Consider the following 111,353-nt stretch of genomic DNA (forward strand, 5'->3'; position numbering starts at 1 on the left):
ACTGTCAGGCCGCCATCGCTGGCAAGCCAGCTCTCACAGAAGAGCAAAGCAAATCAGCGAACACCCAAGCTTTTCACCACTCAACAGGCCGAGCGTTAGCTCGCCTGCCGCTCTTGATCTTGATCCACCCGCCCCCTCGGCAGGCTGAGTGGAGGTGTTCATCCGGGGATGGGCGCGTAGCGCCGTTCGACGCAGTCGAACTCATTGCATGTAGGTCGCGCGCAGCCGACCGGAGGGCAATGCCCCCGGATGGACACCGGAGCGAAGGAACCCCGAGCCCTGGCGAGGGGCCGGACGTTCGGGGCGAGTCATACCGAGCGTTTTTTTGCTTACTTTTTTTAGGCGCTTGTAAAAAAAGTGAGTCGCCGTAAGGGCGAAACCGCAAGCCGTCGTTACCCAAAAAACGGATATGTACACAGCCCTAAAACCTGATCAACAAGTCCTGAAGAAAGCCAAAAAAGTCCGACAATTGTGCAGGACAGCCATGGTACGCCCGTACTAAGCTCTGCACGCCACTTCATCAAGGACGATTCATGAAGCGCTTTACCCTTTGCCTGCTGTACTTCCTCACCTTCGGCGCATGCGCGGCTGACCTGAACCTGCTCACCGATAACCACCCGCCATTGCATTTCCAGCAAGGAGGCGAGCTGGTGGGATTTGGTGTGGACGTAGTGCGGGCACTGGCCGAGCGCACCGGGGATCGCGTGCATCTTCAGCAATTGCCGTTGCTGCGGGCCCTGCACGTCGCCACCAGCGAACCGGCCACCGGCGTGTTCACCGTGTTGCGCACGGCCGAACGCGATGACCTTTACCAATGGGTCGGCCCGCTGCTGGACGTGGAAACGGCACTGTATTCCGCCGACAACACCCGGCCACCGGTACGCAGCCTGCCGGAAGCCGCCAGCCATGGTGCCATTGCGGTGCCGCGCAAATGGCTGGCCTACAACTACTTGCAGAAGCAGGGTTTGAACAATCTGTATGGCGTCGAAACACCCGAACAAATGATACGCCTGGCGCGTCTGGGCCGTGCCGACTATGTGGTAGCCGACACCTTGTCCATTGCCACCCTGGCCCGTGAAGAAGGCCTGCCGCCCAGCCAACTGCACTACCAGATTCCGCTGATGCGGCAAGGCAGCTACATTGCGTTTTCCCTGCAGACCGATGCCCGTCAAGTGGCACGCTGGCAAGAGGCGCTGGACCAGATGCAACAGGACGGGAGCCTGGAGCGACTCAAACAGCGATGGCTGAGCGCCAACACTCCGCGTTGAAGGCGAGGAGTGTTGAACGGGCGGCTAGCGCACCAGTCGCGCAGCCAACGCTCTGGCCTGGCTCACCACATCGGCGACGGAGGTGCTTTCCCACCACATGCCACGCAATGGCGGGCCCATGGCAAACAGACGGCTGGCAGGCTGCCCCTCGGCATTCAGTACCGCGCCATCAACCTCTGCCGCGATGCCCAGGGCCAACGGTCCCGGCCGGACCAGGCCTCGGGCGAGCAGTTGCCGGGGCAGCGGTCGCGCGACCCGACGCCAGTCGTATTCGATACCGCTGGAGTTGATCAGGGCCGCACCGCTGACCACACAGGTCTGCGCCTCGCCGCGTCGCCGAATGCGGATACTCACCCCGCCATCCATTGCCGGTTCAAGGCCCTGGTAGAAGGCGGCGTGAACACGTAGCCGCCCTTCCTTATATAAGCGCTCCACCAATTCGGCACTCAAGGGTGGCGAGCGGTGGTGATGGCTTTCCCACCACGGCCGCACATGGCGCACAAACTGCCGACGCTGCACATCCGTCGCCTGATGCCACAAGCGGCCAATGTGTGCCCGTACCGTGTTCAGCGGCGCCTGCCAATCGATGTCTTGGGCGATGGCGTCCCGGCAGTGTCGACGCAATTCACGCATCAACTGGCGAGGTGTGCGAAGACTCCGGTCCTCAGCGAGAAAATCCACCCAGGCCGGTGACTGGCGGCGTACATGAGGCAACAGGCCATGGCGGGAAAACACTTCGATCGGCCCACGGTGCCCGGCCTGCTCCAGGGACACCACGGCGTCGACCATGGTCAGACCCGAGCCGATGATCATGACCGTCGATTGCGGATCGAGTTGCCGCATGGCCGCCACGCCCCACGGATCGAGGGCTGTTGCGTTCAAGCCACTGGGGCGGATTTGTGGCGTGCGCGCGGCGGGAAACACCCCGGTTGCCAGTACCGCAAAAGCGCCCTGCACACATCGCCCATCGCTCAAGGTCAACCGTACGACGTCGGCATCGGTTTGCATATCGACCGCCTCGGCCTGCACATGCTCCACCGTCGAACCCTTCAAGGCGCCCACCGCCTGCGCTTGCGCCAGGCGTTGCCGGACATACAGGCCAAATACGCCCCGCGGCGCAAACAGTTCGCTGACCGGCACATGCTGCTGATCCGATTCCGGCCAGCCACCCGCCTTGATGTACTCGGTCAACCACTGGGTCATGTCGTCGGCGTTGTCCGGATCGACGCTCATCCGCGCCGCATTGCCATTGAGCGTGTGGCCCGGTTCCACTGCACTGTAGGCTTCGCCCCGCCCCAGCTCGGCCCGGGGCTCGATCACCAGCACCCGGCGCCGGCCCGGCAGACGCATCAACTGCACCGCCAGCAACGCACCACTGAGGCCGCCGCCGACAATCAGGATGTCGGCATCATTGGTAATACTCTGGTCCATCTAACGCTCCCTGTTCAGATAACCACATTACGGACAAACCGAGCCGCCACTGCCCCGTCATTGCGATAACAGTGCGGCTGGTTGCTGGCGAACATGAAGAATTCACCCGTCGCTATAATCTGTGGCCGGTCGCCGAGCATGACTGTCAGGCAACCTTCGAATACATAAATCTGCTCGCTCCAGCCATCGGCGTCCGGCTCCGACGGATACACCTCACCCGGTTGCAGGCACCATTCCCACTGCTCGACTTCGCGGCTCGCGTGGGCCTTGGAAAGCAATATCGCTTTGCTGCCGGGAATCGTGCCGGTCCAGGCCAGCTCGTTGATACGGCTGGTATCGCGGGCGTCGGGGGCCTGGATCAGATCACTGAAGGCAACGTCGAGGGCTTCGGCCACTCGGTCGAGGGTGGTCAGGCTGACGTTCTTCTCCCCCGCCTCGATCGCCACCAGCATTCGACGGCTGACACCGGACTTTTCGGCCAGCGCGATCTGGCTCAGGTCGGCGGCATGACGCAAACGACGGACGTTTTGACTGACGTGCTGGAGGACCGACGCCCGCTGGATAGAATCTTTGTGCACTATATTGCTCACTGAGTGGGGTTGGGCAGTATACTGCGCAACATTCGGCGCATTGTGCGTCTCCCTCCAGTAGCGTGCAAGGTCATGACGTCGGTGAACTCCCCAAAGGTTTCCTCCCGTTTTACAAGGTTCAGCAAGGCCGAATGCGTGCTGGTGCTGATCACAATGGTCTGGGGCGGTACCTTCCTGCTGGTACAGCATGCGATGACCGTCAGTGGCCCGATGTTTTTCGTCGGCCTGCGCTTTGCCGCCGCCGCGAGCATCGTCGCCCTGTTTTCCTGGCGCCACCTGCGCGACCTGACCCTGTTCGAACTCAAGGCCGGGTCGTTCATCGGCGTGGCGATCATGCTCGGCTACGGCTTGCAGACGGTCGGGTTGCAGAGCATTCCCAGCAGCCAATCGGCATTCATTACCGCGCTGTATGTCCCGTTTGTGCCGTTGCTGCAATGGCTGGTGCTGGGACGGCGCCCGGGGTTGATGCCCAGCATCGGCATCATGCTGGCCTTTACCGGGTTGATGCTGTTGTCCGGGCCGGCCGGTGCGTCGTTCAACTTCAGCCCCGGTGAAATCGCCACCTTGATCAGCGCCGTGGCCATTGCAGCCGAGATCATCCTGATCAGTACCTTTGCCGGCCAGGTCGATGTGCGCCGGGTGACGGCGGTGCAACTGGCGGTCACTTCAGTGCTGTCGTTCCTGATGGTGGTGCCGACCAACGAGGCGATTCCGGACTTCTCCTGGTTGCTGTTGTGCAGCGCGCTGGGCCTTGGGGCCGCGAGTGCGGCGATTCAGGTGGCGATGAACTGGGCCCAGAAAAGCGTGTCACCGACCCGCGCCACGCTGATCTATGCCGGCGAGCCGGTTTGGGCAGGGATTGTCGGGCGCATCGCCGGGGAGCGCCTGCCCGCGATTGCCCTGGTCGGCGCCGGAATGATCGTGGCGGCCGTGATTGTCAGCGAGTTGAAGACCAAGGGTAAGGCGGCTGCGGTCGAGCAAGAGCTGGAACAGGAAACACAGGGTTAAGCCGTAGCCTCAGTTTTTTTGTTGAATAGCCTTTGCGAGCAGGCGGTGTGGATTTTTTACTGGTGTACATATCCGGTTCTGCGGTAACGGCCACTTAAGGTTCCGCTCTTACAGCGGGTTACTTGGAAGAGCCCCAAGTAACCAAGGGCTCTTGCCCCTGACGTTCGGTGCCTCGCCAAGGCTCGGCATTCCCTCGCTCCGGTCCTGCTCCGTGGGCCCGCCGCGATCGGCCATCCATGGCCGTACGCGGCTAACCCGGCATCCATGCCGGGTTGCCCACTGCGCAGAACCTCCACTCGGCCTCTCGAGGGGGCAAGCAGATCAAAAGCCAAAGCAAAAGCGAGGCGGCCTACAGTCCGGCCTGATCGCAATTGAACGCGTTTCCCCCTCTGTAGGAGCGAGCCTGCTCGCGAAAAACGCCGGGACACCGCGGGGATTCAGACAGCCCGCGTTATCGTTGACGTCCATCGCGAGCAAGCTCGGTCCTACAAGGCCGAGCGTTAGCTCGCCTGCCGCTCTTGATCTTGATCCACCCGCCCCCTCGGCAGGCTGAGTGGAGGTGTTCATCCGGGGATGGGCGCGTAGCGCCGTTCGACGCAGTCGAACTCATTGCATGTAGGTCGCGCGCAGCCGACCGGAGGGCAATGCCCCCGGATGGACACCGGAGCGAAGGAACCCCGAGCCCTGGCGAGGGGCCGGACGTTCGGGGCGAGCGTTTTTTTGCTTACTTTTTTTAGGCGCTTGTAAAAAAAGTGAGTCGCCGTAAGGGCGAAACCGCCTGCAGCCGTTACCGCAGCAACGGATATGTACTCCTTAAACAAAAAACAGGCCTGCAAGCCGAAACAATGTGAATCAGGGCTTTTCCGGCTACCGTGTAGGATTCTGCGACAGCTTGGCGTTTGGTGATCCGGGAGCTGGCACGTATGATGCTTCACAAACTTCCGCAGATTAGAAGCCTATGTCCCTGATAGTTCTACTGCTTTTGCCTTTCTTGGGCAGCTGTTTGGCGGCCGTTTTGCCGCACAACGCACGAAACGCCGAATCCCTGCTGGCTGGCCTGATCGCCCTGATCGGAACCCTTCAGGTCGCGTTCCTGTACCCGCAGATCGCCCACGGTGGCGTCATTCGCGAAGAGTTTACCTGGTTGCCCAGCCTGGGCCTGAACTTCGTCCTGCGCATGGACGGCTTCGCCTGGCTGTTCTCCATCCTGGTGCTGGGCATTGGCACCCTGGTTTCGCTGTACGCCCGCTACTACATGTCACCGAACGATCCGGTGCCCCGATTCTTCGCGTTTTTCCTGGCCTTCATGGGCGCCATGCTCGGCCTGGTGATCTCCGGCAACCTGATCCAGATCGTGTTTTTCTGGGAGCTGACCAGCCTCTTCTCGTTCCTGTTGATTGGCTACTGGCACCATCGCGCCGATGCCCGGCGCGGTGCCTACATGGCGCTGATGGTGACCGGCGCGGGCGGCTTGTGCCTGCTGGCGGGGGTCATGCTGCTTGGCCATGTGGTCGGCAGCTATGACCTGGACAAGGTCCTGGCTGCAGGCGACCTGATTCGCGCCCATGCCCTCTACCCGATTCTGTTGCCCCTGATCCTGATCGGCGCCCTGAGCAAAAGTGCGCAATTTCCCTTTCATTTCTGGCTGCCCCACGCCATGGCCGCGCCAACCCCCGTGTCGGCGTACCTGCACTCGGCGACCATGGTCAAGGCCGGGGTATTTCTGCTCGCGCGGTTATGGCCTTCGCTGTCGGGCAGTGAAGAATGGTTCTACATCGTCAGCGGCGCCGGTGCCTGCACCCTGTTGCTCGGGGCGTATTGCGCGATGTTCCAGAACGACCTCAAGGGGCTGCTGGCCTACTCGACCATCAGCCACCTCGGCCTGATCACACTCCTGCTCGGCTTGAACAGTCCACTGGCCGCCGTGGCCGCGGTGTTCCACATCCTCAACCATGCGACCTTCAAGGCCTCGCTGTTCATGGCCGCCGGGATCATCGACCACGAAAGCGGCACCCGCGACATCCGCAAGCTCAGCGGCCTGTACAAGCTGATGCCGTTTACCGCCACCCTGGCCATGGTCGCCAGCGCCTCGATGGCCGGGGTACCGTTGCTCAACGGTTTCCTGTCCAAGGAAATGTTCTTCGCCGAAACCGTGTTCATCAATGCCACGCGCTGGGTCGAGTTGAGCCTGCCGATCGTGGCAACGATTGCCGGCACCTTCAGCGTGGCCTACTCCCTGCGTTTCACCGTGGATGTATTCTACGGTCCGCCCGCGACCGACCTGCCGCACACGCCCCACGAGCCACCACGCTGGATGCGCGCACCGGTCGAGTTGCTGGTGTTCACCTGCCTGCTGGTGGGGATCTTCCCGGCGCAGGTGGTCGGCCCGCTGCTCGCGGCGGCGGCGCAACCGGTGGTCGGCGGCACGCTGCCCGAATACAGCCTGGCCATCTGGCATGGCCTGAACGCGCCGATGATAATGAGCCTGATCGCGTTGTCCTGCGGTACCGCGCTCTATCTGCTGCTGCGCAATCAATTCAAGCGCGGACGCTTCAACCGTCCACCCGTCATCGGTCGCCTGGACGGCAAGCACCTGTTCGAATATGCACTGGTCGCCATCATGCGCCTGGCCCGTCGCCTGGAGCCCCGGATTGGCACCCGGCGCCTGCAGATGCAGTTGTTCCTGGTGGTGCTCGCCGCCGTGTTGGCCGGGTTGATTCCCATGCTGCACAGCAGCCTTCACTGGGGTGACCGGCCGAAAATCCCCGGATCGATCGTCTTCGTCACCCTGTGGTTGCTGGCCATCGCCTGCGCCCTTGGCGCGGCCTACCAGGCCAAGTATCACCGGCTCGCGGCCCTGACCATGGTCAGCGTCTGCGGCTTGATGACCTGCATCACCTTCGTCTGGTTTTCGGCACCGGACCTGGCCCTGACCCAACTGGCGGTCGAAGTGGTGACCACGGTGCTGATCCTGTTGGGCCTGCGCTGGCTGCCACGCCGGATCGAGGAGGTCTCGCCGTTGCCAGGCAGCCTGCGCCGGGCGCGGGTGCGGCGTATCCGCGACTTGCTGCTGTCGACCTCGGTCGGTATCGGCATGGCGTTGCTGGCCTACGCCATGCTGACGCGCCAGACCCCCAACGACATTTCCTCCTTCTACCTGAGTCGCGCCTTGCCCGAAGGCGGCGGCAGCAACGTGGTCAACGTGATGCTGGTGGACTTCCGTGGTTTCGATACCCTCGGTGAAATCACCGTGCTGGCGGCCGTGGCCCTGACCGTGTACGCCCTGCTGCGCCGCTTCCGTCCGCCGAAGGAAAGCCTGCAACTGCCGGCCCAGCAACGCTTGCTTGCACCGGATGTGGTCACCGACCTGGTCAACCCGCGTCACGCCAGCGATACCGCGCTCGGTTTCATGATGGTGCCGGCGGTACTGGTGCGCCTGCTGTTGCCGGTGGCGCTGGTGGTGTCGTTCTACCTGTTCATGCGCGGGCACAATCAGCCGGGCGGCGGTTTTGTCGCCGGGCTTGTGATGTCGGTGGCCTTCATCCTGCAATACATGGTCGCCGGCACGCAGTGGGTCGAGGCGCAAATGAGCCTGCGGCCGCTGCGCTGGATGGGCACCGGGTTGCTGTTTGCCACGGCTACCGGCCTGGGTGCCATGGTGGTCGGCTATCCGTTCCTGACCACCCACACCTGGCACGTCTCGTTGCCGCTGCTGGGAGACATTCACCTGGCCAGCGCGCTGTTCTTCGACATCGGTGTGTACGGCGTGGTGGTCGGCTCGACCCTGTTGATCCTCACTGCCCTCGCCCACCAATCGGTGCGAGGTCACAAAACCGCTGCCCAGCCCAAATCCGTTACCGCCAAGGGAGCCGTCTGATGGAAGAAGTCATCGCAATCGCCATCGGCGTACTGGCCGCGTCCGGCGTCTGGCTGATCCTGCGCCCTCGGACGTTCCAGGTGGTCATGGGCCTGTGCCTGCTGTCCTACGGGGTCAACCTGTTCATTTTCAGCATGGGCAGCCTGTTCATCGGCAAGGAACCGATCATCAAGGACGGCATCCCTCAGGACCTGCTGCATTACACCGACCCGTTGCCGCAGGCACTGGTGCTGACGGCGATCGTCATCAGCTTCGCCATGACCGCGTTGTTTCTGGTGGTGCTGCTGGCCTCCCGGGGCCTGACCGGCACCGACCATGTGGATGGCCGGGAGCCCAGGGAATGATGGCGATGACCCACCTGATCGTCGCGCCCATTCTGCTGCCGCTGCTGACCGCCGCGATCATGCTGATGCTCGGTGAGAAGCACCGGCCGCTCAAGGCGAAGATCAATCTGTTCTCCAGCCTGCTCGGTCTGGGCATTGCCGTGGCGTTGTTGCAATGGACGCAAACCACCGGCGTGCCAGGCTCCATCGGCGTGTACCTGCCGAGCAACTGGCAAGTGCCGTTCGGCCTGGTGCTGGTGGTCGATCGCCTGTCCGCACTGATGCTGGTGTTGACCGGCATCATCGGCGTCAGCGCCCTGCTATTCGCCATGGCTCGCTGGGACAGCGCCGGTTCGAGCTTTCACGCGTTGTTCCAGATCCAGTTGATGGGCCTGTACGGCGCGTTCCTCACCGCTGACCTGTTCAACCTGTTCGTATTCTTCGAGGTGCTGCTGGCCGCGTCCTACGGCTTGATGCTCCACGGCTCGGGCCGGGCACGGGTGTCGTCGGGGCTGCATTACATCTCGATCAACCTGTTGGCCTCGTCGCTGTTCCTGATTGGCGCAGCGCTGATCTATGGCGTCACCGGCACGTTGAACATGGCCGACCTGGCGGTAAAAATCCCGCTGGTGTCCGAGACCGATCGGGGTTTGCTGCACGCCGGCGCCGGGATTCTGGCCGTTGCGTTCCTGGCCAAGGCCGGCATGTGGCCACTGAACTTCTGGCTGGTGCCGGCCTATTCCTCGGCCAGTGCGCCAGTGGCGGCGATGTTCGCGATCATGACCAAGGTCGGCGTCTACACCTTGCTGCGCCTGTGGACGCTACTGTTCTCCGCCGAGGCCGGGGCATCGGCGTTCTTTGGTGGCGAGTGGCTGATCTACGGCGGCATGGCGACTATCGTCTGCGCCGCCATCGCGACCCTCGCCGCGCAACGCCTGGAGCGCATGGCCAGCCTGAGCATCCTGGTGTCGGCGGGCATCCTGTTGTCGACCATCGGGTTCGCCCAGCCGAAACTGGTCGGCGCGGCGCTGTTCTATCTGTTCAGCTCGACCCTGGCGTTGAGCGCACTGTTCCTGCTGGCCGAACTGATCGAGCGCTCGCGCTCGGCCAACGAAGTCCTGCTCGAGGATGAAGCCGAACTGCTGCCCCGACCACTGGAATCCCTGCATCCGCCCAAAGGCACCAACCTCGACGACGAACAGAAGGCCGTGGTCGGCCAGGTCATCCCCTGGACCATGGCGTTTCTCGGCCTGAGTTTCATCGCCTGCGCCTTGCTGATCATCGGCATGCCGCCGCTCTCCGGGTTTATCGGCAAACTCGGCTTGATCGGCGCCTTGCTCAATCCATCCGGCCTGGGCAACAGCGCCGACGTACCTGTCTCCAGTGCCGCCTGGGGCCTGCTGGTGTTGTTGATCTTGTCCGGGCTGGCATCGCTGATCGCGTTCTCGCGCCTGGGCATCCAGCGCTTCTGGACCCCGGCGGAACGACCATCGCCCCTGCTGCGACGCTTCGAATGCATACCGATCTTCGCACTTCTGGGCTTGAGTATTGCGCTGACCTTCATGGCCGATCCGCTGCTGCGCTACACCCAGGCCGCCGCCGATGCCTTGTACAACCCGCAGCAGTATGTAATGGCCGTGCTCGACACTCGCGTCGTACCAAACCCGACGGCCGAGGCGACCTCGCTGGAGGTGCAACCATGAAGCGCCTGTTTCCTGCACCGTTGCTGTCGCTGGCCTTGTGGCTGCTGTGGCTGTTGTTGAACCTGTCGACAACCCCCGGCAATCTGCTGCTGGGTGCGGCGCTGGGGTTTTGTGCGCCGCTGATGATGCGCAGGTTGCGTCCGCTGCCGGTACGCATCCGTCGTCCCTGGGTGATCCTGCGTCTGCTGCTGGTGGTCGGGCGTGATGTGCTGGAGTCCAACCTCGCCGTGGCCTGGGGCGTGCTCAATGCCGGTCGGCGCCCGCCCCGCTCGCGATTCATCAAGGTACCGCTGGACCTGCGCGATGCCAACGGCCTGGCCGCACTGTCGATGATCACCACGGTGGTGCCCGGCACGGTCTGGTCGGAGCTGGCGCTGGATCGCAGCATTTTGCTGTTGCACGTCTTCGACCTGGACGATGAGGCGCTGTTCATCCAGCACTTCAAGGCGACCTACGAACGTCCGTTGATGGAGATCTTCGAATGAGCCCGTTGCTGTCGAACGCGATCGTGCTGAGCCTGTTCTTCTTTTCCCTGGCGATGATCCTGACCCTGATCCGCCTGTTCAAGGGGCCGTCGGCCCAGGACCGGGTTCTGGCGCTGGACTACCTGTACATCGTCGCGATGCTGATGATGCTGGCGCTGGGTATCCGTTATGCCAGTGATACGTACTTCGAGGCGGCACTGCTGATTGCACTGTTCGGTTTCGTCGGCTCGTTCGCCCTGGCGAAATTCCTGCTGCGTGGCGAGGTGATCGAATGAATGCGCCATTGTCGATGTGGGTGGAAATACCGGTGGCGATCCTGCTGGTGCTCGGCAGTCTGTTTGCGTTGATTGGCGCCACGGGCCTTTTGCGCATGAAGGATTATTTCCAGCGCATGCACCCACCCGCCCTGGCCTCGACGCTCGGAGCCTGGTGCGTGGCACTGGCTTCGATCATCTACTTTTCAGCGCTCAAGTCCGCGCCGGTATTGCACGCCTGGTTGATTCCGATCCTGCTGGCGATTACCGTACCGGTGACCACCTTGCTGCTGGCCCGGGCGGCGCTGTTTCGCAAACGCATGGCCGGGGACGATGTGCCGGCCGAGGTGAGCAGTCGGCGTACTGAGAGCGGCAGTTAGAGCAAAGACCTTTAGTGCCTGGACCGGCCTCATCGCGGGCAAGCCCGCTCCCACAGGTTCTCGGGTGTATACAAAAGTTGTGATCGACCGGGATCACTGTGGGAGCGGGCTTGCCCCGGGCGGCGATCCGACGAAAGCGACAGGTCAGCCAATACAGTACGACCGGCCTGGCTCAAACCCAGGCCACCGCCAACAACCCCGCCCCCAGCACCACGCACAACGGCGAATAAACCCAGGTATCGAGCCGGGCAAATTCCGAACCCTTGACCTCCTTGAAAAAACCCACCAGCTCCGAATCGCCAATGGCCCGGGCAAACAGCAAAATCGCAATCGCGCTGATCACCCACTGCAACGACCAGTGATGCGACGGTGGCAGACACCACCCCACTCGCCAACACACCAGCACGGCAATCAACAGCAACATCCCTGCCACCACCAGCGTGATCCAGCCCCGTGGCTTGAACGCCGGTCGCAGTTGCGCACTGCCCTCCTGCGGTATTTGCGGGACCGCCGCCACCGCCGCCCACTCACCACCCAACGCCCAATACACATGCACCAGACTGATCACTGCGAAGATCGTTACCAGCGACTGAGCCAACAACAGGGTCATGGTTCAGAGATCCTTGAAAGGGATATGAGCTGAACATTGTAGGAGCTACCGCAGGCTGCGATGTCTTGATTTTGCTTTTTTATGACAAAGATCAAAAGATCCCGGCCAGCGGCAGCACTTAGAGGGCGGCGGCGACTTTATCCGCCACGTCCTTGGGCAGCCAGGCCCGCCAGACGTCCGGATGGGTCTTCATGAAGGCCTCTGCCGCCTGACGCGGTGGCGTATGTTTCTCGCTCATCTGGGCCAGCGCTTTGTTCAGGGGGTCGATAGGAAAGTCGACCCTGGTAAAGAACTCGGCAATTTGCGGATATTGTTTTTGAAAGGGGGTGGACACACCGATCGACAGCTTGGAGGCCAGGGACCGGGTCGGCTGCGGATCGGGGTTGTCGGCGTCGGTCAAGGTCTTCCAGGCTTCAGCGTTGAACGGAGGCTCTTCCAGTTGAATCAGCTTGAAGCGGCCAAGCAACGGCGTGGGCGACCAGTAGTAAAACAGCACCGGCTTGCCACGATGAATGGACGAACTGATCTCGGCATCCAGTGCCGCGCCCGAACCGCTGCGGAAGTTCACGTAAGTGTCGTCCAGCCCATACGCCTTGAGCTTCTGCTTGTTGACCACTTCCGAAGTCCAGCCGATAGGACTGTTGAGGAAACGTCCCTTGGTCGGGGCTTCCGGGTCCTTGAACACGTCCTTGTAACGCGGCAGGTCGCTGACGCTGCGCAGCTCTGGTGCCAGCGGCTTGATGCCCTTGGCCGGGTCGCCCTTGATCACATATTCCGGCACCCACCAGCCTTCGGTAGCGCCCTTGACCGTGTCGCCGAGGCTGACGACTTTGCCTTCGGCTTCCGCCTTGACCCAGACCGGGCTGCGACCGGCCCACTCTTCGCCAATGACCTGGATGTCATTATTGGCCAGCGCGGTTTCCAGGGTAATGGTGGTGCCTGGCAAGGTGTCGGTCGGCAACCCGTAGCCCTTCTCGACAATGATGCGCAGGACATCGGTAATCAGGCTGCCGCTTTCCCAGTTCAGGTCGGCAAAGTGGATCGGCGCCTGGGCGGCCAACACCGGGGCGGGTGTCGCCAGCAAACCGAAAATGGCCAGGACAGCAGTCAGCAACCGTCGAAATCCGTTCATGCTTTTGCACCTCGCGCTGTTCACAGCAATGGCAGGATGGTCTGGCAGCAGACCGCGAAGCCTCTGGATACTCAGTCCATTGACTGTAGTAGAGGTTCCTGCTTTCGAGGTGCGTGGATCAGTTTTCGGAAATTTCCTGCAAACGCGTCAGCTCTCGCCTGACCATACTGGCGTATGGCGCCGGTTGCAGTTGGTAAAGCTGTGACGCCACCCAATTCAGCCAGGCTCCCTGCAGAATGGTCTTCTGCCCGAACAGCCGCCGCGCGTCGTCTTGAGCGCGGGCCAGGTTCTGCTCGTGGAAGTCGGCGCGGGTCAGGGTCATCACTCGCTGGCCTTGAAGGTCACCAACTCGCCCTTGCGCCACTTGGCCGCTTTGGCGGTCACGGCCTTGAGGGTCTTGGTCAGGCCATCCTGCAACTGTTGATGGGCGGCAAACACCATCACCACGCTATGACCTTCCTTGAACACAATCCCCTGACCGTCGGCCGTGGTCACGAAGGCGTAATCGCCAATTCCGTAAACCGTCAGCTTGATGTCGCGGAACCTGATGTCCAGCTTGCCGCCTTCGCGACTGGGCAGCACCGAAGCGCTGAAATGATCGCCGACCTTGAGTTTGAGTCCGGGTTTGTCGTCCACCACCAGGGCTGATTCGGTGTCGATTTCGGCAATGTAAATGCCTTCAGCGTTCTGTTCGGTGATGTAAACGAAACGTGACTGAAACTGCTTGACCAGCTTTGCGCGCAAATCGCCCAGCACGAACAAGGCGTGCATATCGAGATTACTTACTGCCAAGGAAACATCCCCACATCTGAAAAATGGTGCCGTACGCGAAAAATAAACGCACAGCCAAAAAAGCGGCAATGCCGAAGGTGTAGCCAAAGAACCCGGATTGATGTCCTGAATGAGCAGTGCACTCATTCATCACGAAGCTTGAGAAGACTACTGGAACGTCATTCGCGTCGTCCTGACTGGCGTTCGTCACAGGCTGAAGGAAAACGCCCTTCCTGCTGCCAGAAAATTATGGACTATCAACTTCGGGGAAAAATCTCATCAAGAAAAAATCTTTTCCTACATATCGTCAGCGAAAAATTGCTTTAGATAAACATCATTCACCCACCAGTGAGGGTGATTCTAGAGCAGCGATGCTCTTGGAGACTAGCCAAAACGACGTACATACGTCGGTAAAACAATGAAAAGGACTTCATATGTGCACGCTGACACACTTTGCCTACCCCTTGCTGCCTGACTCAAAAACCGCGCCGACCTCACTCCCGTCAGGGTTCCGCGGCCATGAACCGCTTGCCGACACCCCCGCTCGCCCGCGATTTCAGGTGGTGATGGCAGGCATTGCCTTCTTTCACATCAAGGAAATTTCTACAGGCTGCGTCAGAGGTTTCCGAGCCAACCACAATGAAGCCTGCGCCCTCGCCCGGTTTCTTGACTCACACAGTTGACATGCACCACCGCACTCCCTTCCATCGACGTTTGGTCTGCCCGCCGACTTATCTCAGCCGTCGACGGGCAACTACTGCCATACTGCCCGCCCAATAAAACGGATCCGGAAAAATCGGGTTACGTTGACAACAACAATATATTTCCAGGGGAAGTCTGCAACGTGACGGAATTTGATATCGGCGAGTTTTTTATCCGGGGTGAAGCCAGAGAAATCGACGGTGAGTTCCAGGCCGTGATTGTCATGCGCGCCAAACCACCGCTAAAAACCGTGACGTATCACCAGGTCGAAAAGGATCGCTGGTTCAAGACCCCGGATGTCGCCGCCATTGCGGCCCAGGAATCGGCCAGGGAACTGAAGGCGGCGGTCGATGCGGGGGCATTGAAAGCCTGATTGTCGGGCTGGCGGTCTATGCTCACTGTTGCGCTTGAACATCGTGATCGAACTCCACCCGCGCGGCGCCCTCGATGCAAGGTTCCGCGCGTTGCCCCTCGACCCGACTGACGACCTGCAAGGAGATGAAGATGGAATCACCGACACACAACCTGAAAGGCCTGTTCGACCAGCTCGGCCTGGACTCCAGCCAGAAAGCGATCGACGACTTCATTGCCGGCCATTCCCTGCCTGGCGACAAGAAACTCATCGACGCCGAGTTCTGGTCACCACAGCAGGCCGGCTTCCTCAAGGAACAATTACGCGAAGACGCAGACTGGGCGCGGGTGGTCGATGACCTGAACCTGCGCATGCACCAGACACACTGACAACCTCAATGCAGGCTGCCAGGCCTTTCGGCGTTCAATTGCGCCAACCAGGCAGCCTTGCACTCCTCCGCTTCGTCGCGACTGGAGAATGCCGTGCCCCGGCGCTCGCCATTGAGCAACACCACCCAGCAAACCTTACGCCCCAGGGAGCGCAGATTGGCAGGTACCCCGCTGCCGATCATGACCGCGACATCAACTTTGCCCTGCATGCTGACCTCCCGAACTCCATTAGCAACCTAATTAATAGGTATGTTAATTAGTTTTCTGGCGAGGAAACAGCAATACCCTGCACAGGTTAATTGCATAATTTGTAACAATCACCCGGCAAGCTGCGATGTCTAGCGCGGCTCTTCCGGTTTGTAGCCCAGGCGCAAACCGCCCCAATGACGCCCCTTGAGCATGATCGGCACCGAGAGATCGTGCATCAACTCTCCGGTGTCGCGGGTGTAGGTTTGCAGCAGCACGGCCTTCTGATGGCTGCCACAGCGGATCCCGGTGCGGTCAGCGAACTTGCGTTTGGTGCGGTTCTGCAAGGCATCGAACTGCGCGTCCCCCGTCAGCGGCTGGCTGAACACATGGTTGTGGGTCGGCACATAACCCTGCTGGGTGCAGGCGATGGCGAACACCAATCCTTCGTGACGCGGCAACAACGGTTCCTGGATGGTTGGCAAAACCTGATCGGTGTAGCGGTCGAAACGCGTCTGGTACTTGGTCGGGCTGGTATTGGGGATGACCTGGTAATTGCGGTCGAACAAATCGTCGAGACTGATTCGACCGGCATCGATATCCGCCTCGAAACGCGCTGCGATCTGGCTCGCGCCTTCCCGGGCCAGGTCATAGATCCGCTGGTGATAATCATCCAGCCCCACCTCGGCAAGACGCTCGCTGATGGTTTCGGCTTGTCCTTCCATTTGTACCGCCGCATGGGCCAGACGCTGAGTCTGCTGGTCGCTGACCGCCAGGTCGCTGCGCATCTGTTCGATGGCGTGAAACAGGCTGTCGAGCTGTTCACGGTTGGTGTCCGCGCCCCGGGCGATTTCTCCGACCTGGGATTCGACACTGGCCGCCAGACGGGCAATGTTCTCCAGATGCTGGCCCGTCCGTTCGACCTGCCCGACGCCAGCGTCGAGGTCGCTGGACAGTTGGCGGATCTGCTCCACCACCTGCGCCGTGCGTTGCTGGATGTCGGCCACCATCTCGCCGACTTCACCCGTGGCGGCCGCCGTGCGCGCAGCGAGCCCACGAACCTCGTCGGCCACCACGGCAAACCCGCGACCGTGTTCCCCCGCCCGCGCCGCTTCAATGGCAGCGTTCAACGCCAACAGATTGGTCTGGCTGGCGATGGACTGAATCACCAGGGTCACGCGCTGGATATCATCGCTGCGCAGGCTCAAGGCTTCGATCAGCTCACGGCTGTTGCTGGCGCGCTGGCTGAGCTGATGCATGCGCGCAATGGACTCGATCAGCTCCGTTCGCCCGACCGCACCACTTTGATGAGCCTCGCTGGCAGCGCTCAGCGCCTGGCGACTGAGCGTCGAGGTGGCCTGTTCGGTGGTGATCATGACCTCGGCGTTGCTGACGATCCGGGCCGCCGCCGTGAGCTGCGATTGCAGTTTTTCCGCCAGTTGCCGAACCGAAAACGCCACGCCCGCCGCCGATAGCGCGTTATGGCTGGTGGTGTGGGAAAGATCGCGAGTCAACTCGCCGATGGCATCAGGGTTGTCGGCGCAAGCGGCCTGCGGGGTCGCGCGCGAACGCAGGCGAGGCAGCCAGATAATCAATACGGCCAGGGGCAGGCCAAGGTAGAGAGACCATTCGCCCAGCGTCATGCCACATAACAACAGCATCAGGGCGATGCTTTGCAGCGTCGGTGTCAGCCAGCGATTTTTCGGCAACAGCACTGCTGCAGGTACTGCCGCAACCAGAGAGCCGTCTCTCGTCATCTTTGTCACCCCGGAAAGCTTCTAATTGTTGTCTTCGCATTAAACGCCACCATAAGGCCATTATCCATGAGCCTTTAGTCGCGAATGTTGCAGCAGATCAATAGAAGAACCGGGAAATCGAAGACAGCAGAAAACAAAGATCGCAGCCTGCACCAGCGTCCTGCTTCAATTGCGCAGGAGCTGCCACAGGCTGCGATCTTTTCAAGGCAGCCCGAATTAAAAGGGCTGCCTCACAGAATCAGGCCTGACGCTGGTGCTTGTCGATTTGCTCGTGACGTTCCTGAGCTTCGATGCAGTACTTGGTGGTCGGGCTGATCAGCAGGCGCTTGAGGCCAATTGGCTCGCCGCTGTCATCGCACCAGCCGAAGCTGTCTTCCTTGATGCGTTCCAGCGCTTGTTCCAACTGAGGCAGCATGCGCTGGTCGCGATCGATAGCGTTCACCAGCCAGGTGCGCTCTTCTTCGACCGAAGCCGCGTCTGCCGGATCGGCCGGGGTGTCCAGGCTTTCGATGGCGATGCGGTTCTGTTCGATGCGCTCATGGGTTTCGACTTTCATGTTTTGCAACAGCTCGGAGAAAAAAGCATGTTGCTCGGCATTCATGTAGTCATCCGCCGGCATGGCCAGCAACTTGTCCTTTGTCATTGATATCTCTATAAAAAAACGTGCATTAAGGCGAATAAGGGAGCGTTCCGGCAGACCCGGGCAGGCCATCGGAAAGGCGCCGTTTGTTCCAAGCGCCACCCGGCACTCAATTTACGAGGGGCGGCAGTCTACGGCCGACTTGAGGCATCAGCAACTGAAAAGACAGCGAATTTGTCCGACAAAGCCCCGAAAATGCTCTACGGCAGGCTTTGAGGTGGTCATCGGAGTGCGTTTATAGCAAGAAATTCAATCGAGCGGCTGTATATGGAAGACAAACGGCGAGCACCGGGCAATATTCACGGTCATTTGCAGGGTTGCGAACCTCAGCTAAGGTTGTCCCTCCCGAAATGGCCATATAAAGGAAAGGACCATGAAGCTGATCGGTATGCTGGACTCGCCCTATGTAAGGCGCGCCGCCATTTCTGCCAAAGCCTTGGGAATCACGCTGGAACACCGGTCGGTCTCGGTGTTCCGCCACTTCGAACAATTCCGCCAGATCAACCCGGTGGTCAAGGCGCCCACGCTGGTACTGGATGACGGTGAAGTGTTGATGGATTCGACGCTGATCATCGACTACCTGGAAACCCTGGCCCCAAAAAGCCTGATGCCTGCCGAGCCGGGTCAGCGCCTGCGCGCTTTGCGCCTGATTGGCCTGGCGTTGGCCGCCAGCGAAAAGTCCGTGCAGCTTTATTATGAGCGCAACCTGCGGCCGGCGGAGATTCAGTTCGAACCCTGGGTGCAACGGGTGGAAGGACAGCTGACGGCAGCCTACTCAGCGTTGGAGCAGGAACTGGAAAAGCAGCCGCTGAAGACTGACGGCTCGATTGAGCAGGACGGCATTACCCTCGCGGTGGCGTGGAGCTTTACCAACCTGGTGGTGCCGGATCAGGTGAGTGCGGCACAGTTTCCGCGGATCGCCGCATTCACGGCGTATGCCGAGGGGCTTGAGGTGTTTGTGGATACGCCCATTCAATAGATGGACTCGCTTCGCCTGATCCTTCCTTTTCGCGAGCAGGCTCGCTCCCACAAGTGGAATTGCGTTCTCTTGTGGCTGCGAATTTGCTCAGAGGGTTTTATGAATTGGCGCAAACCCGCAATGCCCATGAACTTTTATTTAGGAAGCCTGCGATCATTTCTTGGCAAAATGCCGCACAACGTTGTGAACATTTAATCAGGCCAGCCCCATGACCCGCATCTTGACCATCGAAGACGACGCCGTGACCGCCCGGGAAATTGTCGCCGAACTGAGTAGCCACGGCCTCGACGTCGACTGGGTCGACAATGGCCGCGAAGGGCTGGAGCGCGCGGTCAGCGGCAACTATGACCTGATCACCCTCGACCGCATGTTGCCCGGGCTCGATGGCCTGGCGATTGTCACCACGCTGCGGACCATGGGCGTGGTCACGCCGATCCTGATGATCAGCGCCCTGTCCGACGTCGATGAGCGCGTGCGCGGCTTGCGCGCCGGCGGCGACGACTACCTGACCAAACCTTTCGCCACCGATGAGATGGCCGCCCGGGTCGAAGTCCTGCTGCGCCGGCAGAATAACGTGACCGCCCAGGCCACCACGCTGCGGGTCGCGGACCTGGAGTTGAACCTGATCAGCCACGAAGCCAGCCGCGACGGTCAACTGCTGACGCTGTTGCCCACCGAATACAAACTGCTGGAATTCCTGATGCGCAATACCGGGCAAATCCTCTCGCGGATGATGATTTTCGAAGAAGTCTGGGGTTACCACTTCGACCCCGGCACCAACCTGATCGACGTCCACATCGGCCGTCTGCGCAAGAAGATCGACCCGCCTGGCAATGTCCCACTGATTCGGACCGTGCGAGGCTCGGGTTATGTCATTGCCGAACCCGTCTAAAGGCTGGCGTTCCTCCAGCAGCCGTCTGCTGGCGCTCTACAGTTCGCTGTTCGTGATCTGGAGCGGGATTCTCATGGGGGTCATGTACTACGAGGTTTCCGCTTACCTGGACAACCTGGCCAAGCATTCACTGATGCAACGCCAGCACCTGTTCTCGCGCTTCTCGGGCGAGCAACTGGTGGACGCCCTCGCCGTCAGCATGACCTTCGACATCCGCGGCATTGACGCCTACGGCCTGTTCGACGCCCGCCACCGTTACCTCAGCGGCGCCCTGCGCTACATTCCGGACGGCTTGCCGCTCGATGGCAGGATCCACACGCTGCGCGACTGCGACGCCTCCGACGACACCGGTGACCAGACGCTGCCCGCCGACAGTTGCGACGCGGTGGCAACCCCCACCCTCGACGGCCGCTGGCTGGTGCTGGTGCGCGACAACGGTTCGCTGTTCGCCGTGACCCGGATCATCCTTCACGCCCTGTTCTGGGGGGTGACCCTGACCATCGTGCCAGGCATCATCGGCTGGTATCTGCTGCGGCGTCGGCCATTGCGACGCATTCGCGGGATCCAGGCCAGCGCCGAAGCCATCGTCGCTGGCGACCTGAGCCGGCGTTTGCCGCTGTCCAATCGACGTGACGAACTGGACATGCTCGCCGCCATCGTCAACGCCATGCTCGAACGCATCGAGCGCCTGATGAACGAGGTCAAGGGCGTGTGCGACAACATCGCCCATGACCTGCGCACACCCCTGACCCGGCTGCGCGCGCAGCTTTACCGCATGCAGCAGCAAGCCGGCGAAGGTTCACCGCAGGCCATGCAACTGGACCTGGTGCTGGCCGAGGCCGATACGCTGATGGCACGTTTTCGTGGCTTGCTGCGCATTTCCGAACTGGAAGACCGCCAGCGCCGCTCCGGCTTCGTGCAACTGGACCCGGTGGCGTTGCTGCAGGAACTGCATGAGTTCTACCTGCCCCTGGCGGAAGACGATGGCCTGGTGTTTCAGCTGCACCTGCCCGCGTCGTTGCCACCGCTCAATGGTGACCGGGCACTGCTGTTCGAAGCCGTGGCGAACCTGTTGAGCAACTCGATCAAATTCACCCCGCCCGGTGGCGCGGTGATCTTGCGCGGGGTCAACGATGGCGGGCACACGCGGATCGAAGTGCTCGACTCCGGCCCGGGCATCCCCGAGTCGGAACGTAAAGCGGTGTTCCAGCGTTTCTATCGCGCCGAGGCGGGCAATCAGAAAAGCGGTTTCGGCCTGGGGCTGTCCATCGTCGCGGCGATCGTCAGCCTGCACGGGTTTACGCTGGAGGTGGGCAGCAGCGAACTGGGCGGTGCGCGGCTGGTGCTCGATTGTCGGGAGAGTTTGATTCCTCAAGCCTAGTGTTCACCCCAGGATCAAAACAGATCCCTTAATGTGGGAGCGGGCTTGCTCGCGAAGGCGGTACATCAGGTAAAAATATATCGCCTGATGCTCCGCATTCGCGAGCAAGCCCGCTCCCACACAGGGATTGGTGGCGTGCCTGTCAGGCCGGGTAATTGGCCCGCAATGCCTCAAGTCCACCCTGATAGATGCCGGTAAACAACGCCACCACTTCCTCGTTGCTCACGCCCACCGGTTCGAACTGACCGGACCAGGTCACCCGCGCGCCCTCGCCTTGCGCTTGAACCTTGATCGTCGCCAGATAATCAGTCGCCGGAAAGGGTGCCTGCACAATCGAGTAGCTGTAGGTTTGGCCCGCGTTGTCGAAGGCTTGCAGGCGTTCGATGATCACCGCGCCGTCCGCCGTTTGCAGGTGGCGCACGCGCCCGCCGTCGCTGAGTTCGCTCTTGGGAATGAACGGCAGCCAGTCCGGCAGCGAGTTGAAACCGCCAATCAATTGCCAGACCTGTTCGGCCGAGGCCGGGATGTCGATAAAGGCTGATGCAGTTGCCATGTAATGCTCTCTTTTAATCAATAAGGTTCAGATGGCCATGCTGTCGACGACACCGCCGTCGACCCGCAGGGCAGCACCGGTGGTGGCCGAGGATAGCGGCGAAGCGATGTAGGCCACCAGGTTCGCCACTTCCTCGACATCCGCCACGCGCTGGATGATCGACGTTGGCCGGGCGCTGCGCACGAAGGCGTCGGCCTCTTCGCGAACGCTGCGCCCCGATTCGGCAGTGGCGTCCTTGAGCATCTGCTCCACGCCGTCGGTCAATGTCGGCCCCGGCAGGATCGCATTGACCGTCACCCCGGTGCCCGCGAGCAGCTTGGCCAGCCCATGGGACACCGCCAGGTTGGCGCTTTTGGTCACGCCGTAGTTGAGCATGTCGGCCGGTATCGCGATCCCGGATTCCGAAGACAGGAAAATCACCCGCCCCCAACCCTGCTTGACCATGTCCGGCACGTAATGCCGGGACAGGCGCACACCGGAGATCACGTTGACCTCATAGAACCGCGTCCACTCGCTGTCGGGGGTGTCAAAGAAATCAACCGCGTTGTAGATCCCCAGGTTGTTCACCAGGATGTCGGCCCTTGGCTCGGCGGCGAACAGTTTTTGCGCACCTTCGAGCGTTCCGAGATCGGCAGTCAGCCCACGCAATTGAGCACCCGGCACTTGCTGGCGAATGCTCGCCACAGCCTGCTCGACCTTGGCCGTCTCGCGGCCGATCACGACCACCGTGGCGCCGGATTCGGCCAGCGCCTTGCTGATGCCCAGGCCAATGCCGGCGGTGCTGCCGCTGACAATGGCGAGTTTTCCAGTCAGATCGATTTTCATGCTCATGCTCCAATGATCGGCAACGGTGCGCGCTCGGACACCAGTTTCGCTTCGCGCATTGCTTGCCAGAAGGCTGCTGGGATCGCCGCTGACAGCGCGGCGACATCTTCGACAATCCGCTCTGGGCGGCTGGAACCGGGAATCACCGCCGCAACGGCGGGGTTAGCCAACGAGAACTGCAATGCAGCGGCCTTGATATCAACGCCATGGGCCGCCGCGATACGTTTGATCTGCTCGACTTTATGGATGATTGCCGGGCTGGCTTTCTGGTACTCGAAGTGCGCACCACCGGCCAGGATGCCCGAACTGTAAGGTCCGCCGACCACGATCTCGACGTTCTGCGCCAGGGCGGCGTCCATCAGACGCTGCAAGGCACGATCGTGGTCCAGAAGAGTGTAGCGACCCGCCAGCAGAAAGCCGTCTGGCTGCGCCTCGCTCAGATCAAGGGTCAGCTCGCAAGGCTCAACCTTGTTCACGCCAAGACCCCAGCCCTTGATCACGCCTTCCTCACGCAGGCGAGTCAGCACTTTGAAGGCACCGGTACGGGCCTGGTTGAAGTACTCCAGCCATTGATCGCCGTAGAAGTCCTGGGCGATGTCGTGGACCCAGACGATGTCCAGGCGGTCTGTCTGCAACCGCTTGAGGCTGTCCTCGATCGAACGCAGGGTGGCGTCGGCGCTGTAGTCGTTGACGATCCTGTTCGGGCGGCCGTGTTCGAACACCCCGCTCTTCTCGCCCAGGTCACGGGCGGCGGCGTCTTCGACTTCATCGAGAATCACCCGGCCGACCTTGCTGCTGAGCACATAGTCGTCACGGTTGTAGCGCGACAGTGCCTCGCCGAGGCGAATTTCCGACAGGCCCGAACCGTAGAACGGCGCGGTATCGAAGTAACGCACGCCGGCATCCCAGGCCGCATGAACGGTGGCTTGCGCCTCATCTTCAGGAATGGCGCGGAACATGTTGCCCAAAGGGGCGGTGCCGAAACCCAGCGCGCCGGGCAGTTTGTCTTTCAAGCTCATGGTGAATCCTCTTGAGTCTCAGGGGTCATGGGTGACCGTTGAGCAGATCCTAGATTGCGAGGATCGGACCGTCCAAGACATAATGTGCAGTACTTGAGTCCCTTAAGGTCTGACATGATCGACATCCGCCAATTGCGCTACTTCGTCGCCGTCGCCGAAGAAGAACACGTCGGGCGCGCCGCCGAACGCCTGCACATTTCCCAGTCGCCCCTGAGCCGGCAGATCGCCCAGCTCGAAGAGCGCCTGGGCCTGACCCTGTTCGAGCGCAGCCAGCAACGCATCCGCCTGACCCGCGACGGCCAGACCTTCCTCGCCGAAACCCGCGCCCTGCTGACCCACGCCAATCGCCTGGAATCCCTCGGCAAGCGTCTGGGGCGCGGTGAAGAAGGCGGTTTGTGCATCGGCTACATCGAAAACGCCATGCACGCCGGCGTGCTGCCCAATGCCCTGCGCGTGTTGCGGGTCGAACGGCCGAACGTGCATGTGGCGTTGTATAACCTTCGTTCTAACGAACAGCTTGAAGGTCTGCGCCAGCGCAGCCTCGACATCGCACTGGTCAGCGAACCACCCGCCGAAGACGATCCGGACCTGCTGGGCTTTCAAGTGCTGGACGACCCGATGCTGCTGGCCCTGCCCGAGCACCATCCGCTGGCGCAACAGGCCGTGCTGACTCCGCAAGATCTCGCCGAGCAGGAATGGATCGGCGTGCAGCACCACCAGAATTCCACCAGCCGCGAAGACTTCATCAGTGCCTGCATCCGCGCCGGCTTCACCCCGGACATCCGCATGGAAGCCACCGGCCCTTTCACGGCAATGGCCCTGGTGGCCTCGGGACTGGGTATCGCCATGATCCAGAAAGGCTTGAGCCGCAACGCACCGCCTGGCGTGGTGCTAAGGGAAGTGCCGTGGATTTCCCTCACCAGGCCGCTGTGGGCGGCGTGGCACCGGATCAACCTGCGGCCGTTGGTGGAAACCTTCCGCAAAATGTTGACCGAACCTGACACCTGTGGCGCTCCCACAGGTCATCAGCGGACTCTAGATTGCGCGGGGTTTGGTGCTTTACTGAGAAGACTCCAAAGCCCACCGAGAACCCCGGCATGAACCGCAATGACCTGCGCCGCGTGGACATGAACCTGCTGGTGATTTTCGAAACCCTGATGTTCGAGAAGAACCTGACCCGGGCCGGGGAAAAGCTGTTCCTCGGCCAGCCCGCTGTCAGCGCATCGCTGGCAAAGCTGCGCGATCTGTTCGACGACCCCTTGCTGGTACGCAACGGTCGAACCCTGGAGCCGACCCCGCGGGCATTGCAGATTCTCAAGGAGTTGCAGCCGGCGATGGACACCATTTCCGGTGCGGTCAGCCGGGCCAAGGATTTCGAACCCTCCACCAGTCGCGACGTGTTTCGCATCGGCCTGTCCGACGACGCCGAATTCGGCCTGTTTCCGCCGCTGCTCAAGCAGATTCGCGAGGAGGCGCAGAACGTCGTGGTGGTGGTGCGCCGGGTGAATTTCCTGCTGATGTCTTCGATGCTGGCCAGTGGCGAAATTTCCGTCGGCATCAGCTATACCACGGAGTTGCCGGCCAACGCCAAGCGCAGGAAATTGCGCGATTTGAGTGTGAAGATCCTGCGCGGCGATGACCGTCCCGGGCCGTTGACCCTGGACGAGTTCTGCGAACGTCCCCACGCACTGGTGTCGTTTTCCGGGGATCTGAGCGGCGCCATCGACAACGACCTGGCACGGATCGGCCGTTCGCGCCGGGTGGTGTTGGCGGTGCCACAGTTCGCGGGGTTGCGGGCCTTGCTGGCCGGTACTGACTTGCTCGCCACCGTGCCGGATTACGCGGCCAGTGCGTTGATCGAAGGCAGCAGTCAGTTACGGGCGGACGATGCCCCGTTCGATATCAACCTGTCGGAACTGTCGATGGTCTGGAACGGGGTCAACGATAACGATCCGGCAGAACGCTGGTTGCGCTCGAAAATTGTACAGCACATGTCGGCGCCACTGTCGGGGCATTGATCGTCTGCAGGAACACCGGCTCGGACTCGCGCAGATACACCGGCATGTCGGTGACCGGTGGCATGGCCGGGATCTCGAAGTACATCTGCACCACCCAGCCACGGTGATAGCTGGCGTGGTTGACCACGTGCATCAGCATCGCGCCGGCGCTCATGACGCCGCTTTCGCCCGAGACAAAGGTGAACTCCACGGGCTTGTCCAGAGAGGCATCGGTTTGCCGGGCGCTCCAGTCGCAATACCAGCGATCGATGTCTTTTTGCGCCATGCGCAATTCGGCCAGATTGGCGTGCAGCAGATCGTGTGAAGTCTTGAAGCCGTGCCCCCGGCCTTCAAGGTGCGCCCGCCAGATGCAATCCACCACGTAGACATGATTGAGGGTGCCGATCATGTTCTTGAACACCGACACCCGTTCTTTTTTGACTTCGCCTGGAGGAAGTGCCGCGAGGCTGTCAAACAGTCGCTGATTGGCCCAGCGTTTGTAATCGGCCAGCAGACAGGCAGTGCGTACGGTGATCATCAGAGTTCTCCGATGGCGGTAAGCGCACTCCCTAGCATAGACCCGATGCCCGCAAGGCAGCGCCGGCACTGATCATCGGTCGTCCAGAAGCGCCACCACCCGCTCGGCGAGCGCCAGGCAACTGGTCAGCCCCGGCGATTCGATGCCGAACAGGTTCACCAGCCCCGGCACGCCATGTTCGGCGCATCCGCTGATGAGAAAGTCAGCGACCGGCTCGCTCGGCCCGCTGATTTTCGGGCGAATGCCGCTGTAGGCCGGTTGCAGGCTGTTGTCCGGCAAACCCGGCCAATAACGGCGGATCGCCTGATAGAACCCCTCGGCCCGCCGGGGATCGACGCGGTAATCAATATGCTCGACCCATTCGACATCCGGCCCGAAGCGCGCCTGCCCGCCGAGGTCGAGCGTCATGTGCACACCCAGGCCCGCGCTCTCCGGGGCCGGGTACACCAGATGGCGAAACGGCGCCCGGCCGCTGAAACTGAAATAACTGCCCTTGCACAAATGCGCCCGGGGAATGAATGGCGCAGGCAGGTCGACGATGCTGTTCGCCACCTCGGGAGCGGACAACCCCGCGCAGTTGATCAATTCGCGGCAACCCAGCGTCATGGGTTGAGTGCCGCCCATGTGCAGTTCGAAGCCTTGTTCAGTGCAGCGGGCCGACAGCAGCGGCGTGCGCAAAGCCAGCGTCGCTGCGAACCTCTCTGCATCGCCCTGTAGCGCCAGCATCAAACCGTGGGAATCGACGATGCCGGTAGAAGGCGACCACAGCGCCGCGACGCAGGACAACGCCGGTTCAAGCTCCCGGGCCTGCGCACCATCGAGCCATTGCAGGTCATCGACGCCATTAAGGCGCCCCTGCTGCAACAGGCGCTGCAAAGCCGAGCGTTGTTGCTCATCGGTGGCGACGATCAGCTTGCCCACGCGCCGGTAATCAACGCCGTGCCCGTCACAAAAAGCGTAGAGACGCTGCTTGCCCTCCACGCACAACTGCGCCTTGAGGCTGCCCTGCGGGTAGTAGATGCCGGCATGAATCACTTCCGAGTTACGCGAACTGATGCCTGTGCCGATGCCTTCACCCGCCTCGACCACCAGCACGTCCCGCCCGCTCATGGCCAGGGCCCTGGCCACCGCCAACCCGACGACGCCCGCCCCGATCACCACGCTTTGAATATCGACGTTCAACGGCCCTGCCCTCTCTCCCCGCTCTTGCTGCCGATAGTCGACCAGGCAGGCGAAAATCGCCAGCGCCAAGGCCATGAAATTACCGGCCCATGTGCCGATCCGGCAGCCACGGGGAACTCTTGGCAAGCGCCGCGCATCCTAAATTATGTGGTACTTCCCTTATGCTTCATGCTGTCGGAGGACACCGTCATGCGCCGATTGTTGATCATTTCTTCCCTGGTACTTTGTTTGCCCGCAGGTTCGGCTCTGGCCAAAGTGGATGCCGAAGATGTCGCCACCTCGGCCGGGGTTTCCGCCTCGCTGTACTCAACGTTCAAAGACCACAAACTCATGATTCCCGCCCGGGATGACGCCTCCAGCTTCGTCGCCAGTGGCGGTGCGATCCGTGGAGCCTATCTGGAGGCGGTGTTGAAAAAGATCCGTCAGGACAATCCTGCCCTCAACAACGCAAGCGACGAAGACCTGGCCCGCGCCATTCTCGTCCAGGATGGCGTTGCCACCGATCACTGAAGATCGCCATCGCCAGCGGTGGGGCTTGTGACACCGGGATAGCGTTTGCGGCCCTACCTCACCTGCGTGCCTGTGGACAAGCGTGCCCACCCGGCCACCAGTTGCGCGTTGATACTCACCCCGCCACACACCACGATCACCACGTCATGGGCATCGGCAATCGCCGGGTGATCCAGATAGGCAATCGCCAATGAAACGCCGCACGCCGGCTCGACCAACTGACGCAAGTCATTGGCGTAACGCACCACCCCCATGATCGCCTCATCATCACTGAGCACCACGCACTCGTAGGGGAATTCGCCGATGTGCTTGACCGGCCAGGTGGCCACTTGTGCCGCGCCCAGGGACGTGGCAACCGTGTCGATTTTCGCCAGTTTGACCGGGTACCCGGCCGCCACCGCCGCAGCGAACGACGCCGCGCCTTCGGTTTCGCAGGCAACAATGCGGCAATCGGTGTGCCGATGACGAATCAGGCCGGTGAGCAGCCCCGCCAGCAAGCCACCGCCGCCCACCGATGTCACCAGCACATCCACGGGCGGACAGTCTTCAAGGATTTCATCGACCATGGTGCTGTGGCCTTCCCACAACACCGGGTGGTCGAAGGCCGGCACGAATTCAGTGCGCGGGTCCTGGGCGAGTTCCCGTGCCCGTTGATTGGCTTCGTCCCAGACCTTGCCATGCACGATCACCTCGGCACCGGTATTGCTGATTCGCGCCCGGGTACTTTGCGGGGTGGTGTTCGGCACCACGATGCAGGCCTTGAGCCCCAGGCATGCCGCAGCCATGGCGGTTGCCAGTCCCGCGTTACCGCCGGAGGGACAGACCACCTTGCGTTTGCCCTGCTGCGCCGCCCGGCTGCACAGCAAGCCGATGCCGCGTATCTTGAACGAGCCGCCAGGTTGCAGGTTTTCCAGTTTCAGCCAGATACGGCGGGTCGGGGTCGACAGGCCAGGGTGCAGGATCAAAGGCGTGCGGATGTGAAGCATATGGGCTCCTGTTACACGCCACCGGCTCGTCGGGCTTGCACGAGCCGGTGGTGAACGGTCCTCTCTCCCAAGCTTAGTTCACCCGGCCCCGGGGCGACCGTTTCAGCGATAGCGCGGCGCTGGCGCGGTGTTGTGGAACAACCCGGACAGGGTATTGCGCTGGGCTTCGTAGCGGTCCCACTGGCTGCCGTCATGCAGGCCGGGAATGGTCACCACTTCGCCTGCCGCCAGGCCGACGAGCGCGGCATCGACCATGTCTTCGGCGGACATGACGATTTCCTTCGGCAGATTTTCCACCGGGTTGCCGGCCACGTTCCAGAAGTCGGTGGCGGTCGCGCCCGGCAATACAGCCTGGATGCGTATACCAAGGCCGGCCAGTTCATGCTGCATCGATTGGCTCAGGCCCAACACGAACGCCTTGGTGGCGCCGTACACGCCATTGAGCGTTTCCGGGGCGATGGCGACGATCGAGGCGATATTGATCACGGTGCCGGTACGCCGGGCGACGAAGCCCGGTACGGCGGCGTAGGCCAGGCGCATCAACGCGGTCACGTTGAGGTTGATCATCGCTTCCATGTCGTCCACGGGACTGTCGAGCAGCGGCATGACGCCACCGACTCCGGCGTTGTTGACCAACAGGGTGATGCTGGCGTCGCTGCGCAGGATCTGTTCGACCCGCAGCGAATCCGCCTTGTTCTTCAGGTCGGCGGCAACCACTTGCACGGTGCGCCCGGTCTGGTCGCTCAAGTGATTGGCCAGCGCTTCGAGTTTGCCCTGGCTACGGGCCACCAGGATCAGGTCGTAACCCTGCCGGGCGAGGCGGTCGGCATAGACCGCGCCAATGCCCGAAGAAGCGCCGGTGATCAGTGCAGTGCCTTTGGATGAGAGCGCCATGGTGCAACTCCTCTACGGTGAGGCGAGAGATTCGCCGGGTGCAGACCGTTATAAAGGGACTTACGCTTGTCTCAAATGACGTTTAAAGTACGTTTTCAGGACATTACCGTTTGAGGACAGGTCCATGATCAGCGTGGCGTTCGTGGTTTTCGAGGGTTTCCAGTCCATGGCACTGGCTGCAATGCCGGTGTTCGAGTACGCCAATTTCAGTGCCGCCGAAACGTTGTATGACGTGCGCGTGCTGTCCGAAAACGGTGAAACCCTGCGGGCCTCCGGCGGTTTGAGCGTCGGCACCGAACCCTTCGATCAGCGCGTGTACGACACCGTGATCGTGGTCGGTGGCGATTGCATCGTCGGACAGGCGCCCGAGGCCGTGCTGGATTACTTGCGGGCCAGCATCAACACGGCACGCCGGACGGCGTCGATCTGCTCCGGGGCGTTCGTCATGGCCCAGGCCGGCCTGCTCGACGGACGGCGAGCCACCACCCACTGGGCCTACGCCCGGGAACTGCAGGCGCGGTTTCCGGCGATCAAGGTCGAGGCCGACCGCATCTATGTGATCGACGGTTCGATCTGGACCTCCGCCGGCATGACGGCGGGCATCGACCTCGCGCTGGCCATGGTGGAAAAGGACCACGGCGCCGAGCTGGCCCGCGCCGTGGCGCAGAAGCTGGTGATGTACCACCGCCGCGCTGGCGGCCAGTCACAACACTCGGCGCTGCTGGAACTGGCGCCGAAATCCGATCGCATTCAAACCGTGCTCGGCTACGCCCGGGAACACCTCGCCCAGCCCCTTTCGGTGGAACAACTGGCGCAAGTGGCCAACCTCAGCCCCCGGCAATTCAGCCGGGCATTTCGCGCGGAAACCGGGCAATCGCCGGCCAAGGCCATCGAAAACCTGCGCCTGGAAGCGGCGCGACAGATGCTTGAACGCGGACGCCTGACCCTTGACCAGATCGCCCTGGAAACCGGCTTCACTGACCGCCGCCGCATGCGCGAAACGTTCCTGCGGGCGTTCGGGCAACCGCCACAGGTGATTCGGCGCAGCGCCAGAGCAGAGATGCTTGAGTAGGCGTCGGCTTGCCGGCGATGGCCTTTGAAGCCTGCATCGAGTCTTCAAACGCCATCGCTGGCAAGCCAGCTCCTACAATGAAAGGAAGCCCTGTTCAGCGTGTGAGGCTTTTATGAAAATCTCGGCCAGACTGGCGTTTTTCGCCGTCGTCAGCACCCTCGCCTACCTTGGCCTGGCGATCTGGGGGCTGGGTGGATTCGCGGCTTATTTCAGCCACGGTTCACTGCTCGTCGTCGCCTTGGCCACTCTGGTCATGGCCGTCGTATCACTGTTCAGCGAGGTCAACCTGAGTTCGGGGGAACGCGAAGACCGGGCCAATCGCTGGGTCCTCCCGGCCTTCGGCGTGATCGGTGTGCTGAGCGGTTTTCTGCCGGCCTACACCGACCACATCGACTTCTGGACATTCGGTGGTGAAGGCGTGCGCTGGCTCGGGGCGCTGTTATTCATCGCGGGCGGCGCACTGCGGTTGTGGCCCGTATTCGTGTTGGGCAAACGCTTCAGCGGACTGGTGGCCATCCAGCCGGGGCATCGACTGGTCACCGAGGGCATTTACCGCAACCTGCGCAACCCCAGTTATCTGGGGATGATGGTCATCGCCGTGGGCTGGGCGCTGGCGTTTCGTTCGAGCGTCGGCCTGTTGCTGGCGGCGTTGACCCTGATCCCGCTGATTGCCCGGATTCACTCGGAAGAGGCCCTGCTGAGGGCGCAGTTCGGCAGCGAATACGAGGCCTATTGCGCCCGCTCCTGGCGGCTGGTTCCCGGGCTCTACTGACACACACTTCCCCCTGTGGGAGCGGGCTTGCCCGCGAATGCGATGTGTCCGTCGATACTGTATTGCCTGACAGAAGCCTTCGCGAGCAGGCTCGCTCCCACTAGGTTTTGCGCACACTCAGGAGTCCGTCGGCGTCCACGCCAACACCAACCCGCTCATAGTCGACCAACGTCGCATGCACGGTCCTGATCGGCTGCTCATGGGTCGCCGTGACAATCATCAAATCCGTCCCCGCCGCTTCAGCCGCCAGAATCCCCACCGTGGCGTCCTCAAAAACCAGGCACTGCCCAGGCTCGACACCCAGGCGCCGGGCCGCGAGCCTGTACCCCGCAGGGTCGGGTTTGCCAGCTGTGACGTCCTCGGCAGTCACCATCACCTCGGGCTCCGGGATCCCCGCCGCCGCCATCCGCCGCAATGCCAGTTCCCGTGGAGCGGAAGTGACGATGGCCCATTGTTTGACGGGCAAGGACCGCAGGAATCTCGCCGCGCCCGCCACTTCGAAGACGCCATCGACATCCTCGATTTCCGCTTCGGTAATCCACGCGGCTTCGGCCTCGGCATCCACCCCGGGCAACCCCAGCCGGCTGATGGTGTCGATGGCGCGGGCGCCGTGAATGGTCGGCAGGAAGCTGTCGACATCGACACCATGGCGCACGGCCCAGGTTGTCCAGACCCGCTCGGCGGCGGCAATGGACGTCAGGACGGTGCCGTCCATGTCGAACAGAAAAGCGCGGTAAGTCGAGTTGAATACAGAGTGATCAGCCAAGGAAGGAAACCTCGCGGGTGCCGGACGGATTTTCCCGGCAATGTAGCATCTGCGAGGGTCAGTTGAGTCACCTGGACTTGTAGGTCTTGCCCACACAATCGAGCAGCCCGCCGATCATCCAGGGCTTCTTGATGAAAGAGACGGTGTGCCGCACGCCTGAGCTTTCCGGGGTTTCGAAGCCGGACATGATCATGATCGGCTTGTCGGGCCAGCGATCGCCGAACTGGTTGGCCAGGTCCGCGCCATTGAGCGTGCCGGGCATGGTGATGTCCGTCAACAGCATGTGCACCTGCGGTGCATGCTGTTCCAGATAGATCACCGCCGCGTCCGCACTGATGTGCGGCTCGACGAGAAAACCTTCCTCCTGAAGAATCTCGCAGAGAAACTCCAGGATCATCGGGTCGTCTTCAACCACCAGGATCAACCCGCCAGGAAGATCTCCACCCGCCGCCAATGCTCGACTCATGGCCGTGCCGCTCCCTGATTGCCTCTATGAATTCGCGGGCTCTAACCCGCTACCTGAAAGGTAGAGCTGCGGACTCGGCGGAAATTCATTTTAGATGCAGCGCAACCAACAACAAAGGGCGACAAGTGGTCGCCCCCTGGAAAACGGGGATAATCGCGACGCTCCAAAGAACGCTTGCATCGCCCCGCCACAGATAGTCAGATAGGCACCACTGGCCCCATGCGCCCTCTTCAACATGTACCCCACGCGGCCCTTGTCGGCGGCAGGTGCGGAGTCACCCTTCCATGCGTCAACTGCCCTCGCTCAACATGCTGCGTATCTTCGAAGAAGTCGCCCGGCATCGCAGTTTCAGTCAGGCGGCATTGAGCCTGAACGTCACCCAGGGCGCCGTCAGCCGGCAGATCAAACAGCTTGAAGACTACCTTGGCGTGGCGCTGTTCATCCGCACGCCCCAGGGCCTGACCCTGACCGAAACCGGCACTGCCCTCTCGCCGCATCTGGCGCAAGCCTTCGACCATATCGAACGGGCCCTGCAAGCCGTACGCGTGCCCAACCTGCGCCAACGCCTGCGCATCGTCGCACCGCCGACCTGGGCCACTCGCTGGCTGTCGGCACACTTGCGCGCATTCGTCGAGCGTTACCCCGATATCAGCCTGAGCGTGACCAACCAGATGGGCCACGAAGGCCTGGCGGAAATCGACTGCCACATACGCTTCGGCCTCGAAGCGGCCAGCCATTGCAGCAGCCGGTTACTGGTGATGGAACGGCACATCGCCGTGGCCAGTCCGGAGTTGTTCAACGGTGACCAGCCGCCGGACCTGCGGCAATTTCCATTGCTGCACATCCTGCACGACGGCAAACGCCTGAAGGTCTGGGAGAACTGGCTGGCGGCCATGGGCCGGGACGACATCGACGCCGGGCAAGGTCTGGAATTCAGCACCCTGGACCAGGTGATCCACACCGCACTGGCGGGCGGCGGGTTGGCGGTGATCGATCGGCAGATGATCGAAAAGGAACTGGCCAATGGCAGCCTGCTGCCGATCACCCCGGTGGAAGTCCTCGGGCCGTATGGCTATTGGCTGGATGTGGCGAACGACAAACAGGGCTTGTCGAAGGTGCGGTTGTTTACCGAGTGGCTGAACGTGGTCAGCAATCCCTGAAACACCGCCCTCCCCTGTGGGAGCGAGCCTGCTCGCGAAGGCGTCCTGTCAGTCGCTGTCATTGGTGACTGACATACCGCTTTCGCGAGCAGGCTCGCTCCCACAGTTGGATCTGCGACAGTCGGTCAGATCGTCGCCGCTGCTTTCACAGCCACCGACGAATGACCCTCCACCGGACTCTGCGCCTTGCACGCCTGGCTCAAGGTCAACGACTTGGTCTCCGGCGCCCACGCCCACGACAGCAACGCGCCAATCGCCAGGATCGCCGCAAGAATGCCCATGGTCGGGCTCAGGCCGATCCCCGCCACGCTCACCGGCAACAGGAAGGTACTGATCGCCGAACCCAGGCGACTCACTGCCGTGGCCAGGCCGATCCCGCTGGCGCGCACTTCGGTCGGGAAGCTTTCGGCCGGGAACACGCCCACCAGGTTGCTCACCGCCGACAGCACCAGGGTGAACGCGCCGAACACCAGCACCATCAGCCATGCCGCGCTACCCGGCAACACCGCCAGCAGGAACAGCGCCACCGCCAGAATGATGAACGAGTTGATCAGGAACCCGCGCCGGGTGAACTTGATGGTGCACCAGATGCCGATCAACGCACCAAGGATCAGCAACATGTTCAACATCAGTTCGGTGCCAAAACCTTCGGCCAGGCCCATTTTCTGCAGGATCGACGGCAGGAAGGTGTAGATGGCGAAGTACGGCATCACGATGCACACGAAGAACAGGCAGTTGAACGCCGTGCGCTTGCGGTATTCACGGCTGAACAGCACCGCGTAGCCGGAGCGGGTTTCGCCGGACGGGGTTTCGTCGAGTTCGACGTGCTCGCCCAAGTGCTTTTTGACGATGGCACGAGCCTCGGCAATGCGGCCCTGATTGACCAGCCAGCGCGGCGATTCCGGGGTGCCGATACGGGCAATCAGGATCAATGCCGCCGGGATCGCCGACGAAGCCAGCATCCAGCGCCAGGCGTCGTCGCCGAGGCTGAGCATGGCGGTGCCGACAAAAGTCGCGGCGACGTAGCCGAATGTCCAGATCACGCTGAAAGAGCCGAGCAACACGCCGCGATGCTTCTTCGGCGAGAACTCGGCGAGCATGGCGTGGCCGACACTGAAGTCACCGCCCAGGCCGATGCCGATCAGCACCCGGCACAGGAACAGCGCCATGGCCGATTCCACGTAGAACTGCATCACCGAAGCGATGGTGATCAGTACAAAGCTGACCAGGAAGATTTTCTGCCGGCCGACCTTGTCGGAAATCCAGCCAAAGAACAGGCTGCCGAGAAACAGGCCGATCAGTGCCGAAGCGCCGATCAGGCCCTGCCAGAATGCATCCAGTTGCATCTGCGGGCTCAGCAGGGTGAAAGCGATACCGATCAGGCCGAGGATGTAGCCGTCGGTGAAGTGCGCGCCGAAGGTCAGGCCGGCGATCTTGATGTGAAAGCGGCCGATGGGCAGATCGTCGATTTTTACCGGTTGTACGGACATGTAAGTCTCCAATTGTTGTTATTGACGGAGAAATGAAACCGATCGCTTTTCTGTCGTCTTGTAGGAGCGAGCTTGCTCGCGATGGACTTGAGGGCACCGCGGGGTATCAGGCTCCCAGCGTTATCGTTGACGTCCATCGCGAGCAGGCTCGCTCCTACAGGGGGCGGCGTGGCGTTTACAGGCCACCCATCAACAGGTATTTGATTTCCAGGTAGTCATCCAGACCGTACTTCGAACCCTCGCGACCCAGGCCCGATTCCTTGATGCCGCCGAACGGCGCCACTTCCGTGGAAATGATTCCTTCGTTGATCCCGACCATGCCCGCTTCCAGGCCTTCGGCCATGCGCCAGACGCGGCCGATGTCGCGGCTGTAGAAGTAGGCCGACAAACCGAACGGCGTGTCGTTGGCCTTTTGCAGCACCTCGGCTTCGTCCTTGAAGCGGAAGCAGGCCGCCACCGGGCCAAAGGTTTCATCCTGGGCAATCAGCATCTCGCCGTTGGCTTCGGCAAGGATGGTCGGCTCGTAGAACGTGCCGCCCAGCGCATGACGACGGCCGCCGCACAAGACTTTGGCGCCCTTCTCCACCGCGTCGCTCACGTGCAGCTCGACCTTGGCCAGTGCGGCGCTGTTGATCAGCGGACCTTGCTCGGTTTCGCCCTCCAGGGCGCTGCCGACACGCATGGCCGCCACGGCTTCAGCGAGTTTGCCGGTGAAGGCTTCGTACACACCGTCCTGAATGAAGAAGCGGTTTACGCAGACGCAGGTTTGCCCGGTGTTGCGGAACTTCGAGGCCATTGCGCCTTTCACCGCCGCATCCAGATCGGCGTCGTCGAACACGATGAACGGTGCATTACCGCCCAGTTCCAGCGAGACCTTTTTCAGGGTGTCGGCGGCCTGGCGCATCAGCAACTTGCCGGTGCGGGTCGAGCCGGTGAACGACAGCTTGCGTACGACACTGGACGCTTGCAGCGCGCCGCCAATCGCCACGGCATCACCGGAAACGATGTTGAACACCCCGGCCGGAATCCCGGCCTGCTCGGCCAGTACCGCCAGGGCAAAAGCCGACAGCGGAGTTTCTTCCGAGGGCTTGAGGATCATCGTGCAGCCTGCCGCGAGCGCCGGGCCGACCTTGCGGGTGACCATGGCCAGCGGGAAATTCCACGGGGTGATCGCCGCGACCACGCCGATGGCTTCCTTGACCACGATGATCCGCGCATCGGCCTTGTGGCTGGGGATCACGTCACCATAAGCGCGCTTGGCTTCTTCGCCGAACCATTCCAGGAAGCTCGCGGCGTAGACCACTTCGCCCATGGCTTCGGCCAGCGGCTTGCCCTGTTCGCGGCTGAGCAACGTGGCCAGCTCCTTCTGGTTGCTCAACATCAAGTCGCTCCAACGCTTGAGGCGCTGGCTGCGTTCCTTGGCCGTCAGCTTGCGCCACGCCGGCAAGGCGCGGTTGGCCGCTTCGATGGCCAGATCAGTCTCTTCAGCGCCGGCCTTTTGCACCTCGGCGATCAGCTCGCCATTGGCCGGGTTCAGTACCGGGTAAGTGGCGCCACCGCCGGACCACTTACCGTCGATGAAATTGCCGTGACGAATCAACGCGCTCATGCCACGGCCTCGGTCAGGTTGAAGCGCTCCAGGCCCGGGCGGGCCGAGCGCAGGATTCGTTTGCCGGCGGTGTAATCGTTGATCACGTCGCACGGCGTGTAGTTGCGTTCCAGTTCGTGCAGCTCTTCAGCATCGAGTTTGGTCTCCAGGGCCGCCAGGGCGCTGTCGAACTGTTGGGTAGTGTCGGCGCCGACCAGCATGCAATCCACGCCCGGATGGTTGGCCACCCACGCTTGGGCGATCTGCGCATTGGACACGCCACGGGCACGGGCCACGCGTTGCACCGAATGGGCAATTTCGAACGAGGCTTCGTCGCTGTACATCTGCTGGGTGAAGAAGTCGGTCTGATTGCGGGTCGACTGTGCGTCACCGGTCAGCAGGCCACGCGCCAACGGGCTGAACACCGAGACACCGAGGCCCTGGTCACGGCAGAACGGGATCATCTCGCGTTCCTCTTCGCGGTAGGCGCAGTTCAGCTGCAGCTGCATGTTGATCGGCTTGACCCAGCCATTGCGCTCGCAGGCCATGAGGATCTTTGCCAGTTGCCCGGTGAGCATGGTCGACACGCCGATATAACGGGCCTTGCCGGAGCGCACGATGTCGTTCATGGCGCTCATGGTTTCTTCGACCGGGGTGTTCACGTCGAAGTAATGCAGCATGAAGACATCGACGTAATCCATGTCCAGGCGCTTCAACGACGCATCGATGCTGTCCATGATGTGCTTGCGCGAGTGGCCGCTGGCGTTGATGCCGGAGCGGGTGCCGTAACCGACCTTGGTGGTGATCACCAGGTCTTCGCGACGGGCCAGGCGCTTGACGATGCGCCCCACCACTTCCTCGCCGACACCGGCAGAATAGAAGTCCGCCAGGTCGATGAAGTTCACGCCGTTGTCCAGGGCGTGCTTGACGATCGGCTCGCTTTTCTTCTCATCGAAGATCCACGGTTTCCAGTCCGGGGTGCCCATGTTCATGGTGCCCAGGCACAGGCGGGAGACTTCAAGGCCGGAGTTGCCCAAACGGATATATTGCATGGCGCGGACCTCAGGCTTTTGGCGTGTAGAAAGGGTTGCTGATGTGGTTGACCACATCTTTGAGCTGCGCGGTTTCCGGCTTGCCGGTCAGGGCGGCGCGGATTGCGGTGCGGCAGGCGTTGTAGTTGTTCAGGTACACCGCATCCAGGTCATCGCAAGCCGGGTTGACCCAGTTGGCCGTGACGATGGCCCACTCGTCCTCGGCTTCCGGCGGCAGGGTGCCGTCCAGCAGCGCTTCGAGAACCGCCTTGGCGATGCCAGCCTGGGACGCGCCCCAGGTAGCGTTGCCGTGCAGGTCGCTGCCGATCGCGGCCTTGTTCACATACAGGGTCATCGGCTTGACCGGGATGTTCGGCTGGGCGATCACCATGAACGGGCAGTGCCCCTGGCTTGGCGAGGCCAGGCTGTTGGCGAACGCCTGCCCTGCCGGGCCGTTGCGCGGGCCGATCAGGATGTTGATGTGCGCGGCGTTCACGCCAGGGCCTTCGAAACCTTCACCGATGTACAGGTCGAGTTCTTTCATGAGTCGTTACTCTTTTCAGGACGCAGAGGATTTTTCGGGTGTCAGAAGCGCACGCATGCACGGGGCACACGCTGGCAAATGTTCGGGTTCGAAGAGCGCAGCAGGACGCTGGCGAAGACGCGGCAGTGATGAATGATCATGGTTGCAAACGCTCTTTTTTGTTGTTGATGAGCTGGTTTGCGATTTTTTAACACCGGGGGTTGGCGGGGCTGTAACCATTAAAAGTCATGCGGGTATGACTTCAGGTCATACCCCTGAATGACCGCAATCCCTGTAGGAGCGAGCCTGCTCGCGATGGTGTATCAGTCAACCTGTCATCGACTGACACACCATCGCGAGCAGGCTCGCTCCTACAATGGATCGCGGTGGTTGGACTTACTGCGACATTTCGCTTTTTTTCATCGCATCCTTGGACATCGCATCGCCTTTTTTCATCGTGTCGTTGGACATCGCATCGCCTTTTTTCATCGTGTCCTTCGACATCGCATCGCCTTTTTTCATGGCGTCTTTAGACATCGCATCGCCTTTTTTCATCGCATCCTTGGACATCGAATCCTTGCTCATGCTGTCGTTACTCATCGTATCGGCTGCAAAAACACTGGCGGCACCAACGGCCAGGCACATGGACAGAACAACGGTGGTCAACTTTTTCATGATAAATCTCCTTGAAGCACGGGTTTGTGGACGGTGAATGTTTTGCACGTTCATCAGCTGCCACCGAACCAGTTGTAGCCCTGGTCTTCCCAGTAGCCGCCGGTGTAGGTGTTGCTGACGAAAATCGCCTGAATGTGTTTGGGGTTCTTGTAACCCAGCTTGGTGGGCATGCGCAGCTTCATCGGGAAGCCGTACTGGCGCGGCAGCACCGCGCCGTCATACGTCAGCGTCAGCAGGGTTTGCGCATGCAGCGCAGTGGCCATGTCGATGCTGGTGTAATAGTCGTCGGCGCATTTGAAACCGACGTACCTGGCATCGGTGTCGGCGCCGACGCGCTTGAGGAAATCGCTGAAACGCACGCCGCCCCAACGGCCGATCGCACTCCAGCCTTCGACGCAGATGTGCCGGGTGATCTGCTCGGTCTGCGCCATGGCGCGCAGTTCTTCGAGGCGCCAGCTGCGCTTGTCGGCGACCAGGCCGGTGACCTCCAGGCGATAGCTCTCTTCCTCCACCGTCGGCGCCTCATCGATGCCGTAGAAAGCATTGAAGGGAAACGGCCGGGTGATCATCGACTCGGGATAGGTCGGCGCCATCGCGTTGGGGTTGAACAGCCAGCCCTGGACCCGATCGTTGAAGCGCGACATGGACGACAGCGCAGTCTCGACGCTGTCGTTGTCGGTGATGTTGCAGCCGGACAACATGGCCACGCCACCGAGGGTCAGGCCACGCAGCAGGAACGAGCGACGCGAGCGGTCTTCGATCTGCGGGGCGAGGATCTTGCGGGCATCGGTGAGGATCGATGCCTCGTCCAGCCCGGGTACCTGGATGCGCTTTTTCATACCTGCTCCTTGCGGCCGACGATCATGGCCAACAGCGTTTTCGGGACCAGCGCCACCATCACCAGGTGCACCGCCACAAAGGCCACCAGCAGCGCCATGGCGAAGAAGTGCACACGGCGCGCGCCTTCGTAACCGAACATCAATTCACGCAACAGCGGGAACTGCACCGATTTCCACAGCACCAGGCCGGAGAGCACCAGCAGCGTGATGTCGACCATCACGAACAGGTAGGCGACCCGTTGCACCTGGTTGTAATGACTGAGGTCGGCATGCCCGAGTTTCCCGCGTAACGCGGCCCACAAATCGTGCAGCACGCCTTTGGGCGAAACCGGGAAGAAACGCCGCTTCAGGCGTCCGCTGAACAGGTTGAAGGCCAGGTAGATCAGGCCGTTGATCGCCAGGAACCACATCGCCGCAAAATGCCATTGCAAGGCACCACCGAGCCACCCGCCGAGGGTGATTGATTTGGGAAAACTGAAGTCGAAAATCGGCGAGGCGTTATAGATGCGCCAACCGCTGGTGACCATGACCAGAACGGCCAGGGCATTGAGCCAATGGGTCAGCCGTAGCCAGCGAGGGTAAACCTGAGCTCCACGTTGCGAGCGCATTGTGCAATCTCCTGAACAGTGAAAAACATCGATGACTTGGTCTGACCGATTGGGCAGTTGGCTCGACTCATCATCGATTGGCGCAAGTTTTTTATATGTAGGAAACGTCCGAAAAAAGACACTCCGAGTATTTCGCGATGTTCACGACTGTTGTTCGTTGGAGCCGAGTATGGAGGCCGGAAGATCGCCAAATCCTCACGTAAAGTTAAAAAATTCGTGATAACTCACAGCTCTCAAAACTGTGGGGAATCCTGTGGGAGCTGGCTTGCCAGCGATGGCGGTGTGTCAGCCAGCATCAATGTCGATTGACACTGCCTCATCGCTGGCAAGCCAGCTCCCACAGGGATTGAGTCGTCTGTGATTACTGTGCAATGACTCAATTATGGTTAAATGCCGCCCCCGCAAATTGCCGATCCAGACCGATGAACCCTGAAGCCCTCGCCACCCTCAACCAACAGCTGCTCACCGCCCTGTCTACCGCCCCCGCAGAAACCCGTCGCCTGTTCCACGGTCGTGGCCGCTGCTGGCCGGGGCTGGAGCAAGTGACCGTGGACTGGCTGCAGGGCGTGGTGCTGGTGGCGCTGTTCAAGGAACCGGAAGCGGCGCAACTGGAAGACTTGAAGCAGGTGCTGATGGCGATCACCCAGTCAGCGCAATGGGCCCAATCCGGTGCCCATACACTGCTGTTGCAACATCGCTACCTGCTGCAAAGCACCACCGAATGGCTGCTCGGGGACGTCATCGAGGAAATGGCCATCACCGAGGGGGGGCTGAAGTACCGGGTCGACCTGGGTCGCAAACAGAACACCGGGCTGTTCCTCGACATGCGCTACGGTCGCGACTGGGTCCGCGCCAATGCCGAAGGCAAGCGTGTGTTGAACCTGTTCGCCTACACCTGCGGTTTCTCGGTGGCAGCCATCGAAGGCGGCGCGACTCATGTGGTCAACCTCGACATGTCCAGCCCGGCCCTGAACCGTGGTCGCGACAACCACCGCCTCAACGGCCACGACCTGAGCAAGGTGACCTTCCTCGGCCACGACCTGTTCAAGTCCTGGGGCAAGGTGATCGGCAAGGGGCCGTACGACCTGGTGATCATCGACCCGCCGTCGTTCCAGAAAGGCAGCTTCCTGCTGACCAAGGATTACCAGCGCGTCCTGCGCCGCTTGCCGGAACTGCTCAGCCCGCAAGGCACGGTCCTGGCCTGCATGAACGACCCGGCGTTCGGTGCCGACTTCCTGATCGACGGCGTAACCCGTGAAGCGCCAAGCCTGCGCTTTGAGCAGCGTCTGGAAAACCCGCCGGAGTTTCCCGACGCCGATGTCGAGTGTGGGTTGAAGGCGTTGGTGTTCAAGCTCGGAGACTGAATCCCGCTTTTTGTGGCCTGATTCAGGTCACCGCGGCTGCAACACCAGCGCAAACAACTCGCCATGCCCGCTCACGTTGAGCTTGTGGTAGAGGTTGCGCCGGTGCACTTTCACCGTCTCCGGGGAGATGCCCATTTTCTGGGCGATGGCCTTGCTGGAAAAACCCTGGAGAATCAGGCGCGCGGTTTCGATTTCCCGCAGCGTCAGGCGTGCGTCGAAACGATCGAGCAAAGTGGCCAGATCGCCGGCCGGCGGTTCGGCGACCGGCCCTTGCAGTGGCGTCAGGTCCAGGTGTCGGCGCATCGCCGCCAATACCCAGTCACGCACGCACAGCAGGCGGCCCTGTTCCTCAAGGCTGAAGCGCGTTGTACGCCCGAGGGACAGACCGAGCACGGCACCATCGAGGTTGACCATGAACTGCAACTCGTCCCCACCGACCACGGTGCTGAAGTAACTCAGGTAGTACTCGCTGTGCAGGAACTGGTCGGGGGCCACCGAGTCGAGGCTGTGCAAGCCATCGGCGATGCCGGCGCAGGCGGCTTGATAGAACGGATCGAGCAGGTACATGCCGGCGCGGTAGTCCGCCAGGTCTTCCTGCTCGTCACCGCTGCCCTTGGCATCGAAATCAATCAGCAGGCGCGGCACATGGCCCGGCCGCATCTGCGCCACCAGCGCGTTGTCCAGCGGCACCAGCAACCGCAGGGTGTCGACCAGCGCACGCCAGAAACCCTCCCGACCCACCGCCGTGAAGACCCGCGCCAGTCCCTGGTGCACCGGCAACTCTTTCAACAACGCGTCCACGCACTACCCCTTTTGAGTAACCCTTGATGGGAATGGGTGAAGGCCACCCCGGTCGATACGCTGCAAACTCCTGATTACCACCGGCCGCAACAGGCCAGGAGTGCCGCATCATGAGTCGTCACCGCTTGTATTTCAATCTGGGGTCTGGCGCCTGTCTGGCGATGTCGCTGTCGGCGTTTGCGGTCGAAGCCCCGACGGTGCATGTGTACAACTGGTACGACTACATCGGCCCCACCACCCTGCAGGACTTCAAGCGGGACACCGGGATCCAGCCGGTCTACGACACCTTCGACAGCGCCGAAGTGCTCGAAGGCAAGTTGCTCACCAGCCGCAGCGGCTACGACGTGGTGGTGGCCAGCAACTTCAGTCTGCCCACGCTCATCAAGGCCGGCGCCCTCGCCCCCCTGCCCCGTGCGCAGATGCCGGATTTCAAGGACATGGACACCGATCTGCTGGCGAAACTGGCCAACAACGATCCGGGCAACCAGTACGCCGTGCCCTACCTGTGGGGCACCAACGGCATCGGCTACAACGTCGACAAAGTGCGCGCGGTACTGGGTGACAAGGCGCCAGTGGATTCCTGGGACCTGGTGTTCAAGGAAGAGAACCTGGCCAAACTCGGCGAGTGCGGCGTGGCCATGCTCGACTCGCCGTCAGAGATGCTGCCGGTTGCCCTGCACTACCTCGGCCTGCCGCCCAACAGCACCAACCCCGAGGACTACAAGAAGGCTGAAGCGCTGCTGCTCAAGCTGCGTCCGCACATCGCCTACTTCAACTCGTCGAAGTTCATCAGCGACCTGTCCAACGGCAACATCTGCGTGGCGGTGGGCTGGTCCGGCGCGATGCTCGAAGCCAAGGCTACCGCCGAACAGGCCGGCAACGGCGTGAAGATCGCCTACAGCCTGCCGAAGGAAGGTGCGCCGGTGTGGTTCGACACCCTGGTACTGCTCAAGGACGCCCCCCACCCGGAACAAGGGCTGGCATTCATCGACTACCTGATGCGCCCCGAGGTCATCGCCCCGGTCAGCGACCACCTCAACTACCCCAACGGCAACCGCAGCGCGACCACCCTGGTGGCCGAAGCGACCCGCAGCAACCCGGCCGTCTACCCGCCCGCCGAAGCCATGGCCACCCTGTTCACCCTCCAGCCCCTGCCGCCCGCTACCGAGCGCGTGCGGACGCGGATCTGGAGCAAGGTCAAGAACGGCCAGTGACCAGGCACCACAAAACCTGTGGGAGCGGCGGTGCGGCGATCCGACTTGCCCGCGATGGGGCCATCACATCCAACATTGATGTTGTCTGGCATACCGCTATCGCGGGCAAGCCCGCTCCCACAGGTAAAGCATCAGCAACGCGAATTTTTTCTGCCACGATTTGAAGATGAGAAAACCATGAAACCACGTGCCCGCGACCTGAACATCCCGATCGGCCAGCTGCAACCCGGCCCGCTCAATGCCATTACCGACGTCCCCGGCGTACGGGTTGGCCACAGCGATATACGAGGACGCACCGCCAACGGCTGCGACATCCTCACCGGCGTCACCGTGATCGAACCGCGCGCCGGTTCCACCAGCCAGCAACCGTGCTTTGCCGGTGTGCATGTGCTAAACGGCAATGGCGATGCCACGGGGCTGGAGTGGATTCGCGAGGCAGGCTTGCTGACCAGCCCGATTGCCTTCACCAACACCCACAGCCTGGGCGTGGTGCGCGATGCGCTGATCGTGATCGACCGCGAGCAGCAGCCGGATGACGGCCGCCTCTACTGGAACATGCCGGTGGTACTGGAAACCTTCGACGGCTTGCTCAATGACATCAACGGCTTTCATGTGAAACCGGAACACGTGGCCCAGGCCGTGCGTTCGGCGGCGGGCGGCCCGGTGACCGAAGGCAATGTCGGCGGCGGCAGCGGCATGATCTGCCACGAATTCAAGGGCGGCATCGGCACCGCGTCGCGACGGTTGAACAGCGCCCAGGGCGGCTGGACAGTCGGGGCGATTGTCCAGGCCAACCATGGCATCCGCAATGAACTGCGCGTTGACGGGTATCCGGTCGGGCGCTACATGGAACAGGTCGATTCGCCGTTTCTCAAGGCGTCGCTGCCCTATCCGGGCATGGGTTCGATCGTGGTCTGCCTGGCCACCGATGCGCCGTTGCTGCCGCACCAGTGCACCCGCCTGGCCCAGCGCGCCAGCCTCGGCCTGGCCCGCACCGGCGGCGGCAATGAAGACCACAGCGGCGACATCTTCATCGCCTTCGCCACCGGTAACGATCACGTGCCACCGGCCGCCTACGAGAGCAAGAAAGCGCCGACCACCGACAACCTGAGCATGGTCAACAACGATCACATCAGCGAGCTGTTCCTGGCCGCCACCGAAGCCGTGGAAGAAGCCATCATCAATGCCTTGCTCGCCGCCGACACTGCCGAAGGCAACGGGCATGCGGTACCGGGGCTGGATGGCGAAACCTTGCTCAAGGCCTTGCGTCGCGCCGGCTGGCCGGGGGATGCGACTAGCGGTACTTGAGTGAAACACTCGGTCTTTTTAGGATGAACTTGCGCAGTCGCTTGCTTGCTCAAGCCGCTGCGCAGGTGGTGAGTGAACTGAACCCCTACCAAGCTCACCGCCTGCTTCATGCGCATCTTGAGCCTCAACGGCTCTACTTCCTCCCCATCAAAGAGCTTTGAGGCTCTTTTTTTGCCTCTGAAAACCCACACATTCCTGTTGTTGCAGGAGCGAGCTTGCTCGCGAAAAACCCAAGGGCGCCACGTCAAGTCAGGCCGCCCGCGTTATCGTTAACGTCCATCGCGAGCAGGCTCGCTCCTACAAGGGAAGTTGTGGTGTTCAGTTGAACTCGGTCAGACCAACCGAAGTCGAGGACTACTTGCCGGCACCGCATCGTCACCCAACCGCCCCCGCACAAATTCCCGAGCCTTGTGCGTCAACTGGTCCAGGTGCCGATCGCGCTGTTTTTCCGCGTCGGTCATGGCCCGCTTGCCATGCTTTTGCAGCAGATAGGTATGAATCTGCCGCACTTCCAGCGAGCTGTAGATCGACGCCACATCCAGCAGCGCCATCAAGCCATCGGTGGCGTGGTCGCGGGTGTTCATCAGCACCTGGGTCGCACGAACGCCCACTACCTGAAAGCCCATCGCCTCGAAATACGGCACCTTGGCCACCGCGCAGGTCAGTTCGGCATGGGGATAGCGGCCGACCATTTCCCGCAGCATCCGCCGGGCCACGCCCTGACGCCGATACTCGGCCTGCACCGCCATGTACGCCACGCCACACGCCTCGGGGTCGTCCTGCACCGGCAGGTACAGCAAAAAGCCGATCACCTTTTGCGGGTCGTCTTCGTCGGTGGCGACGATCAGTTCCACGGCAATGCCTTTTTCACCGTTCAGCGCTTGCAGATACAGGTGTACCTCAAAGCCGATCGCGTACTGGTAAAGGTTGTACAGCAGGTTGCTTGGCGCGATTGCGACCATGCTGATGTCGGTCAGGTTATCGACCACCATCTGCAGGATCTGGCTATTGATGTGCTCGGGGCACGGGGTCTTGAAGTGGCTGATCAGGGGCATTGCGGTAACAGGCTCCGGGAGGCAAGGGCCGCCTATGATAGCGCGCCTGACACCTGCGCAGTGGGGGGGAATGGGTGGGTGAAGGCCCCCAACATTGAGGCTTTACACCCACTGCGCCACTACGACCAAAGTCCGATACATCAAGCATTTGATATCACACTGATTTTTTTCCCTCCCCGGGGCTGCGCACGATTGGCGCAGCTATTGCAGCGAGCCCATTGCGAACGTCAGCCACACCGGCGCGCCCCCGAGGAAAACAAGATGAAACGCATAACTGACCTCAAGTCGCTCGGCCTTTTCGGGAGTCCGGGCATCGCGACTGTGCTGCTGATCAACGTCGGCCTCGGCACCGTCAACGCAGCACCGCTTGACGATGTCAGCCAGCCGCCGCCAACGGATCCTTCGGCGTATTCCAATCCCGCAGCCGACCCCAAGGCCGCGCTGGATGCCATACTGACCATGCCGCCCGCCAACCAGGGTTCCATCGCCCTGCCCAATGGCGTTTTTGGCACGCGCACCACGCCAACGGCCGACAACGTGCTGCCGCCAGCCCTGCAGACATCCTTCAAGATCCCCACCAATGGCAAACCCAGCCCATTGTTCGGGGCGCAGCCGTACACTCAACAACTGCTGCTGTTCGAAGAATTCGGCACGGAAAAACTCGACCCGACACTGCCGGCCCCGCCCCTGACCTTCCCGGTTCCGACTGTCGGCCCGGCACCCACGCAGGACCCGAACAACATCGCCCGCAGCGGCCCTTCGGCCACGGCGCTGGAAGCCTTCATGCGCCAGCCAGGGCTGTACCCGTTCCCATCGCAGTACTCCAACGTGCTGGACCGCAACCCGTGGAAAGCGCAGATCGAAGCCTTCCTCAACCGCCATCCGGTGGGTTCGCCGGCCGAAGGTCGTCCGCCAGGAAAAGGCTGGTCGCACCAGCGCTGGAACGAGTTCTACCCACAGGTCGCCTTCAAGACCGTGCAAGCGGGCGCCAAGCTCAATGGCGGCATGCGCGACCGTCGCCAGATGCACAACTATGCCGTCGGCGAGTTCGGGCCTGGCGGGCTTTACTACCAGACCTCGGACATCCCGACCACGACAGGCACCACCAAAGGCATCGACACCCGTTTTCACCCCAACATGCCGATCCAGAACCACAAGGCACTCTGGACCTTCGACGGCACCTTTCCGCCAAAACTGTTGATGGTGCGTTACGGCCAACCGGTGCTGATGCGCCACTACAATGCCCTGCCGATCGATCCGTCGGCCAACATGGGCTTTGGCCTGCACACCATCACCACCCACGAACACAACGGCCACTCCCCGGCTGAAAGCGATGGCTATGCCAATGCGTTTTTCTTTCCGGGGCAGTACTACGACTATCGCTGGCCGATGCAACTGGCCGGTTACGACACCATCAACACCAACGCTCAGGATCCACGCGCGGCGTTCCCCTGCGCCCCGGGCGAAACCCTGTTTGTCAACGACGCCACTCCGGGTCTCAAGACGTGCAACAACGGCAGCATCAAGATTCGTGGCGACTGGCATGAAACCATGAGTACCCACTGGTTCCACGACCACATGCTCGATTTCACCGCGCAGAACGTCTACAAGGGCAACGCGGTGATGATGAATTACTACAGCGCCCTGGATCGCGGTAACGAAGCCTTCGAAGATGGCGTCAACCTGCGCCTGCCCAGCGGTTCGGCATTGCCCTGGGGCAACCGCGACTACGATGTGAACCTGGTGGTGGCCGACAAGGCCTGGGACGCCAATGGCCAGTTGTGGTTCAACCCGTTCAACACCGATGGTTTTCTCGGCGATCAGCTCCTGGTCAACTGGCAGTACCAACCACGCCTGAAAGTGCGCGCGCGCAGCTATCGCTTCCGCATCCTCAATGGCTCGGTGTCGCGCTACCTGAGGATCGCACTGGTGCGTGAAGTCGCAGGCAGCGGTGGCGAATACCCGGGTCCCGCAGGTTCCGGCGTGTCTTATACCCGCGTGCCGTTCCACTTGATCGCCAACGACGGCAACCTCATGGAACACGCCGTGCCGTTCGACGGCAGCATGGACCTGGACGGCGACGGCGATATGCAGCAGCACAACGCCATCCTGCCCACCCAGGGCATTGCCGAGCGCTACGACATCATCGTCAACTTCGCGAAAAACGGGATCAGCGTCGGCGACAAGCTGTACTTCGTCAACCTGATGGAGCACCAGAACGGCAAGGGTCCGGAGATTACTCCACTGAGCCTGGCCGATGTCCTGTCCGAGAAATACAAGGCCGTGCTCAAGTCAGGCAGCAAAGGCCTGGAATGGGACAACGGCGACCCAGTGGTGGGCAAGTTCCTGCAAATGGTGGTGCAACCCTATTCGGGTCAGGACCTGAGCATGAACCCCGCCGACTATGAACCCGCCAAACCGGGCAAACCGGTCGGCAAGGTCATGATCCCGCTGACGATCAACCGCGACGATCCGGCAATGCAGGCCAAACTGAAGGCGGCGCGGCACCGCGAGTTCATCTTCGGTCGCTCCGACGGCACCGACGAAGCGCCCTGGACCATCAAGACCGACGGCGGTTTCGGCTACAGAATGGACCCACGCCGGATCAGCGCAGCCCCACAACTGGCCAACGGCCCGACCGATGCCGGGTTCTCCGGCGACGGCACCCTGGAAGTTTGGAAAATCAAGAGCGGCGGCAACGGCTGGAACCACCCGGTGCACGTGCACTTCGAAGAGGGGATCGTCCTCCACCGCGATGGCAAGGCGCCGCCGGAATGGGAAAAATGGGCACGCAAGGACGTCTATCGCATCGGCGAGGGCATCGACAGCTCGGTGGATGTGGAAATGGCAATCCGCTTCCGTGAGTTTGCCGGGACCTACATGGAGCACTGCCACAACACCCAGCACGAGGACACGTCCATGTTGCTGCGGTGGGACATCGAGCATCCCGGCCAGTTCCAGTTGATGCCAACACCCCTGCCTGGCTGGGACGGCGTCACCTACGTCAACTCCGCCGCGCTGCCAACCTTCCGCACCGGCGATACCCGTAACAACGACGGCGATAACAAAAATCCGCTCGCCAACCCCGACAGCGCCGTCAGCAGCAACGGCCAACCGGTGGTCATCAACGTCCTGGCCAACGACTCAGACCCTGACGGTAACGTGCCACTCAAAGTGGTGGGCCTGGAACAACCGGACTCCGGCAAAGGCACGGTCAGCACCAATGGCCTGAACGTGACCTACACACCACCGGCCACCGTCCCCGCGCCGTTCACCGCGACCTTCACCTATAAGGCCGCCGATGCCAAAGGCGCGGAATCGGCACCAACGACGGTGTCCGTGGCAGTCGGCGCAGCGGTCGCGGAGAACCTGATCGTCACCAGCGCGACCGTCACCGCCCGCAGCAACAGCCGCTACTACTGGGTCGTGTCCGGCACCACCTCGCGTGGCACGGGCAATACCATCACGGCGACTGCAACGACCACCTCCGGTCCGGTGAGCCTTGGCGCCGCCACCCTGACGACTACCGCGGCAGGTGCGCGCTGGAACATAGCGGTGACGACCACCGGCAGTGGCCCGTCCCCTGGCGCGACAGTGACCGTTCAATCGGCCTTCGGTAAAACCGTGACCGTACCGGTCCACTAGAGGCGCACCAGAGCGCCGTGATTGACGCCCGGTCCATGCAATGTGGATTGGGCGTTCTTCTTTTATGAATCGCAAGGTGGTACCTCGGTGAATCAGCCCCTCCAGTCACTGCTGCGGCGCCACCATCCGGAAACGGATATTGATCTCGTTGGACACCACACTGTCCGCCCACTCGCCCTCGCCCATCTTGAAGTCGTCACGCTTGAGCACCAGTTCGCCATCGAAGATGCCAATGGAGCTCTCCGATTTCAGCAGCACCGGCACACTCACCTCCCGCGTGAGCCCGCGCAGGGACAATTTGCCGGTGATGGTGTAGCGGTTATTGCCGAGTGCCTTGATGGACGTCGATTCGAACGTCGCCACCGGATAAGCCGCCGTGTCGAACCACGCCGGCTTTTGCAACTCGGTGTTGGCGTCGCTGCTGCCGGCATCGATACTTTTCAGATCGATGGTCAGCGCGGCATGGGCGGCGCTCGGGTTATCGGTGTCGAAGTCGAGCTTGGCCTCGAACTTGCCGAAAGTGCCATAGGCTCTCGAACCCATCTGCTCATAGGTGAAACTCAAGGTGCTGGCCCTGGCGTTCACCTTGTTGTACTCCACGGCTTCGGCGAACGGCACCAGGCCGAACACCAACGTGCAGGCCAGAGCGACGCAACGCGCGGATCGAAGGTTCATGGCACTCTCCGGGAGGGCTCCCGTCCTGAGTTGGCGTGCCGTACACGAAGGCAGGCACCAGATGGACTAAAGCAAACAACTGGTGTTTATTCCACCTCACGCATTGATTTGCAACCACCTGTCAATGGCCGTCAGCACGCCTCGCGCTGCCACGCCCGCTGCAACAGCTCGATCACCTCGGCATCCTGGGTCTGGGTAAAATCCATGTACCAATGCCCGATCGAAGTGAACCACTCGGGCATCAGCGGGCAGACCAGTTCATCCACCTCGCTGCGCAGCGCCTCCACCGTGTCGATCGGCGCCACCGGCACCGCCACCACGATGCGCGATGGCGCCTGCACCCGCAGTGCCTGGATCGCCGCCCGCATCGAAGCGCCGGTGGCCAGACCGTCGTCGATCAGGATCACCACCTGATCCTTCAACTGCACCGGCGGCCGCGTGCCACGGTAGACCTTCTCGCGGCGCAACAACTCGCGGCTTTCCCGTTCGACCACGGCGTCGAACGCGGCGCGATCAATCGGGTGCACCCGCAGCGCCTCCTCATTGAGAATCCGGATACCGCCGCTGGCAATCGCGCCCATGGCGTACTCCGGACGGGATGGCACGCCGAGCTTGCGCACCAGCATCAGGTCCAGGCGAACCTTCAGCGCGGTGGCCACTTCATAGGCCACCGGCACGCCGCCACGGGGCAAGGCCAGAACGATGACATCGGCTCGGTGGGCGTATGGCAGCAACGGCTCTATCAAACGCCGCCCGGCCGCCGGCCGGTCTTGCAGGATGGAATGGGACAAGGGGCTCATGTGAAAACCTCCCCAGGCGATCACGCCTGCATTTTGCAGTCACACCGTCCTTTTGTGGCGAGGGTGCTTGCTCCCGCCGGGCGGCGCAGCAGCCCCAAAAAACCGTCAACGATTACCGAATTCTGTGAGCGCTACGCACTCAAGCGCGAGCAAGCTCGCTCGCCACATGTAGTGGTGCATAGCATTATCCGCCCCCTTCGTCCCGCCTACACCAACCGCTCGATCTTCTGATGCTGCCACACCAGTTTGTAATACAGCGTCTGCAGCACCAGCATCCCCAGGTAGGCCACCGGAAACGCCATCCACACCCCTTGCAGCCCGAACTTCGCATCCAGCAGATACGCCGCCGGCAACTGCACACCCACCACGCACACAATGGAAATCGCCACCGGCACCATCACCGTGCCGCTGGCACGCATGATACCGCCGATGATCGCCTGGAAGCCGAACACCAACAGGCTCCAGAGCATGATGTGCAACAGGTGCTGGGCCATGGTCCGCGTCGCCTCTTCAGTGAGGAACGACGCCAGCAGCCAGTGCGACAGCAAGTACCCGAGCACCACCAAACCACCGGTCAGGCACACATTGATCATCAGCCCCGTGCGCAAGATCGGCGCCATGCGCTCGATGCGCCCGGCCCCGATCGCCTGCGCCCCGAGGATCGATGCGGTAATGGCGATCGACAACGCCGGGAACTGCACGTAATTGACGATCTGCGTCACCGCGCCATAGGCCGCCGTCGCCTGGGAACCGTGCTGGTTCACCAGCGCCAGGATCACCAGTTCCGACAGCGACAGCACCACCATCTGCAAGCCGGTGGGCAACCCGATGCGCAACACCTTGCCGAGAATCGCCATGTCCAGCTTCATCGCCGCAAAGAACTCACGGTCCGGCGCCAGCGGATGGCCCTTGCCTATCAAGCGCCACGCCAGCAACCCCATCGCCACCAGGTTACCCACCAGCCCGGCAACTGCCGCACTCTGAATCCCCATGGGCGCAAAACCCAACCAGCCGCGAATCAACGCCGGCGTCAGCGCCAGCCCGACAATGGTCGACACCACCAGCGCCAACAACGGCGACAAGGTATCGCTCACCCCCCGCAACAACTGCGTGAACAACACAAACACCAACAGCGACGGCATGATCCACAACATCACATGGGCATAGGCCACCGCATCGTCGAGCACATCCGCCGGCGTCCCCAGGCCCACCAGCGCCGACCGTGCAAACACACTGCCCACCACCGCCGCCACTAACCCGATCAACACCCCCAACAACAACGTCGCCCCGGCAATCGCCTTCACCAGATGCGTCTCCCGCGCCCCCCACGCCTGCCCGATCAACACACCCGCGCCCGCACCGAGGCCGATGACCAGGGCGATGAAGAAAAACACGATGGGGAACATGCCCGACACCGCCGCCAGCGCCTGGGTGCCGAGCATCTGGCCGATGTAGATGCTGTTGACCGTGCCGGACATCGATTGCAGGAAGTTCGACAGGACCATCGGGGCGAGGAACAGCAGGTAGGTTTTCCAGAGAGGGCGTTGGGGGGTTGCGGTTTGCATTCGGGAAGGTCCATCTAGACGGCGTGAGCAATGATCAAGGATAGCGTGGGTGGCTGAATCCAAGGAGCAGTGAACATCTCAGGTCTGTGTTTGTATTTCCAGCGACGTGATGTGAAAGGTCTGAAGTTTCATCGTCACAGGTCCTACAAGAAGCTCGGAATGCCTCACCTTCCCCCGCTGATCCAGTGCGGCTTATAGTCGGCGCCGTCGCCCAAAAGGCGATTCGGGTTTGGCGACCTGATAACAGAGAGTGCGAGAGCTATCCGCTTCATTGCAGGTATCATCGCACCCGCAAAGCCGCTGTAATGGCGGCTGTGCGCGGGAGACCTTCGGGTCTGCCGGTTTTCTCTGTTGCCGGTTCGCCAACCTGCGCACAGCTGCCACCCAATCGTTTGGCGACGACTGAGTGGAGGCCTTGAGCCAATCAAACAGAGATCTTCACAATGAATCGATATATGCCTCTCACCGGAATCGACCTGGTTCCGGCCTCCTTGCTCATCGACACCCAAGCCCCGCTCGACGTCTTGCAAGCCATGGCGGATTACCGCATTCGTACGGTCACGCAGGTGTTGGAGAACATCGCCTACCGCGCCGAAATTGGTTGCGACACGGTGGTGCTTTCCGACTTTTCTAAACTACTGGCCATTCCGTTAAGGGATGGTTGTGATTTGATGGATGTGATTGGGCGGCGATTACGGGCGCAGGCGGCGCAGTGAATGTACGGGTGCTGAAGGCACCCGTTTTTTTTCCTGCGAGAAAGCGGCTTTTTTCTCTGTCTCGTCCCGAGTAAGGTTTACACCGGCTTCAGGATTGGACAGTGGCAAAAACTCCGTCTGCATTCGGTTGCTGCCCATCACGACAGGCAGAATCAGCCAATCTCTGGCCTTGCAGACCGGCTGCCAGAGGGCCACTTTTCCACTGCTATGCTGAAAGTATCTGTTTCCGTACCAGAGACGAACAGCATGGCGACACAAGGCAAGCATTCCCCGTACATGCTCAAGGCCATGGCCTGCTCGGCTGGAGCTCTGCTTGTCGCCGGGGCTGCGATAATGCTGCTCGACATTTACTTCGGCCTGACGTTGTTGGCAGATACCAGGGGCTGGCTGCTACGTTTTCTGGATTGGCTTTTGCTGGAAACGCCTATGCCGAATTGGTCGCTGCTGCTGATTATCGCGATTTTAATCAGCACGCTAACTGTAGCGATTTACTACACCCGCACTACTGATGAGACTTACGGCGAGTTGCACGAGATAGAGCGAAAGATTTACAAAAAGAATAACCCTCAGTTTCCAAAGCTGACAGATAACCAAACGCTGCTGATGGAAGCTTTGGCCTATCATGCGAACTTCAGAAAAGTTGCAAATTTAAACTCGGTTTGCAAGCTTGTTTCACTCAGCACGTTAGAAGTCGAAACCGGTCTGAAGCAACTCCAGGCCAAACGCCTCGTGAAACAAAACGTTACGAGAGGTACGTTCGGCGCCACCACTTTTGAACTTACTTTGGCAGGTAAGGATTATGCGTTAGAGCGACTTGATCTAACGTAGTCTGGACACACGGGACGTAGCAACACAGCCCACAGTCGATTAGCTAAACTTCATCAGAAACCCACTTCGCGAATCCCTGAAAATTCAGGAGGCGAACCATGAGCAAACAACCGCAACCCCAAAGCCGCTCCAACCCCCAACCCAGGTCCCGCCCGCTTGTGCCGAACCTGCCGAGCAAAACCGGCAACAAGTCCGGTGGCTTGCGCGGCAACTATCCGTCGAAGAAATCGTAATGGCCTCGGGAGCACGACAGGCTTTGCAATGGAGTCTGTCGTGCTCTCCGCCAATTCAGCATTACTTGCCTCTATATCGGACATTGTTTTCCACGAACGACGTCGTACCTGCCAAGAATGATGGCCAAGGGCTACGCTCCTCACGGTGTCCTGAATACAGCTCAAACATGCCACCCACTGATTCGCATCCCTGACGCTGAAAACGTCTACCCCCTTAACATACCCAAGCCTTCGCGATGTCCCGTGTTGCCATAGACCCTGCGTTTTCCTGGCTCATTTACATGGAGTAAGCGTACATGCCCTTCCCCCCTCGTTTCCTCGACCACTACCGCAAAGCCGACCGCATCATGCTGGGCCTGATCTGGTTGATGTTCGCTTTCGCGGTGGGCCTGGCGTTCTGGCACGACACCTTCATGCAGGCGTTGCTGGTGGGCGGTGGTACCAGTTTGCTGTTGACGCTGTTGTATCGCGCCATCGGCGGGTCGCGCTGGATGCGCTGTTTGCTGGGCGTTGGCCTGATGGTGATGGCCGCGCTGCATATCAATCAGGCCGAGGGGGTCATTGAGTCGCACTTCGGGATTTTTGCGTTGTTGGCGGTGCTGACGTTTTATCGGGACTGGCTGCCGATCCTGGTGGCTGCGGTGACGATTGCGCTGCATCACGTGGTGTTTCATGTGCTGCAGCATCAGGGTTTTGCGGTATATGTGATGGCCCATCACGGGGGCTGGACGATGGTGTTCGTTCACGCTTTTTATGTGGTGATGGAGACCGTCGCGCTGCTCTATCTGGCGGTGCACAGCCAGGCCGATGCGGTGGAGAGCCAGGACATGCTGGACAAGATGCTCGCCACTACGTCCCAGTTCACCGTCGGTGCCGGCCAGGGTGACAAGGCGCGAGTGCATGTGTCGCTGGCCCAGCGTTTCGATCAGTTCCTGATGCAGATCACCGCGTTGGTGGACGGCGTGGTGCGTGACTCTCAGGGGCTGGGTGAGCTGGGCCAGGAGCTGGCCAAGGCCAGCAACACGCTGGAGAAAGGCGCGCAGCATCAGTTGACGGAAATCGCACAGATGACCGGGTCGATGCAGCGCATGGGCGATGCGATGGAGCACATCGTGGTGCATGTCGAGCATGCCGTTGAGCATGCGGGCCAGGCCACTGTGCAGATCACCCGCGGGCAGGAAAGCGTGAACCGTGCGCAACAGGAAATCACTCAGTTGGCCTCGCGTCTGCAAGGCACCAATGAAACCGTGCAGGTACTGGCCGGGCAGGCGCAGCAGATCGGTACGGTGCTGGAGGTGATCAGCAGCATTGCCGAGCAGACCAACTTGCTGGCGCTCAATGCGGCCATCGAAGCCGCCCGCGCTGGCGAGCAAGGCCGGGGTTTTGCGGTGGTGGCCGATGAAGTGCGCAGCCTGGCGCAGCGCACGGCGGTGTCCACCAAGGAAATCCGCACCATCATCGAGGCCCTGCAGCAGGGCAGCCGCAAAGCCGTGGAGGCCATGCAGGACAGTCGCGAAGGCGTGGAGCGCTGTGTCGAAGACAGCCAGTTGGCGGCGGCGATGTTGCAGGCGGTGGGCAGCGACATCTCGCAGATCGATGCGCTCAACGGACGGATTGTCACTACCACCCGCGAACAATCCACGGCGAGTTTCGAGATCGTCGGGCGCTTGCAGTCGGTGCAGAGCATTGCGCAGAACACGGCCAATGATGTGCAGACGCTGGCGTCGAGCAGTCGGCGCCTGCCACCTATTGCGACTCGGCTGGATGCGTTGGGGCGTACCTTTCATCAGTGATTGCGCCGTGGTTTGCATGAACAATTGTTCATCGTGCAGATCACGGCCTTGCGCCTGTTGATGTCGCGACCTCCTCTGAACCGGCGCTAATGGTTTATTCGCAATCTACTGACAATCCCATCACATTTCGCCCGATAGCCTTGTTGCTCCAGCCGCTTCTCCGTCGCCACGGTGAGCGCAACGTGCGAAACAATAATGAAAAACTCGTTAGTCAGGTTTGTGAAAAGTGACCGGGGTGCGCTGATCCTCTTGCTTGGCGCATCCGCGCTTCTTTTGCTGTTCGGATTGGGTGCAAGGGAGCTTTGGGGGGCGGAAACCCGCTGGGCGAATATCGCGTTGCAGATGTTGCAGACCGGCGACTATTTCGACCCTTACCTCAAGGGCATGCCCTATTACGACAAGCCGCTGCCGTCCTATTGGTTGATTACGGCCACGGCCCATTTGATGGGTGGCCTCGGGCACTGGTCGCTGCGCCTGTCTTCGGTGCTGGCGGCGTGGTTGAGTGTGTGGCTGGTCTACCTGATCGGTGAACGGCTTTATAGCAAGGGCACTGGCCTGATCGCCGGCTGGTTTCTGGCGACGACGTTCTTTTTCGTGTTCTGGGCGCGGGTCGCCACGGCGGACGTGCTGACGGTTTGCGGAGTGCTGGCGGCTGTCTGGTGGTATTGGCGCGGCCCGGATGACACACGGCTGAGTCGGTACTGCGTGTTTTTCCTGATGCTGGCACTGACCTCGCTGTTCAAGGGCTTGATCGGGTTCATCCTGCCGGGGCTGATGCTGTTGCCACATGTGCTTGGCGAGGGGCGCTGGAAAAACCATCTCAACCCACGCCTGGTCCTGGCGATGCTGGTGGGCGGCGTGGTCTACATGCTGCCGTTCCTGTTGTCGCACCGTTATGGCACGCCGACTTTCGGGCCAAGTGGGCTGGGCCTGGTGTTTCAGGAGAACGTGGTTCGATTCTTCAAGCCCTTCGACAACATTGGCCCGATCTATACCTATCTGCTGTATCTGCCGGTCTATACCCTGCCCTGGGCACCCTGCTGGATACTCGGCCTGTGGGTGGCGGTACGCGGCTGGAAGCACACCGAACCCAACGTTCGCTGGCTGATCCTGGGCCTCGGCTTGTTGTTCCTGTTCTTTACCGCCAGTGGCAGCCGGCGCAGCTATTACGTGTTGCCGCTGGTGCCGTTTGCGCAACTGCTGGCGGCCTGGTGGGTCACCCGGCGCATGGCCGCGCGTGAGGCGGCCGGTAAAGTCAGTGGCCCCGGCTGGACCAAAGGCATCGCCGGTGCGGCGGGGTTTCTATTTCTGGTACTGGGCGTTGTCTATCCCTGGACCAACGGTGGTGGCGGCGTCATGCAGTTCACCCGGGATGTGCGCGCCGAAGCCATCAAGACCGCGCCGTGGAACGAATGGCGCATGGTGCTGGTGGATGTCGACAACAAGCTGCCCATGTACCTGCAAAATCACGGCTCGCCGTTCTACTACGTGCTCCCTGATTCGGACATTCCACAAACCGGCGACAGTGCTGCGCTGATGGCGTGGCTGGAAAGGAAAAGTGGCGAGACCTGGAATCCCGAGCGCACGATCATCGTGGAGCAGTACAAGGACCTCAAGCAATTGCCGCTGGATTATCTGACGGCGGACCATCAGTTGATCACGACCAAGCCGAACAACGGCGCCCGGCTGTTTCATTCAAAGGAAAATGGCAGCGCGGCGTTTATTCCCCATGGGAAAACGGCGGTGGCTGGGCAAGCGGTAACGCAGGCTTTGGATCAATGATGTATTGAAGTGAGCTATCAATAAAAACGGGCGCGTGCGGGGCGCCCATTTTGTTCATGCGCGCGAGCCCGCTGGTCGCACCGACATTGATCTGTAGATTCAATCTATCTACATTTAAATCTACAGATGCAGATAGGACACACAAACATGGCCGTCCCCATCCAAGCTCAATCCTTCACAAAAAACCAATGCGTCACCGGCCTGCGCGCCGCCGTGGGCATTCTGGAAAAGTGGAAGGCCACCGGCGATCAGGCCTGTCGCATCCTGCGCATTTCCCGCAGCACCTATACCCGCGCTCGTCAGCGTGACCCGGATTGGGCGGTGGCGCTGGATGCGGACCAGATGCAGCGCATCAGTTTCGTGCTGAACATTCATGCAACGTTGCGGCTGGTGTTCGACAACCCGGACAACGTGTATGGCTTTGCCTCGATGGCCAACGACAACGAGTTCTTCAACGGGCGTTCGCCGCTGGAGATCATGGCCCAGGGCGACATGATTTCGCTGTATGAAACCTTCCGCCGCATCGACATGTTGCGGGGGGCGCAATGGTGATGGTGAGTGAACTGGCGGTGTTTGCCGGCCAGTCGCTGCAGGCTTATCGCCTGGTCAATTCGAAGTTTCCGCCCATTGCATTGTTTGATGACGTGGCGGATGCGAATGAATTTGAAGTGTTGTTCGAGATTCAGGCGCTGACCAATCCGCGGTTGAAGAATGAAGTGGGTCAGCTTGAGTTGATTGCGCGCAGCGAGATTCCGTTCGGGATTGCCGGTTGCTCCTACGCCATCGCGCCGTTCACCCATGTGAATCCGGCGGGCTCGCGTTTCAGTGACGGCAGTTTTGGCGTGCTGTACCTGGCGGACTCGATGGAAGCAGCGTTGGCCGAAGTCCGGCATCACCAGGCCCTGTATTGGTCGAAGGTGCCGAGCCTGAACTATGAGCGCTTTGTGTTTCGGGGGTTGGCCTGTGCGTTTGGCGATGGCGGGATGAAGGACGCTACGGCCCTGCCGATGAGCGACCCGGTGTATGCGCCGGACGACTACAGCTATTCCCGTGTGCTGGGGCGGGCGGTGCGCGACGCCGGTTGTCCCGGTTTGCGATATCACTCGGTGCGGATGCCGGGCAGTCATTGCTGGGCATTGATGACGCCACGAGCGGTTTCGTCGATTGTGCAGGCGGCGCATTACGAGATGGTCTGGAATGGGCAGATCACCAGCGTGAGTCAGATCAGCGCGGCCTGATTGCCCCCCACTGTAGGAGCGAGCTTGCTCGCGATGGTCGTTAACGATGACGCGTGTTTACTGGCTAAACGCGGCGCTCTTGAGCCCATCGCGAGCAAGCTCGCTCCTACAATGAGAGGGGTCATTCTCGTTTGAGTGGACAGCATTGGCCTCAACAGCGGGGCTTTTTCGTGCTGGTTTCAATTCGCCGGTTACTCATGCACTTTCGCGTATCGCGAGAGACCGATCTCAGAATAGACAGGGTGCCCCCCGACAAACGGTACCAACTTTTCGCTGTAACCTGTCATTTATGACAGTTGTCACCCCCCAATTAATACCCCCAAATGGACCTGTCATCTGCAGGGGTGGACTTGCTCCATTACTTGCGATGACTTGAAGCTATCAAACTTTCTCTTTGGAGTTGCCGCCATGATTGAATTTCAAAACGATATGATTCGCAAGGCCAGACTTGAGAACGATAGATCCCGTACGGGCAACGTCGAACTCCTGCCTGCACCAATGGTGATGGATCGCCATGAAGTTACCGGCATTATTTTTGAAAGCGAGATCGAAGAGTCGGGGGCAATTACTCGACTGGCGGTCTATCCAGGCATGGCGCGTGGCGACCGCATAGTGCTGACCTGGCAAAACACTGTAACCGCGAACAAATTCTCAACCGAGCTGAAAGTCAGCGATCCTGAATCTTTTGTCGACTTTAGAATACCGAAGAGCTTTGTGTGCGATTACATCGGTTCTCTCGGAAGATTTCAGGTCACGTATGAGGTCCTCCCTGCTGCCGGTGGTTCCTCGCAGCATTCCGAATCTACCCGCGTCATATCCTCAATTATAGAGGGATCCGTGATCCCCGCCCCAACGGCTCCCGAAGCTAAAGATGGAAACCTGAATTCGCAACATGATTATCCCAATGGGTTGACCATTCACATCACTGCCGGTTGGGCACTCACCTGCAATTGGACGAGCTACGGTCGGGATGGCAGAATCCTTTATTTTGAAAGGTGGTCACCGCAAGATTCCCCTATAACGGTCGTAGTACCTGAGATACTGGCATTTATTGAGGCAGGCGGAGAAGTTCGTGTCGGCACTCTTAGCGACAATCCGGAAAATTACATTTTCGACTCTGTGCCTCTAGTTCTAAAGGTGTTGTAACGCTCGACTTCGAAAAAAATCGACACGCTAAAACCAATACGGCGCCTTTGCAGGCGCCGTATTAGTTTTCGATTAGAAAAGTACGATACTCGTTAGTCAGGTTCATCCTCTACTGGATACAGATTTTTCTCAATTGTTCCTCCCCCATTGACTGCGTCGATAGTCACCATTGATTCAATGAAGTTCTCTTAAAAAATCTGCGGCGTAACATCTGCTCCATACCAACCCATAAGCACCCCGGAGCACACGATCATGAAACGCCAGACCCTCCTCAGCATCGCTTTCTCGGTTTTCGCAGTTAACGCTTTTGCCGCTGCCCCTGCTCAACCTGTGGTCGCTGAAGGCGGCTCGGATCGTCTGATTGAAAGCCGTGTAGCCGAGGGTGGTTCCGATCGCCTGATCGAGAATCGTGTGGCTGAAGGTGGTTCGGATCGCCTACTGGAAAAACGTGTTGCTGAAGGCGGTTCCGATAAGCTGCTGCAGAACCGCGTCGCTGAAGGCGGTTCCGACAAGCTCCTGCAGAACCGCGTTGCCGAAGGCGGTTCCGACAAATTGCTGCAAAACCGCGTCGCCGAAGGCGGTTCGGATCGCCTGATCGAAAGCCGCGCTGTCTGAATGCAGTGTTTCACCGCAGGACTCAACAAAAAGCCCGGCCTCAACAGCCGGGCTTTTTCGTGCGGGTCATCAATTCGCCGCTTGCTCATGCACTTTCGCGTATCGCGAGAGGCCGATCTTGATGCCGACCAGGATGGGCGCGGCAAAGATGAACAGCAGGGCCACGGCGAAGAACGCCGTATCGAAGGCAATCACCGTGGCCTGACCTGACACCGCTTTGCCCAGCAGGCTGGTAGCTGCCCGGCCAGCGGCCACCTGATCCATGCCCTTCCCTGCCAGCATCGCGGTTGTAGTCATAAGCCGTTCGATAAGCACGTGCCCTCCCGGGTTGACGTTGGCGCCCAGGACCACGCCATTGCTGACCACCTGATGGTCAATCAAGGTCTGTAGCCCGGCGACCCCCATCAAGCCCCCCAACTGACGCCCTGTATTGAACAGGCCGATGCCGCTGGCCAGGTTGCGGCTGTTGAGGTGGGTGAAAGCGATCAGCGTGATCGACAGAAACAGGAAGCCCAGGCCCAGGCCGCGCAACAGGATGGCCGCCATCATGTCGTCGCTGCCGCTTTCGCTGGTGGAGCCGGACAGCATCCACATCGCCGCCATGATCAGCAGGATGCCCAAGGGCACGGTCGCCACCGGCGGCACGCGGCGTACCTTGAACAGATAGGCAGCGATGAGCAGCGAGCCGACAAAAAAACCGCCACTGGGCAACAGGAGCAAACCGGCATCTGTCGGTGTGAAGACAAGTACCGACAGGGCGAACGCCGGGATCAGGTACGCACTGCCGAACAGCGCGGCACCGGCAACGAAACTGACGCAAAAAGCAAAGGTGAAATCGCTTGATCTGAACAGGCTGAAGTCGAGCAGCCCCTGGCCGTTGGCCAACACCTGTTGGCCGAGAAAGGCCAAGAGCGCGGCGGCACCAATCACCGTCAACACCAGGATGCGCGGTTCCTCGAACCAGTCCCAGCGATTGCCCTGGCTGAGCACATAGGTGAAGCAGAACAGGGCCGCAGTCAGCAGCGAGACCCCGAGCCAGTCGAACGAACGCTGCCGGACCCGGGCGGACACGGGGTGGTCGGCGATGAGCAAGAGGCCGGTCGCTGCCAGGGCCAGCGGCACCACGCTGAAGAAGATCCAGGTCCAGGACTGGCTGTCGATCAACCACCCTTGCAGGGCTGGCGCGAGAGTCGCCGACGCGACCACCGCGGCCATGGCGAACAGGGCCTGCAGGATCGGCTGAAGGGCACGCGGATAGCCGCGAAAGATGATCGCCTGCCCCGCCACCAGCAGCGCGCCGCCAGCAAAGCCTTGCAGGATGCGCAGTGCGATCAGCAGCTCCAGCCGAGCGGTGATGGCAGCCACGCAGCACGCCAGGCCCATGACCAGGGTGGCGCCGATGATCACGTTGCGAGCAGTAAACCGCTGCATCAGCCAAGGAGCGATCATGAACCCGATCAGCTTGAGCGCGATGTAGCCGACATCCAGCCAGGCGAACTCATCGGGCGTGGCATAGGTGTCGCCGATGATGTCGCTGCGGCCGAGAGCCAGCACGGTGCTGGCGATCGCTTCCGTCAATGCCGCCAGCACGATGCCCGTGATGAGCAGGATGCCGGTCGACGGCCTGGCGCGGCTCATGACCCGGCCCCTTGCGATACCTCCACCCGCGCCGACAGCCCCGGCACGATGCGCCCCGGCAGGGGGTTGCCGGCCAGGCGGATCTTCACCGGAACGCGCTGCACGACACGCACAAAGTTCCCGGTGGCGTTGTCGGGCGGCAGCAGGCTGAATGCCGAGCCACTGCCCGGTGCGAAGCTGTCGACCACACCATCGAGTGCTGCGTTGGGGTAGCCATCGACCGTGACGCGCACGGGCTGGCCGGGGCGAATCCGTTCGAGCTGGGTTTCCTTGAAGTTCGCCACGACCCACACATCGTTGACCGGCACGATATCGAGCAGGGATACGCCCGGCGTGACAAAGCGGCCGAGGCGGACCTGACGGTTGCCGACCACGCCATCCACCGGCGCGTGCACCACGGTGTGCTCGAGATCAATCCGGGCGAGCTCGCGGGCGGCCTGCGCCTGGCTCACCGCTGCCACGGCCGCCTCTCTCTCGGCCACCAACACCGCGATGTTTTGCTGTTGCGCCTCGACCGTTGCCGAAGCGGCCGATACCGAGGCGGCGGCTCTGGATTGCGCCGTGCCGGTTTCATCGACCAGGGCCTGGCTGACCGCGTTGCTGACGATCAACTTGCGGCTGCGGTCGTGGGTCTTGGTCGCCAGGCTCATGTCGGCGGTGGCCGAGCGTCTTTGCGCTTCGGCCTGCCGGATCAGCGCATGCTGAAGCTGGATTTGCGCATCGACATGGGTCAGGCGCGCCTGGGCAGCGCTGACATTGGCCTCGGCTTGCGCGAGTCTGGCGCGATAGTCGCGGTCATCGATACGAAACAGCACATCACCGGCGTGCACGGCCTGATTGTCCTCGACCTCCAGCGCCGTGACATAGCCGGCGACCTTGGCGGCCAGCGAGGTGACGTCTCCGCGGACATAGGCGTTGTCGGTCGAGGTCACGCCACTTGAAAACGCCATCGCCCCCCAGGCCGCCACGACCACCAGGGCACTGACGCACAGCAACAGGCCGATGGTCTTGCGCCGGCTACGTCGTACCACGACGCCCGGGGTGCTGGTGCTGGCGGCAATGGCCGCGTTGTCCTGGAGCGAGTTCATTTTTTCAGTTCCTGTGCAGTGCCTGGAACTCCGGCAGCCATAGGGCGGCAGTGATCTGCCGCCCGGCTGTGGAGCCCTCATGAGCGCGTTGACCGGCTCACTGTTTGATCGGTGTCACGAGGACCTTTTCGTCGGTGTCGAGGACGAACACCGCCAACAGGCGTGCAGGTAGGGTGTCGCTGGCGTTGGCGCTGACCAGGTGCACGGAGCCCGGCTCCTCTACGAAGTTTTCGCCGACGTTGTAGATCTTTTCCGGCTGGCCTTTGACCTGGATGCGAAACGAGCCCTCCAGCACCGTTGCGTAGATGAAGGCCGTTTTCGGATGGGTGTGGGCCGGTGACGCGGCACCCGGTCCGTATTCGACGACCACGCCCCTCATGCTCTTGCCGGGGATGTTGGGAATGGGACGGTCGAACACCACCGTCACCTTGCCTGGGGGCGACTCGGCGGCCGAGGCGGCGCTGATCGAGAGCACTGCGAAGACGGCGGCCATCAGCAATCGGGTAAACATGGGATTTCTCCTGGATTCGTGGGAAATACAAGGGTGCGATCCGTTACTTCGCCGTCGACCGGGCCAGCCAGTCGTCGAAGCGAATTGCCCCCAGGCGTGCGTTCTTGCCGGTGACCAGCGATTGGTCATTGAGCACTGCACCGAAGTAGCGTGCATGCACGTCCGGCACGACCTTGCGGTTGTCCCGGGTCGCCCGCAGATAGCGCCTGGCCAGTTCGTCGATCGGCATGGTTTCCGGGCCGCCGACTTCAACCGTGCCATTGGCCGGCGCTGCCAGCACGACATCGGCCAGCGCCGCGACCACGTCGTCGGACGCGATCGGCTGGATCAGCGCCGGCGAAGCATGAATTTCCTCGCCAACGGCGAACGACTCGACAATGCCGCCGGCAAACTCGGAGAACTGCGTGGCACGCAAAATGGTGTAAGGCATGCCCGACGCCTTGATCAGGGCTTCCTGCGCGACCTTGGCCCGGAAATAACCGGTGTCGGGAAGTCGTTCGCTGCCGACAATCGACAGGGCAACATGATGACGAACCCCGGCAGCGGCTTCGGCGGCCAGCAGGTTACGGCTCGACGTTTCAAAGAAATCGAGAACGGCCTGGTCCTCCCACGACGGTGCGTTCGCCACATCGACCACCACATCAGCACCATCCATCGCGGCGGCCAGGCCTTCGCGGGTGATGCTGTTCACGCCCGTGCTGGGGCTGGCAGCGAGCGCGTCATGGCCGCGCTCGCGGAGGGTGTTCACAAGTTTCGATCCGATGAGGCCGGAGCCTCCGATGACGACGATCTTCATGACTTTTCTCCACTTGTCGACTGCAACCATTGCGTCGGTGTAGAGAGATTGCCTGCGCGCACCGGGCAAGTCCTTGCCCCGGGCTTGGGTTTACCTTGGCGGGCGCTTGGAATTATGTCCAAAGCCGATGATATTCGTCCCGCCGCCCTTGTCGCAGACGGTGCAGCGGCTGCCTGGCTGCCGTATCATTTGCCACAATTACAACCGCCAGCCGCCTGGGACACGGAGTTGAGGGCGCTTCGCCAGGGGATACTCAACTTGCCATTCACGTTTGAAGACTACGTACTCGATCAGGAGCGCCGGGAGCTGACCCTGCGTGGACAAGTCGTGGCCGTCGGCCCGCAGGTCTTCGACCTGTTGCTGCTGTTCGTCAACAATCCCGATCGCGTCGTCAGCAAGGACGAATTGCTCGAGGCGGTATGGGGCGGGCGAATCGTTTCGGAGTCGACAATCACCAGCCACATCAATGCGGTACGCAAGGCCATTGGTGATACCGGTGAGGAGCAGCGCCTGCTGCGCACCGTCGCCCGCAAGGGCTACCGCTTCGTTGGCCGGATCCAGGTCGACACGACCGGGGAAGCGCTACCGCCGGATATCGATGAACGCCTGATCACCGCCCCGGAACAAACCCCCTCCCCTACGCTCGTCCTGCCGGAAAAACCCTCGATCACTGTCCTGCCCTTCCAGAACCTGAGCGGTGATCCGGAGCAGGAATACTTCGCCGATGGCGTCGTGGAGGACATCATCGCTGCCCTGTCGCGTATTCGCTGGCTGTTCGTCATCGCGCGCAATTCGAGCTTCACCTACAAGGGCCGTGCGGTGGACGCCCAGGGTGTCGGCCAGGAACTGGGCGTTCGCTACGTGCTCGAAGGCAGCGTGCGCAAGTGCGGGAACAAGGTGCGCATTACCGGTCAACTCATCGATGCGACCAGCGGGACGCACATCTGGGCGGAACGCTTCGAAGGCACGCTCGACGATATCTTCGAGCTGCAGGACCAGATCGCCGAAAGCGTCGTCGGCGCGATCGCGCCACAACTGGAACGGGCGGAAATCGAACGCGCCAAGCGCAAGCCGACGGAAAGCCTGGATGCCTACGACTATTACCTGCGCGGCACGGCAAAACTGCACAGCGGCGGCCGGGAAGCCATCGAGCAGGCGCTGCCGATGTTCTACAAGGCCATCGAACTCGATGCGGAGTTTGCCTCGGCCTATGGCATGGCCGCCTGGTGCCACTTCTGGCGCAAGATCAATGGCTGGATGATCGATCGGCCTGCAGAAATCGCCGAGGGCATACGGCTGGCGCGCCTGGCGGTGGCCCTGGGCCGCGATGATGCCGTCGCGTTGACGCGCGGCGGACATGCACTGAGCCATCTCGCCGGTGAAATCGACGGCGGCATTGCACTGCTCGACAGGGCGCGCCTGCTCAATCCCAATCTCGCCCCCGCCTGGTTTCTGGGCGGTATCCTGCGGGCGCTGCACGGTGAAACGGACGCCGCCATCAAGCATTTGAACCATGCCGTTCGCTTGAGCCCGCTGGATCCGGAAATGTTCAGGATGCAGGTCGGGATGGCGCTCGCGCATTTCTTCGCCGGCCACTTCGATGTCGCTGCAGACTGGGCGGAAAAGGCGCTGGGCAACCTGCCCAGCCTGCTGCCCGCGGCGACGCTGGTGGCGGCCAGTCATGCACTCGACGGGCGTATGGATAAAGCGAGGTGGGCGATGCAACGCCTGCAAGCGCTGGATCCCTCATTGCGCCTGTCCACCCTCAAGGACTGGCTGCCCATTCAACGGCCCGAGGACTTCGCCCGATTCGTCGATGGGCTGCGCCTGGCCGGGCTACCGGAGTGAAGGCCCCTGACCTGTACCTGTACCTGTACCTGTAGGAGCGAGCTTGCTCGCGAAGAACTCAAGAGCACCGCGATTAGCCAGTCGCCCCTCGTAATCGTTAACGACCATCGCGAGCAAGCTCGCTCCTACAATTGCAACGGTAGGCTAAGCTTTGATCAACTCGTTGCTCATGATGCTCGGTTCTGCAGGTTTTGGGTGTTTCTGGAGAGCGTCTGCAACAGCGATCTCAGACTGGCCCAAACCTTTCACGCAGGATTGACGTGATGACCGAGCCCCTCCTCAGTTTTGATGAACTCAAACGTGCCGCGGCTGCCGGCGAAATCGATACCGTGCTGGTCTGCATGATCGACATGCAGGGACGGCTGGTCGGCAAGCGATTCCAGGTCGAGTTTTTCATCGACAGCGGCCACGAAGAAACCCACTGCTGCAACTACCTGCTGGCCGATGACATCGACATGGAGCCGGTGCCGGGTTACGCCGCGGCCAGTTGGAGCAAGGGCTATGGCGACTTCGTGCTCAAGCCCGACATGTCCACCCTGCGGCGCGTTCCCTGGCTGGAATGCACGGCGCTGGTGCTGTGCGACGTGCTCGATCACCACCACCGCCAGGACCTGCCCCACAGCCCTCGCGCGATTCTGAAAAAACAGGTCGAGCGCCTGCACGCGCGCGGCTACACCGGCATGTTTGCCTCGGAACTCGAGTTCTATCTGTTCGATGAGAGCTACGAGGCGATCCACAAGCGCAACTATCACAAACCGAAAACCGCCGGCCATTACATCGAGGACTACAACATCCTCCAGACCACCCGCGAAGAGCCGGTGCTGCGGGCGATCCGCAAGCATTTGCAGGCATCGGGCATTCCCGTGGAGAACTCCAAGGGGGAATGGGGCCCGGGCCAGGAAGAGATCAACATCCGCTACGCCGATGCCATGACCATGGCCGACCACCACGTCATCATCAAGCACGCCTGCAAGGAGATCGCGCAGCTGCAGGGCAAGGCGATCACCTTCATGGCCAAGTGGCGCTACGACGCCGCCGGCTCCAGCAGCCACATCCATAATTCGCTGTGGGACAAGAACGCGAAAAAGCCGCTGTTCTTCGACGCCAAAGCCGAGTTCGGCATGTCGAAACTGATGCGTGCCTGGGTCGCCGGGCAGCTCAGGTACGCCAATGACATCACCTGCTTTCTCGCGCCCTACATCAACTCCTACAAGCGCTTTCAGGCTGGCACTTTTGCGCCGACGCGGGCGGTGTGGAGCCGCGATAATCGCACTGCCGGCTTTCGTTTGTGCGCCGAAGGCAGCAAGGCCATCCGCATCGAATGCCGCATCGGTGGCGCCGACCTCAACCCCTACCTGGCCTTTGCCGCCTTGATCGCTGCGGGCCTGGCCGGTATCGACGAGAAGCTCGACCTCGCGCCGCCGTTCGAAGGTGACGCCTACCTGGATGAGCATTTGCCGGAAGTATCCAAGACACTGCGCGAGGCGAGCGCCGCACTCAAGGCCTCCAGCATGCTGCGCAAGGCGTTCGGCGACGAGGTGGTCGACCATTACGTGCACACCGCCGAGTGGGAACAGAAAGAGTACGACCGGCGAATCACCGACTGGGAATTGCAGCGCGGCTTCGAGCGCTATTGAGAACATCATGACTGCGAAGGTTCAACTGATCTCCCCGGTCGATGGCCGGGTGTACGTCGAACGCGAGGTGGCCGATGCGGCGCAGGTCGAGCAGGCGCTGACAGCCGCTGCCAGCGCACAGGTGTCATGGCAACGCCGCTCACTGAGCGAACGCGCGGCGTTTTGCACGGCCGCGGTGGACGCGATGCTGTCGATGCAGACGGACATCGTGCCGGAGCTGGCCTGGCAGATGGGCCGCCCGGTGCGTTATGGCGCCGGCGAGCTGCGTGGATTTGCCGAACGCGCCCGGCACATGATCGCTATCGCGCCGCAGGCCCTGGCGGATGTGGAGCCAGAACCCGTGGCGGGATTTCGACGCTATATCAAGCGCGAGCCGCTGGGCACGGTGCTGGTGGTCGCTCCGTGGAACTACCCCTATCTGACGGCGGTGAACACGATCATTCCGGCGTTGATGGCCGGCAACAGCGTGATCCTCAAGCATGCGTCCCAGACGCTGCTGGTGGGCGAGCGCTTCGCCGAGGCCATGCGTCGCGCCAAACTGCCCGAGGGGCTGTTCCAGAACCTGCTGCTCGACCATGTATCGACCGGGGCGATCATTGCTTGCGGGCGCGTGCAGCAGGTGAATTTCACCGGCTCCGTGGAGGCGGGCAAAGTCATGGAAGGCGCCGCCAGCGGACAATTTCTCGGCATGGGCCTGGAGCTCGGCGGAAAGGACCCGGCCTATGTCCGCGCAGACGCCAACCTTGAACATGCGGTGGAAAACCTGGTGGACGGCAGCTTCTTCAATTCCGGGCAGAGTTGCTGCGCCGTGGAACGTATCTACGTCGACCGGAAAATCTTCCCGGTGTTTGTCGAGCGCTTCGCCGAACTGACCCGCCAGTACGTGCTGGGCAACCCGCTGGACGAAGCCACCACCCTCGGTCCGCTGGTGACACCGGGCGCCGCATTTTTCGTCCGTGGGCAGATCGCCGAAGCGCTGGCCCAAGGTGCGACGGCGCTGATCGATCCGCAGGCATTTGCCGCCGACGTACCAGGCAGCGCCTACCTCGCGCCGCAAGTGCTGGTGGATGTGAACCATCAGATGTCGGTCATGCGCGACGAAAGCTTTGGTCCGGTAGTCGGCATCATGCCGGTGGCCAGCGATGACGAGGCCATCGCCTTGATGAACGACAGCCCGTTCGGGCTCAGCGCCTCGCTGTGGACGCAAGATCTCGCAGCGGCCGAACGCCTGGGCAACGCCATCGCCACCGGCACGGTGTTCATGAACCGCTGCGATTACCTCGACCCGGCACTGGCCTGGACCGGCGTGAAGCACAGCGGGCGCGGCGTCACGCTGTCGCCATTGGGCTACGAACACCTGACCCGCGCCAAATCCTTTCATCTGCGTCACGAGGTGTAGACCATGAACCTGACAGGAAACTGGAACTACCCCACCAGCGTTCGTTTCGGTGTCGGGCGCATTGCCGAACTGGCTGACGTCTGTCGCAGCCAGGGTATCGAGCGGCCGTTGCTGGTGACCGACAGCGGCCTGGCGCGCGCGCCGATCACCACGGCTGCGCTGGACGCGTTGCGTGCCGCAGGTCTTGGCGTGGCGCTGTTCTGTGACCTCAAGCCCAACCCGGTGGAAGCCAACCTGGCCGGCGGGCTCGACGCCTGGCGTGCCGGCAAGCACGACGGCGTGATCGCTTTCGGCGGCGGCAGCGGCCTGGACATGGGCAAGCTGATTGCCTTCATGAGCGGCCAGACCCGTCCGGTCTGGGACTTCGAAGACATCGGCGACTACTGGACCCGCGCCGACGAAAGCCGCATCGCCCCGGTCATTGCGGTGCCGACCACGGCGGGAACCGGTTCCGAAGTCGGTCGCGCGGCGGTGATCATCGACGAGCGCACCCACACCAAACGCATCATCTTCCACCCGAAAATGATGCCGCGCGTGGTGATCAGCGACCCGGCCCTCACCGTCGGCATGCCGGCCAAAATCACCGCCGGCACCGGCATGGATGCATTCGCCCACTGCCTGGAAGCGTACTGCGCCCCCGGCTTTCACCCGCTGGCCGATGGCATTGCCGTGGAAGGCATACGCCTGGTGGCCAATGCACTGGTGAAGGCGGTACACACACCCTCGGACCTTGAGGCGCGCGCGCAAATGCTCGCGGCGGCGGCGATGGGCGCCACGGCATTCCAGAAAGGCCTGGGCGGGATGCATGCGCTGTCGCATCCGGTGGGCGCGCTGTACGACACCCATCACGGCATGACCAACGCCACCTTCATGCCTTATGTCCTGCAATTCAATCGCACGGCCATCGAGGAGCGCATCACCCGCCTGGCGGCGTACCTGCGCCTGCCCTCCCCGGGGTTCGACAGTTTTCAGGCCTTCGTCCTCAAGCTGCGCAAGGACATCGGCGTGCCCCATACCCTGGTTGAACTGGGTGTGGATGACCAACAGGCCGACCTGATCGCTGACATGGCGATTGTCGACCCCTCCGCTGGCGGCAACCCGCTGTCATTGACCCGGGAAGGTGTGGCAAGGATTTTCGACGCGGCATTACACGGCCGTCTGTAGGAGCGAGCTTGCTCGCGATGAACGTCAACGATGACGCGGGGAGCCTGACACCCCGCGTCATTCACAAGTCCATCGCGAGCAAGCTCGCTCCTGCAGAAAACCAAGGTCGAGCCTACGGCGGCTCAGTTCGGCCTGTCCAGAACCTGAAGGGGCACACATCATGAACCCAGCAAGCCAGCCCGGCACCGACGCGCACGACGAGGACGTCAAGGTGCTGCACAGCATGGGCTATGCCCAGCAACTCTCGCGACGAATGGGTGTTTTCTCCAACTTTGCCATTTCCTTTTCGATCATCTGCATCCTCTCGGGTGGCATCAACTCGCTGGCCCAGGGCACCTCGGGCGCGGGTGGCATATCCATCGGCATCGGCTGGCCGATCGGCTGCCTGATCTCCGGGGTGTTCGCCATGGCCATGGCGCAGATTTCCTCGGCCTACCCCACCGCTGGCGGCCTGTACCACTGGGGCTCGATTCTCGGTAACCGCTTCACCGGCTGGCTGACCGCGTGGTTCAACCTGCTGGGGCTGGTCACGGTGCTCGGGGCGATCAACGTCGGCACCTATTACTTCTTTTTCGGTGCCTTCGGACCGGCACTGGGCATGGAGGACACGACCACGGTCAGGGTGATTTTCCTGGCGATCCTCACCGGCCTGCAGGCCCTGTGCAACCACCTGGGCATCGGCCTGACCGCCAAGCTCACCGACTTCTCCGGCTACCTGATTTTCGCCACGGCGCTGGCGCTGACCATCGTCTGCCTGATCTCGGCGCCCAGCTATGAATTCGCCCGGTTGTGGACCTTCAACAACTATTCCGGCGAAGTGGGCGGCAGCGTCTGGCCGCAGGTCTCGAACGGCTGGATCTTCATGCTCGGCCTGCTGCTGCCGATCTACACCATCACCGGCTATGACGCCTCCGCGCATACTTCCGAGGAAACCCGCAATGCGGCCATGTCGGTGCCCCGTGGCATGGTCATGTCGGTGGTCTGGTCCTTGCTGTTCGGCTGGCTGATGCTCAGCGCGTTCGTGCTGATGCTGCCGAGCATGGACGAGGCGGCCAAACAAGGCTGGAACGTGTTTTTCTGGGCCATGAATACGCAGGTGAACCCGTTGCTTCGGGACGTGCTGTACGTGGCGATTTTCATCTCGCAGGTACTCTGCGGGCTGGCCACGGTCACCTCGGTCTCGCGCATGATCTTCGCGTTCTCCCGGGATGGTGGCCTGCCTTGCTCGAAAGCGCTGGCCTCGGTGTCGCCGACCTTTCGCAGCCCGGTGGCGGCGATCTGGACCGGTGCGACCCTCGCCGTGCTGTTCGACTGGGGCTCGTCGGTGATCTCGGTCGGGGCAACGCCGGTCTATACCATCGTGGTGTCCTGCACGGTGATCTTCCTGTTCTTCTCCTTCGCCATCCCCATCGTGCTCGGCCTGTTTACCTACGGGACGTCGAAGTGGCCGACCATGGGGCCGTGGAACATGGGGCGCTTCTGGTACTCGGTGTTCGCCCTCCTCTCGGTCCTGTCGATGGTGATCATCTTCGTCATCGGCATCCAGCCACCGAACGACTGGGCGCTGTACATCACCATCGGCTTCCTGATCCTGACCGCCATCGTCTGGTTCGGGTTTGAAGCGCGACGCTTCCAGGGGCCGCCGGTGGGCGACATGATCGTCAAGCGCCAGGCTGAAATTGCCGCGGCGGAAGCGGCGTTGAACAGGAAATAGTAGGAGCGAGCTTGCTCGCGATGGTCGTTAACGATAACGCGTGTTTACTGGCTAAACGCGGCGCTCTTGAGTCCATCGCAAGCAAGCTCGCTCCTACAGGGTTCGGGCGTCATCAACCGGGCTTTTTTGCAGGCTGATGATCTATCCTGTGCCTCCCCCGATTCCACCCCGGAGAGACCAGTGCCCGCCCTCACCGCCCGCGAGGTTTACCAACAGTTGCGCGATGCCGCCCAGGGCATTCGCATGTTCAAGCGAGTCGACGAAGCTTGCGAGTCCAGCCAGGTGCGGGTCGACATCGACGGCTGGCGCCTGACGCTCGACGTCGACGCCGGCCACTTGCGCCACTGCTTGCACGGCCAGAGCCCCGATGGCCGTGAGTATGCGTTCGATAACGGGCAGCGCTTCGGCACCGACCCGGTGAGTCTGCTCAGCACCTGGGAACTGGCGCAGATTGAACGGCTGCTGGCCTGAATCCTTCGCAACCTATCGTTCCCTGGCCGTACTTGTGATACACAAGCCGCAGTGTTTCTGCGTCCAAGGAGGTTCTGCCCATGCCCCGTTCACTACGCTTGCCGCACTGGCTGGCCTGCACCCTGCTCGGTTTGTTCACGGGTGGTGCCCTTGCCGGCACGACGCCCCCGGCGCCCGATGCCTTGCAACCCTTGCTGGCGACCATGAATGAGCGGCTGAACATCAGTGAACTGGTGGCGCTGACCAAGTGGGACAGCGGCAAACCGGTCCAGGACAACGCCCGGGAAGCACAGGTCATCGCCAACGCCAGGAAGCAGGCGGCCCAGCGCAAGCTCGACCCCGACGATGTCGCCGACCTGATCGCAGCGCAGATCGAAGCCAGCAAACTGCTGCAATACGGCCGGCTCGCGCAATGGCAAGCGGCGCACAAGGCACCGGACACCCCACGGCCGGACCTCAACAACGAAATTCGGCCAAAGCTCGACAACCTGCAAAACCTGCTGCTCAAGCAATACGCCGCCTTCCTGCCCTACCGTAAAGACCCGAACTGCCCGCAATGGCTGGCCACGGAACGCTCCGCGCTGATCAAGGATTACCTGCATGGCCAGGCGATGATTCGTGCAACAGGCGAGTTGTGTCGTGGGGCGATGACGTCAGATGAGCCACACTGAAACCCTCGCCAAAATCCTCCTCGGCCCGCTGTTGCTGGTGCAGGGCCTGTACACGCGACGGGTGACGCCCAGGTTGCCGGAGGCCGAAGGTGAACGCCTGGGCGAGGCCGGCAGTGGCGACGTTCTGCGCTTGTTGATTGTGGGCGACAGCGCCGCTGCCGGTGTGGGTGCGGCGACTCAAAGAGAAGCCCTGAGCGGTCGGCTGGTCGAGCGCCTGGCCGATGATTATCGGGTGTCGTGGAAACTCTTGGCGCGCTCCGGTCTGGATTCGCAAGGGTTGCTGGAGTTGCTGGAACAGCACGCCCCGGAGCCGTTCGATGTGGCGCTGTTGTCGATTGGCGTCAACGATGTCACCAGTTCACTCTCGCTGGATCAGTGGCTCGCTCGGCAACGGCGATTGATCGCGCTGTTATGCGACAGATTTGCGGTGAGGCAGATTGTGCTGTCGCCGCTTCCGCCCATGCATTTGTTCCCCGCCCTGCCGCAACCGCTGCGCTGGTTCCTGGGGTTTCGCGCGCGTCGTTTCAATGCACAGCTTGCAGACCTGGCCGCACGCATGGATCAATGTACGCTGCTGAGCACCCCGCTGGCACCCGAACCCGGCTTGATGGCCAGCGATGGTTTTCATCCGGGGCCGATGCTCTACCGTCAATGGGCCGACGATGCCGCCAGGGTGATCGACCAACGTTTTCGCACCACCACAATAAAAACAGGAGTTGAAGATGTCTGAGCTGAACCTGAACCCCAACGTCGCAGCGTCCCTGAAACAATGGCACGCGATGATCGACAAGCGCGACTTGAGCGCCTTGCCCGATATGCTCGATCCGCAGGCGGTGTTCCGTTCGCCGATGGCGCACAAGCCGTATCCGGGGGCGCCGGTGGTGTCGATGATCCTCAACACAGTGATGAACGTGTTCGAGGAGTTTGCCTATCACCGTGAACTGGCGACGGCGGATGGCTTGAACGTGATTCTCGAATTCAGCGCCAAAGTCGGCGAGAAAGAGCTCAAGGGCATCGACATGATCCGCTTCGACGAACACGGCAAGATCGTCGAATTTGAAGTGATGGTGCGACCGCTGAGCGGCTTGCAGGCGTTGGGTGAGGAAATGGGACGGCGCCTCGGTGCTTACCTGAAGGCCAGCAAGGCCTGACTGCCTGCCCCTCCCCTGTAGGAGCGAGCTTGCTCCGGGCGGCGTTCCGACGATGAACTCAAGGGCGCCGCGTTTAGTCAGCAAGCACGCGTTTTCGTTAACGACCATCGCGAGCAAGCTCGCTCCTACAGGTACAGGTTTTGTGTAAATCCGGGAGCCATCACACCATCGGCTGGTGGCTGGTCACGCAGTGAATGCCGCCTCCGCCCGCGGAGATCGCGTCGATGTCGAGCTGCACCACCTCGCGGTCCGGGTAGAGTTCGGACAGCAGGTCGAAGGCTTTGGCATCGGCTTCCTTGTCGCCGAATTGCGGTGCGATGATCGCGCCATTGATCACGAAGTAGTTGATGTAGCCGGCGGCAAAATCCGGGTTGTCCTTGCTGAACTTGCTGTTGCGCGGGTTGAGCGGTGGCGACACGGTATGCACCTGCAATTTGCGACCACCGGCATCCGTGGCGTTTTCGAGGATTTCCAGGTGGGCGCGAGTGACCTTGTAGTCGTAGGACTCGGGGTCGTTGTCGAGGTTGGCGATCACCACACCGGGCTTGACGAAGCGCGCATAGAAGTCGACATGGGCGTCGGTGATGTCCTTGCCCTTGATCCCCGGCAGCCAGATGATTTTGCGCAGGCCCAGCCGTTCTTTCAGCTCTGCTTCAACTTCGGCCTTGCTCCAGTCGGGATTGCGATTGCGGTTGATCCAGCTGCTTTCGGTCATGATCCCGGTGCCGTGGCCATCCACTTCGATGCCACCGCCCTCGCCCACCAGCTCGCTGCGCAGGTAATCCGCCTTGGCGTCTCCGGCGACCAGGGCGGCCAGTTGCGCATCCTCCTCATGCTGCTGCTTGTTGCCCCAGCCATTGAAGTTGAAGTCCACGGCACCGAGGTCGCCGTTGCCATCGACGACAAAATTGGCACCGATGTCGCGCATCCAGATGTCGTCCAGCTCGGCGATCACGAAGGTGGTGTTGTGGCTGCCGCATTTGGTTTCGGCCAGGCGCCGTTCGCTCTGGCGACAGAACACGGTGACCGGCTCGTATTCGGCTATCGCGCGGGCAATCCGGCCAAGGGCGTCTTGCACGTGGGGCGTGAAATCCTCCCAGATCGCGGCCTGTGCGCCAAAGGCGATGAAGGCCCGCTGGTGTTTGTCCCCTTCATCGGGCATGTACCAGCTGCCTTTACCGGCCGCTCGCACTGGCAGGGAGGCAAAGCCCAATCCCATGGACACCACCGCGCCCAGTCCGGCGACGAGCGATACCTGCTTGATGAATGTTCGACGTGTCGGCATGTATTTTCCTGATATCTCGGGTGTGGCCGGCCCTGGGGCCGGCCGGTGATCATTTAACGGTAGCGGTTTTGAACTTGGTCCAGGTGCGCATGCGCGCCCGCATGTCGGACTGAGGTATGTCCTTGCCGGGAATCAGCCGCGCGTAGGTGGCTTCATCGAGGTAGATGTCCGGGTTGTTGCGCATCGCGGCATCGACGTCCGGCCGCGCCTTGGCGTTGGAGGTCGGGTAGCCGGTGAAGTTGCTGATGGCCGCCATGTTCTGCGGGCGCATCACGAAGTTGATGAACGCGTAGGCGTACTCCGGATGCTGCGCGTCGACGGGAATGGCCATGGTGTCCATCCACACCGTGGTGCCTTCGCGGGGAATGCGGTAGTGGAAGGTGGTTTTCTTGCCGGCGCTGTCAGACGTGCGCTGCGCCTGGGTCATGTCGCCGCTGTAGCCGAGGGACATGCACAGGTTGCCGTTGACCAGGTCAGTCACCGGTTGCGACTGGAACTTGCGAATGTACGGCCGCAGCTTCATCAGCAGCTCGCTCGCCGCCGCCAGGTCGGCTGGCTTGGCGCTGCGTGGATCGCGGCCGAGGTAGTTGAGCACCACGGCCAGCACTTCGTCCGGCGAATCGATCATCGAGATGCCGCAGTCGGCGAACTTCGCCGCCAGTTCCGGTTTGAACAGCATGTCCAGGCTATCGACAGGTGCGTCCGGCGCACGCTTGGCAATCTGCTCGGCGTTGTAGGTCAGGCCGATGGTGCCCCAGGTATACGGGACCGTGGCCTTGCTCGAATGCTCATAGTGCGAGCGCAGCTTTTGCAGGCCGGGCTCGACGTCGTTCAGGGCGGTGATCTTTGACGGGTCCAGAGGTTGCAAACTGCCGGCGCGCATCAGGCGTTCGGCCACGGTGTCACCGGGGAAGATCAGGTCGTAGCCACTGCCGCCGGCGAGCATTTTCGCTTCCAGGGTTTCACTGCCGTCCATGACGTCGTAGATCACCTTGATCCCGGTTTCGGCGGTGAACTTGTTGAGGGTGTCCTCGGCAAAATAATCGGCCCAGTTGTACAGCCGCAGGGTTTTCTCCTCGGCGTGCAGCGCAGGCACCGCGCAGCTCAGCGCCAGCCCCATGGCCAGGCACAGCTTGTTGATCGTGTTCATGTCACACCCCTTGGGTTGCCCAGCGTGAATGGATCTGACGACCGTCCTGGGTCAACAAGGCGCCGTACATTTCCGGCCGGCGATCGCGGTAGATGCCCCAGGTCAGGCGGTCTTCGCGCATGGCCGCCAGGTCCAGGCTGTGGACCAGCACGCCGGTGCTGTCGCGGTCGGCCTCGGCGAGCAACTTGCCCTTGTGGTTGCAGATGAACGACGAGCCATAGAAGCTCATTTGCAGGGTCGGGTCGGTGGTCGCCGCTTCCCGGCCAACACGATTGGCGGCCACCACCGGCAGCAGGTTGGCGGCGGCGTGGCCGCGCATGGTCATCTGCCAGTGATCGCGCGAATCCAGGCTGGCGCAGCCAGGCTCGGAGCCGATGGCCGTGGGGAACAGCAGCACTTCGGCGCCCATCAGGGCCAGGCAGCGGGCGGTTTCGGGGAACCACTGGTCCCAGCAGATGCCCAGGCCGATGCGCCCGAACGCGGTGTCCCAGACCCGGAAACCGCTGTCGCCGGGGCTGAAGTATTCCTTCTCCTGATAGCCGATGGCGTTGGGGATGTGGGTCTTGCGGTACACGCCCAACAGACGCCCGTCGGCGTCGGCCACGCTCAACGAATTGAAGTAGGCATTGCCGGCCTTCTCGTACCAGCTCAGCGGCAGCACCACCCCCAATTCCCTGGCCAGCGCGGCGAAGCGCTTGAGCACGTGACTGTCGCGATACTCCTCGGCCAGCGCCAGGTGCTTGTGGTGTTGCTCGATGCAGAAATACGGCGTGGCGAACAGTTCCTGCAGCAGGATGACCTGCGCGCCCTTGGCCGCGGCCTCGCGGACCAGTTGCTCGGCCTGATCGAGGTTGTGTTTGAGGTCCCAGGTGCAAGGCATCTGGGTGGTGGCGATGGTCAGCAGTGTCATGACATCAACCCCGCACCGGCCAGGCCGGCTGTTGCTGGGTGATGCAATGCACACCGCCGCCGCCATGGGCCAGATGGTTGATCCGCACCGGCACCACTTCGCGCCCCGGGAATGCCTGCGCCAGCACTTCGGCCGCGACGTTGTCGGCATCGATGCCATAGGCCGGCATGATGATCGCACCGTTGGCGATGTAGAAATTGGTGTAGGAAGCGCAGAACACTTCGGCCTCGGTGTCTACCGCGTCGGTGGCTTCATAGAGTTCGATCAGCTCGAACTTGCGGCCCTGGGCGTCGGTGGCCAGCTCCAGGGCTCGGCGGTTCTCGCGGGCCACTTCGGCGTACACCGATTGCTTGTCGTGGGTGGCGTCCACCAGCAACACGCCGGGACGGGCAAAGGCGCACACGCCGTCGACGTGGCCGTCGGTCATGTCGCCGGTCACATAGTCCGGATCGCCCGGCAGCCAGATGGTCTTCTTCACACCCAGCAGGCGGGTGAAGATCTCTTCGATCTCGGCCTTGGTCACGCCCGGATTGCGATTGGGGTTGAGCAACACCGACTCGGTGGTGATCAGCGTGCCCTCGCCGTCCACATGAATCGCACCGCCCTCGTTGCTCAGCGCCGTGCCGAAACACTCCAGCCCCAACTGGTTGAGCGCACGACGGGCCAGGCTTTCGTCCAGATCGTGGGCCGACTTGCCGCCCCAGGCATTGAAACGCCAGCTCACACCGGCCAGGCCTTGCTGCGGGTGGCAGACGAAGCTCGGGCCGGAGTCACGGCACCAGCTGTCGTTGACCGCCAGTTCGATCAACTCGATGTTCGGCCCACACAAGGCCTTGGCGCTGGCGACTGCCGACGGGTCGACCACCAGTTTCACCGGTTCGAAACGGGCAATGGCGTTGGCCACGCGGGCGAAGTCCTCTTGGACCTGTGGCAGGGTCACCCGCCAGCCGGACTCCCAAAGGGTCTTGTTGTGCGGCCAGACCATCCAGGTGGCGGCGTGGGTGACCCACTCGGCTGGCATCGTCCAACCGCTGTTTTGAATTGCGTTCTGCTGCATGACAAGTACCTCTAAGTTAAGTCATTGTGTTCAATGAAAACGGCCTTGGCGGTCTTGGCATGCATGCTACGGCTGGTAAAACGGGCAAACAAACGATGGATTTTGCAGGCAACTGATTAGAGGAACTTATCGATATGCTCAAACACTGGCCGCCCCTGAGCACCCTGCGCGGCTTCGAAGCCGCCGCCCGGCTGGGCAGTTTCCACAAGGCCGCCGAAGAGCTGCACCTCACCCAATCGGCGATCAGCCAGCAGATCCGCAGCCTTGAGGCTTACCTGGAACAACCGCTGTTCTATCGCAGCGGGCGCAGCGTCAGCCTGACCGATGCCGGTCACGATCTGCTAAGCACCACCCAGGCGTTATTGCAGCAACTGGCGGTGGGCATTCGCCGGTTGGGGCAATACCAGAAGCCCAATCAACTGGTGCTCAACACCACCCCGGCGTTTGCCCGGCACTGGTTGTTGCCGCGCCTGGGGGATTTCCGTCGGCAGCATCCGCAGGTCGACTTGTGGATTTTCAGCACCGATGAAGTGCCGGACATGGCCAGCCAGACCATCGACCTGGCGGTGCGCGACGACATCAGCTCCCAGGCCGAATGCAGTTTCAAGGTGCTGCACGCCGACCGCCTCTACCCGGCGTGTCACCCGAGCCTGTTGGCCGTGCCGGTGGCACAGCGCACCACCCTGCATGGCGAGCGGGAAATGGACTGGAGCCACTGGGCGGTGGAATCGGCAATCGATATGGGGCAGATGGATCAGGGGCTGAATTTTTCCGATCCGGGTTTACTGCTGGACGCGGCCTGCAGCGGGCTCGGCATTGCGCTGGTGAGCCAGTTGCTGAGCCGGCAGGCGCGGGCCAATGGACTGTTGCAGCCGATGGTGGAGCAAACCATCCGCGGCCCGAACTGGGCGCTGCTGACGCACCGTGACAGCGAGAACATCCCGATGGCGCGGGCCTTTACCGAGTGGCTGGTCGACAATCTGGCGGCCGACCAGCAGGCCACGGCGTGATTATTGCGCCGGGAAGGTTTGCAGGTAGGCGAGCAAGTCTTCGATTTTTTCCGGATCGCTGAGGCCCCAGAAAATCATGCGGGTGCCGGGGACGACCTTCTTCGGTGCTTCGAGGTAGGCGATCAGGGTTTCGCGGTCCCAGACCAGATTGGCTGATTTCATCGCATCGGAATACACGTAGTCCGTGGTTACGGCGGAGTGGCGACCGATCACGCCATTGAGCTGCGGGCCAAAGAAGGCACGCGCCGATTCGCCGATCTGATGGCAGCCGCTGCAGAGGCGCTTGAACACTTTTTCCCCGGCCTGCGCATCGCCTGCGGCAAGGGTGGGTGTACAGAGCAGACCGGCGGTGAGTAGCGATGCGAGAGTCAGTGCGGCGAGATTTTTCATGTTGCGATTCCAGTCGGGTGTTGCCGGATGGCTATTGGAACATGCGCGCCGGGGATATCCCAAGTGATCAAATGGACGCAATCCCTGTGGGAGCGGGCTTGCCCGCGATAGCGGAGTGTCAGTCGACTTCAATATTGAATGATGCACCGCTTTCGCGGGCAAGCCCGCTCCCACAGGGTCTGGTGTATGGCTTACTTTTTGGATTGAGATCGGGATGTATTGAGCTCGATTGCCGCCTGAATCAACGCCGTCAGGGCCTTTTCGTCGATCAACTCACCCTCGCGAATATCGATCGCACGGCGGGTATTGCCTTCAAGGCTGGCGTTGAACAGCTTCGCCGGATCGTCCAGCGAAGCGCCCTTGGCGAAGGTCATCTTCACCACTTGTTTGTAGGTTTCGCCAGTGCAGATGATGCCGGCACGAGACCACACCGGCACACCCCGCCACTTCCACTCTTCAATCACTTGCGGGTCGGCCTGGCGGATGATCTGGCGGATGCGGGCCAGGGTTTCGCCGCGCCAGTCGGCCAGTTCGCGGATTCGCTCGTCGATCAGTGCCGAGGCTTCGTTTGAGTCAACCTTGTCCGTTTGCATACCCGTCTGCACCTTCTTCATGAGGGTTGTGACCGATGAGGGTAGACGGTGTTCGAGGTTTTTTAAGCGCAGGGGACTAACGGCAGCACAACGCGATACGGCTGGCAGGTTTCTAGTGTTTGCTCATCAATCCATGCAGCACGCCGAACCGCAATCCCGGCTCGGAGGCAATCATATGCGTGATCCCGAACACCTTGAACGCCGCCAGCATCACTACCAGGCCGCCGGGCAAGATGCTCAGGCGATGGGTGGGCAGCCCCGCCAGCTTGAGGTGTTTCACATGTTTGACTTCCAGCAGGCGCAACGACAGGCGCAACAGGCCGCCGTAGGTGATGCCGCTTTGACCGTCGTCATTGAGGCCATTGGCCTTGAGCACCTTGGCCAGCATCCGCGCCGTGCCTGAAGAACCGATCGCCTGCTGCCAGCCCATGGCGCGGTAACGGCGGGCAATGCGTTCGAATTGCACCGTGGCTGCGCGCTCGGCCTCCAGCAACGCTTCGGCGATGATCCGCCCGCCGTGGAAGTAATGCGCACCGAAGGTGCCGCTGCCGATGGCAATGCTCTCGGTGACCAGCAACCGGTCGCCACGGCCGATGATCATTTCCGTGGAGCCGCCGCCGATATCCACCACCAGCCGCGTGCTTTGCGCCGGCAAGGTGTGGGCCACGCCGGCGTAGACCAGTTGCGCCTCTTCGTGACCGGAAATGACGTCGATGCGAAAACCCAGGTGGCGCTCGGCACTGGCCAGGAACAGCGGCGCGTTGTCAGCTTCGCGCACGGCACTGGTGGCCACCGCCCGCACGCGCCCCGCCTCGAAACCGCGCAATTTCTTGCCGAATCGCGCCAGCGCCTGCCAGCCCCGGTCCAGCGCCAGCTCATCGAGTGCCCCGCCCTGCAGGCCTTCGGCCAGACGCACCGGTTCACGCAGGGTCTTCACTTCCTGGATGACCATCTGCTGGTTCCGTCGCACCGACTGGCCAATCATCATGCGAAACGCATTGGAACCCAGGTCGATGGCGGCAAACAGCGGGGCGTCTTTCATAGGGGATCCTTGCACATTCATCTGCCGGCAGGCTGGCGGTCGCCGGGCACTCAAGACGGATTGCGAGGATCTTGCCATTACTTCGATGACACCCAGATGACACCACCGGGCATCACCACTTCGTAACAAACTGTGACTAACGTCAGCTGTGCCACCCATGACGCGAGTGTCTCACCATGCTTTCCAATCAGGACACCTTGATCCAGCGCATCCACCGCGAGTTGCTCGATATCAGTGATGAAGAGCTGGAACTGGAATTATCGGAAGACGGACACAACCTGGACGCACTGTTCGACGAGCACATCGAGGATGGCAGCGAGAAAGAAGCCCGGCGCCGTTACTTCGCCGAACTGTTTCGCCTGCAAGGCGAACTGGTGAAATTGCAGAGCTGGGTGGTCAAGACCGGCCACAAAGTGGTGATCCTGTTCGAAGGCCGCGATGCCGCCGGCAAGGGTGGTGTGATCAAGCGCATCACCCAGCGCCTCAACCCCCGGGTTTGCCGGGTGGCCGCCCTGCCCGCGCCCAATGATCGCGAACGCACGCAGTGGTATTTTCAGCGCTATGTTTCGCACTTGCCCGCCGCCGGGGAAATCGTGCTGTTCGACCGTAGCTGGTACAACCGCGCCGGGGTCGAAAAGGTCATGGGGTTCTGCAATGACGACCAGTACGAGGAATTCTTCCGCACCGTACCGGAATTCGAGCGAATGCTCGCCCGCTCCGGCATCCAGCTGATCAAGTACTGGTTCTCGATTTCCGACCAGGAGCAGAACCTGCGCTTTCTCAGCCGCATTCACGACCCGCTCAAGCAGTGGAAACTCAGCCCCATGGACCTGGAGTCGCGCCGTCGCTGGGAGGCCTATACCAAGGCCAAGGAAATCATGCTCGAACGCACCCACATCGCCGAAGCGCCCTGGTGGGTGGTGCAGGCCGACGACAAGAAGAAGGCCCGACTCAACTGCATCCATCACCTGCTCAGCCAGATGCCTTATGAAGAAGTCGAGCTGCCCGCGATCGAATTGCCGCAGCGGGTGCGCCAGAAAGACTATTCACGGGTGCCGGTGCCGCAGGAAATCATCGTGCCGGAGATCTACTAATCTCGACACAAGATCTGTGGTGAGGGGGCTTTCCCCTGACCACAGTTGCTTACCTGTCATCGAATCGTCATGTACCAGGCGCCATACTCAGTCCATCCAATGCGTGCTTTAACTTTCTGCTGCCTCTCCCGGCGGCTTTTTTTTGCCTGAAATTACGCTTACAGACATTCCTGCGCCGCACGCTCGAATGTCGATGGCACGAACGTCGACGCCAGCAGTTTGCGTTCGTACAGGAATACCTTGCCGCCATTGGAGGCCTTATAGGTTTCGAGCACGTTGTCTGCCGCCACTTTGCTCGGGACGACGATCCGGTAGCTGCGCTGGGTCTGCGACACCGTCGGGTTGAGCGCATCGTGCTGCAACTTCGGCACCACGCAAAGGGTGTACTCCTCCGGCGACTTGCTGGTCTGCAAAGTCAGGGTCGGATTGTTCGGCGTGGCACAACCGGCCAGCAGCAACGGGGCGAATACCAGGGTCGGGGCGAAAAAAGCGCGCATGAATCAGGTCCTGAAAGGAAATCAACGGTAGTTTGGGTTGCCCGCCGCTCAATGGGCGCCGGGCCAATCAATTGGTTGTTGCGGTCAATCCGGCGTTTACCAGCGCCTTCAACGACGCATCGAACTGTTTCAGTGCGGTCAGTTGCAGGTCGCGTTGCTGTTCGATTTGCGCGGCAATCTCGGGCGCGGCCTTGTCATGCACCCACACCGACGGCAGTTGTTTTTCCACCGCACCTTCGGCCTTGCCGATGTATTGCAGGCTGGCGTCGTAGAACCGCGCGGCGAAGCGCGCCTCGACCCGGTCGTTACGCTGGGTCAGCAACTGGTTGTGGGTGTCGAGCATCACCACCACATCCGGGTGGGCCTGCACCAGTGCATCGAGGTTGTCGTAGACCGTCACCGACACAAAGGTGTGCTGCAGCGAACGCATCAGCCAGTCGATGGCCAGGTCCGGATCGGAGCTGTTGACGAACGCCTGGCGAATCCGCGCATCCAGTGCGTTCTTCGCGCCGTTCATCGCAACCGAGTGGTATTGCTCAAGGTATTGCAGGTTTTCCACGGTGTTTTCGCTGTAGAGCACCCCGACCGTCTGCCCGTATTGCAACCCGCCCTGGCTCCCGGTGATGGGCGGCAGATGGCAGGCAGGCGCGTCCTCGGCGTAGGCCGATGCGGTGGATGCAACACTGCCCAGCAACAGGGCAATCACAGCCAGTCGGGTCAACATTTTCATCGCGCAGGTTCCTTGAGCAGCGTATTCAATGCAGGCGATTTTCCGCCTTTGCAGAAAAAACAGAACTTGCGATTCTTGATGGTGACTATTGACTGAACCAATAGTGCGGAGCCGCCAAGGCATGCGTCTGGCGCAAACCTGCCGGTCAATGTCGAACAAACGGCTGTGCCAGGCAGCCAGGGTTCATTACAGTGGCGACTGCCCTCAAACCACCTCAAGGAACGAAACAATGGTGACCTGCTACCTGAAATACGTACTCGACCCCTACCAGCTCGACGCCTTCGAGCACTACGGCAAGTTGTGGATTCCCCTGGTGGAAAAGTTCGGCGGCCAGCACCACGGCTACTTTTTGCCGTCCGAAGGCGCCAACAACATCGCCATGGCCTTGTTTACCTTCCCGAGCCTGGCGGCGTACGAACATTACCGGCAGCAGTCGATGAACGATCCGGAGTGCATCGCTGCGTTCAAATATGCCGAAGAGAGGAAATTCATCCTCAGCTATGAACGTTCGTTTCTGCGCCCGGTTTTCGGATGATTCGCAACGGTCAGGGGGCCGCCCCGACCAGCCAAAAATGCCGCCCCATGGGCGGCATTTTTGATGGCTGGCACTACGCTAAAGCGAGCACCCTTGGTGAATTGGTCGTCGCCGCTGAACCGCCATGCCGGCCGCCATTGGCCAAAACCGCAATGTGAATCCGATCTCCCTGCCCCGTGGGTGAGTGAACATGAACAATGTGTGGAGTCGCTGTCGCCATCTGCCTTTGCTGATGCTGTTGTGCTGGCTGAATGCGGCCCTGGCGCAAACCCTGCCCGAACTGCCTGCGGTCGCACTGACACCGGCCGAAGAGGCCGAAGTGCAGAGCCTGGTGCTGCCGGTGCCGGAGGACTGGCTCGGCGACTTCGAAGGCATGCGTGAACGCCGCCTGATACGCATCCTGGTGCCGTACAGCAAGACCTTCTTCGAACTCGATCGCGGCCGCCAGCGTGGCCTGGCCTACGAGCTGGGCAAAGGACTGGAAGCCTGGCTGAACAAGACCCAGCCCTACGCCAAAAAATCCATGCAATGGCGGGTCATGTTCATCCCGACCGCCCGCAACGAGCTGATGCCCAAGTTGGCCAAAGGTGTTGGTGACATCGCCGCCGGCGGCCTGACCATCACCGACGAACGCCTGAAAGCCGTGGATTTTTCCGATCCGTTTGCAGTGAACATCCCCGAAGTGCTGGTCACCGGACCTGGCAGCAAGCCCTTTGCAAAAATCGAAGACCTGGCCGGGCAGGAAGTGACCGTGCGCGCATCGAGCAGCTACTACGAGCACCTCCAGGCGCTGAACGCTTCATTCAAGGAAAAGGGCCTGGCACCCATAGAGCTGAAGGCCGCCGATGAAAACCTGGAGTCCGAGGACCTGCTGCAAATGGTCAATGCCGGGTTGCTCAAGGCCACGGTGGTGGATCGTTACATCGCCGTCATCTGGTCGCCGCTCTACACCGACATGAAAGTCCACGACAAAGCGTTCCTGCATGAAAACTCGCAATTTGCCTGGGCGATCCGCAAGGACAGTCCACAGCTCAAAAGCCAATTGGCCGGGTTCGTCAAAACCCACAAGGTCGGCACTACGTTCGGCAACAGCCTGAGAACCAAATACGTCACCAACAGCAGCAAACGGGTACTCAATGCCACATCCGAAGCGGAAATGAAGAAATTCCAGGAGATGGTGGACATCTTCACCCGCCACGCCGGCACCTACGGCTTCGACCACCTGATGCTGATGGCCCAGGGGTTCCAGGAATCGCAGCTTGACCAGACGGCACGGAGCCCCAGAGGCGCGGTCGGCGTGATGCAGCTGCTGCCGAAAACCGCCAATGATCCCACGGTGGCCATCGGCGGTATCGACAAGAGCGCCGACAGAAACATCGAGGCCGGCAGCAAGTACATGCGCCTGCTCGCCGACAAGTACCTGAACGACCCGCAATTGAACCAGATGAACAAAACCCTGATGACCTTCGCCGCCTACAACGCCGGGCCGGGCAACTTGCGTAAATTCCGCGCCCTGGCGGAAAAATCCGGGCTGGATAAAAACATCTGGTTCGGCAATGTCGAGCAGGCGGCAGCGCAGGTGGTGGGCCGCGAGACGGTGGACTACGTCGGCAACATCTACAAGTACTACGTGGCGTACAAGCTGGTGGAAGAAAAAAACGCGGCAAGTAAAACCGCCGCCGCACAGCAATGACGGCTGGCCGGCGGCCCGGCTCAGTGTTTTTTCAGGTCCAGGCAATAGGTGTAGTAACCGGGGTCGCGCACCCAGCCCAGGGATTCGTACAAGCGCTGGGCGGTGAAGTTGTCGGTGGCGGTCTCCAGGGTCATGCCTTTGCCGCCGGCCAGCCTGGCAAAGTCCCGGGCGGTGTTCATCAGCAGTGTGCCGACGCCTTTGCCCCGGGCGGCGGGCGTGGTGAACAGGTCACCCAGCAGCCAGGTGCGGTGCGCGTCGATGGAGGAAAAGGTCGGGAACAGCTGGACGAAGCCGAGGTTTTCGCCGTCGTTGTCTTGGGCAAGAAAAATCACCGATTCGTCCCGGGCAATGCGCTCGGCGATGAAGGCGCGCGATTGCGCCAGGTTCGACGGCTGCTCGTAGAACATCCGGTAGGCGTCGAACAAAGGGGCGATCTGGTCGATATGCGATGCGTCGGCGCGCAGGGCCTGAATAGCCATGAGGGTGCTCCATTGCGGTCTCAAGGAATTACAGACTAGCAATGGCATTGGACCTGCGACGTAAAATTTTCTGAAAGCACCGCGCCCACTGTGGGAGCGGGCTTGCTCGCGAAGAGGCCATGTCAGTCGAAATAAATGTTGAATGACACGCCGCTTTCGCGAGCAAGCCCGCTCCCACATTAGGCTCCCACATTAGATCGCGGAATGCGGTCAGACCCGCACGTTACGCCCCGGCAGCGAGGTACGCTGGCTGCTCTCCCAGCCCTCGACCAGCCCCACCGGCACATTCGACGCCGGCAGCATCTGCACGCCACGCACCAGATCGGCGGCGCGCTCGGCGAGCATGATGGTCGGTGCATTGAGGTTGCCGTTCGGCTCGGTCGGGAACACCGACGAATCGATCACCCGCAGACCGGTGATGCCATGTACGCGCAATTGCGAATCGACCACCGCCATGTCGTCCTCGCCCATGCGGCATGAACCGCAGGGATGGTAGGTGCTTTCCAGGTTGTCGCGCACGAAGGCGTCCAGATCTTCGTCGCTGGTGACCTGCGCGCCCGGGGCGATTTCGCCGTCGCGGAAACGGTCCATGGCTTTCTGGCCGATGATCTCGCGGGTCAGGCGGATGCAGCGGCGGAAGCCTTCGCGGTCCTCTTCCCGCTCCAGGTAGTTGAAACGGATTTCCGGATGCTCGTACGGGTCAGCCGAGCGCACGCGCACGTAACCGCGACTTTTCGGTTTGTTCGGCCCCGTGAGTACCATGAAGCCGTGGCCCTTGATCGGCTTGTTGCCGTCGTAGCGCATCGCCGCCGGCAGGAAGTGAAACTGGATGTCCGGCCAGCGCAGGCCCTTCTCGGAGCGGATGAAACCACCGGCCTCGAAGTGGTTGGTGGCGCCCAGGCCGTCCTTGAACAGCAGCCAGCGCAGACCGATCATCAGTTTGCTCAGCGGGTCCATCTTGCTGTTGAGGGTCACCGGTTCCTTACAGCCGAACTGGATGTACACCTCGGCGTGATCCTGCAGGTTCTCGCCGACGCCCGGCAGGTCATGGCGCACACCGATCCCGGCCTTGCGCAGGACCTGCGCCGGGCCGATACCCGAGCGTTGCAGCAGGTGCGGCGAGCCGATCGGCCCGGACGAGATGAGCACTTCGCGGTTGCAATACACCTGGTGGGTCTGGCCACCGTGGTCATACATGACCCCCACCGCACGCTTGCCTTCGAGGATGACTTGCCGCGTCATCGCATGGGTGATCACCGTCAGGTTCGGCCGGCCCATGGCCGGGCGCAGGTAGGCGTTGGCGGTGGAACAGCGCACGCCATTCTTCACGGTCATGTGCATGGCACCGAAACCTTCCTGCATGTAGCCGTTGCAGTCTTCGGTCTTGATGTAGCCCGCTTCGGCACCGGCTTCAACCCAGGCACCGTACAGCGGGTTTTTCATGTGGTTGCCGTTGGTGGTGTGCAGCGGCCCGGTTTGCCCGCGGTAGCTGTCGCCGCCCGACTCGTAGCTCTCGGCGCGCTTGAAGTACGGCAGGCAGTTGCGATAGCCCCAGCCTTCAGCGCCGAGGGATTCCCACTCGTCAAAGTCCAGCGCGTGGCCACGGATGTATACCAGGCCGTTGATCGACGACGAGCCGCCCAGCACCTTGCCCCGCGGGCAGTGAATGCGCCGGCCGTTGAGGAAGGTCTCCGGCTCGGTCTCGTAGCGCCAGTTGTACTTCTTGGTGTTCATCGGGATCGAGAAGGCACTGGGCATCTGGATCACTACGCTCTTGTCGCTGCCGCCGAATTCCAGGACCAGCACCGAAGTGGTCGGGTCCTCACTCAGGCGGTTGGCCAACACACAACCTGCCGAGCCTGCGCCAATGATGATGTAGTCGTATTTTTGCGTGGTCATGACTATCTCCCGACCGTCGATTCAGTGAATACCGGCAGTGGCTGCTGTTTGTGGGTCAGCGTGTCGCCGGTGGTGTATTGCGGAGAGGTCTTTTCAATCTGCTGGATAACCGCTTCTTCGCGCGCAAGGTCAATCGAGCGGCTCAGCCAGTAGTACGCCAGCCCCGATACGATCAGCCCGACCAGCCAGGCGATGTCGATGCTGCCCAGCGCCTTGGCGAGCGGGCCGACATACACCTCGCGCTGTTCAACGCCGTCGAAGATGTAGAAGAACGGGATCATCGAGACAAAACCGATGGCATAGGCGGCGATACCGCGCAGTCCCCAGCTGCCATAGATGTTGCCGTGGGGCATGAAGAAGTGCGGGATGGCATAGCGGCCCTTGCGCACGAAGAAGTAGTCGGTGAGGTTGACCGAGGTCCAGGGCACCAGGAAGTACAGCATCACCACCAGGTAGATCCCCAGCACCGACAGGCCTTTGCCGGAACTCTGGATGCTCAGTGCCACGCCCAGTTGCAGCAGGATCACAAAGCCGATGGCCAGGATGCGCGCCTTGCGCGTTGGCTCAATGTGCCTGATCGAGTCGACACAGGTCAGCGTGGTCAGCTTGGCGCTGTAGATGTTCATCGCAATCACCGGCAGGAACGCCAGGATGGTGACCACCACCACCGCCGTGCCCACCAGCGGCGACACGGTGTTGCCGACTTGCCCGAGGGCGACCAGCACGTCAGTGGAGTGCAGGTGATCGGCCAGCCAGCCACCCACCGAGATCATCCATGCGCCGGACAGCGAAGCCCCGAGGAACACCACCGCGATCAACTTGCCGCTGGAGGTGTTCTTCGGCAGGTAGCGCGAGTAGTCCGACACATAGGGCGCATAGGCGATGTTGTAGCTGGCGGCCGCCGCAAACTGCGCGATGAAACCGGTCCAGTTGAAACCCAGCGGCGCCGGGGCCGCTTCGCCCGCCGCCAGCGCCGGCATGGCGGCGTCCGGCACCCAGCCCATCAACACCGCCACGGTCACCAGGCCATACAGCGGCAACGACAGGAACAACGCCCATTTGAAGCTGCGGTGCATCCAGTCATGGCCGAGGATCGCCAGCACCGCCGCCGGCAGGGTCACCGCCACCGCGATTACCGCCGGGTTGAAGCCGAACAGTGTGTGCAGCCCCTGCATCATCAGCACCAGGTTGACGATGTTGAAGCCGGCGAACACGAACAGCGTCGCCAGCAATACCAGGATCACCCCGCGATAGCCGAACTGCGCACGGGACTGGATCATCTGCGGCAGGCCAAGGTGCGGGCCTTGCGAACCGTGAAACGCCATGAACAGCGTGCCGAACATGATGCCCAGCGTGCCGGCGAGCGTGGTCCAGAGCGCGGTCAGGCCAACACTCGGGCCAACGAAGCCGATGGTCATGGTGAAAAAGGTGAAATTGCCGAGGAACCAGAACGGGCCCTGGCTCGACAGTTTGTCGGTGCGCTCGTTCTCGGGGATGAAGTCGATCGAATGCCCCTCGACGACGGATTTCTCGTCGAGGGCGGACACGCTCGTGGCGGACTTGGCGTTAGTGTTCATGACGGACTCTTATTGTTGGAAGATCATGACGAGATAACCGCGTTCTTTCGGGTGAACAAATCCCTCTGTAGGAGCGAGCCTGCTCGCGATGGTCGACAACGATAACGCTGGCAACCTGACACCCCGTGGTGCTTCTGGGTTCATCGCGAGCAAGCTCGCTCCTACAGGGATTGAGTTCACTCGTGCCTACCTGGCGTTGTTGCTGAAACCGTACCCGACTGTAGGAGCGAGCTTGCTCGCGATGGTCGTCAACGATAACGCTGGCAACCTGACACCCCGTGCTGCTTCTGGGTTCATCGCGAGCAAGCTCGCTCCTACAAATGACGATCGTCAGCTCGGCAGCGTGATCCAGACCGCCTTGGTTTCGAGCAGGTAATCGAGCTGCTCGGCGCCCAGGTCCTTGCCGAATCCGGACTGTTTGTAGCCACCGAACGGCATCGACGGATCGAGGGTGCCGTGGGCGTTGACGTAGACCGAGCCGGCTTTGAGGCGCGGGATCAGGCTGTGCACTTTCCCCAGGTCGTTGGAATACAGTGCGGCAGCCAGGCCGTAAGGCGAGTCGTTAGCCAGGGCCAGGGCCTGTTCTTCATCGTCGAACGGTGCGGTGACCAGCACCGGACCGAAGATCTCTTCCTGGACAATGCGCATGTCGTTGCGGCAGTGGGCGAAGATGGTCGGCTCGACGAAGAAGCCAGGGCCATCGACCGGTTGGCCGCCGTAGACCAGTTCGGCGCCTTCGGCCTTGCCGGTTTCGATGTACTCGGTCACGCGCTGCTTCTGCAGGGCCGAGACCAGCGGGCCGATGAAGCAGTCCGGGTCCAGGCCCGGGGCCATTTTCAGGGTGCGCGTGTAGGCGATCAGCTCACGCAGGAATTCGTCGTAGACGCTGCTATGAATATAGGCCCGTGTACCGGCGTCGCATACCTGCCCGGAGTTGAAAAACACGCCGTTGGCGACCGCTTGCGCGGCAGCCGGGATGTCGGCGTCGGCGCAGACGATGACCGGAGATTTGCCACCGAGTTCGAGAGTCAGGCGCTTCATGTCATCCAGCGCTGCGCGGCCGACAGTCTGGCCGACCGGGGTCGAACCGGTGAAGGTCAGTTTGTCGATGCCGGGGTGGGTGGCCATGGCCGCACCCACCACGCTGCCACGCCCGGTGACGATGTTGATCACGCCGTCGGGGATGCCCGCTTCCTGCACCAGTTCAGCAAAACGCAGGGCCGACAGCGAGGTCAACTCGGCAGGCTTGACCACCACGGTGCAACCGGTCGCCAGCGCCGCGCCGAGTTTCCAGGCCATGGTTTGCAGCGGGAAGTTCCACGGCACGATGGCGCCGACGACGCCCACCGCTTCCTTGCGGGTATAGGCCAGGTAATTGCCCGGCAACGAAGGCTCGACGGTACGCCCGTGCAGCTTGGTGGCCCAGCCGGCGAAGTAACGCAGAGTGTCCACGGTGCCCTGGATATCCACGTCCTTGGCGAAAGCAACCGATTTGCCCATGTCGATCGATTCGATCTCTGCCAGCTCGGCGGCGTTCTGCTCGATCAGGTCGGCCAGGCGTTGCATCATCCGCTCGCGCTCGGCCGGCTTGGCCTGGCGCCAGGCGCCGCCGTCGAACTGGGCGCGGGCCGCTTGTACGGCGCGATCCAGGTCATCGACGGTACCCATGGGAATGCGGGTGAGCAGGCCTTCGGTCGAGGGTTCGATCACATCGGAGGTTTCGCCGCTGCCGGACTCGACCCAGGCGCCGCCGATGAACATCTTCTGGGCCTTGCCGAGGAAGGTCTGGGTGGCTTCGCTGACGCCGAATTTCTGCAGGTAACTTTTGACGATCGTGTCCATTTTTATTCTCTCTGCCCGGCAGTCAGGTCCTGCCGGGTCTCTGGTTTCGATGATCAGGCTGGCCAGCTCTTAAGCCAGCGATTCGCTCTCGGCGGCCGCCCGCACCAAGCCCCGCTCGTGGAAGATGAAACCGATGCTGTTGAGCAGCAGTTGCGCGGCGAGAATCGACGTCATGCCGGTCGGGTCGTACACCGGCGCCACTTCCACCAGGTCCATGCCGACGATGTTGCCCTTGCTGCGCTTGGCCAGGGCCTGGATGATTTCCAGCACTTCGTAGTAGAGGAAGCCGCCGTGGCTCGGGGTGCCGGTGCCGGGGGCGATGGACGGGTCGAAACCGTCGATGTCGATGGTGATGTAGTAGTTGATGTCCTGCGGGATCAGCGCCAGCACACCCTCGACGCCGAGACGACGCACATCGCGCACCGAGAGGATTTTCGAGCCGGCTTCGTGGGCCGCTTCATAGTCATCGCGGTTGGAGGACGACACGTTGCGAATGCCCATTTGGGTCATGCCGACAATGTGGTTCATTTCCGATGCGCGGCGCAGCGGGTTGCCGTGGCCGTAGCGCACGCCATGGCGCTCGTCGACGAAGTCCAGGTGCGCATCGAAGTGAATGATGTGGATCGGGCCACGCCCTTCGAAGGCCTTGATCACTGGCGCGTGCACCGAATGATCGCCGCCGAGCACCACCGGCATCACGCCGGCATCGAGGATCTTGCGCACGGCGTATTCGGTGTTCCTGTTGCTGGTGGCCATGTCGGTGTGGACGATGTCGGCATCACCGACGTCGACCATGCGCACGTCCGATGCGGTGAGGTACATCACGTCATCTTCGTGGTCGTAGGCGCCGGCGTGGCCGAAGGAAAACAGCGTCGATGCTTCACGAATCCCGCGTGGTCCGAAGCGTGCGCCGGAGCGCCACTGGGTACCCATGTCGTTGGGCACGCCCAACACCGCGACGTCGGCATCCAGCGCATCCCAATCGGTGCACACCGGGGATTTGCCAAAGGTGCAATGACCCACGAATGGCAGGTTCAGGCGACCGGATTCATAACCGTTGTTCGACATTTCTAGCCTCTCCACTTCTTGTTATCGGCCTGGCGGACTGCAAGGCGACCGCCGTTGGAAAGACTATGGGCGCAGGTTTTCGTGGAAAAAATGCTAAACATCAGATACTCATATCGGCATTCCCGATGCATGCCCCTGCCGGAGGTCCCAGATGATCCAGTTGCACGATGTCGACCTGAAACTGCTCAGGGTATTTGCCACGATTGTGCGCTGCGGTGGCTTCTCGGCCGCGCAGGCGGCGTTGAATGCCGGGCAGTCGACCATCAGCGAACAGATGACCCATCTGGAAACCCGGCTCGGGGTCAAACTCTGCCAGCGCGGGCGCAGCGGCTTTCGCCTGACCGAACAAGGCGTGGCGATTCATGAAGCCACCCAGCGCCTGCTGTCGGCGGTGGAAAACTTCTGCATGGACGCCGACGTGCTCAAGCAGCACATCAGCGGCAAGCTCAACCTGGGGATCATCGACACCACGATTACCGACCCCGATTCGCCGATTCCGCGCACCACACAGCGCTTCGTCTCCCGTGGGCATGACGTGCACCTGAACGTGTACGTCGGCACCCCGGCAGAACTCGAAGAACGGGTGCTCGATGGCCGCCTGCACCTGGCCATCGGACACTTTCCGATCCATGTGCCGGGCCTGTTGCAATCGCCGCTGTACCAGGAAGCGCTGGGCTTGTATTGCGGCCGGCGACACCCGTTGTTCGGCAGCCAGGCCGAGGGCGCCGAACTGCTCGAAGAAGTCGGCGCGGGGCGCATCGTCGTGCGTGGCTACATGCAGCAATACGACCTGGAACACCTGGGTATCACCAAGGCGGCGGCCACCGTGGACAACATCGAGGCGTCGGCCATCCTGATCATCTCCGGCGCCTACGTGGGCTTCCTGCCCGAGCACTTCGCCAGCCAGTGGCTGAAGAGCGGCGAGATGCATCAACTGGCGCCGGCGAGCCTGCGCCTGAAGTCACCGTTCGACGTGATCACCCGACGCGGCGTGGCACCGCCGCCGATCCTCCAGGCGTTCCTCGAGGACCTGGCCGCCAGCGCCCGCAAAACCGCCAAGCCGTGATGTGGCACTCGCCAAATTGAAAATTTGCCGGGCATACTGATTTTAGTTCGCCAACCTTGCAGGCCCGTCATGCGCATCCACGTCACCTTCATCGACCGCGTCGGAATCACCCAGGAAGTGCTGGCCCTGCTCGGTGGACGCAGTTTCAACCTGGACGCGGTGGAGATGGTGCCGCCGAACGTCTACATCGACGCCCCGACCCTTGGCGCCGACGTGCTCGAAGAACTGCGGGAGGCGCTTTTCGACGTGCGTGGCGTGCAAGCGGTGACCATGGTCGACATCCTTCCGGGGCAACGCCGGCGCCTGCAACTGGACGCCTTGCTGGCCGCCAGTTCCGACCCGGTGCTGGCGGTGGACGATCGGGGGCATGTGCTGCTGGCCAACCCGGCGCTGATCGCCCTCTGCGGGCGCGAACCGGCCGGTGAGTCGCTGACCGCGCTGTTCGACGATGCCGACTTGCAACGCACTCTGATCGCTCACCATTTCCGTCTGCCGATGCACGAGGTCAGTCTCGGTGGCCAGACGTTTCTTCTCGATGCCATGCCGATCACCGACGCTGGCGCCCTGCTCACCCTGTATCAACCCAATCGCATCGGTGAACGCCTGTCGGCGCTGCACCATGACCATGCCGAAGGCTTCGATGCGCTGCTCGGCGAATCAGCGCCGATCCGTGCGCTCAAGGCGCGTGCGCAACGGGTGGCGGCCCTCGATGCACCGCTGTTGATCCAGGGTGAAACCGGCACTGGCAAGGAGCTGGTGGCCCGTGCCTGCCATGCCATCAGCCCACGGCACGATGCGCCCTTCCTGGCCCTGAACTGTGCGGCACTGCCGGAGAGCCTGGCCGAGAGCGAGCTGTTCGGCTACGCCCCCGGCGCCTTCACCGGTGCGCAACGGGGCGGCAAGCTCGGCCTGCTGGAACTGGCCGACCAGGGCACGGTGTTCCTCGATGAAGTCGGGGAAATGTCACCCTACCTGCAAGCCAAGCTGCTGCGTTTCCTGAGCGATGGCTGCTTCCGTCGGGTGGGTGGCGACAAGGAAGTCCGGGTCAATGTGCGGGTGCTCAGCGCGACCCACCGTGACCTGGAAAAAATGGTCGCCGAAGGGCGTTTTCGCGAAGACCTGTTCTACCGTCTCAACGTGCTCAACCTGCAAGTGCCGCCGCTGCGCGAGCGCGGTCACGACATCCTGCTGATGGCCAATCACTTCATGCAACAGGCCTGCGCGCAGATCCAGCGACCGGCGTGTCGCCTGGCGCCGAGCACCTTCAGCGCCCTGCTCGGCAACCGCTGGCCGGGCAACGTGCGGCAACTGCAAAACGTGATCTTTCGCGCGGCGGCGATCTGCGAAAATCCGCTGGTGGACATCGACGACCTCGACATCGCCCGCACCGCCGTTGAACGGCAAAACGACGGCGAAGTCGGCAGCCTGGAAGAAGCGGTGGGCGACTTTGAAAAGAACCTGCTGGAACAGCTTTATCGCAGTTATCCGTCAAGCCGGTTGCTCGCTGCAAGGTTGCAGACGTCCCATAGCGCGATTGCGATTCGCCTGCGCAAATACGGGATTCCCAACAAACCCTGAACCTGGCTCGGTCAAAAATGTGGGAGCGGGCTTGCTCGCGAAAGCGGTAGGTCAGGTGACATTGATGGTGAATGACACACTGCATTCGCGAGCAAGCCCGCTCCCACAGGGGGTCAGTGTTGTTGCCGGGCTCTGCGTCTTCAAATCGATACAGCGTAGCGAAATCAAGACAAAACCTTTCCCACCCGCCATTACGGTGTCCGCCCCCACAGCCCGGCTTACCTGTATTCATTTCAATACAGCCGAAATCTCAAGCGCCTGACGAAATAACTTCAAGCCATTGATTTATAACAACTAACAAACCTTGGCACCGCCCTTGCTATCACTCCTCCAACCCCGCTCGTCGCCCCGCCACGAGCCTTAAAACAATAAGGAGTTGATATGAGCCAATTGCGTTTTACCGTCGATCACGAATGGTTGCGCCTTGAGAGCAATGGCCTGGTCACCGTCGGCATCACCGAGTTTGCCCAGCAGGCGCTGGGGGATGTGGTGTTCGTTCAGGTGCCTGAACTGGGCGCCTTCACTGCAGGCGCTGAAGTGTCGGTGCTGGAATCGGTGAAAGCCGCCAGCAGCATCGGCATGCCGCTGGACGGTGAAGTGGTCGAGATCAACACGACACTCGAGAGCACTCCGGAACGGGTCAACGAAGACCCCTTGGGCGAAGGCTGGTTCTTTCGCTTCAAACCGGTCGATGTCGAGGCGTTGAACGACTTGCTGGATCAGGACGCCTACGAGCGCCTGACCGCAGAACACGCCGACGCTTGAAGCCCACCCTTTCCACACAAGGACCACACCATGTTCAGCAAGCACGACCAGATCAAAGGCTATGACGACGAACTGCTGGCGGCGATGAACGCCGAGGATGCGCGGCAGGAACACCATATCGAACTGATCGCCTCGGAAAACTACACCAGCCAACGGGTGATGGAAGCGCAAGGCAGCGGCCTGACCAACAAGTACGCCGAAGGTTATCCGGGCAAGCGCTACTACGGCGGCTGCGAGCACGTCGATGTGGTCGAGCAACTGGCCATCGACCGCGCCAGGCAACTGTTCGGCGCCGATTACGCCAACGTCCAGCCGCACTCCGGCAGCCAGGCCAACGCGGCGGTTTATCTGGCCCTGCTGCAAGCCGGCGACACCGTGCTCGGCATGAGCCTGGCCCATGGCGGTCACCTGACCCACGGCGCCAAGGTGAGTTTTTCCGGCAAGCTGTACAACGCCGTGCAGTACGGCATCGACACCAAGACCGGCCTGATCGATTACGACGAAGTCGAACGCCTGGCTGTCGAACACCAGCCGAAGATGATCATCGCCGGGTTCTCGGCCTATTCGAAGACCCTGGACTTCCCGCGCTTTCGCCAGATCGCCGACAAGGTCGGCGCGTACTTCTTCGTCGACATGGCCCACGTCGCCGGCCTGGTGGCCACGGGTCTGTACCCCAATCCCCTGCCCTACGCCGACGTGGTCACCACCACCACGCACAAGACCCTGCGCGGGCCGCGTGGCGGGCTGATTCTGGCCAAAGCCAATCCTGAACTTGAGAAAAAGCTCAACGCCGCGGTGTTCCCCGGCGGTCAGGGTGGCCCGCTGATGCACGTGATCGCCGCCAAGGCCGTGTGCTTCAAGGAAGCCCTGGAGCCAGGCTTCAAGAGCTACCAGACGCAAGTGATCCGTAACGCCCAGGCCATGGCGCAGGTGTTTATCGAGCGCGGTTATGACGTGGTGTCCGGCGGCACCGACAACCATCTGTTCCTGGTCAGCCTGATCCGCCAGGGCCTGACCGGCAAGGACGCCGACGCCGCCCTCGGGCGTGCCGGCATCACCGTGAACAAGAACGCCGTGCCCAACGACCCGCAATCGCCGTTCGTGACATCCGGCCTGCGCATCGGTACGCCGGCAATCACCAGCCGAGGCTTCAAGGAAGCGCAAAGCATCGCGCTGGCCGGGTGGATCTGCGACATCCTCGATCACCTGGGCGATGCCGATGTGGAAGCTCAGGTCGCTCAACAAGCTGCTGCCTTGTGCGCGGACTTCCCGGTCTACCGCGACTGACCACACAACACAAAACCCCTTGTGGGAGCGGGCTTGCTCGCGAAGGCGGTGTGTCAGTCAACATTAATTTCAACTGACACTCCCTCTTCGCGAGCAAGCCCGCTCCCACAGGTTCCGTGCCGATAAGGAAAGAACGATGAACGCCAATATCGAGTCGGCCGGCAACAGCCCGGCCAAAGTGGAGGTCGGCACCAAACTGCGCGGCGCGCAAAAGGTCGCGCGGATTCCGGTGAGGATCATTCCCACGGATGAGTTTCCGCGCAAACCCGACTGGATTCGCGTGCGCATGCCGGTCTCTCCCGAGGTCGAGCGGATCAAGCAGCGGTTGCGCAAGCACAAGCTGCACAGTGTCTGCGAAGAAGCCTCGTGCCCGAACCTCGGTGAATGTTTCTCCGGTGGTACCGCGACCTTCATGATCATGGGCGACATCTGCACCCGGCGCTGCCCGTTCTGCGATGTCGGCCATGGCCGGCCCAGGCCGCTGGACGCCAACGAACCGCTGAACCTGGCCGTGGCCATCGCCGAGCTGCGCTTGAAGTACGTGGTGATCACCTCGGTGGACCGCGACGACTTGCGCGATGGCGGTGCCCGACACTTTGTCGACTGCCTGCGCGAGATCCGCAAGCTGTCGCCCGGCGTGCAACTGGAAACCCTGGTGCCGGATTATCGTGGACGCATGGACGTGGCCCTGGCGATCACCGCCGATGAGCCGCCGGATGTGTTCAACCACAACCTGGAAACCGTACCGCGCCTGTACAAGGCCGCGCGGCCGGGCTCGGACTTCGAGTGGTCGCTGGACCTGCTGCAAAAATTCAAGCTCGCCGTGCCCCGCGTACCGACCAAATCCGGCCTGATGCTAGGCCTGGGCGAGACCGACGAGGAAGTCATCGAGGTCATGCAGCGCATGCGCGAGCACGACATCGACATGCTGACCCTCGGCCAGTACCTGCAACCCTCGCGCAGTCACTTGCCGGTGCAACGTTTCGTGCACCCGGACACCTTTGCCTGGTTCGCCGAGGAAGGCACGCGCATGGGCTTCAAGAACGTGGCGTCCGGGCCGCTGGTGCGTTCGTCCTATCACGCCGATCAACAACTTCATGGAGGTGCAGGCGGTTTCAAGCCATCATGAGACGACTGGTCATGCATGGAGCCGTTCCCGATGTTTCGTTCACCCTGTCTGTCGATGCTGTGCCTGAGCCTTGCCCTGCCGTGCCTGGCTGACGAGGCGAAACCCGGGCACATGGTGTATGTGCGCAGCATTGCCCCGGGCATCGCGCAGGACATCCGCTACGCCAGCGCCCACAACTTCACCGGGCACCCGCTCGACGGCTACCAGGCGGCAGAATGCTTGCTGTCGGCGGATGCCGCCAACGCCCTGGCCCGGGTGCAAGCGGCGCTTGCAGCCGAGGGCTACGGCTTGAAGGTGTTCGATTGCTACCGACCCCAGCGTGCGGTGGCGGACATGGGCCGCTTTGCCAGCGAACCCGGCGACCCGCTCAAGACCGAGTTCTATCCACGGGTCGACAAGCAGGATTTCTGGCGCCTGGGTTATGTAGCCCGGGTGTCCAATCATTCCCGGGGTAACACTGTCGACCTGACCCTGACCGGTCCCGGCGCCCTGCCCGCCGACACCTGGACGCCTTCGGTGAAAGCGGTGGATTGCACGGCGCCTTATGGCGAGCGCTGGCACGACGGCGCGCTCGACATGGGCACTGGTTTCGATTGCTTCGATGAGCGTGCGCATACGGACTCGGCGCAGATCAGCGCGCCAGCCAAAGCCAATCGACAGCGGCTCAACGACGCGATGGAAAAACAGGGCTTTGTCGGTTATTCGGCCGAGTGGTGGCACTTCACGTACAGCGGGAATCCACAGAAACCGGACGTCATGAACTTCCCCATCACACCGTTGGCACCATGAACAAATTTATCAACGTCCTGTTGCTGCTGTTTTCTCCTCTGACCGCCATGGCACAGGGGCTCGACGACAGTGATCAACTGATCGTGGTCACCAGCAAAAGCTGGGATGACATCCAGGCCACTGCCCAGCGCTATGAGCGGCACGGCGAGTCCTTTGAAAAGTTCGAAGCCCCCTTTGCGGTGGTGCTCGGCAAGAACGGCATGGGCTGGGGCAAGGGCCAACTCAACCCCGGGCGACCTGAAGGGCCGGTCAAACAGGAAGGCGATGGCAAGGCCCCGGCTGGAGTGTTCAGCCTGGGCACGGCGTTTGGCTACGAACCTTCGACCAATACCCGCCTGCCCTACCTGGCGCTGACAGCGACCATTGAATGCGTGGACGACAGCCTGTCGGCTCACTACAACGAATTGGTCGACAGCTCGGTCATTGCAAGAAACTGGAGCAGTTCCGAACGCATGCGCCGCAGCGATGACTTGTATCGCCAGGGCATTTTCATCCGGCACAACACCCTGGCCACTCCCGCCGCCGGATCATGCATTTTCTTTCACATCTGGCGCGGCCCCACGGCGCCGACTCGCGGCTGCACCGCCATGGCCCCGGCGGACATCGAGCGGTTGTTCAACTGGCTGGACCCGGGCAAATCCCCGGTGCTGGTGCAACTGCCCGACGCGCAGTACGAACAGTTGCGTGAGCGCTGGAACCTGCCGAAGCGATAATCAACCAAAATGCGGGTCTTAACCCCGCTCAACCGCCACCGTACTCATCGACGGTTTGGCCAAGGCGTAATAGATCACACCCGGCACCAGCAGCCCGACGATCCAGGAAATGTCCACGCCGCCCAGCTGCGCAACCATTGGCCCGGAATAGAAATGGGTATCGACAAAGGGCAACTGGATCAACACGCCGATCACATAGACGCTGATCCCCAACACGTTCCAGCGACCGTAGCGCCCTGTCGGGTCGGACAGTGCCGCAATGTCGTAACGTTCCTTGTTGATGAAGTAGTAATCCACCAGGTTGATCGCGCTCCAGGGTGTGAAGAACGTCAGCAAGAACAGGATGAAGTACTTGAACGCGTTGAGGAACGAGTGCTGCCCGAGCAACGCCAGCGCGGTGGACGCCGCGACGATCAGCAGCACGAACAGCATGCGCTGGCGGGCGGTGATTTGCAGGCGACTGCGAAAGCCGCTGAGGATGGTCGCCACGCACATGAAGCTGCCGTAGGCGTTGAGGGTGGACACCGTGACCTTGCCGAACACAATGCTCAGGTACAGCAAGGACGCGATTACGCCGCTGCTGCCCAGGCCGACAATGGTTGCCACTTCATGCCCGCGGAAATTCGCCCCGGCCAACGCGGCGGCGAACACCCCCAGCACCATCGAAGCCTGGGCCCCCAACACGGTGCCAAGACCGACGGCGGCGAAGGTTTTCCACGACGAAGTCTTGCTCGGCAGGTAGCGCGAATAGTCCGCCACATAAGGGCCGAAGGCGATCTGCCAGGACGCCGAGAGCGACACCGCCAGCAGGAAGGTACTCCAGCCGAAATGCCGGTTATCGAACAGCAGGCCGATGTCGTTGAGGGTCATCAACCGGGTGAACAGGTAGGCGAACGCGATGACGCCCAGCACGCTGGCCACCCGCCCGACCAGGTGAATCACCCGGTAACCGAAGATCGTCAGGAACGCGATTCCCGCTGCAAAAATCAGGATGCCGGTGCTGTCGCTGACACTGATCAACTGTGCAATCGCCTGCCCCGACAGCACCGCACCGGTGGCGCTGAAGCCGAGGTACATCAGGCACACCAGAACGATCGGGATCGCCGCGCCATACACCCCGAACTGCACTCGGCTGGAGATCATCTGCGGCAGCCCGAGCTTCGGCCCTTGCGCCGCGTGCAGCGCCACCACGGCACCGCCGAACAACTGCCCGACCAGCAAGCCGATCAGCGACCAGAACACATCGCCGCCCAGTACCACGGCGAGGGCGCCGGTGACGATGGCGGTGATCTGCAGGTTGGCGCCGAGCCACAGGGTGAACTGGCTGTAGAGACTGCCATGACGCTCAGCCTCGGGAATAAAATCAATCGAACGGGTCTCGATCAGCGGACTTCGTTGCGCACTCATGAAGATGTTTCCTTTGAGAAACTGTAGTTGTTATCGGGGTTGAACTCAGAACGTCTTGGTGGCACTTGCAACGACCGTGGCCGAGCACAGGTCGTCATAGCCATACCAGCCACTGCACTCGCTTTTCGTCAGGTCGGTGTCGACATAGCTCAGGCCCCAGGTCACGCCGACGAAGTCGCGGGTCAACCTGGCTTCCCACTCGTAATAAGCCTCGCGGTTGTCGCCGTTGGCGGACCAGAAAGCCGGGTCTTTCACGTCGTTGCGCCCCACCCGCAGCTCCAGGCCGACTTCGGCCGGTAGCGTGAACTTGTAGCCGACGTAGGTGTAGAGCGTGTCCTGGTCTTCACCGAAAACGTTCGGTGTGTCGTTCGAGTAGTAGGCGCCGAGCTTCACGCCATAGACGTCGAGAATGGCGTAGATCTCGCTCAGGTTGAATTCGGAATTCTTCGGGTAGTCGTACTTGATGTAGCCCAGGTCGAGGCTGATCGCGTCCGTCGCCTGCCAGTAGTAACCGGCGTAGTACTCCAGCTCCTGGCGGGTATCGAAGTCGCCGCCGAAATCCACGCTGGAGGTCCAGGCGCCGATGTACAGGCCGCTACCGTGCATCAGCGTCGCGCCGCCCTGCACGGCCGGATCGCCCAGGCTCTGCGAGATACCGCGGGAACGGTAGTCGCTGACGACGCCCAGGGTCATGTCCAAGCTGAAATCGTCGTTGAGGGCCAGGGCGTGGCTGGTCAACGGAACCAAGGCCAGCGTAGCGAGGGTCAATGCTGAAAATGCGTTCATACAGTTCTCTTGTTGTTATGGCGTACGGGGAATTTCAGGCATGGCGATGCCACACCCCTCGCGCTGCGAGGGGCTGGCGGTTGTTACGTGTGCTTAAGTGCGCGTAACTCAGGACGCGGGGGCGTAGACCTGTTTGCCGGCGAAGAAGGTTTTCAGGACTTTGGTTTCGAACAGCTCGTCATCGCTGACCTTGAACACATCGCGGTCGAGGATGATCAGGTCAGCCTGCTTGCCCGGCGCCAGCGAACCGATCTGCTTCTCCAGGCGCAGGGTTTTCGCGGCGTTGAGGGTGTAGGCGTAGAACATGGTCTGGCGGTCGATGCTCTCCTTGGCATTGAGTACGCCCAGCGGCCCCTTGCGTGTGCTGGCCTGGGCGATGGCGTTGAACGGATTCGGACTGGACACCGGCCAGTCGCTGCCACCGGCAATCGTCGCGCCGGCGTCATGCAGGGACCGAGCGGGATACTGGTAACCGTAGGCAAAAGCACTGATGTAGGGCTTGACCAGTTCGACGGTGTAGGACTCGCCGGTGGCCCACAGCAACTGCATGGAGGCGATCACGCCCAGTTGCTTGAAGCGTGGAAACTCCTTGGGGTTGACCAGTTGCAGGTGGGCGATGCTGTGCGGCACCGGCGTCGGGCTGAGCTTGCGCGCATAAGCCACGCCGTTGAGCGATTCACGCACGGCACGGTCGCCGACGGCATGCATGTGCACGATCCAGCCGCGTTTTTCCGCCGCCACCACCAGCTCACCGAAGTGCGCCGGGTCGGTCAGCAGTTGACCGTCCTTGTGGCTGTTCTTGTACGGCACGATGACCGCGGCGGTCTGCCCCGGGAATTCAAGAATGCCGTCGACAAACACCTTGATGCCGGGGAACGTCAGGTTGGGCACGCCCTCGAACTGCTTCATCACCGTGGCGATCACTTCCAGGTCGGCGGGTTTGCTCTTCGGGTTGGTGACCATCAATGCGGCGACGTGGGCGCTCAGTTCACCGTTCTGTGCCAATTCCTTGTACAACGGCAGGACGCCGACGGTCTGCGTGGTGGCATGGAAATCGAACAGTGAGTCTTCGCTGCCGCCGTTCGCCGCAGCGTCCATCCACGCCGTGATGCCGTATTGGTTATTGACCCGCACCGCCTCTTTCGCGGCCTTGAGCATGGTCTCCGGGCTGGGCGCAGGAATGCCGTTGCGCACCAGGTCCCAGCGGGATTCGGCAAAGTAGCCGTTGGGGGTGAAGTCCGCTTCATGGCCGACGTAACCGCGCTCCTTCTCCGGCAGGCTCTTGACCAGTGCCGCATCGATGTTCAGACGCTTGAGCATCGCGTTGTTGGCCCAGCCGGTGTGCCCGTCGATGCCGCTGAAGACAATCGGCTGATCGGCCCAGCGCCCCCGGTTGAACACCTTGCCCAGCTCACGGCTTTTCTCCCAGTAGGCCGAGCTGACCCCGGCGACGCTGATCACATCGCCGGCCCGGGCACGCCCGGCCTGGTCTTGTTCAATCAACCACTGCTCAAGTTCGGGCATCGGTTTGACTTCGTCCAGCAGGTTGGCCTTCATGCTGTCGAACGCCCCCACCACCGGGTGGCTGTGGGTGTCGATCATGCCCGGCATCAGTACCTTGCCCGCCAGGTCGATACGCTGGGTCCCGGCATCGGCCAGGGCATTGATTTCGGCATCGCTGCCGACTTTCAGAATCTTGCCGTCTTGCACCGCAACTGCCTGCACCAGCGCCTGGCCAGGTTCGGCGGTAAACACTTTGCCGTTGAACAACACCAGGTCGGCGGCGGCCATGGCTTGCAGCGAGGACAAGGCCAGCGCGGCGGCCAACAGGTTTGGAATGAATCGCATCGGAACGCTCTCTGGTTTTTATTGGACGGATCGGGAACTGACGACTGGGGAAACCACCTGTGGTGCCAGCCCGAGGAACGGCGCCCTGGCCCATACGACCTTGCCGCCGACCAGCGTCAGCAGCACGTCGTTGCGCCCCAGTTCTTCGTCTGGCACCTGCATGAAGTTCTTGTCGAGTACGATCAGGTCAGCGAACTTGCCGACTTCGACCGAGCCCAGCACGGCGTCCAGCTTCAGCTGTTCGGCGGCATTGAGGGTGATGCTGCGCAACACTTCGGCTCGCGACAGCGCCGGATCGGCGTTGAGTCGCCCGGCATACTTGGGGCCATAGCTGTGCGGATTGGTGGGATCGCCGGAACGGGTGACACCGACTTTCAGCGCCAGGAACTCATCGAGGGGATCGACCGGCCAATCGCTGCCAAACGCCACGCGGCCGCCGGCATGGGCGATGCTGCCCGAGGGTTCCATACGCTCGAATCGTTCGGCGCCGAGGTGATCACTGGTGCCGTCGACCGTGGACGGTGCCTGCTGCGCCCACTGGAACGACATGGTGGCCGTGACGTCCAGGGCCTTGAAACGTGAATAGTCGGCAGGATCGACGGACTCGGCGTGAGCGATGGCCGGGCGGAAGTCCTGGCCGGGCAGTTGCTGACGCACGTAGGCGACGCTGTCCAGCGCATCGCGCACCGCGCGCTCGCCGGTGGCGTGCAGGTGCGGATCGAAGCCGGCCTTGACCGCCTGCAGCAACAGCGGATTGAGCACTTGCGGCGGGAAGTACAGTTCGCCCAGGTTCTTGCCCGGCGTCCACTTCGGCGCCTTGTCGGTGCCGCTGTTGTGCAGATACGGGGTCAACATGGCGCCGGTGTCCGCCGGGGCATTGATGATGCCGTCCATGAACAGTTTGACGTGGCGCATGTTCACGCCCGGCATGACCTTCACTTCGCCTTGGTCGTAGGTGCTGGCCATGGCCTTGGCCTCGGCGATGGTTTTAACCGGGTCGGCGGCAGCGGCGGTCGGGTCCAGCTTGATTGCCAGCAAGGCCCTGGCAGTCAGCTCGCCGGACTTTTGCAGGCGAGTGAAGGCCTTGCCGTTTTCCGGCCCCGACAGTGCATCGAAGAAACTGGTGATGCCTTGCTGGCGCATGGCGTCGAGGGCTGCGCGAAGCTGATTGAGTTTTTCCGCGTCGGTCGCGGGCGGCACCACGGCGGCCAACGATTCGGCGGCACCGTCTTCGCAGATACCGTTCGGGTTGCCGGCGCTGTCACGCCGGTATTTACCGTCTTCGGAATCGGTGGTGTTCTTGTTGATCCCGGCCAGTTCCAGGCCGCGAGAGTTGGTCAGCACGGTGTGGAAGTCGGTGGAGCGCACCTGGATCGGGCGCTTGGTCTTGAGCGCATCCAGGGTCGACTTGTCCGCGTCGCCGTCGAGCCCGGTCATGCCCATGCGGTCCCAGCTGCCGACTTCCAGCCAGACGTCCGGGCCCTTGTCCTTGTCGGCATCGAGGCAAGCCTGGATGCTCGCCTGAAACTGCGCGCGGGTCATGGTCTGGTATTTCAGGTCGCACAAGGTCATGGCACGACCGCCGTCCCCCGGGTGCATGTGCGCATCGACGAAGCCTGGCATCAGCATGCGTCCGGCCAGGTCGATCAGTTGTGTTTGCTTGCCGATGTAGCCATCGACCCCGGCGTCGCTGCCGACATAGACGATCTTGCCGCCCGCAATGGCGATGGCCTGCTGCACGGAATCCTGGCCATCGACGGTATAGATGTAGCCGTTGCGCATGACCGTGTCGGCGGGCGTCGCGCCCAATGCCATGCAGGAAAACGCCGTTGTCGACGCAACGGCGATGAACAACCTGGAAAGTCTCATATGCCTCACCCCTGTTCTTATTGTTTTGAAGCGGCCCGAAGCGACTGCGCAAGCCCTTGTATAGACAGGGGCTACCCTATAGGGCGCAGCGCGCGAATGGACCTCTGCAAATGAGGAGGGGGCAGGCAAATAATTGAAAAACGGCTGGAATCAGTCCCGGCGCGTGGACTCCGCCAGCGCACCCGGCGAACGCAACACGGAGCCCAGCTCCACCTTGCTTTTCACACCGAGCTGCAAGTAGCAGTTACGCAAATAGGTGCGCACGGTCGATGGGCTCAGGGCGAGGATCCGGGCGATCTCCTTGTAGGAGTGGCCGGCGGCGAACAGCATCGCTGCCGTGCGCTCCCGTGGCGCCAGGCCGTCCCCGCCCGACGGAGCTTCGAGGGACAGGATGACGTGTTCGCCGTTGGGGCTCAGGGTCAGGGCGCAGCGGCCCAGGCGGATCACGCAGGGTGCCTTCGGCAGTTGCGCGATCACCTCGCCCGGCAGCACTGAACCGCTCCAGCCCGGCAGTTCGCGTTGAATGGCCGCGCACAACCTGGCCCCGACATACAGCAGGCTGCCGTCCATGCGCGCGACGCCAAAGTCACTCGCGCCGTTTTCGCTGTCGAAGCGAATCATGTCCTGTACCTGAAACCGCCACAGCTGGAACAGGTGATCACAGAACGCCAAAAACAGCTCGGCTTCGTTCTCGTCGAACGCCTGCTCTTCCAGGCCACGGTAGAGACAAACGAAAAACATCAGGCCGCTTTCGGGCAGTTCGTAGGTGATGCTGATCAAGTGATAGAGATCGTGGCGCCGGGCGAAGTCGTTGACCGCCTCGCAAGGGTCGTTGAAACCACTGTCACGCACCACCTCACCGGGACGATTGAGCGTGTCGAGAGAGAACTGATCGATTGCCGCCACCGGATGCCATTCGGTGGCAAAGGATTCGGGGAGATTGATGCTTCCATGCATCCAGCTTTGAAGGGGTACATCAGCACCGGGTGAAGACATTTCGCCCCACCAGGCAGACGCGAAGGGCACCAGTTGACTGAATGCCTGCAGGCCATCGGCGATGAACCGCGACGCCCCGCTTTCCCGCGCCAGCCGACCCAGGTGCAACACGCAATGATTGAACGCCTTCAACGTGACCAACGACGCGTTGTCGTCGACCTTCTTTCCCTCCTCCATCATTGCGATCCCGTTCACTGCATAGTCTGTTGCCGGGACGATGCCATAGCGCCGGGAATGGCGTCCAGCGCGCTGTGACATCAACAGTTACAAACAGCCGCTCAGCCGTACAACTGCGGCCGTCGGTCCCGGTGCAGGTCATTGCGGGCGCTGATGCGCTTGTTGCGCGCCTCGGCGAGGTTCAGCGTGGCCAGCAACATCTGTTCGCCACCCTGCTCCGCTGGCCCGGCCAACGGATAGCCGTCGGCATCGACGATGACCGAACCCTGGACCCAACCGACTCCACGTTCATGGCCATAGCGATCGCAGGCAGCGATGAACATGCGGTTGACCGAGGCATTGGCCTGCACCCGCAGCACTTCGGCCGGGCGCTCGGTTGGCGGCCGCGGACCGTCGGGCCAGTTGACCGGCGCGCACAGCAGCTCGGCCCCGGCCAGCGCCGGAAGACGCACCCATTCGGGGAATTCCAGGTCATAGCAGATCAGCATGCCGAGCCGCCCATGGACCGTCTCGACCACCGGTGGCGCAGCATCGCCGGCACTGAAGATGTCCTTTTCGGCATCCCACAGATGCGCCTTGCGGTACACCGCGCGCAGGCCGTTGGCGTCGATCATCGCCGCGCTGTTGGCCAGTTCATCACCGGCCAGGCGCTCGCAGAACCCGCCGACGATCACCAGGTTCAGCTCACGGGCCAGGGTCTGCCACAGTTGCAGGGTCGGACCGTCAACGGTTTCCGCCAGGCTCAGCGCTTCATCGCGGTCGGCAAACAGGTAGCCGCTCTGCACCAGCTCGGGCAGCACGACCACTTGCGCGCCCTGAAAGGCTGCCTGGCGAATCGCGCGTTCGGTCAGCGTGCGGTTGTAGGCCAGGTCACCTATTTTCGGTGCCAGTTGGCAGCAGGCGACCACGATATTTTTAGCGTTGTTCAACGCACTGCCTCCGCAGATGAATGGGTCATGGCGACGATGTCGCTTTCGCTCAGCCCGTCGATCACCCGGCGTTCGGCGACCAGATCAATCGAGCGACTGAGCCCGTAGTAGGTCAGCCCCGACACCACAAGCCCCACCAGCCAGGCGATGTCCACGCCTTCGAGCATCCGCGCCAGCGGGCCAACGAACACTTCCTTGTTGGCCGCTGCGTCGAAGATGTAGAAGAACGGCACCATCGCGGCGAAGCCGATCAGGTACGAAACGATGCCGCGAAATTGCCAGGCGCCGTAGATGCCGTTTGGCGTGAAGAAATGCGGGATCGCATAACGGCCCTTGCGCACGAAGAAATAGTCCACCAGGTTGACGGCGGTCCACGGCACGAGGAAGTACAGCAGCAACACCAGGAAGGTGTTCAGCAGCGCGATGCCGTCACCTTTGATCGACAGCACGCAGGTCAACAGGATGACGCTGATCACACTGATCGACAGCACACGGGCGCGAGGTGTCGGGGTGATTTTTTTGATCGAGTCGACGCCGGTCAGCAGCGTCAGCATGGCGCTGTAGGTGTTGAGCGCGATGATCGGCAGGAAGCCCGCCACCGAGACGATCACCAGCAGATTGCCCAGCCCCGGCACCATCGAGGAGCCGACCTGATTCAACGCCACCAGCGCATCCGCCGCTTTCAATTGCTGCGCCAGCCAGGCACCGAGGCCGATCATCCAGCTGCCCGACAACGAAGCGCCGATGAACACCGCCGCGATCAGTTTCTTGCGGCTGGTGTTTTTCGGCAGGTAACGGGAATAGTCGGACACATAGGGCGCATAGGAAATGTTGTAGCTGGCGCCGATGGCGAACAGCGTGGCGAAGGCCACCCAGTTGAAGCCCAGATCGGTCGCCGGCGTGACGCCTTCCTGACCCGCACCGAACATCAGGGCGATGGTCACCAGTGCGTACAGCGGCAAGGTTGCCAGCAAGGCCCACTTGAAGGCCTTGTGCATCAGGTCGTGGCCGTAGATCGACAACAGCGCGCCGATCAGCACCACGGCCACGGCGACGATGGTCGGGTCGATGCCGAACACATGTTCAAGGCCGTTCATGATCAGCGAGATGTTCACCACGTTGAAACCGACGAACACGAACATCGTCGCCATCAACGCCAGGATCACCCCGCGATAACCGAACTGCGCACGGGACTGGATCATCTGCGGCAGGCCCATTTCCGGGCCCTGGGAACCGTGGAACGCCATGAAAATGGTACCGAACATGATGCCCAGGGCGCCGGCGAGCATGGTCCACAGGGCGGACAGGCCGAGGCTGGGGCCGACAAAACCGATGGAGATGGTGAAGAAGTGGAAGTTGCCCAGGAACCAGAATGGCCCCTGGCTGCTGAGTTTGGCGTGGCGTTCGTTTTCCGGAATGTAGTCGATGGAGTGGCCTTCGATGGCCAACCCGCCGCTCGCCTCGGCGGCGCGCGCAGACACTGGGGAACCTGACATACGATTGTTCCTATGCTGTTGTTTGTTGTTTTTGTGGGTGCAGCGCTCGCTACGACGTCCAGATCCGGTGAAACTCCAGAAAAAGCTGACGATGACGCTGGTTTCACGGCAATGTAGGGTGTGAGTCCGGGCAATAAAATATCGCAGGCACACTGTTCACATAGATCAACATCTATGTAAGCGAGTATCGGGAGCGC

At 61.7% G+C, this 111,353-nt stretch carries 109 protein-coding genes; 54 read left to right on the plus strand and 55 right to left on the minus strand.

Annotated elements, in window-relative coordinates:
- Positions 1–533 precede the first annotated feature (533 nt).
- A complete protein-coding gene (locus tag ACLD1X_RS14830) occupies positions 534–1,268 on the plus strand; it encodes a substrate-binding periplasmic protein (RefSeq protein ID WP_429368817.1) in 735 nt (244 codons plus the stop codon).
- 24 nt (positions 1,269–1,292) lie between these two features.
- On the opposite strand, the gene ACLD1X_RS14835 is transcribed toward ACLD1X_RS14830, so the two are convergent.
- Both ACLD1X_RS14835 and ACLD1X_RS14840 read right to left on the minus strand, forming a co-directional pair.
- On the minus strand, positions 1,293–2,699 hold the full coding sequence (locus tag ACLD1X_RS14835; RefSeq protein WP_429368818.1) for an FAD/NAD(P)-binding protein: 1,407 nt from the start codon (positions 2,697–2,699) through the stop codon (positions 1,293–1,295).
- 14 nt (positions 2,700–2,713) lie between these two features.
- Complete coding sequence (locus ACLD1X_RS14840) at positions 2,714–3,277, minus strand: helix-turn-helix domain-containing protein (RefSeq protein WP_429368820.1); 564 nt, start codon at positions 3,275–3,277, stop codon at positions 2,714–2,716.
- A gap of 84 nt (positions 3,278–3,361) precedes the next feature.
- Here ACLD1X_RS14840 and ACLD1X_RS14845 point away from each other — a divergent pair, with 84 nt between their 5' ends.
- The 7 genes from ACLD1X_RS14845 to ACLD1X_RS14875 all read left to right on the plus strand — a co-directional run bounded on the left by ACLD1X_RS14845 (position 3,362) and on the right by ACLD1X_RS14875 (position 11,319).
- Positions 3,362–4,297: a DMT family transporter gene (locus ACLD1X_RS14845; RefSeq protein WP_429368822.1), complete on the plus strand. Its 936-nt coding sequence runs from the start codon at positions 3,362–3,364 to the stop codon at positions 4,295–4,297.
- A 958-nt stretch (positions 4,298–5,255) separates the two neighbouring features.
- Entirely contained in the window at positions 5,256–8,174 is a 2,919-nt protein-coding gene (locus ACLD1X_RS14850; RefSeq protein ID WP_429368824.1) for a monovalent cation/H+ antiporter subunit A, read from the plus strand.
- Positions 8,174–8,518, plus strand: coding sequence for a Na+/H+ antiporter subunit C (locus ACLD1X_RS14855; RefSeq protein ID WP_008020558.1), 345 nt, complete (start codon positions 8,174–8,176; stop codon positions 8,516–8,518). Before ACLD1X_RS14850 ends, ACLD1X_RS14855 begins: the two co-directional genes overlap by 1 nt.
- Positions 8,515–10,200, plus strand: coding sequence for a monovalent cation/H+ antiporter subunit D (locus ACLD1X_RS14860; RefSeq protein WP_429368826.1), 1,686 nt, complete (start codon positions 8,515–8,517; stop codon positions 10,198–10,200). Before ACLD1X_RS14855 ends, ACLD1X_RS14860 begins: the two co-directional genes overlap by 4 nt.
- Positions 10,197–10,685, plus strand: a complete 489-nt coding sequence (locus tag ACLD1X_RS14865; protein WP_429368828.1) for a Na+/H+ antiporter subunit E — start codon at positions 10,197–10,199, stop codon at positions 10,683–10,685. Before ACLD1X_RS14860 ends, ACLD1X_RS14865 begins: the two co-directional genes overlap by 4 nt.
- A complete protein-coding gene (locus tag ACLD1X_RS14870; protein ID WP_429368830.1) occupies positions 10,682–10,960 on the plus strand; it encodes a K+/H+ antiporter subunit F in 279 nt (92 codons plus the stop codon). Before ACLD1X_RS14865 ends, ACLD1X_RS14870 begins: the two co-directional genes overlap by 4 nt.
- Positions 10,957–11,319 (plus strand): Na+/H+ antiporter subunit G, encoded by a 363-nt coding sequence (locus tag ACLD1X_RS14875; RefSeq protein ID WP_085714755.1) that lies wholly within the window; start codon positions 10,957–10,959, stop codon positions 11,317–11,319. Before ACLD1X_RS14870 ends, ACLD1X_RS14875 begins: the two co-directional genes overlap by 4 nt.
- A gap of 172 nt (positions 11,320–11,491) precedes the next feature.
- Here the strand turns inward: ACLD1X_RS14875 and ACLD1X_RS14880 are convergent, their stop codons facing one another.
- From ACLD1X_RS14880 to ACLD1X_RS14895, 4 genes are all read right to left on the minus strand, one after another.
- On the minus strand, positions 11,492–11,929 hold the full coding sequence (locus ACLD1X_RS14880) for a DUF3995 domain-containing protein (RefSeq protein ID WP_429368832.1): 438 nt from the start codon (positions 11,927–11,929) through the stop codon (positions 11,492–11,494).
- A gap of 118 nt (positions 11,930–12,047) precedes the next feature.
- Positions 12,048–13,061 (minus strand): ABC transporter substrate-binding protein, encoded by a 1,014-nt coding sequence (locus tag ACLD1X_RS14885; protein WP_429368834.1) that lies wholly within the window; start codon positions 13,059–13,061, stop codon positions 12,048–12,050.
- A gap of 118 nt (positions 13,062–13,179) precedes the next feature.
- Positions 13,180–13,383: a hypothetical protein gene (locus tag ACLD1X_RS14890; protein WP_429368836.1), complete on the minus strand. Its 204-nt coding sequence runs from the start codon at positions 13,381–13,383 to the stop codon at positions 13,180–13,182.
- A complete protein-coding gene (locus tag ACLD1X_RS14895; RefSeq protein ID WP_429369140.1) occupies positions 13,383–13,832 on the minus strand; it encodes a hypothetical protein in 450 nt (149 codons plus the stop codon). Before ACLD1X_RS14895 ends, ACLD1X_RS14890 begins: the two co-directional genes overlap by 1 nt.
- A gap of 434 nt (positions 13,833–14,266) precedes the next feature.
- Between ACLD1X_RS14895 and ACLD1X_RS14900 the strand changes: the two genes are divergently transcribed.
- The 3 genes from ACLD1X_RS14900 (at position 14,267) to ACLD1X_RS14910 (ending at position 15,275) form a co-directional block, all read left to right on the plus strand.
- Positions 14,267–14,515 carry a hypothetical protein gene (locus ACLD1X_RS14900; RefSeq protein WP_429368838.1) on the plus strand — a complete coding sequence of 83 codons (249 nt, stop codon included), beginning with the start codon at positions 14,267–14,269 and terminating at the stop codon, positions 14,513–14,515.
- A gap of 161 nt (positions 14,516–14,676) precedes the next feature.
- Entirely contained in the window at positions 14,677–14,907 is a 231-nt protein-coding gene (locus tag ACLD1X_RS14905) for a hypothetical protein (protein WP_008020538.1), read from the plus strand.
- A 131-nt stretch (positions 14,908–15,038) separates the two neighbouring features.
- The gene (locus tag ACLD1X_RS14910) at positions 15,039–15,275 is read left to right on the plus strand and encodes a DUF2789 domain-containing protein (protein ID WP_429368840.1); all 237 of its coding nucleotides are present in this window, start codon (positions 15,039–15,041) and stop codon (positions 15,273–15,275) included.
- Between the two features lie 5 nt (positions 15,276–15,280).
- Here ACLD1X_RS14910 and ACLD1X_RS14915 read toward each other — a convergent pair whose 3' ends face one another.
- The 3 genes from ACLD1X_RS14915 to ACLD1X_RS14925 all read right to left on the minus strand — a co-directional run bounded on the left by ACLD1X_RS14915 (position 15,281) and on the right by ACLD1X_RS14925 (position 17,861).
- The gene (locus ACLD1X_RS14915) at positions 15,281–15,484 is read right to left on the minus strand and encodes a hypothetical protein (RefSeq protein WP_429368842.1); all 204 of its coding nucleotides are present in this window, start codon (positions 15,482–15,484) and stop codon (positions 15,281–15,283) included.
- A gap of 129 nt (positions 15,485–15,613) precedes the next feature.
- On the minus strand, positions 15,614–17,218 hold the full coding sequence (locus ACLD1X_RS14920; RefSeq protein WP_429368844.1) for a methyl-accepting chemotaxis protein: 1,605 nt from the start codon (positions 17,216–17,218) through the stop codon (positions 15,614–15,616).
- A 238-nt stretch (positions 17,219–17,456) separates the two neighbouring features.
- A complete protein-coding gene (locus ACLD1X_RS14925; RefSeq protein WP_007935965.1) occupies positions 17,457–17,861 on the minus strand; it encodes a TraR/DksA family transcriptional regulator in 405 nt (134 codons plus the stop codon).
- 370 nt (positions 17,862–18,231) lie between these two features.
- On the opposite strand from ACLD1X_RS14925, the gene ACLD1X_RS14930 reads away from it, so the two are divergent.
- From ACLD1X_RS14930 to ACLD1X_RS14940, 3 genes are all read left to right on the plus strand, one after another.
- Entirely contained in the window at positions 18,232–18,837 is a 606-nt protein-coding gene (locus ACLD1X_RS14930) for a glutathione S-transferase N-terminal domain-containing protein (protein WP_429368847.1), read from the plus strand.
- A 208-nt stretch (positions 18,838–19,045) separates the two neighbouring features.
- On the plus strand, positions 19,046–19,729 hold the full coding sequence (locus tag ACLD1X_RS14935; protein ID WP_429368849.1) for a response regulator transcription factor: 684 nt from the start codon (positions 19,046–19,048) through the stop codon (positions 19,727–19,729).
- Positions 19,707–21,110: a sensor histidine kinase gene (locus ACLD1X_RS14940; RefSeq protein ID WP_429368851.1), complete on the plus strand. Its 1,404-nt coding sequence runs from the start codon at positions 19,707–19,709 to the stop codon at positions 21,108–21,110. Before ACLD1X_RS14935 ends, ACLD1X_RS14940 begins: the two co-directional genes overlap by 23 nt.
- A 142-nt stretch (positions 21,111–21,252) precedes the next feature.
- On the opposite strand, the gene ACLD1X_RS14945 is transcribed toward ACLD1X_RS14940, so the two are convergent.
- Genes ACLD1X_RS14945 through ACLD1X_RS14955 form a run of 3 tightly spaced genes read right to left on the minus strand, consistent with a single transcriptional unit; the run spans position 21,253 to position 23,507 of the window.
- A complete protein-coding gene (locus ACLD1X_RS14945; protein ID WP_429368853.1) occupies positions 21,253–21,663 on the minus strand; it encodes an SRPBCC family protein in 411 nt (136 codons plus the stop codon).
- 27 nt (positions 21,664–21,690) lie between these two features.
- Complete coding sequence (locus tag ACLD1X_RS14950) at positions 21,691–22,488, minus strand: SDR family NAD(P)-dependent oxidoreductase (protein WP_429368855.1); 798 nt, start codon at positions 22,486–22,488, stop codon at positions 21,691–21,693.
- A gap of 2 nt (positions 22,489–22,490) precedes the next feature.
- Positions 22,491–23,507 carry an aldo/keto reductase gene (locus ACLD1X_RS14955; RefSeq protein WP_429368857.1) on the minus strand — a complete coding sequence of 339 codons (1,017 nt, stop codon included), beginning with the start codon at positions 23,505–23,507 and terminating at the stop codon, positions 22,491–22,493.
- Positions 23,508–23,621: 114 nt separating this feature from the next.
- Between ACLD1X_RS14955 and ACLD1X_RS14960 the strand changes: the two genes are divergently transcribed.
- Together ACLD1X_RS14960 and ACLD1X_RS14965 are read left to right on the plus strand one after the other, a co-directional pair.
- Complete coding sequence (locus ACLD1X_RS14960; protein ID WP_429368859.1) at positions 23,622–24,608, plus strand: LysR substrate-binding domain-containing protein; 987 nt, start codon at positions 23,622–23,624, stop codon at positions 24,606–24,608.
- Positions 24,605–25,525 (plus strand): LysR substrate-binding domain-containing protein, encoded by a 921-nt coding sequence (locus ACLD1X_RS14965; protein ID WP_429368861.1) that lies wholly within the window; start codon positions 24,605–24,607, stop codon positions 25,523–25,525. Before ACLD1X_RS14960 ends, ACLD1X_RS14965 begins: the two co-directional genes overlap by 4 nt.
- On the opposite strand, the gene ACLD1X_RS14970 is transcribed toward ACLD1X_RS14965, so the two are convergent.
- Together ACLD1X_RS14970 and ACLD1X_RS14975 are read right to left on the minus strand one after the other, a co-directional pair.
- Positions 25,446–26,042, minus strand: a complete 597-nt coding sequence (locus tag ACLD1X_RS14970) for a DinB family protein (RefSeq protein ID WP_429368863.1) — start codon at positions 26,040–26,042, stop codon at positions 25,446–25,448. The two genes, ACLD1X_RS14965 and ACLD1X_RS14970, sit on opposite strands and share 80 nt — an antisense overlap.
- 72 nt (positions 26,043–26,114) lie before the next feature.
- The gene (locus ACLD1X_RS14975; RefSeq protein ID WP_429369142.1) at positions 26,115–27,224 is read right to left on the minus strand and encodes an NAD(P)/FAD-dependent oxidoreductase; all 1,110 of its coding nucleotides are present in this window, start codon (positions 27,222–27,224) and stop codon (positions 26,115–26,117) included.
- A gap of 189 nt (positions 27,225–27,413) precedes the next feature.
- Here ACLD1X_RS14975 and ACLD1X_RS14980 point away from each other — a divergent pair, with 189 nt between their 5' ends.
- A complete protein-coding gene (locus ACLD1X_RS14980) occupies positions 27,414–27,734 on the plus strand; it encodes a DUF2388 domain-containing protein (protein ID WP_429368865.1) in 321 nt (106 codons plus the stop codon).
- 53 nt (positions 27,735–27,787) lie between these two features.
- Here ACLD1X_RS14980 and ACLD1X_RS14985 read toward each other — a convergent pair whose 3' ends face one another.
- Entirely contained in the window at positions 27,788–28,720 is a 933-nt protein-coding gene (locus ACLD1X_RS14985; protein ID WP_429368867.1) for a pyridoxal-phosphate dependent enzyme, read from the minus strand.
- Positions 28,721–28,822: 102 nt separating this feature from the next.
- The gene (locus ACLD1X_RS14990; RefSeq protein WP_429368869.1) at positions 28,823–29,614 is read right to left on the minus strand and encodes an SDR family NAD(P)-dependent oxidoreductase; all 792 of its coding nucleotides are present in this window, start codon (positions 29,612–29,614) and stop codon (positions 28,823–28,825) included.
- Between the two features lie 124 nt (positions 29,615–29,738).
- On the opposite strand from ACLD1X_RS14990, the gene ACLD1X_RS14995 reads away from it, so the two are divergent.
- On the plus strand, positions 29,739–30,686 hold the full coding sequence (locus ACLD1X_RS14995; RefSeq protein ID WP_429368871.1) for a GlxA family transcriptional regulator: 948 nt from the start codon (positions 29,739–29,741) through the stop codon (positions 30,684–30,686).
- A gap of 112 nt (positions 30,687–30,798) precedes the next feature.
- On the plus strand, positions 30,799–31,458 hold the full coding sequence (locus tag ACLD1X_RS15000; protein ID WP_429368873.1) for a methyltransferase family protein: 660 nt from the start codon (positions 30,799–30,801) through the stop codon (positions 31,456–31,458).
- Between the two features lie 100 nt (positions 31,459–31,558).
- Here the strand turns inward: ACLD1X_RS15000 and ACLD1X_RS15005 are convergent, their stop codons facing one another.
- Positions 31,559–32,224, minus strand: coding sequence for an HAD-IA family hydrolase (locus tag ACLD1X_RS15005; RefSeq protein WP_429368875.1), 666 nt, complete (start codon positions 32,222–32,224; stop codon positions 31,559–31,561).
- 67 nt (positions 32,225–32,291) lie between these two features.
- Entirely contained in the window at positions 32,292–32,690 is a 399-nt protein-coding gene (locus tag ACLD1X_RS15010) for a response regulator (RefSeq protein ID WP_429368877.1), read from the minus strand.
- Between the two features lie 284 nt (positions 32,691–32,974).
- On the opposite strand from ACLD1X_RS15010, the gene ACLD1X_RS15015 reads away from it, so the two are divergent.
- Positions 32,975–33,850 carry a LysR substrate-binding domain-containing protein gene (locus ACLD1X_RS15015; RefSeq protein WP_429368879.1) on the plus strand — a complete coding sequence of 292 codons (876 nt, stop codon included), beginning with the start codon at positions 32,975–32,977 and terminating at the stop codon, positions 33,848–33,850.
- 125 nt (positions 33,851–33,975) lie between these two features.
- Here ACLD1X_RS15015 and ACLD1X_RS15020 read toward each other — a convergent pair whose 3' ends face one another.
- The 7 genes from ACLD1X_RS15020 to ACLD1X_RS15050 all read right to left on the minus strand — a co-directional run bounded on the left by ACLD1X_RS15020 (position 33,976) and on the right by ACLD1X_RS15050 (position 40,604).
- On the minus strand, positions 33,976–35,340 hold the full coding sequence (locus ACLD1X_RS15020; protein WP_429368881.1) for an MFS transporter: 1,365 nt from the start codon (positions 35,338–35,340) through the stop codon (positions 33,976–33,978).
- A 175-nt stretch (positions 35,341–35,515) separates the two neighbouring features.
- Positions 35,516–36,949 carry an NAD-dependent succinate-semialdehyde dehydrogenase gene (locus ACLD1X_RS15025; RefSeq protein WP_429368883.1) on the minus strand — a complete coding sequence of 478 codons (1,434 nt, stop codon included), beginning with the start codon at positions 36,947–36,949 and terminating at the stop codon, positions 35,516–35,518.
- Positions 36,946–37,980 carry an aldo/keto reductase gene (locus ACLD1X_RS15030; RefSeq protein WP_429368885.1) on the minus strand — a complete coding sequence of 345 codons (1,035 nt, stop codon included), beginning with the start codon at positions 37,978–37,980 and terminating at the stop codon, positions 36,946–36,948. Before ACLD1X_RS15030 ends, ACLD1X_RS15025 begins: the two co-directional genes overlap by 4 nt.
- A 10-nt stretch (positions 37,981–37,990) precedes the next feature.
- Positions 37,991–38,503, minus strand: coding sequence for a formaldehyde-activating enzyme (gene fae / locus ACLD1X_RS15035; protein WP_075948975.1), 513 nt, complete (start codon positions 38,501–38,503; stop codon positions 37,991–37,993).
- A 375-nt stretch (positions 38,504–38,878) separates the two neighbouring features.
- Positions 38,879–39,157, minus strand: a complete 279-nt coding sequence (locus ACLD1X_RS15040; RefSeq protein WP_429368888.1) for a pentapeptide MXKDX repeat protein — start codon at positions 39,155–39,157, stop codon at positions 38,879–38,881.
- A gap of 53 nt (positions 39,158–39,210) precedes the next feature.
- Positions 39,211–39,996 (minus strand): molybdopterin-dependent oxidoreductase, encoded by a 786-nt coding sequence (locus ACLD1X_RS15045; protein ID WP_429368890.1) that lies wholly within the window; start codon positions 39,994–39,996, stop codon positions 39,211–39,213.
- Complete coding sequence (locus tag ACLD1X_RS15050) at positions 39,993–40,604, minus strand: cytochrome b/b6 domain-containing protein (RefSeq protein ID WP_429368892.1); 612 nt, start codon at positions 40,602–40,604, stop codon at positions 39,993–39,995. The genes ACLD1X_RS15045 and ACLD1X_RS15050 overlap by 4 nt, the downstream gene beginning before the upstream one ends.
- A 422-nt stretch (positions 40,605–41,026) precedes the next feature.
- Between ACLD1X_RS15050 and ACLD1X_RS15055 the strand changes: the two genes are divergently transcribed.
- Positions 41,027–41,968 (plus strand): class I SAM-dependent methyltransferase, encoded by a 942-nt coding sequence (locus tag ACLD1X_RS15055; RefSeq protein WP_429368894.1) that lies wholly within the window; start codon positions 41,027–41,029, stop codon positions 41,966–41,968.
- 27 nt (positions 41,969–41,995) lie between these two features.
- On the opposite strand, the gene ACLD1X_RS15060 is transcribed toward ACLD1X_RS15055, so the two are convergent.
- Positions 41,996–42,769 carry a helix-turn-helix transcriptional regulator gene (locus tag ACLD1X_RS15060; protein WP_429368896.1) on the minus strand — a complete coding sequence of 258 codons (774 nt, stop codon included), beginning with the start codon at positions 42,767–42,769 and terminating at the stop codon, positions 41,996–41,998.
- A gap of 110 nt (positions 42,770–42,879) precedes the next feature.
- Here ACLD1X_RS15060 and ACLD1X_RS15065 point away from each other — a divergent pair, with 110 nt between their 5' ends.
- Complete coding sequence (locus tag ACLD1X_RS15065; protein ID WP_429368898.1) at positions 42,880–43,983, plus strand: extracellular solute-binding protein; 1,104 nt, start codon at positions 42,880–42,882, stop codon at positions 43,981–43,983.
- Positions 43,984–44,160: 177 nt separating this feature from the next.
- Positions 44,161–45,291: a P1 family peptidase gene (locus tag ACLD1X_RS15070; protein ID WP_429368900.1), complete on the plus strand. Its 1,131-nt coding sequence runs from the start codon at positions 44,161–44,163 to the stop codon at positions 45,289–45,291.
- Positions 45,292–45,623: 332 nt separating this feature from the next.
- Here ACLD1X_RS15070 and ACLD1X_RS15075 read toward each other — a convergent pair whose 3' ends face one another.
- On the minus strand, positions 45,624–46,346 hold the full coding sequence (locus tag ACLD1X_RS15075; protein WP_429368902.1) for a GNAT family N-acetyltransferase: 723 nt from the start codon (positions 46,344–46,346) through the stop codon (positions 45,624–45,626).
- Positions 46,347–46,607: 261 nt separating this feature from the next.
- Here ACLD1X_RS15075 and ACLD1X_RS15080 point away from each other — a divergent pair, with 261 nt between their 5' ends.
- Positions 46,608–49,991, plus strand: a complete 3,384-nt coding sequence (locus ACLD1X_RS15080; RefSeq protein ID WP_429368904.1) for an Ig-like domain-containing protein — start codon at positions 46,608–46,610, stop codon at positions 49,989–49,991.
- 105 nt (positions 49,992–50,096) lie between these two features.
- Here ACLD1X_RS15080 and ACLD1X_RS15085 read toward each other — a convergent pair whose 3' ends face one another.
- The 3 genes from ACLD1X_RS15085 to ACLD1X_RS15095 all read right to left on the minus strand — a co-directional run bounded on the left by ACLD1X_RS15085 (position 50,097) and on the right by ACLD1X_RS15095 (position 53,031).
- Positions 50,097–50,666, minus strand: a complete 570-nt coding sequence (locus ACLD1X_RS15085) for a YceI family protein (protein ID WP_429368906.1) — start codon at positions 50,664–50,666, stop codon at positions 50,097–50,099.
- 131 nt (positions 50,667–50,797) lie between these two features.
- Entirely contained in the window at positions 50,798–51,466 is a 669-nt protein-coding gene (locus ACLD1X_RS15090; RefSeq protein ID WP_429368908.1) for a phosphoribosyltransferase, read from the minus strand.
- 206 nt (positions 51,467–51,672) lie between these two features.
- Positions 51,673–53,031 carry an MATE family efflux transporter gene (locus ACLD1X_RS15095; protein ID WP_429368910.1) on the minus strand — a complete coding sequence of 453 codons (1,359 nt, stop codon included), beginning with the start codon at positions 53,029–53,031 and terminating at the stop codon, positions 51,673–51,675.
- Positions 53,032–53,474: 443 nt separating this feature from the next.
- Here ACLD1X_RS15095 and ACLD1X_RS15100 point away from each other — a divergent pair, with 443 nt between their 5' ends.
- The 9 genes from ACLD1X_RS15100 (at position 53,475) to ACLD1X_RS15140 (ending at position 61,382) form a co-directional block, all read left to right on the plus strand.
- Complete coding sequence (locus ACLD1X_RS15100) at positions 53,475–53,747, plus strand: hypothetical protein (RefSeq protein WP_429368912.1); 273 nt, start codon at positions 53,475–53,477, stop codon at positions 53,745–53,747.
- Positions 53,748–53,993: 246 nt separating this feature from the next.
- A complete protein-coding gene (locus ACLD1X_RS15105) occupies positions 53,994–54,575 on the plus strand; it encodes a hypothetical protein (RefSeq protein ID WP_429368914.1) in 582 nt (193 codons plus the stop codon).
- 98 nt (positions 54,576–54,673) lie between these two features.
- Positions 54,674–54,808, plus strand: a complete 135-nt coding sequence (locus ACLD1X_RS15110; RefSeq protein WP_008017234.1) for a hypothetical protein — start codon at positions 54,674–54,676, stop codon at positions 54,806–54,808.
- A 296-nt stretch (positions 54,809–55,104) separates the two neighbouring features.
- Positions 55,105–56,601: a methyl-accepting chemotaxis protein gene (locus ACLD1X_RS15115; protein ID WP_429368916.1), complete on the plus strand. Its 1,497-nt coding sequence runs from the start codon at positions 55,105–55,107 to the stop codon at positions 56,599–56,601.
- Positions 56,602–56,796: 195 nt separating this feature from the next.
- Positions 56,797–58,383, plus strand: a complete 1,587-nt coding sequence (locus ACLD1X_RS15120) for an ArnT family glycosyltransferase (protein WP_429368918.1) — start codon at positions 56,797–56,799, stop codon at positions 58,381–58,383.
- Positions 58,384–58,530: 147 nt separating this feature from the next.
- On the plus strand, positions 58,531–58,935 hold the full coding sequence (locus ACLD1X_RS15125) for a hypothetical protein (RefSeq protein WP_429368920.1): 405 nt from the start codon (positions 58,531–58,533) through the stop codon (positions 58,933–58,935).
- On the plus strand, positions 58,929–59,621 hold the full coding sequence (locus ACLD1X_RS15130) for an RES family NAD+ phosphorylase (protein ID WP_429368922.1): 693 nt from the start codon (positions 58,929–58,931) through the stop codon (positions 59,619–59,621). The genes ACLD1X_RS15125 and ACLD1X_RS15130 overlap by 7 nt, the downstream gene beginning before the upstream one ends.
- A 408-nt stretch (positions 59,622–60,029) precedes the next feature.
- Entirely contained in the window at positions 60,030–60,767 is a 738-nt protein-coding gene (locus ACLD1X_RS15135; protein ID WP_429368924.1) for a hypothetical protein, read from the plus strand.
- Between the two features lie 252 nt (positions 60,768–61,019).
- Complete coding sequence (locus ACLD1X_RS15140; protein ID WP_429368926.1) at positions 61,020–61,382, plus strand: hypothetical protein; 363 nt, start codon at positions 61,020–61,022, stop codon at positions 61,380–61,382.
- Positions 61,383–61,451: 69 nt separating this feature from the next.
- Here the strand turns inward: ACLD1X_RS15140 and ACLD1X_RS15145 are convergent, their stop codons facing one another.
- From ACLD1X_RS15145 to ACLD1X_RS15160, 4 genes are all read right to left on the minus strand, one after another.
- On the minus strand, positions 61,452–63,020 hold the full coding sequence (locus ACLD1X_RS15145; protein ID WP_429368928.1) for a DHA2 family efflux MFS transporter permease subunit: 1,569 nt from the start codon (positions 63,018–63,020) through the stop codon (positions 61,452–61,454).
- Positions 63,017–64,108, minus strand: coding sequence for an HlyD family secretion protein (locus ACLD1X_RS15150; RefSeq protein WP_429368930.1), 1,092 nt, complete (start codon positions 64,106–64,108; stop codon positions 63,017–63,019). The genes ACLD1X_RS15145 and ACLD1X_RS15150 overlap by 4 nt, the downstream gene beginning before the upstream one ends.
- A 97-nt stretch (positions 64,109–64,205) precedes the next feature.
- Positions 64,206–64,619 (minus strand): cupin domain-containing protein, encoded by a 414-nt coding sequence (locus ACLD1X_RS15155; protein WP_429368932.1) that lies wholly within the window; start codon positions 64,617–64,619, stop codon positions 64,206–64,208.
- 43 nt (positions 64,620–64,662) lie between these two features.
- Positions 64,663–65,415 (minus strand): SDR family oxidoreductase, encoded by a 753-nt coding sequence (locus ACLD1X_RS15160; protein WP_429368934.1) that lies wholly within the window; start codon positions 65,413–65,415, stop codon positions 64,663–64,665.
- A gap of 258 nt (positions 65,416–65,673) precedes the next feature.
- Here ACLD1X_RS15160 and ACLD1X_RS15165 point away from each other — a divergent pair, with 258 nt between their 5' ends.
- From ACLD1X_RS15165 to ACLD1X_RS15205, 9 genes are all read left to right on the plus strand, one after another.
- Positions 65,674–67,263, plus strand: a complete 1,590-nt coding sequence (locus ACLD1X_RS15165) for a winged helix-turn-helix domain-containing tetratricopeptide repeat protein (RefSeq protein ID WP_429368936.1) — start codon at positions 65,674–65,676, stop codon at positions 67,261–67,263.
- 263 nt (positions 67,264–67,526) lie between these two features.
- Positions 67,527–68,900, plus strand: a complete 1,374-nt coding sequence (locus tag ACLD1X_RS15170) for a glutamine synthetase family protein (RefSeq protein WP_429368938.1) — start codon at positions 67,527–67,529, stop codon at positions 68,898–68,900.
- Positions 68,901–68,907: 7 nt separating this feature from the next.
- The gene (locus tag ACLD1X_RS15175; RefSeq protein WP_429368940.1) at positions 68,908–70,299 is read left to right on the plus strand and encodes an aldehyde dehydrogenase family protein; all 1,392 of its coding nucleotides are present in this window, start codon (positions 68,908–68,910) and stop codon (positions 70,297–70,299) included.
- 3 nt (positions 70,300–70,302) lie between these two features.
- Positions 70,303–71,463 (plus strand): iron-containing alcohol dehydrogenase, encoded by a 1,161-nt coding sequence (locus ACLD1X_RS15180; RefSeq protein WP_429368942.1) that lies wholly within the window; start codon positions 70,303–70,305, stop codon positions 71,461–71,463.
- Between the two features lie 160 nt (positions 71,464–71,623).
- Positions 71,624–73,177, plus strand: a complete 1,554-nt coding sequence (locus tag ACLD1X_RS15185; RefSeq protein ID WP_429368944.1) for an amino acid permease — start codon at positions 71,624–71,626, stop codon at positions 73,175–73,177.
- 180 nt (positions 73,178–73,357) lie between these two features.
- Positions 73,358–73,648 carry a DUF7693 family protein gene (locus ACLD1X_RS15190; protein ID WP_429368945.1) on the plus strand — a complete coding sequence of 97 codons (291 nt, stop codon included), beginning with the start codon at positions 73,358–73,360 and terminating at the stop codon, positions 73,646–73,648.
- 80 nt (positions 73,649–73,728) lie between these two features.
- The gene (locus ACLD1X_RS15195; RefSeq protein WP_429368947.1) at positions 73,729–74,319 is read left to right on the plus strand and encodes a chorismate mutase; all 591 of its coding nucleotides are present in this window, start codon (positions 73,729–73,731) and stop codon (positions 74,317–74,319) included.
- Positions 74,306–75,049 carry an SGNH/GDSL hydrolase family protein gene (locus ACLD1X_RS15200; RefSeq protein ID WP_429368949.1) on the plus strand — a complete coding sequence of 248 codons (744 nt, stop codon included), beginning with the start codon at positions 74,306–74,308 and terminating at the stop codon, positions 75,047–75,049. Before ACLD1X_RS15195 ends, ACLD1X_RS15200 begins: the two co-directional genes overlap by 14 nt.
- Positions 75,042–75,470, plus strand: a complete 429-nt coding sequence (locus ACLD1X_RS15205; RefSeq protein WP_429368951.1) for a nuclear transport factor 2 family protein — start codon at positions 75,042–75,044, stop codon at positions 75,468–75,470. The genes ACLD1X_RS15200 and ACLD1X_RS15205 overlap by 8 nt, the downstream gene beginning before the upstream one ends.
- A gap of 160 nt (positions 75,471–75,630) precedes the next feature.
- Here the strand turns inward: ACLD1X_RS15205 and ACLD1X_RS15210 are convergent, their stop codons facing one another.
- From ACLD1X_RS15210 to ACLD1X_RS15225, 4 genes are read right to left on the minus strand one after another with little or no spacing between them, the layout of a single operon-like run.
- Complete coding sequence (locus ACLD1X_RS15210) at positions 75,631–76,755, minus strand: agmatine deiminase family protein (RefSeq protein ID WP_429368953.1); 1,125 nt, start codon at positions 76,753–76,755, stop codon at positions 75,631–75,633.
- A 49-nt stretch (positions 76,756–76,804) separates the two neighbouring features.
- Positions 76,805–77,905 (minus strand): extracellular solute-binding protein, encoded by a 1,101-nt coding sequence (locus ACLD1X_RS15215; RefSeq protein ID WP_429368955.1) that lies wholly within the window; start codon positions 77,903–77,905, stop codon positions 76,805–76,807.
- A 1-nt stretch (position 77,906) separates the two neighbouring features.
- The gene (aguB, locus tag ACLD1X_RS15220; protein ID WP_429368957.1) at positions 77,907–78,815 is read right to left on the minus strand and encodes an N-carbamoylputrescine amidase; all 909 of its coding nucleotides are present in this window, start codon (positions 78,813–78,815) and stop codon (positions 77,907–77,909) included.
- A 4-nt stretch (positions 78,816–78,819) separates the two neighbouring features.
- Positions 78,820–79,872, minus strand: a complete 1,053-nt coding sequence (locus ACLD1X_RS15225; protein ID WP_429368959.1) for an agmatine deiminase family protein — start codon at positions 79,870–79,872, stop codon at positions 78,820–78,822.
- Between the two features lie 134 nt (positions 79,873–80,006).
- Between ACLD1X_RS15225 and ACLD1X_RS15230 the strand changes: the two genes are divergently transcribed.
- Positions 80,007–80,882, plus strand: a complete 876-nt coding sequence (locus ACLD1X_RS15230; RefSeq protein WP_429368961.1) for a LysR substrate-binding domain-containing protein — start codon at positions 80,007–80,009, stop codon at positions 80,880–80,882.
- Here ACLD1X_RS15230 and ACLD1X_RS15235 read toward each other — a convergent pair whose 3' ends face one another.
- From ACLD1X_RS15235 to ACLD1X_RS15245, 3 genes are all read right to left on the minus strand, one after another.
- Positions 80,883–81,272 carry a c-type cytochrome gene (locus ACLD1X_RS15235; protein WP_429368963.1) on the minus strand — a complete coding sequence of 130 codons (390 nt, stop codon included), beginning with the start codon at positions 81,270–81,272 and terminating at the stop codon, positions 80,883–80,885.
- Positions 81,273–81,463: 191 nt separating this feature from the next.
- Entirely contained in the window at positions 81,464–81,865 is a 402-nt protein-coding gene (locus ACLD1X_RS15240; protein ID WP_429368965.1) for a DUF1801 domain-containing protein, read from the minus strand.
- A 112-nt stretch (positions 81,866–81,977) separates the two neighbouring features.
- Positions 81,978–82,907 carry a Ppx/GppA family phosphatase gene (locus ACLD1X_RS15245; RefSeq protein WP_429368967.1) on the minus strand — a complete coding sequence of 310 codons (930 nt, stop codon included), beginning with the start codon at positions 82,905–82,907 and terminating at the stop codon, positions 81,978–81,980.
- Positions 82,908–83,083: 176 nt separating this feature from the next.
- Between ACLD1X_RS15245 and ppk2 the strand changes: the two genes are divergently transcribed.
- Positions 83,084–84,001, plus strand: a complete 918-nt coding sequence (gene ppk2, locus ACLD1X_RS15250; protein ID WP_429368969.1) for a polyphosphate kinase 2 — start codon at positions 83,084–83,086, stop codon at positions 83,999–84,001.
- Between the two features lie 158 nt (positions 84,002–84,159).
- Here ppk2 and ACLD1X_RS15255 read toward each other — a convergent pair whose 3' ends face one another.
- The gene (locus ACLD1X_RS15255; protein WP_429368971.1) at positions 84,160–84,498 is read right to left on the minus strand and encodes a hypothetical protein; all 339 of its coding nucleotides are present in this window, start codon (positions 84,496–84,498) and stop codon (positions 84,160–84,162) included.
- 67 nt (positions 84,499–84,565) lie between these two features.
- The gene (locus ACLD1X_RS15260; protein WP_429368973.1) at positions 84,566–85,228 is read right to left on the minus strand and encodes an ATPase; all 663 of its coding nucleotides are present in this window, start codon (positions 85,226–85,228) and stop codon (positions 84,566–84,568) included.
- Positions 85,229–85,457: 229 nt separating this feature from the next.
- Between ACLD1X_RS15260 and ACLD1X_RS15265 the strand changes: the two genes are divergently transcribed.
- Positions 85,458–85,763 carry an NIPSNAP family protein gene (locus tag ACLD1X_RS15265; protein WP_429368975.1) on the plus strand — a complete coding sequence of 102 codons (306 nt, stop codon included), beginning with the start codon at positions 85,458–85,460 and terminating at the stop codon, positions 85,761–85,763.
- A gap of 190 nt (positions 85,764–85,953) precedes the next feature.
- The gene (locus tag ACLD1X_RS15270; RefSeq protein WP_429368977.1) at positions 85,954–87,456 is read left to right on the plus strand and encodes a transglycosylase SLT domain-containing protein; all 1,503 of its coding nucleotides are present in this window, start codon (positions 85,954–85,956) and stop codon (positions 87,454–87,456) included.
- A gap of 20 nt (positions 87,457–87,476) precedes the next feature.
- On the opposite strand, the gene ACLD1X_RS15275 is transcribed toward ACLD1X_RS15270, so the two are convergent.
- From ACLD1X_RS15275 to ACLD1X_RS15285, 3 genes are all read right to left on the minus strand, one after another.
- A complete protein-coding gene (locus ACLD1X_RS15275) occupies positions 87,477–87,935 on the minus strand; it encodes a GNAT family N-acetyltransferase (RefSeq protein WP_429368979.1) in 459 nt (152 codons plus the stop codon).
- A 210-nt stretch (positions 87,936–88,145) separates the two neighbouring features.
- Positions 88,146–89,834, minus strand: a complete 1,689-nt coding sequence (betA, locus tag ACLD1X_RS15280) for a choline dehydrogenase (protein ID WP_429368981.1) — start codon at positions 89,832–89,834, stop codon at positions 88,146–88,148.
- Positions 89,835–89,836: 2 nt separating this feature from the next.
- A complete protein-coding gene (locus tag ACLD1X_RS15285; protein WP_429368983.1) occupies positions 89,837–91,411 on the minus strand; it encodes a purine-cytosine permease family protein in 1,575 nt (524 codons plus the stop codon).
- Positions 91,412–91,499: 88 nt separating this feature from the next.
- On the opposite strand from ACLD1X_RS15285, the gene ACLD1X_RS15290 reads away from it, so the two are divergent.
- Entirely contained in the window at positions 91,500–91,787 is a 288-nt protein-coding gene (locus tag ACLD1X_RS15290) for a hypothetical protein (RefSeq protein WP_429368985.1), read from the plus strand.
- Here the strand turns inward: ACLD1X_RS15290 and ACLD1X_RS15295 are convergent.
- Positions 91,742–93,253: an aldehyde dehydrogenase family protein gene (locus ACLD1X_RS15295; RefSeq protein WP_429368987.1), complete on the minus strand. Its 1,512-nt coding sequence runs from the start codon at positions 93,251–93,253 to the stop codon at positions 91,742–91,744. The genes ACLD1X_RS15290 and ACLD1X_RS15295 overlap by 46 nt on opposite strands.
- 69 nt (positions 93,254–93,322) lie before the next feature.
- The gene (speB, locus tag ACLD1X_RS15300) at positions 93,323–94,321 is read right to left on the minus strand and encodes an agmatinase (protein WP_429368989.1); all 999 of its coding nucleotides are present in this window, start codon (positions 94,319–94,321) and stop codon (positions 93,323–93,325) included.
- 151 nt (positions 94,322–94,472) lie between these two features.
- Between speB and ACLD1X_RS15305 the strand changes: the two genes are divergently transcribed.
- The 7 genes from ACLD1X_RS15305 (at position 94,473) to ACLD1X_RS15335 (ending at position 101,648) form a co-directional block, all read left to right on the plus strand.
- Positions 94,473–95,387 (plus strand): LysR family transcriptional regulator, encoded by a 915-nt coding sequence (locus ACLD1X_RS15305; RefSeq protein ID WP_429368991.1) that lies wholly within the window; start codon positions 94,473–94,475, stop codon positions 95,385–95,387.
- Between the two features lie 69 nt (positions 95,388–95,456).
- Positions 95,457–96,965, plus strand: a complete 1,509-nt coding sequence (locus ACLD1X_RS15310) for a sigma-54-dependent transcriptional regulator (RefSeq protein ID WP_429368993.1) — start codon at positions 95,457–95,459, stop codon at positions 96,963–96,965.
- Positions 96,966–97,346: 381 nt separating this feature from the next.
- Positions 97,347–97,730, plus strand: a complete 384-nt coding sequence (gcvH, locus tag ACLD1X_RS15315) for a glycine cleavage system protein GcvH (RefSeq protein ID WP_429368995.1) — start codon at positions 97,347–97,349, stop codon at positions 97,728–97,730.
- Between the two features lie 30 nt (positions 97,731–97,760).
- Entirely contained in the window at positions 97,761–99,017 is a 1,257-nt protein-coding gene (glyA, locus tag ACLD1X_RS15320) for a serine hydroxymethyltransferase (RefSeq protein WP_429368997.1), read from the plus strand.
- 136 nt (positions 99,018–99,153) lie between these two features.
- Entirely contained in the window at positions 99,154–100,146 is a 993-nt protein-coding gene (gene lipA / locus ACLD1X_RS15325; protein WP_429368999.1) for a lipoyl synthase, read from the plus strand.
- A 30-nt stretch (positions 100,147–100,176) separates the two neighbouring features.
- Positions 100,177–100,935 (plus strand): M15 family metallopeptidase, encoded by a 759-nt coding sequence (locus ACLD1X_RS15330; RefSeq protein ID WP_429369001.1) that lies wholly within the window; start codon positions 100,177–100,179, stop codon positions 100,933–100,935.
- Positions 100,932–101,648 carry a L,D-transpeptidase family protein gene (locus ACLD1X_RS15335; RefSeq protein WP_429369003.1) on the plus strand — a complete coding sequence of 239 codons (717 nt, stop codon included), beginning with the start codon at positions 100,932–100,934 and terminating at the stop codon, positions 101,646–101,648. Before ACLD1X_RS15330 ends, ACLD1X_RS15335 begins: the two co-directional genes overlap by 4 nt.
- Before the next feature lie 18 nt (positions 101,649–101,666).
- Here the strand turns inward: ACLD1X_RS15335 and ACLD1X_RS15340 are convergent, their stop codons facing one another.
- The 7 genes from ACLD1X_RS15340 to ACLD1X_RS15370 form a co-directional block, all read right to left on the minus strand.
- Positions 101,667–103,055: a purine-cytosine permease family protein gene (locus tag ACLD1X_RS15340; protein ID WP_429369005.1), complete on the minus strand. Its 1,389-nt coding sequence runs from the start codon at positions 103,053–103,055 to the stop codon at positions 101,667–101,669.
- Positions 103,056–103,100: 45 nt separating this feature from the next.
- Positions 103,101–103,841: a TorF family putative porin gene (locus ACLD1X_RS15345; protein ID WP_429369007.1), complete on the minus strand. Its 741-nt coding sequence runs from the start codon at positions 103,839–103,841 to the stop codon at positions 103,101–103,103.
- 108 nt (positions 103,842–103,949) lie between these two features.
- Positions 103,950–105,689, minus strand: a complete 1,740-nt coding sequence (locus ACLD1X_RS15350) for an amidohydrolase (protein ID WP_429369009.1) — start codon at positions 105,687–105,689, stop codon at positions 103,950–103,952.
- 18 nt (positions 105,690–105,707) lie between these two features.
- A complete protein-coding gene (locus tag ACLD1X_RS15355; protein WP_429369011.1) occupies positions 105,708–107,558 on the minus strand; it encodes an amidohydrolase in 1,851 nt (616 codons plus the stop codon).
- Between the two features lie 150 nt (positions 107,559–107,708).
- Entirely contained in the window at positions 107,709–108,731 is a 1,023-nt protein-coding gene (locus tag ACLD1X_RS15360; RefSeq protein ID WP_429369144.1) for a helix-turn-helix transcriptional regulator, read from the minus strand.
- Between the two features lie 101 nt (positions 108,732–108,832).
- On the minus strand, positions 108,833–109,660 hold the full coding sequence (locus tag ACLD1X_RS15365; RefSeq protein ID WP_429369013.1) for a nitrilase family protein: 828 nt from the start codon (positions 109,658–109,660) through the stop codon (positions 108,833–108,835).
- Positions 109,657–111,156 (minus strand): purine-cytosine permease family protein, encoded by a 1,500-nt coding sequence (locus ACLD1X_RS15370; protein WP_429369015.1) that lies wholly within the window; start codon positions 111,154–111,156, stop codon positions 109,657–109,659. Before ACLD1X_RS15370 ends, ACLD1X_RS15365 begins: the two co-directional genes overlap by 4 nt.
- Positions 111,157–111,353: the final 197 nt, after the last annotated feature.

Origin of the sequence: Pseudomonas sp. 18173 (assembly GCF_050432945.1) — a bacterium.
Classification (GTDB): domain Bacteria; phylum Pseudomonadota; class Gammaproteobacteria; order Pseudomonadales; family Pseudomonadaceae; genus Aquipseudomonas.

What these genes read in the sequence shown, in the direction of transcription:
- ACLD1X_RS14830 (WP_429368817.1), top strand. Translation starts at nt 534, where the DNA reads ATGAAGCGCTTTACCCTTTGCCTGCTGTACTTCCTCACCTTCGGCGCA.
- ACLD1X_RS14835 (WP_429368818.1), bottom strand. Translation starts at nt 2,699, where the DNA reads ATGGACCAGAGTATTACCAATGATGCCGACATCCTGATTGTCGGCGGC.
- ACLD1X_RS14845 (WP_429368822.1), top strand. Translation starts at nt 3,362, where the DNA reads ATGACGTCGGTGAACTCCCCAAAGGTTTCCTCCCGTTTTACAAGGTTC.
- ACLD1X_RS14850 (WP_429368824.1), top strand. Translation starts at nt 5,256, where the DNA reads ATGTCCCTGATAGTTCTACTGCTTTTGCCTTTCTTGGGCAGCTGTTTG.
- ACLD1X_RS14855 (WP_008020558.1), top strand. Translation starts at nt 8,174, where the DNA reads ATGGAAGAAGTCATCGCAATCGCCATCGGCGTACTGGCCGCGTCCGGC.
- ACLD1X_RS14860 (WP_429368826.1), top strand. Translation starts at nt 8,515, where the DNA reads ATGATGGCGATGACCCACCTGATCGTCGCGCCCATTCTGCTGCCGCTG.
- ACLD1X_RS14865 (WP_429368828.1), top strand. Translation starts at nt 10,197, where the DNA reads ATGAAGCGCCTGTTTCCTGCACCGTTGCTGTCGCTGGCCTTGTGGCTG.
- ACLD1X_RS14870 (WP_429368830.1), top strand. Translation starts at nt 10,682, where the DNA reads ATGAGCCCGTTGCTGTCGAACGCGATCGTGCTGAGCCTGTTCTTCTTT.
- ACLD1X_RS14875 (WP_085714755.1), top strand. Translation starts at nt 10,957, where the DNA reads ATGAATGCGCCATTGTCGATGTGGGTGGAAATACCGGTGGCGATCCTG.
- ACLD1X_RS14880 (WP_429368832.1), bottom strand. Translation starts at nt 11,929, where the DNA reads ATGACCCTGTTGTTGGCTCAGTCGCTGGTAACGATCTTCGCAGTGATC.
- ACLD1X_RS14885 (WP_429368834.1), bottom strand. Translation starts at nt 13,061, where the DNA reads ATGAACGGATTTCGACGGTTGCTGACTGCTGTCCTGGCCATTTTCGGT.
- ACLD1X_RS14890 (WP_429368836.1), bottom strand. Translation starts at nt 13,383, where the DNA reads ATGACCCTGACCCGCGCCGACTTCCACGAGCAGAACCTGGCCCGCGCT.
- ACLD1X_RS14895 (WP_429369140.1), bottom strand. Translation starts at nt 13,832, where the DNA reads ATGCACGCCTTGTTCGTGCTGGGCGATTTGCGCGCAAAGCTGGTCAAG.
- ACLD1X_RS14900 (WP_429368838.1), top strand. Translation starts at nt 14,267, where the DNA reads ATGTGCACGCTGACACACTTTGCCTACCCCTTGCTGCCTGACTCAAAA.
- ACLD1X_RS14910 (WP_429368840.1), top strand. Translation starts at nt 15,039, where the DNA reads ATGGAATCACCGACACACAACCTGAAAGGCCTGTTCGACCAGCTCGGC.
- ACLD1X_RS14915 (WP_429368842.1), bottom strand. Translation starts at nt 15,484, where the DNA reads ATGCAGGGCAAAGTTGATGTCGCGGTCATGATCGGCAGCGGGGTACCT.
- ACLD1X_RS14920 (WP_429368844.1), bottom strand. Translation starts at nt 17,218, where the DNA reads ATGACGAGAGACGGCTCTCTGGTTGCGGCAGTACCTGCAGCAGTGCTG.
- ACLD1X_RS14925 (WP_007935965.1), bottom strand. Translation starts at nt 17,861, where the DNA reads ATGACAAAGGACAAGTTGCTGGCCATGCCGGCGGATGACTACATGAAT.
- ACLD1X_RS14930 (WP_429368847.1), top strand. Translation starts at nt 18,232, where the DNA reads ATGAAGCTGATCGGTATGCTGGACTCGCCCTATGTAAGGCGCGCCGCC.
- ACLD1X_RS14935 (WP_429368849.1), top strand. Translation starts at nt 19,046, where the DNA reads ATGACCCGCATCTTGACCATCGAAGACGACGCCGTGACCGCCCGGGAA.
- ACLD1X_RS14940 (WP_429368851.1), top strand. Translation starts at nt 19,707, where the DNA reads ATGTCATTGCCGAACCCGTCTAAAGGCTGGCGTTCCTCCAGCAGCCGT.
- ACLD1X_RS14945 (WP_429368853.1), bottom strand. Translation starts at nt 21,663, where the DNA reads ATGGCAACTGCATCAGCCTTTATCGACATCCCGGCCTCGGCCGAACAG.
- ACLD1X_RS14950 (WP_429368855.1), bottom strand. Translation starts at nt 22,488, where the DNA reads ATGAAAATCGATCTGACTGGAAAACTCGCCATTGTCAGCGGCAGCACC.
- ACLD1X_RS14955 (WP_429368857.1), bottom strand. Translation starts at nt 23,507, where the DNA reads ATGAGCTTGAAAGACAAACTGCCCGGCGCGCTGGGTTTCGGCACCGCC.
- ACLD1X_RS14960 (WP_429368859.1), top strand. Translation starts at nt 23,622, where the DNA reads ATGATCGACATCCGCCAATTGCGCTACTTCGTCGCCGTCGCCGAAGAA.
- ACLD1X_RS14965 (WP_429368861.1), top strand. Translation starts at nt 24,605, where the DNA reads ATGAACCGCAATGACCTGCGCCGCGTGGACATGAACCTGCTGGTGATT.
- ACLD1X_RS14970 (WP_429368863.1), bottom strand. Translation starts at nt 26,042, where the DNA reads ATGATCACCGTACGCACTGCCTGTCTGCTGGCCGATTACAAACGCTGG.
- ACLD1X_RS14980 (WP_429368865.1), top strand. Translation starts at nt 27,414, where the DNA reads ATGCGCCGATTGTTGATCATTTCTTCCCTGGTACTTTGTTTGCCCGCA.
- ACLD1X_RS14985 (WP_429368867.1), bottom strand. Translation starts at nt 28,720, where the DNA reads ATGCTTCACATCCGCACGCCTTTGATCCTGCACCCTGGCCTGTCGACC.
- ACLD1X_RS14990 (WP_429368869.1), bottom strand. Translation starts at nt 29,614, where the DNA reads ATGGCGCTCTCATCCAAAGGCACTGCACTGATCACCGGCGCTTCTTCG.
- ACLD1X_RS14995 (WP_429368871.1), top strand. Translation starts at nt 29,739, where the DNA reads ATGATCAGCGTGGCGTTCGTGGTTTTCGAGGGTTTCCAGTCCATGGCA.
- ACLD1X_RS15000 (WP_429368873.1), top strand. Translation starts at nt 30,799, where the DNA reads ATGAAAATCTCGGCCAGACTGGCGTTTTTCGCCGTCGTCAGCACCCTC.
- ACLD1X_RS15010 (WP_429368877.1), bottom strand. Translation starts at nt 32,690, where the DNA reads ATGAGTCGAGCATTGGCGGCGGGTGGAGATCTTCCTGGCGGGTTGATC.
- ACLD1X_RS15015 (WP_429368879.1), top strand. Translation starts at nt 32,975, where the DNA reads ATGCGTCAACTGCCCTCGCTCAACATGCTGCGTATCTTCGAAGAAGTC.
- ACLD1X_RS15020 (WP_429368881.1), bottom strand. Translation starts at nt 35,340, where the DNA reads ATGTCCGTACAACCGGTAAAAATCGACGATCTGCCCATCGGCCGCTTT.
- ACLD1X_RS15025 (WP_429368883.1), bottom strand. Translation starts at nt 36,949, where the DNA reads ATGAGCGCGTTGATTCGTCACGGCAATTTCATCGACGGTAAGTGGTCC.
- ACLD1X_RS15030 (WP_429368885.1), bottom strand. Translation starts at nt 37,980, where the DNA reads ATGCAATATATCCGTTTGGGCAACTCCGGCCTTGAAGTCTCCCGCCTG.
- fae (WP_075948975.1), bottom strand. Translation starts at nt 38,503, where the DNA reads ATGAAAGAACTCGACCTGTACATCGGTGAAGGTTTCGAAGGCCCTGGC.
- ACLD1X_RS15040 (WP_429368888.1), bottom strand. Translation starts at nt 39,157, where the DNA reads ATGAAAAAGTTGACCACCGTTGTTCTGTCCATGTGCCTGGCCGTTGGT.
- ACLD1X_RS15045 (WP_429368890.1), bottom strand. Translation starts at nt 39,996, where the DNA reads ATGAAAAAGCGCATCCAGGTACCCGGGCTGGACGAGGCATCGATCCTC.
- ACLD1X_RS15050 (WP_429368892.1), bottom strand. Translation starts at nt 40,604, where the DNA reads ATGCGCTCGCAACGTGGAGCTCAGGTTTACCCTCGCTGGCTACGGCTG.
- ACLD1X_RS15055 (WP_429368894.1), top strand. Translation starts at nt 41,027, where the DNA reads ATGAACCCTGAAGCCCTCGCCACCCTCAACCAACAGCTGCTCACCGCC.
- ACLD1X_RS15065 (WP_429368898.1), top strand. Translation starts at nt 42,880, where the DNA reads ATGAGTCGTCACCGCTTGTATTTCAATCTGGGGTCTGGCGCCTGTCTG.
- ACLD1X_RS15070 (WP_429368900.1), top strand. Translation starts at nt 44,161, where the DNA reads ATGAAACCACGTGCCCGCGACCTGAACATCCCGATCGGCCAGCTGCAA.
- ACLD1X_RS15075 (WP_429368902.1), bottom strand. Translation starts at nt 46,346, where the DNA reads ATGCCCCTGATCAGCCACTTCAAGACCCCGTGCCCCGAGCACATCAAT.
- ACLD1X_RS15080 (WP_429368904.1), top strand. Translation starts at nt 46,608, where the DNA reads ATGAAACGCATAACTGACCTCAAGTCGCTCGGCCTTTTCGGGAGTCCG.
- ACLD1X_RS15085 (WP_429368906.1), bottom strand. Translation starts at nt 50,666, where the DNA reads ATGAACCTTCGATCCGCGCGTTGCGTCGCTCTGGCCTGCACGTTGGTG.
- ACLD1X_RS15090 (WP_429368908.1), bottom strand. Translation starts at nt 51,466, where the DNA reads ATGAGCCCCTTGTCCCATTCCATCCTGCAAGACCGGCCGGCGGCCGGG.
- ACLD1X_RS15095 (WP_429368910.1), bottom strand. Translation starts at nt 53,031, where the DNA reads ATGCAAACCGCAACCCCCCAACGCCCTCTCTGGAAAACCTACCTGCTG.
- ACLD1X_RS15100 (WP_429368912.1), top strand. Translation starts at nt 53,475, where the DNA reads ATGAATCGATATATGCCTCTCACCGGAATCGACCTGGTTCCGGCCTCC.
- ACLD1X_RS15105 (WP_429368914.1), top strand. Translation starts at nt 53,994, where the DNA reads ATGGCGACACAAGGCAAGCATTCCCCGTACATGCTCAAGGCCATGGCC.
- ACLD1X_RS15110 (WP_008017234.1), top strand. Translation starts at nt 54,674, where the DNA reads ATGAGCAAACAACCGCAACCCCAAAGCCGCTCCAACCCCCAACCCAGG.
- ACLD1X_RS15115 (WP_429368916.1), top strand. Translation starts at nt 55,105, where the DNA reads ATGCCCTTCCCCCCTCGTTTCCTCGACCACTACCGCAAAGCCGACCGC.
- ACLD1X_RS15120 (WP_429368918.1), top strand. Translation starts at nt 56,797, where the DNA reads ATGAAAAACTCGTTAGTCAGGTTTGTGAAAAGTGACCGGGGTGCGCTG.
- ACLD1X_RS15125 (WP_429368920.1), top strand. Translation starts at nt 58,531, where the DNA reads ATGGCCGTCCCCATCCAAGCTCAATCCTTCACAAAAAACCAATGCGTC.
- ACLD1X_RS15130 (WP_429368922.1), top strand. Translation starts at nt 58,929, where the DNA reads ATGGTGATGGTGAGTGAACTGGCGGTGTTTGCCGGCCAGTCGCTGCAG.
- ACLD1X_RS15135 (WP_429368924.1), top strand. Translation starts at nt 60,030, where the DNA reads ATGATTGAATTTCAAAACGATATGATTCGCAAGGCCAGACTTGAGAAC.
- ACLD1X_RS15140 (WP_429368926.1), top strand. Translation starts at nt 61,020, where the DNA reads ATGAAACGCCAGACCCTCCTCAGCATCGCTTTCTCGGTTTTCGCAGTT.
- ACLD1X_RS15145 (WP_429368928.1), bottom strand. Translation starts at nt 63,020, where the DNA reads ATGAGCCGCGCCAGGCCGTCGACCGGCATCCTGCTCATCACGGGCATC.
- ACLD1X_RS15150 (WP_429368930.1), bottom strand. Translation starts at nt 64,108, where the DNA reads ATGAACTCGCTCCAGGACAACGCGGCCATTGCCGCCAGCACCAGCACC.
- ACLD1X_RS15155 (WP_429368932.1), bottom strand. Translation starts at nt 64,619, where the DNA reads ATGTTTACCCGATTGCTGATGGCCGCCGTCTTCGCAGTGCTCTCGATC.
- ACLD1X_RS15160 (WP_429368934.1), bottom strand. Translation starts at nt 65,415, where the DNA reads ATGAAGATCGTCGTCATCGGAGGCTCCGGCCTCATCGGATCGAAACTT.
- ACLD1X_RS15170 (WP_429368938.1), top strand. Translation starts at nt 67,527, where the DNA reads ATGACCGAGCCCCTCCTCAGTTTTGATGAACTCAAACGTGCCGCGGCT.
- ACLD1X_RS15175 (WP_429368940.1), top strand. Translation starts at nt 68,908, where the DNA reads ATGACTGCGAAGGTTCAACTGATCTCCCCGGTCGATGGCCGGGTGTAC.
- ACLD1X_RS15180 (WP_429368942.1), top strand. Translation starts at nt 70,303, where the DNA reads ATGAACCTGACAGGAAACTGGAACTACCCCACCAGCGTTCGTTTCGGT.
- ACLD1X_RS15185 (WP_429368944.1), top strand. Translation starts at nt 71,624, where the DNA reads ATGAACCCAGCAAGCCAGCCCGGCACCGACGCGCACGACGAGGACGTC.
- ACLD1X_RS15195 (WP_429368947.1), top strand. Translation starts at nt 73,729, where the DNA reads ATGCCCCGTTCACTACGCTTGCCGCACTGGCTGGCCTGCACCCTGCTC.
- ACLD1X_RS15200 (WP_429368949.1), top strand. Translation starts at nt 74,306, where the DNA reads ATGAGCCACACTGAAACCCTCGCCAAAATCCTCCTCGGCCCGCTGTTG.
- ACLD1X_RS15205 (WP_429368951.1), top strand. Translation starts at nt 75,042, where the DNA reads ATGTCTGAGCTGAACCTGAACCCCAACGTCGCAGCGTCCCTGAAACAA.
- ACLD1X_RS15210 (WP_429368953.1), bottom strand. Translation starts at nt 76,755, where the DNA reads ATGCCGACACGTCGAACATTCATCAAGCAGGTATCGCTCGTCGCCGGA.
- ACLD1X_RS15215 (WP_429368955.1), bottom strand. Translation starts at nt 77,905, where the DNA reads ATGAACACGATCAACAAGCTGTGCCTGGCCATGGGGCTGGCGCTGAGC.
- aguB (WP_429368957.1), bottom strand. Translation starts at nt 78,815, where the DNA reads ATGACACTGCTGACCATCGCCACCACCCAGATGCCTTGCACCTGGGAC.
- ACLD1X_RS15225 (WP_429368959.1), bottom strand. Translation starts at nt 79,872, where the DNA reads ATGCAGCAGAACGCAATTCAAAACAGCGGTTGGACGATGCCAGCCGAG.
- ACLD1X_RS15230 (WP_429368961.1), top strand. Translation starts at nt 80,007, where the DNA reads ATGCTCAAACACTGGCCGCCCCTGAGCACCCTGCGCGGCTTCGAAGCC.
- ACLD1X_RS15235 (WP_429368963.1), bottom strand. Translation starts at nt 81,272, where the DNA reads ATGAAAAATCTCGCCGCACTGACTCTCGCATCGCTACTCACCGCCGGT.
- ACLD1X_RS15240 (WP_429368965.1), bottom strand. Translation starts at nt 81,865, where the DNA reads ATGCAAACGGACAAGGTTGACTCAAACGAAGCCTCGGCACTGATCGAC.
- ACLD1X_RS15245 (WP_429368967.1), bottom strand. Translation starts at nt 82,907, where the DNA reads ATGAAAGACGCCCCGCTGTTTGCCGCCATCGACCTGGGTTCCAATGCG.
- ppk2 (WP_429368969.1), top strand. Translation starts at nt 83,084, where the DNA reads ATGCTTTCCAATCAGGACACCTTGATCCAGCGCATCCACCGCGAGTTG.
- ACLD1X_RS15255 (WP_429368971.1), bottom strand. Translation starts at nt 84,498, where the DNA reads ATGCGCGCTTTTTTCGCCCCGACCCTGGTATTCGCCCCGTTGCTGCTG.
- ACLD1X_RS15260 (WP_429368973.1), bottom strand. Translation starts at nt 85,228, where the DNA reads ATGAAAATGTTGACCCGACTGGCTGTGATTGCCCTGTTGCTGGGCAGT.
- ACLD1X_RS15265 (WP_429368975.1), top strand. Translation starts at nt 85,458, where the DNA reads ATGGTGACCTGCTACCTGAAATACGTACTCGACCCCTACCAGCTCGAC.
- ACLD1X_RS15270 (WP_429368977.1), top strand. Translation starts at nt 85,954, where the DNA reads ATGAACAATGTGTGGAGTCGCTGTCGCCATCTGCCTTTGCTGATGCTG.
- ACLD1X_RS15275 (WP_429368979.1), bottom strand. Translation starts at nt 87,935, where the DNA reads ATGGCTATTCAGGCCCTGCGCGCCGACGCATCGCATATCGACCAGATC.
- betA (WP_429368981.1), bottom strand. Translation starts at nt 89,834, where the DNA reads ATGACCACGCAAAAATACGACTACATCATCATTGGCGCAGGCTCGGCA.
- ACLD1X_RS15285 (WP_429368983.1), bottom strand. Translation starts at nt 91,411, where the DNA reads ATGAACACTAACGCCAAGTCCGCCACGAGCGTGTCCGCCCTCGACGAG.
- ACLD1X_RS15290 (WP_429368985.1), top strand. Translation starts at nt 91,500, where the DNA reads ATGGTCGACAACGATAACGCTGGCAACCTGACACCCCGTGGTGCTTCT.
- ACLD1X_RS15295 (WP_429368987.1), bottom strand. Translation starts at nt 93,253, where the DNA reads ATGGACACGATCGTCAAAAGTTACCTGCAGAAATTCGGCGTCAGCGAA.
- speB (WP_429368989.1), bottom strand. Translation starts at nt 94,321, where the DNA reads ATGTCGAACAACGGTTATGAATCCGGTCGCCTGAACCTGCCATTCGTG.
- ACLD1X_RS15305 (WP_429368991.1), top strand. Translation starts at nt 94,473, where the DNA reads ATGATCCAGTTGCACGATGTCGACCTGAAACTGCTCAGGGTATTTGCC.
- ACLD1X_RS15310 (WP_429368993.1), top strand. Translation starts at nt 95,457, where the DNA reads ATGCGCATCCACGTCACCTTCATCGACCGCGTCGGAATCACCCAGGAA.
- gcvH (WP_429368995.1), top strand. Translation starts at nt 97,347, where the DNA reads ATGAGCCAATTGCGTTTTACCGTCGATCACGAATGGTTGCGCCTTGAG.
- glyA (WP_429368997.1), top strand. Translation starts at nt 97,761, where the DNA reads ATGTTCAGCAAGCACGACCAGATCAAAGGCTATGACGACGAACTGCTG.
- lipA (WP_429368999.1), top strand. Translation starts at nt 99,154, where the DNA reads ATGAACGCCAATATCGAGTCGGCCGGCAACAGCCCGGCCAAAGTGGAG.
- ACLD1X_RS15330 (WP_429369001.1), top strand. Translation starts at nt 100,177, where the DNA reads ATGTTTCGTTCACCCTGTCTGTCGATGCTGTGCCTGAGCCTTGCCCTG.
- ACLD1X_RS15335 (WP_429369003.1), top strand. Translation starts at nt 100,932, where the DNA reads ATGAACAAATTTATCAACGTCCTGTTGCTGCTGTTTTCTCCTCTGACC.
- ACLD1X_RS15340 (WP_429369005.1), bottom strand. Translation starts at nt 103,055, where the DNA reads ATGAGTGCGCAACGAAGTCCGCTGATCGAGACCCGTTCGATTGATTTT.
- ACLD1X_RS15345 (WP_429369007.1), bottom strand. Translation starts at nt 103,841, where the DNA reads ATGAACGCATTTTCAGCATTGACCCTCGCTACGCTGGCCTTGGTTCCG.
- ACLD1X_RS15350 (WP_429369009.1), bottom strand. Translation starts at nt 105,689, where the DNA reads ATGCGATTCATTCCAAACCTGTTGGCCGCCGCGCTGGCCTTGTCCTCG.
- ACLD1X_RS15355 (WP_429369011.1), bottom strand. Translation starts at nt 107,558, where the DNA reads ATGAGACTTTCCAGGTTGTTCATCGCCGTTGCGTCGACAACGGCGTTT.
- ACLD1X_RS15360 (WP_429369144.1), bottom strand. Translation starts at nt 108,731, where the DNA reads ATGGAGGAGGGAAAGAAGGTCGACGACAACGCGTCGTTGGTCACGTTG.
- ACLD1X_RS15370 (WP_429369015.1), bottom strand. Translation starts at nt 111,156, where the DNA reads ATGTCAGGTTCCCCAGTGTCTGCGCGCGCCGCCGAGGCGAGCGGCGGG.